The 111,353-nt window shown below is 69.4% G+C and carries 99 protein-coding genes, 1 tRNA gene and 2 rRNA genes (1 of these 102 cut by a window edge); 40 read left to right on the forward strand and 62 right to left on the reverse strand.

All coding sequences use genetic code 11. The features are described from left to right. From BLQ43_RS06210 to BLQ43_RS06220, 3 genes are all read left to right on the forward strand, one after another. Positions 1-1,605: ribosomal RNA gene (locus BLQ43_RS06210) — 23S ribosomal RNA — on the forward strand; it begins 1,143 nt to the left of the window's first position. Between the two features lie 127 nt (positions 1,606-1,732). Next, a 5S ribosomal RNA gene (gene rrf / locus BLQ43_RS06215) occupies positions 1,733-1,848 on the forward strand. Between the two features lie 63 nt (positions 1,849-1,911). After that, positions 1,912-1,988 (forward strand) — tRNA-Met (locus tag BLQ43_RS06220). An 81-nt stretch (positions 1,989-2,069) separates the two neighbouring features. On the opposite strand, the gene BLQ43_RS06225 is transcribed toward BLQ43_RS06220, so the two are convergent. Beyond that, complete coding sequence (locus BLQ43_RS06225; RefSeq protein WP_176758548.1) at positions 2,070-2,912, reverse strand: alpha/beta fold hydrolase; 843 nt, start codon at positions 2,910-2,912, stop codon at positions 2,070-2,072. A gap of 327 nt (positions 2,913-3,239) precedes the next feature. Then, on the reverse strand, positions 3,240-4,001 hold the full coding sequence (locus BLQ43_RS06230) for an IclR family transcriptional regulator (protein ID WP_090019273.1): 762 nt from the start codon (positions 3,999-4,001) through the stop codon (positions 3,240-3,242). Between the two features lie 112 nt (positions 4,002-4,113). On the opposite strand from BLQ43_RS06230, the gene BLQ43_RS06235 reads away from it, so the two are divergent. The 4 genes from BLQ43_RS06235 (at position 4,114) to BLQ43_RS06250 (ending at position 7,440) form a co-directional block, all read left to right on the forward strand. Next, positions 4,114-4,419, forward strand: coding sequence for a hypothetical protein (locus BLQ43_RS06235; RefSeq protein WP_090019274.1), 306 nt, complete (start codon positions 4,114-4,116; stop codon positions 4,417-4,419). A 12-nt stretch (positions 4,420-4,431) separates the two neighbouring features. Then, positions 4,432-4,869, forward strand: coding sequence for a CoA-binding protein (locus BLQ43_RS06240; protein ID WP_090019275.1), 438 nt, complete (start codon positions 4,432-4,434; stop codon positions 4,867-4,869). A 127-nt stretch (positions 4,870-4,996) separates the two neighbouring features. Further along, the gene (locus BLQ43_RS06245) at positions 4,997-5,812 is read left to right on the forward strand and encodes an enoyl-CoA hydratase (RefSeq protein WP_090019276.1); all 816 of its coding nucleotides are present in this window, start codon (positions 4,997-4,999) and stop codon (positions 5,810-5,812) included. Then, entirely contained in the window at positions 5,809-7,440 is a 1,632-nt protein-coding gene (locus BLQ43_RS06250; RefSeq protein WP_090019277.1) for an acyl-CoA synthetase, read from the forward strand. The genes BLQ43_RS06245 and BLQ43_RS06250 overlap by 4 nt, the downstream gene beginning before the upstream one ends. On the opposite strand, the gene BLQ43_RS06255 is transcribed toward BLQ43_RS06250, so the two are convergent. Genes BLQ43_RS06255 through BLQ43_RS06270 form a run of 4 tightly spaced genes read right to left on the reverse strand, consistent with a single transcriptional unit; the run spans position 7,422 to position 9,981 of the window. Further along, positions 7,422-7,898: a hypothetical protein gene (locus tag BLQ43_RS06255; protein ID WP_090019278.1), complete on the reverse strand. Its 477-nt coding sequence runs from the start codon at positions 7,896-7,898 to the stop codon at positions 7,422-7,424. The two genes, BLQ43_RS06250 and BLQ43_RS06255, sit on opposite strands and share 19 nt — an antisense overlap. Before the next feature lie 30 nt (positions 7,899-7,928). Next, positions 7,929-8,684, reverse strand: coding sequence for an aldolase (locus BLQ43_RS06260; protein ID WP_090019279.1), 756 nt, complete (start codon positions 8,682-8,684; stop codon positions 7,929-7,931). Further along, positions 8,681-9,355 (reverse strand): GntR family transcriptional regulator, encoded by a 675-nt coding sequence (locus BLQ43_RS06265; protein ID WP_090019280.1) that lies wholly within the window; start codon positions 9,353-9,355, stop codon positions 8,681-8,683. Before BLQ43_RS06265 ends, BLQ43_RS06260 begins: the two co-directional genes overlap by 4 nt. 23 nt (positions 9,356-9,378) lie before the next feature. Beyond that, positions 9,379-9,981 carry an HD domain-containing protein gene (locus BLQ43_RS06270; RefSeq protein WP_090019281.1) on the reverse strand — a complete coding sequence of 201 codons (603 nt, stop codon included), beginning with the start codon at positions 9,979-9,981 and terminating at the stop codon, positions 9,379-9,381. 270 nt (positions 9,982-10,251) lie between these two features. Between BLQ43_RS06270 and BLQ43_RS06275 the strand changes: the two genes are divergently transcribed. After that, positions 10,252-11,244: an ABC transporter substrate-binding protein gene (locus BLQ43_RS06275; RefSeq protein WP_176758549.1), complete on the forward strand. Its 993-nt coding sequence runs from the start codon at positions 10,252-10,254 to the stop codon at positions 11,242-11,244. A gap of 81 nt (positions 11,245-11,325) precedes the next feature. Here the strand turns inward: BLQ43_RS06275 and BLQ43_RS06280 are convergent, their stop codons facing one another. Together BLQ43_RS06280 and BLQ43_RS06285 are read right to left on the reverse strand one after the other, a co-directional pair. Then, complete coding sequence (locus BLQ43_RS06280; RefSeq protein ID WP_090019283.1) at positions 11,326-12,594, reverse strand: Coenzyme F420 hydrogenase/dehydrogenase, beta subunit C-terminal domain; 1,269 nt, start codon at positions 12,592-12,594, stop codon at positions 11,326-11,328. 23 nt (positions 12,595-12,617) lie between these two features. Continuing rightward, positions 12,618-13,739 carry a TauD/TfdA family dioxygenase gene (locus tag BLQ43_RS06285; RefSeq protein ID WP_090019284.1) on the reverse strand — a complete coding sequence of 374 codons (1,122 nt, stop codon included), beginning with the start codon at positions 13,737-13,739 and terminating at the stop codon, positions 12,618-12,620. Between the two features lie 96 nt (positions 13,740-13,835). Between BLQ43_RS06285 and BLQ43_RS06290 the strand changes: the two genes are divergently transcribed. Then, complete coding sequence (locus BLQ43_RS06290) at positions 13,836-14,753, forward strand: LysR family transcriptional regulator (RefSeq protein WP_090019285.1); 918 nt, start codon at positions 13,836-13,838, stop codon at positions 14,751-14,753. A gap of 12 nt (positions 14,754-14,765) precedes the next feature. On the opposite strand, the gene BLQ43_RS14735 is transcribed toward BLQ43_RS06290, so the two are convergent. The 11 genes from BLQ43_RS14735 to phbB form a co-directional block, all read right to left on the reverse strand. Beyond that, positions 14,766-14,966 (reverse strand): DUF1289 domain-containing protein, encoded by a 201-nt coding sequence (locus BLQ43_RS14735; RefSeq protein WP_245659484.1) that lies wholly within the window; start codon positions 14,964-14,966, stop codon positions 14,766-14,768. 102 nt (positions 14,967-15,068) lie between these two features. Continuing rightward, positions 15,069-15,977: a carbamate kinase gene (gene arcC / locus BLQ43_RS06300; protein WP_090019397.1), complete on the reverse strand. Its 909-nt coding sequence runs from the start codon at positions 15,975-15,977 to the stop codon at positions 15,069-15,071. A gap of 20 nt (positions 15,978-15,997) precedes the next feature. Continuing rightward, positions 15,998-16,999, reverse strand: a complete 1,002-nt coding sequence (argF, locus tag BLQ43_RS06305; protein WP_090019287.1) for an ornithine carbamoyltransferase — start codon at positions 16,997-16,999, stop codon at positions 15,998-16,000. Between the two features lie 185 nt (positions 17,000-17,184). Next, the gene (gene arcA / locus BLQ43_RS06310) at positions 17,185-18,408 is read right to left on the reverse strand and encodes an arginine deiminase (RefSeq protein WP_090019288.1); all 1,224 of its coding nucleotides are present in this window, start codon (positions 18,406-18,408) and stop codon (positions 17,185-17,187) included. Between the two features lie 108 nt (positions 18,409-18,516). Continuing rightward, the gene (locus BLQ43_RS06315) at positions 18,517-20,526 is read right to left on the reverse strand and encodes a Na+/H+ antiporter NhaC family protein (RefSeq protein ID WP_143006176.1); all 2,010 of its coding nucleotides are present in this window, start codon (positions 20,524-20,526) and stop codon (positions 18,517-18,519) included. 115 nt (positions 20,527-20,641) lie between these two features. Then, on the reverse strand, positions 20,642-21,775 hold the full coding sequence (locus BLQ43_RS06320; protein ID WP_245659486.1) for an ABC transporter permease: 1,134 nt from the start codon (positions 21,773-21,775) through the stop codon (positions 20,642-20,644). 7 nt (positions 21,776-21,782) lie between these two features. Further along, positions 21,783-22,898, reverse strand: a complete 1,116-nt coding sequence (locus BLQ43_RS06325; protein ID WP_090019290.1) for an ABC transporter permease — start codon at positions 22,896-22,898, stop codon at positions 21,783-21,785. Further along, the gene (locus BLQ43_RS06330) at positions 22,895-24,613 is read right to left on the reverse strand and encodes an ATP-binding cassette domain-containing protein (RefSeq protein WP_090019291.1); all 1,719 of its coding nucleotides are present in this window, start codon (positions 24,611-24,613) and stop codon (positions 22,895-22,897) included. Before BLQ43_RS06330 ends, BLQ43_RS06325 begins: the two co-directional genes overlap by 4 nt. Further along, on the reverse strand, positions 24,610-25,617 hold the full coding sequence (locus BLQ43_RS06335; RefSeq protein WP_090019292.1) for an HlyD family secretion protein: 1,008 nt from the start codon (positions 25,615-25,617) through the stop codon (positions 24,610-24,612). Before BLQ43_RS06335 ends, BLQ43_RS06330 begins: the two co-directional genes overlap by 4 nt. 110 nt (positions 25,618-25,727) lie before the next feature. After that, a complete protein-coding gene (locus BLQ43_RS06340; RefSeq protein WP_090019293.1) occupies positions 25,728-26,753 on the reverse strand; it encodes a sodium:calcium antiporter in 1,026 nt (341 codons plus the stop codon). A 73-nt stretch (positions 26,754-26,826) separates the two neighbouring features. Continuing rightward, entirely contained in the window at positions 26,827-27,558 is a 732-nt protein-coding gene (gene phbB / locus BLQ43_RS06345; protein ID WP_090019294.1) for an acetoacetyl-CoA reductase, read from the reverse strand. 191 nt (positions 27,559-27,749) lie between these two features. Here phbB and BLQ43_RS06350 point away from each other — a divergent pair, with 191 nt between their 5' ends. Then, complete coding sequence (locus tag BLQ43_RS06350) at positions 27,750-28,856, forward strand: mandelate racemase/muconate lactonizing enzyme family protein (protein ID WP_090019295.1); 1,107 nt, start codon at positions 27,750-27,752, stop codon at positions 28,854-28,856. A 6-nt stretch (positions 28,857-28,862) separates the two neighbouring features. Here the strand turns inward: BLQ43_RS06350 and BLQ43_RS06355 are convergent, their stop codons facing one another. From BLQ43_RS06355 to BLQ43_RS06370, 4 genes are all read right to left on the reverse strand, one after another. Next, positions 28,863-30,497 carry an AMP-binding protein gene (locus BLQ43_RS06355; protein ID WP_090019296.1) on the reverse strand — a complete coding sequence of 545 codons (1,635 nt, stop codon included), beginning with the start codon at positions 30,495-30,497 and terminating at the stop codon, positions 28,863-28,865. A gap of 83 nt (positions 30,498-30,580) precedes the next feature. After that, positions 30,581-30,970, reverse strand: a complete 390-nt coding sequence (locus BLQ43_RS06360) for a thiol-disulfide oxidoreductase DCC family protein (RefSeq protein ID WP_090019297.1) — start codon at positions 30,968-30,970, stop codon at positions 30,581-30,583. Positions 30,971-31,071: 101 nt separating this feature from the next. Further along, complete coding sequence (locus tag BLQ43_RS06365) at positions 31,072-32,640, reverse strand: BCCT family transporter (protein ID WP_245659488.1); 1,569 nt, start codon at positions 32,638-32,640, stop codon at positions 31,072-31,074. Between the two features lie 233 nt (positions 32,641-32,873). Then, a complete protein-coding gene (locus tag BLQ43_RS06370; protein WP_090019298.1) occupies positions 32,874-33,800 on the reverse strand; it encodes a LysR family transcriptional regulator in 927 nt (308 codons plus the stop codon). Positions 33,801-34,019: 219 nt separating this feature from the next. On the opposite strand from BLQ43_RS06370, the gene BLQ43_RS06375 reads away from it, so the two are divergent. The 4 genes from BLQ43_RS06375 (at position 34,020) to BLQ43_RS06390 (ending at position 39,096) form a co-directional block, all read left to right on the forward strand. After that, entirely contained in the window at positions 34,020-35,462 is a 1,443-nt protein-coding gene (locus tag BLQ43_RS06375) for an aldehyde dehydrogenase family protein (RefSeq protein ID WP_090019299.1), read from the forward strand. Between the two features lie 9 nt (positions 35,463-35,471). Next, positions 35,472-36,500 (forward strand): membrane dipeptidase, encoded by a 1,029-nt coding sequence (locus BLQ43_RS06380; RefSeq protein WP_090019300.1) that lies wholly within the window; start codon positions 35,472-35,474, stop codon positions 36,498-36,500. Between the two features lie 95 nt (positions 36,501-36,595). Beyond that, positions 36,596-38,374, forward strand: a complete 1,779-nt coding sequence (locus BLQ43_RS06385; RefSeq protein ID WP_176758550.1) for a hypothetical protein — start codon at positions 36,596-36,598, stop codon at positions 38,372-38,374. Further along, on the forward strand, positions 38,374-39,096 hold the full coding sequence (locus tag BLQ43_RS06390) for a DUF3726 domain-containing protein (protein WP_090019301.1): 723 nt from the start codon (positions 38,374-38,376) through the stop codon (positions 39,094-39,096). The genes BLQ43_RS06385 and BLQ43_RS06390 overlap by 1 nt, the downstream gene beginning before the upstream one ends. 3 nt (positions 39,097-39,099) lie before the next feature. Here the strand turns inward: BLQ43_RS06390 and BLQ43_RS06395 are convergent, their stop codons facing one another. The 3 genes from BLQ43_RS06395 to BLQ43_RS06400 form a co-directional block, all read right to left on the reverse strand. After that, entirely contained in the window at positions 39,100-41,520 is a 2,421-nt protein-coding gene (locus tag BLQ43_RS06395) for an FAD-dependent oxidoreductase (protein ID WP_176758551.1), read from the reverse strand. Further along, positions 41,513-41,719, reverse strand: coding sequence for a hypothetical protein (locus tag BLQ43_RS14570; protein ID WP_176758552.1), 207 nt, complete (start codon positions 41,717-41,719; stop codon positions 41,513-41,515). Before BLQ43_RS14570 ends, BLQ43_RS06395 begins: the two co-directional genes overlap by 8 nt. A gap of 226 nt (positions 41,720-41,945) precedes the next feature. Continuing rightward, on the reverse strand, positions 41,946-43,067 hold the full coding sequence (locus tag BLQ43_RS06400; protein ID WP_090019303.1) for a CapA family protein: 1,122 nt from the start codon (positions 43,065-43,067) through the stop codon (positions 41,946-41,948). A 148-nt stretch (positions 43,068-43,215) separates the two neighbouring features. On the opposite strand from BLQ43_RS06400, the gene BLQ43_RS06405 reads away from it, so the two are divergent. Further along, positions 43,216-44,232 carry an alpha/beta fold hydrolase gene (locus BLQ43_RS06405; RefSeq protein ID WP_176758553.1) on the forward strand — a complete coding sequence of 339 codons (1,017 nt, stop codon included), beginning with the start codon at positions 43,216-43,218 and terminating at the stop codon, positions 44,230-44,232. 3 nt (positions 44,233-44,235) lie between these two features. Here BLQ43_RS06405 and BLQ43_RS06410 read toward each other — a convergent pair whose 3' ends face one another. The 8 genes from BLQ43_RS06410 to BLQ43_RS06445 form a co-directional block, all read right to left on the reverse strand. Then, complete coding sequence (locus tag BLQ43_RS06410) at positions 44,236-46,650, reverse strand: thiamine pyrophosphate-binding protein (protein ID WP_090019304.1); 2,415 nt, start codon at positions 46,648-46,650, stop codon at positions 44,236-44,238. Between the two features lie 74 nt (positions 46,651-46,724). Further along, positions 46,725-47,903, reverse strand: coding sequence for an MFS transporter (locus BLQ43_RS06415; protein WP_143006177.1), 1,179 nt, complete (start codon positions 47,901-47,903; stop codon positions 46,725-46,727). 46 nt (positions 47,904-47,949) lie between these two features. Further along, on the reverse strand, positions 47,950-48,651 hold the full coding sequence (locus BLQ43_RS06420) for an ABC transporter ATP-binding protein (protein ID WP_090019306.1): 702 nt from the start codon (positions 48,649-48,651) through the stop codon (positions 47,950-47,952). After that, the gene (locus BLQ43_RS06425; RefSeq protein WP_090019401.1) at positions 48,651-49,421 is read right to left on the reverse strand and encodes an ABC transporter ATP-binding protein; all 771 of its coding nucleotides are present in this window, start codon (positions 49,419-49,421) and stop codon (positions 48,651-48,653) included. Before BLQ43_RS06425 ends, BLQ43_RS06420 begins: the two co-directional genes overlap by 1 nt. 5 nt (positions 49,422-49,426) lie before the next feature. Further along, positions 49,427-50,371 (reverse strand): branched-chain amino acid ABC transporter permease, encoded by a 945-nt coding sequence (locus tag BLQ43_RS06430; RefSeq protein ID WP_090019307.1) that lies wholly within the window; start codon positions 50,369-50,371, stop codon positions 49,427-49,429. Positions 50,372-50,373: 2 nt separating this feature from the next. Continuing rightward, positions 50,374-51,240 carry a branched-chain amino acid ABC transporter permease gene (locus BLQ43_RS06435; protein ID WP_090019308.1) on the reverse strand — a complete coding sequence of 289 codons (867 nt, stop codon included), beginning with the start codon at positions 51,238-51,240 and terminating at the stop codon, positions 50,374-50,376. 90 nt (positions 51,241-51,330) lie between these two features. Next, on the reverse strand, positions 51,331-52,548 hold the full coding sequence (locus tag BLQ43_RS06440) for an ABC transporter substrate-binding protein (RefSeq protein ID WP_090019309.1): 1,218 nt from the start codon (positions 52,546-52,548) through the stop codon (positions 51,331-51,333). A gap of 103 nt (positions 52,549-52,651) precedes the next feature. Then, the gene (locus BLQ43_RS06445; protein ID WP_090019310.1) at positions 52,652-53,995 is read right to left on the reverse strand and encodes an ATP-grasp domain-containing protein; all 1,344 of its coding nucleotides are present in this window, start codon (positions 53,993-53,995) and stop codon (positions 52,652-52,654) included. A gap of 105 nt (positions 53,996-54,100) precedes the next feature. Here BLQ43_RS06445 and BLQ43_RS06450 point away from each other — a divergent pair, with 105 nt between their 5' ends. Beyond that, positions 54,101-55,543 carry an MATE family efflux transporter gene (locus BLQ43_RS06450; RefSeq protein WP_090019311.1) on the forward strand — a complete coding sequence of 481 codons (1,443 nt, stop codon included), beginning with the start codon at positions 54,101-54,103 and terminating at the stop codon, positions 55,541-55,543. A gap of 79 nt (positions 55,544-55,622) precedes the next feature. Here the strand turns inward: BLQ43_RS06450 and BLQ43_RS06455 are convergent, their stop codons facing one another. Together BLQ43_RS06455 and BLQ43_RS06460 are read right to left on the reverse strand one after the other, a co-directional pair. Next, positions 55,623-56,198: an HPF/RaiA family ribosome-associated protein gene (locus BLQ43_RS06455; RefSeq protein ID WP_090019312.1), complete on the reverse strand. Its 576-nt coding sequence runs from the start codon at positions 56,196-56,198 to the stop codon at positions 55,623-55,625. A 37-nt stretch (positions 56,199-56,235) separates the two neighbouring features. Next, positions 56,236-56,679, reverse strand: a complete 444-nt coding sequence (locus tag BLQ43_RS06460) for a DUF2267 domain-containing protein (protein ID WP_090019313.1) — start codon at positions 56,677-56,679, stop codon at positions 56,236-56,238. A gap of 270 nt (positions 56,680-56,949) precedes the next feature. Here BLQ43_RS06460 and gmd point away from each other — a divergent pair, with 270 nt between their 5' ends. The 3 genes from gmd (at position 56,950) to BLQ43_RS06475 (ending at position 61,185) form a co-directional block, all read left to right on the forward strand. Next, a complete protein-coding gene (gene gmd, locus BLQ43_RS06465) occupies positions 56,950-58,038 on the forward strand; it encodes a GDP-mannose 4,6-dehydratase (protein ID WP_090019314.1) in 1,089 nt (362 codons plus the stop codon). Beyond that, the gene (locus BLQ43_RS06470; RefSeq protein WP_090019315.1) at positions 58,035-58,982 is read left to right on the forward strand and encodes a GDP-L-fucose synthase family protein; all 948 of its coding nucleotides are present in this window, start codon (positions 58,035-58,037) and stop codon (positions 58,980-58,982) included. Before gmd ends, BLQ43_RS06470 begins: the two co-directional genes overlap by 4 nt. Positions 58,983-59,052: 70 nt before the next feature. Continuing rightward, positions 59,053-61,185, forward strand: coding sequence for a tetratricopeptide repeat-containing sulfotransferase family protein (locus tag BLQ43_RS06475; RefSeq protein ID WP_090019316.1), 2,133 nt, complete (start codon positions 59,053-59,055; stop codon positions 61,183-61,185). Between the two features lie 56 nt (positions 61,186-61,241). Here the strand turns inward: BLQ43_RS06475 and fliS are convergent, their stop codons facing one another. The 6 genes from fliS to BLQ43_RS06510 form a co-directional block, all read right to left on the reverse strand. Then, complete coding sequence (gene fliS / locus BLQ43_RS06480) at positions 61,242-61,703, reverse strand: flagellar export chaperone FliS (protein ID WP_090019317.1); 462 nt, start codon at positions 61,701-61,703, stop codon at positions 61,242-61,244. Positions 61,704-61,744: 41 nt separating this feature from the next. Continuing rightward, complete coding sequence (fliD, locus tag BLQ43_RS06485) at positions 61,745-64,177, reverse strand: flagellar filament capping protein FliD (protein ID WP_090019318.1); 2,433 nt, start codon at positions 64,175-64,177, stop codon at positions 61,745-61,747. Between the two features lie 65 nt (positions 64,178-64,242). Next, positions 64,243-64,620 (reverse strand): flagellar protein FlaG, encoded by a 378-nt coding sequence (locus BLQ43_RS06490; RefSeq protein WP_090019319.1) that lies wholly within the window; start codon positions 64,618-64,620, stop codon positions 64,243-64,245. Positions 64,621-65,032: 412 nt separating this feature from the next. Next, positions 65,033-65,617, reverse strand: a complete 585-nt coding sequence (locus BLQ43_RS06500; RefSeq protein WP_090019321.1) for a 2OG-Fe(II) oxygenase — start codon at positions 65,615-65,617, stop codon at positions 65,033-65,035. A gap of 82 nt (positions 65,618-65,699) precedes the next feature. Further along, positions 65,700-66,989 (reverse strand): flagellin N-terminal helical domain-containing protein, encoded by a 1,290-nt coding sequence (locus tag BLQ43_RS06505; RefSeq protein ID WP_090019322.1) that lies wholly within the window; start codon positions 66,987-66,989, stop codon positions 65,700-65,702. Positions 66,990-67,333: 344 nt separating this feature from the next. Continuing rightward, the gene (locus BLQ43_RS06510; RefSeq protein ID WP_090019323.1) at positions 67,334-68,128 is read right to left on the reverse strand and encodes a Stf0 family sulfotransferase; all 795 of its coding nucleotides are present in this window, start codon (positions 68,126-68,128) and stop codon (positions 67,334-67,336) included. A gap of 228 nt (positions 68,129-68,356) precedes the next feature. On the opposite strand from BLQ43_RS06510, the gene BLQ43_RS06515 reads away from it, so the two are divergent. Genes BLQ43_RS06515 through BLQ43_RS06525 form a run of 3 tightly spaced genes read left to right on the forward strand, consistent with a single transcriptional unit; the run spans position 68,357 to position 72,670 of the window. Then, entirely contained in the window at positions 68,357-70,675 is a 2,319-nt protein-coding gene (locus BLQ43_RS06515) for a tetratricopeptide repeat-containing sulfotransferase family protein (RefSeq protein WP_090019324.1), read from the forward strand. Between the two features lie 19 nt (positions 70,676-70,694). Then, positions 70,695-72,338, forward strand: coding sequence for a methyltransferase domain-containing protein (locus BLQ43_RS06520; protein WP_176758554.1), 1,644 nt, complete (start codon positions 70,695-70,697; stop codon positions 72,336-72,338). Beyond that, on the forward strand, positions 72,335-72,670 hold the full coding sequence (locus BLQ43_RS06525; RefSeq protein WP_090019326.1) for a hypothetical protein: 336 nt from the start codon (positions 72,335-72,337) through the stop codon (positions 72,668-72,670). The genes BLQ43_RS06520 and BLQ43_RS06525 overlap by 4 nt, the downstream gene beginning before the upstream one ends. Positions 72,671-72,688: 18 nt before the next feature. On the opposite strand, the gene BLQ43_RS06530 is transcribed toward BLQ43_RS06525, so the two are convergent. After that, positions 72,689-73,657: a GlxA family transcriptional regulator gene (locus BLQ43_RS06530; protein ID WP_218119145.1), complete on the reverse strand. Its 969-nt coding sequence runs from the start codon at positions 73,655-73,657 to the stop codon at positions 72,689-72,691. A 300-nt stretch (positions 73,658-73,957) separates the two neighbouring features. On the opposite strand from BLQ43_RS06530, the gene BLQ43_RS06535 reads away from it, so the two are divergent. From BLQ43_RS06535 to BLQ43_RS06570, 8 genes are all read left to right on the forward strand, one after another. Next, positions 73,958-74,842, forward strand: coding sequence for a beta-keto acid cleavage family enzyme (locus tag BLQ43_RS06535; protein ID WP_090019403.1), 885 nt, complete (start codon positions 73,958-73,960; stop codon positions 74,840-74,842). A gap of 39 nt (positions 74,843-74,881) precedes the next feature. After that, positions 74,882-75,823, forward strand: coding sequence for a 3-hydroxyacyl-CoA dehydrogenase NAD-binding domain-containing protein (locus BLQ43_RS06540; protein ID WP_090019327.1), 942 nt, complete (start codon positions 74,882-74,884; stop codon positions 75,821-75,823). Between the two features lie 5 nt (positions 75,824-75,828). Further along, positions 75,829-76,296: a thioesterase family protein gene (locus tag BLQ43_RS06545; protein WP_090019404.1), complete on the forward strand. Its 468-nt coding sequence runs from the start codon at positions 75,829-75,831 to the stop codon at positions 76,294-76,296. Positions 76,297-76,299: 3 nt separating this feature from the next. Then, on the forward strand, positions 76,300-77,103 hold the full coding sequence (locus BLQ43_RS06550; protein ID WP_090019328.1) for an enoyl-CoA hydratase-related protein: 804 nt from the start codon (positions 76,300-76,302) through the stop codon (positions 77,101-77,103). A 22-nt stretch (positions 77,104-77,125) separates the two neighbouring features. Continuing rightward, positions 77,126-78,286 carry an acyl-CoA dehydrogenase family protein gene (locus tag BLQ43_RS06555; RefSeq protein WP_090019329.1) on the forward strand — a complete coding sequence of 387 codons (1,161 nt, stop codon included), beginning with the start codon at positions 77,126-77,128 and terminating at the stop codon, positions 78,284-78,286. Positions 78,287-78,467: 181 nt separating this feature from the next. Next, on the forward strand, positions 78,468-80,573 hold the full coding sequence (locus BLQ43_RS06560; protein ID WP_176758555.1) for an acetate--CoA ligase family protein: 2,106 nt from the start codon (positions 78,468-78,470) through the stop codon (positions 80,571-80,573). Positions 80,574-80,758: 185 nt separating this feature from the next. Next, the gene (locus BLQ43_RS06565; protein ID WP_218119146.1) at positions 80,759-81,718 is read left to right on the forward strand and encodes an ABC transporter substrate-binding protein; all 960 of its coding nucleotides are present in this window, start codon (positions 80,759-80,761) and stop codon (positions 81,716-81,718) included. A 128-nt stretch (positions 81,719-81,846) separates the two neighbouring features. Next, complete coding sequence (locus BLQ43_RS06570; RefSeq protein WP_176758556.1) at positions 81,847-82,782, forward strand: DMT family transporter; 936 nt, start codon at positions 81,847-81,849, stop codon at positions 82,780-82,782. Here BLQ43_RS06570 and BLQ43_RS06575 read toward each other — a convergent pair. Then, a complete protein-coding gene (locus BLQ43_RS06575; protein ID WP_090019333.1) occupies positions 82,754-83,143 on the reverse strand; it encodes a DUF2237 family protein in 390 nt (129 codons plus the stop codon). The genes BLQ43_RS06570 and BLQ43_RS06575 overlap by 29 nt on opposite strands. Positions 83,144-83,358: 215 nt before the next feature. Here BLQ43_RS06575 and BLQ43_RS06580 point away from each other — a divergent pair, with 215 nt between their 5' ends. Further along, positions 83,359-83,739, forward strand: a complete 381-nt coding sequence (locus BLQ43_RS06580; protein ID WP_090019334.1) for a hypothetical protein — start codon at positions 83,359-83,361, stop codon at positions 83,737-83,739. Between the two features lie 30 nt (positions 83,740-83,769). Further along, complete coding sequence (locus BLQ43_RS06585) at positions 83,770-86,829, forward strand: cation-translocating P-type ATPase (protein WP_090019335.1); 3,060 nt, start codon at positions 83,770-83,772, stop codon at positions 86,827-86,829. Positions 86,830-86,833: 4 nt separating this feature from the next. Here BLQ43_RS06585 and BLQ43_RS06590 read toward each other — a convergent pair whose 3' ends face one another. From BLQ43_RS06590 to BLQ43_RS06600, 3 genes are all read right to left on the reverse strand, one after another. Next, positions 86,834-87,205 carry a heavy-metal-associated domain-containing protein gene (locus BLQ43_RS06590; protein ID WP_090019336.1) on the reverse strand — a complete coding sequence of 124 codons (372 nt, stop codon included), beginning with the start codon at positions 87,203-87,205 and terminating at the stop codon, positions 86,834-86,836. Positions 87,206-87,297: 92 nt separating this feature from the next. Then, a complete protein-coding gene (locus BLQ43_RS06595) occupies positions 87,298-87,765 on the reverse strand; it encodes a hypothetical protein (RefSeq protein WP_143006178.1) in 468 nt (155 codons plus the stop codon). A 28-nt stretch (positions 87,766-87,793) separates the two neighbouring features. Continuing rightward, positions 87,794-88,144 carry a DUF5132 domain-containing protein gene (locus BLQ43_RS06600; RefSeq protein WP_090019405.1) on the reverse strand — a complete coding sequence of 117 codons (351 nt, stop codon included), beginning with the start codon at positions 88,142-88,144 and terminating at the stop codon, positions 87,794-87,796. A gap of 147 nt (positions 88,145-88,291) precedes the next feature. On the opposite strand from BLQ43_RS06600, the gene BLQ43_RS06605 reads away from it, so the two are divergent. The 4 genes from BLQ43_RS06605 (at position 88,292) to BLQ43_RS06620 (ending at position 93,575) form a co-directional block, all read left to right on the forward strand. Then, positions 88,292-88,480, forward strand: a complete 189-nt coding sequence (locus BLQ43_RS06605) for a hypothetical protein (RefSeq protein WP_090019338.1) — start codon at positions 88,292-88,294, stop codon at positions 88,478-88,480. 37 nt (positions 88,481-88,517) lie between these two features. Continuing rightward, entirely contained in the window at positions 88,518-89,783 is a 1,266-nt protein-coding gene (locus tag BLQ43_RS06610; protein ID WP_176758557.1) for a flavin monoamine oxidase family protein, read from the forward strand. 124 nt (positions 89,784-89,907) lie between these two features. Next, entirely contained in the window at positions 89,908-91,764 is a 1,857-nt protein-coding gene (locus BLQ43_RS06615; protein ID WP_090019406.1) for an assimilatory sulfite reductase (NADPH) flavoprotein subunit, read from the forward strand. A gap of 56 nt (positions 91,765-91,820) precedes the next feature. Then, positions 91,821-93,575 carry an NADPH-dependent assimilatory sulfite reductase hemoprotein subunit gene (locus BLQ43_RS06620; RefSeq protein WP_090019340.1) on the forward strand — a complete coding sequence of 585 codons (1,755 nt, stop codon included), beginning with the start codon at positions 91,821-91,823 and terminating at the stop codon, positions 93,573-93,575. Positions 93,576-93,605: 30 nt separating this feature from the next. Here the strand turns inward: BLQ43_RS06620 and trhA are convergent, their stop codons facing one another. The 3 genes from trhA to BLQ43_RS06635 all read right to left on the reverse strand — a co-directional run bounded on the left by trhA (position 93,606) and on the right by BLQ43_RS06635 (position 96,607). Continuing rightward, positions 93,606-94,250, reverse strand: a complete 645-nt coding sequence (gene trhA / locus BLQ43_RS06625) for a PAQR family membrane homeostasis protein TrhA (protein ID WP_176758558.1) — start codon at positions 94,248-94,250, stop codon at positions 93,606-93,608. A 13-nt stretch (positions 94,251-94,263) separates the two neighbouring features. After that, on the reverse strand, positions 94,264-95,268 hold the full coding sequence (locus tag BLQ43_RS06630) for a cold shock domain-containing protein (RefSeq protein ID WP_090019342.1): 1,005 nt from the start codon (positions 95,266-95,268) through the stop codon (positions 94,264-94,266). A 499-nt stretch (positions 95,269-95,767) separates the two neighbouring features. Beyond that, complete coding sequence (locus tag BLQ43_RS06635; protein WP_342670365.1) at positions 95,768-96,607, reverse strand: transglutaminase-like domain-containing protein; 840 nt, start codon at positions 96,605-96,607, stop codon at positions 95,768-95,770. A gap of 257 nt (positions 96,608-96,864) precedes the next feature. Between BLQ43_RS06635 and BLQ43_RS06640 the strand changes: the two genes are divergently transcribed. Further along, entirely contained in the window at positions 96,865-98,061 is a 1,197-nt protein-coding gene (locus tag BLQ43_RS06640; protein WP_176758559.1) for an EAL domain-containing protein, read from the forward strand. 117 nt (positions 98,062-98,178) lie between these two features. Here the strand turns inward: BLQ43_RS06640 and BLQ43_RS14575 are convergent, their stop codons facing one another. Beyond that, a complete protein-coding gene (locus BLQ43_RS14575) occupies positions 98,179-98,316 on the reverse strand; it encodes a hypothetical protein (protein WP_176758560.1) in 138 nt (45 codons plus the stop codon). A gap of 401 nt (positions 98,317-98,717) precedes the next feature. Here BLQ43_RS14575 and BLQ43_RS06645 point away from each other — a divergent pair, with 401 nt between their 5' ends. Further along, positions 98,718-99,566, forward strand: a complete 849-nt coding sequence (locus tag BLQ43_RS06645) for a metalloprotease (protein ID WP_090019345.1) — start codon at positions 98,718-98,720, stop codon at positions 99,564-99,566. Between the two features lie 4 nt (positions 99,567-99,570). Here the strand turns inward: BLQ43_RS06645 and BLQ43_RS06650 are convergent, their stop codons facing one another. The 7 genes from BLQ43_RS06650 to BLQ43_RS06680 all read right to left on the reverse strand — a co-directional run bounded on the left by BLQ43_RS06650 (position 99,571) and on the right by BLQ43_RS06680 (position 106,364). Beyond that, the gene (locus BLQ43_RS06650; RefSeq protein ID WP_090019346.1) at positions 99,571-100,467 is read right to left on the reverse strand and encodes a rhomboid family intramembrane serine protease; all 897 of its coding nucleotides are present in this window, start codon (positions 100,465-100,467) and stop codon (positions 99,571-99,573) included. An 83-nt stretch (positions 100,468-100,550) separates the two neighbouring features. After that, positions 100,551-101,045, reverse strand: a complete 495-nt coding sequence (gene fliW, locus BLQ43_RS06655) for a flagellar assembly protein FliW (protein WP_090019347.1) — start codon at positions 101,043-101,045, stop codon at positions 100,551-100,553. 30 nt (positions 101,046-101,075) lie between these two features. Further along, positions 101,076-102,335: a flagellin gene (locus BLQ43_RS06660; RefSeq protein ID WP_090019348.1), complete on the reverse strand. Its 1,260-nt coding sequence runs from the start codon at positions 102,333-102,335 to the stop codon at positions 101,076-101,078. Between the two features lie 128 nt (positions 102,336-102,463). Further along, positions 102,464-104,410, reverse strand: a complete 1,947-nt coding sequence (gene flgK / locus BLQ43_RS06665) for a flagellar hook-associated protein FlgK (RefSeq protein WP_090019349.1) — start codon at positions 104,408-104,410, stop codon at positions 102,464-102,466. 18 nt (positions 104,411-104,428) lie between these two features. Next, entirely contained in the window at positions 104,429-104,887 is a 459-nt protein-coding gene (locus BLQ43_RS06670) for a hypothetical protein (RefSeq protein ID WP_090019350.1), read from the reverse strand. After that, on the reverse strand, positions 104,887-105,222 hold the full coding sequence (locus BLQ43_RS06675) for a rod-binding protein (RefSeq protein ID WP_218119147.1): 336 nt from the start codon (positions 105,220-105,222) through the stop codon (positions 104,887-104,889). Before BLQ43_RS06675 ends, BLQ43_RS06670 begins: the two co-directional genes overlap by 1 nt. 5 nt (positions 105,223-105,227) lie before the next feature. Next, positions 105,228-106,364 carry a flagellar basal body P-ring protein FlgI gene (locus BLQ43_RS06680; protein ID WP_090019352.1) on the reverse strand — a complete coding sequence of 379 codons (1,137 nt, stop codon included), beginning with the start codon at positions 106,362-106,364 and terminating at the stop codon, positions 105,228-105,230. A 313-nt stretch (positions 106,365-106,677) separates the two neighbouring features. On the opposite strand from BLQ43_RS06680, the gene BLQ43_RS06685 reads away from it, so the two are divergent. Both BLQ43_RS06685 and dksA read left to right on the forward strand, forming a co-directional pair. After that, positions 106,678-107,088, forward strand: a complete 411-nt coding sequence (locus tag BLQ43_RS06685) for a flagellar assembly protein FliX (RefSeq protein WP_090019353.1) — start codon at positions 106,678-106,680, stop codon at positions 107,086-107,088. A 179-nt stretch (positions 107,089-107,267) separates the two neighbouring features. After that, positions 107,268-107,687, forward strand: a complete 420-nt coding sequence (dksA, locus tag BLQ43_RS06690) for an RNA polymerase-binding protein DksA (protein ID WP_090019354.1) — start codon at positions 107,268-107,270, stop codon at positions 107,685-107,687. An 84-nt stretch (positions 107,688-107,771) separates the two neighbouring features. Here dksA and flgH read toward each other — a convergent pair whose 3' ends face one another. From flgH to flgF, 4 genes are read right to left on the reverse strand one after another with little or no spacing between them, the layout of a single operon-like run. Beyond that, positions 107,772-108,542 carry a flagellar basal body L-ring protein FlgH gene (gene flgH / locus BLQ43_RS06695; protein WP_090019355.1) on the reverse strand — a complete coding sequence of 257 codons (771 nt, stop codon included), beginning with the start codon at positions 108,540-108,542 and terminating at the stop codon, positions 107,772-107,774. 29 nt (positions 108,543-108,571) lie between these two features. Further along, positions 108,572-109,504 carry a flagellar basal body P-ring formation chaperone FlgA gene (gene flgA, locus BLQ43_RS06700; RefSeq protein ID WP_090019356.1) on the reverse strand — a complete coding sequence of 311 codons (933 nt, stop codon included), beginning with the start codon at positions 109,502-109,504 and terminating at the stop codon, positions 108,572-108,574. Positions 109,505-109,529: 25 nt separating this feature from the next. Next, entirely contained in the window at positions 109,530-110,315 is a 786-nt protein-coding gene (gene flgG / locus BLQ43_RS06705; RefSeq protein ID WP_090019357.1) for a flagellar basal-body rod protein FlgG, read from the reverse strand. Between the two features lie 60 nt (positions 110,316-110,375). Next, the gene (flgF, locus tag BLQ43_RS06710) at positions 110,376-111,113 is read right to left on the reverse strand and encodes a flagellar basal-body rod protein FlgF (protein ID WP_090019358.1); all 738 of its coding nucleotides are present in this window, start codon (positions 111,111-111,113) and stop codon (positions 110,376-110,378) included. Between the last annotated feature and the right edge of the window lie 240 nt (positions 111,114-111,353).

A 111,353-nucleotide genomic window follows, 5' to 3' on the forward strand; every position in this document is an offset into this window, starting at 1 on the left:
CCACCGAAGCCACGGACGCACAATGTGCGTGGTAGCGGAGCGTTCCGTAGGCCTGCGAAGGGGCACCCGTGAGGGGCCCTGGAGGTATCGGAAGTGCGAATGCTGACATGAGTAGCGTTAAAAGGTGTGAGAAACACCTTCGCCGAAAGCCCAAGGGTTCCTGCGCAAGGCTAATCCGCGCAGGGTGAGCCGGCCCCTAAGGCGAGGGCGAAAGCCGTAGCCGATGGGAACCAGGTTAATAGTCCTGGGCCTGTGGGTGGTGACGAATCCGAAGTGTCGTCGGGGCTTACCGGATTGTCCCGGCGGCTGGAGGGTTCCTGGAAATAGCCCCCACACACAGACCGTACCCGAAACCGACACTGGTGGGCTGGTTGAGTATACCGAGGCGCTTGAGAGAACGGCGCTGAAGGAATTCGGCAAATTGCTCCCGTAAGTTCGCGAGAAGGGAGCCCGGCTGTCGGGCAACCGGCGGTCGGGGGCACAGACCAGGGGGCGGCGACTGTTTACTAAAAACACAGGACTCTGCGAAGCCGCAAGGCGACGTATAGGGTCTGACGCCTGCCCGGTGCCGGAAGGTTAAGGGGAGGGGTGCAAGCCCCGAACCGAAGCCCCGGTAAACGGCGGCCGTAACTATAACGGTCCTAAGGTAGCGAAATTCCTTGTCGGGTAAGTTCCGACCTGCACGAATGGCGTAACGACTGCCCCACTGTCTCCAGCGCCGACTCAGCGAAATTGAATTCTCCGTGAAGATGCGGAGTACCCGCGGTCAGACGGAAAGACCCCGTGGACCTTTACTACAGCTTTGCAGTGGCACTAGAGCCGGCATGTGTAGGATAGGTGGGAGGCTTGGAAACGGACGCGCCAGCGTTCGTGGAGCCGACCTTGAAATACCACCCTTGTCGGTTCTAGTGCCTAACCGAGGCCCGTGAGCCGGGTCCGGGACACTGCATGGCGGGTAGTTTGACTGGGGCGGTCGCCTCCCAAACGGTAACGGAGGCGCGCGAAGGTGGGCTCAGGCTGGTCGGAAATCAGCTGGTGCGTGCAATGGCATAAGCCCGCCTGACTGCGAGGCCGACGGGCCGAGCAGAGACGAAAGTCGGTCATAGTGATCCGGTGGTCCCGCGTGGAAGGGCCATCGCTCAACGGATAAAAGGTACCCCGGGGATAACAGGCTTATCTCCCCCAAGAGTCCACATCGACGGGGAGGTTTGGCACCTCGATGTCGGCTCATCGCATCCTGGGGCTGAAGCGGGTCCCAAGGGTTCGGCTGTTCGCCGATTAAAGCGGTACGTGAGCTGGGTTTAGAACGTCGTGAGACAGTTCGGTCCCTATCTGCCGCGGGTGTTCGAGACTTGAGAGGACCTGTCCCTAGTACGAGAGGACCGGGATGGACGCAGCTCTGGTGGACCGGTTGTCGCGCCAGCGGCATAGCCGGGTAGCTACCTGCGGACGAGATAACCGCTGAATGCATCTAAGCGGGAAACTCTCCTCAAAACCAGGTCTCGCCAGAAGAGCCGTGGTAGACCACCACGTCGATAGGCCGGAGGTGGAAGCGCAGCAATGTGTGAAGCCAACCGGTCCTAATCGCTCGATCGGCTTGATCCGCCTATCGCCTCAGGCTACCTGCCTGAGACACGCCGCGCACAGCGGCAAACCCCACCCCTCGACACATCGCCTCACACCCTCATCACCACACCGCGCGCCCCAACGGGCGGCGCGTGCGCTTGCACGACCTGGCGGCCATAGCGGCGGTGAACCACCCGACACCATCCCGAACTCGGCCGTGAAACCCGCCTGCGCCAATGGTACTGCGTTGCAAGGACGTGGGAGAGTAGGTCGCCGCCAGGTCTTGTAAGCGCACGCCACGCCCGCCATATCCACCTCCGTCCCGATCCACCCCACCATCCCTGCCGCGGGGTGGAGCAGCCAGGTAGCTCGTCAGGCTCATAACCTGAAGGTCGTGGGTTCAAATCCCACCCCCGCAACCATCGCCACCAAGCCCTTAGCCCCCTGGCTAAGGGCTTGGTGCGTTTGTAATTGGTGCCACACAATGCCGCTGTCGTTGGTCGTCAACGGGAATCGGCAGGTCGGCGTCGGGTGAAGTGCGACGCCCGCGGCGCCGCTAGGAAGTCGGATAGGGCGGCGGCGACGAGGTGGGGCGCCTCGCGGTGGGGCCAGTGCCCCAGGTCGCCAAAGTGCTGCACCGCTGCGGCGCCAAAACGGACGCTGAACGTGACCGGCAGGTAGGGGTCTCGGTCGCCCCATAACACGAGCGCCGGAATCCTTGCGGTCAGGTCTTGCAGCGCCGTCTCCCAGCCACGAAAGCTCGCGGGATCGAGCGCCCGGTACAGCCGAAGCGCCGTTTGCCGCGCCGTCGGTCCGAAGGCGTCAAAGACCGCCCCGCAAGTCTCTTTGGAGAGATTGTTGTTGGAAGCTCGGCGCATCGCTGCGATGAACGGGCGGCGCGGCAGGGCGAACACGACGATCTCGCCGAGGACGGGCATGCGCAGGAGCCGGGCGCCCGCATGCCAGCGCCGGTCGGGGGAGAAGCTGGTGTTCAGGATCACCAGCCGTCGAACGGCGTCCGGATAGCGGACCGCCCACGCCAGCCCGTACGCCCCACCGACGTCGTGCACGACGAGGTCGAAGGGGCGCGGCGTGCCCATGCGCTGAAGCATACCCTCGGTGATCGCCGCGAAGCCGTCGAGCGGGTCGAGCCGTGTTGGTGGCGCGCTTTGGCCGAAGCCCGGAAGGTCCGGGGCAACGCATCGAAAATGCGGCGCCAGGGCCTCCGCCACCGGGCGCCAGGCCTCGCCGGTGTCGGGAATGCCGTGCAGCAAGACGACCGCCGGCCCGTTCCCGCTTTCCAGCCAGCTCGCGCCGTCGGCCTGGTGCCGCACTGCTCTTGCCATGGGGGCTGCCCCACTTCTGACTGTCCGGGTGAACCGCATCACGCGCCGTGCGAGGCGGCAAGGACGGCACGCTCCCGACGCTGTCAGGTGAGCGGCAGTGTCGCGCCGATCGCGAAGGCTGGTCGACCGCCCGGGCCCTCGCTGTGCTCGAAGCGTATGAACTCGCCGAGCGCGTTACCGGCGGATTGACGACAACCTCAAGGCCTCGCGGCTCCCGCTCGGCGCGATCGTTTCCACCTGGTCATCCTCTACGAAAAGCTCGCTCGCGACGGCCACGACGAACGAGGCGTTCCGGGTGGCTGTCGGTCCGTGCGAAGAACCGGGAATCTAAGCTGACCCGGAGACACGCGGCCGCTCGCCCCGGGTCAGCTCGGCCGAAAGGTCACGGGCCATCCGGGCGATTTCCGGCCCGATCTTCGCGCGAAATGCGGGCGTGAACACGCGCATTGAGCCCGTCGCGCCGATCGACATCGTGGCACCGGGACCGGTCTCGCCCAGCGGCGCCGCGACGGAAGCCATGCCGCGCTCGATCTCTTCGACGCACTCGGCGTAGCCGCGCTGCCGGACGAGGTCGAGTTCCGCCTCCAGCTCCTCGATCCGGGTGAGCGTGAATTCGGTATAGGCTTTCAGCCGGCCCTCTTGGCGTTGCGACAGCACGAGGTCGGGCGAGAAGGCTGCCACGGCCTTGGAGCATGAACAGGCGTGAAGCGGGCGCTTGCCGAGGCCGGGATGCAGGAAGGACACGCCCGTTGCCGGCGTCTCCACGTGAATGATCTCGACCGCTCGTCCGCGGAGCCGGGAAAAAAAGAAGGCCGCGCCGTGTTCGCTCGCCGCGTGTTTGAGGGCGGGCGCCACGACCTCGATCAGGGCGTGATCCGTTTGCTCGCCATGCGTGATCCGCTTGAGGCGGCTGCCGATCGCGAACCGGCCCTTCGCCACGGGCTCGAGAAGGCCGGCGCCGACCAGGTCCTGAACCAGCCGATAGGCCGACGGCTTCGGGAGGTCGGAACGGTCGCAGATGTCGGCAACCGTGGCCTCGCCTTTCTGGCCGACGATCTCGAGGATCAGCGTCAAACGTTCGAGCTGCATGATTTTCTCATATCGTGAGACATGTTTTTTCGATATACGGGAATTGTGGCGGGATCAAGGGAAGGCGCTGGGCCATGGACGAACCGGGGTGCGGGGCGGACGATGCAGCCCCATGGAGGCGATCGCGGCGCCTCGGTGGAAGCTGCTGCCCACGATCGCGATCTCGACAGGCTCGCGAATCCGGAAGCCGGGCAGTTTGTACCAAATGGGCAGGAACGCCTGTCCGTACTGCCATGGCGGCGGCTCGGTTTCGTGCACGTATCCGGCGGTGCCGGAGGGGGCGGTCGAACACCGGCCATCTGATCGCCAACAGCAGCGGCGCGACCTGCCCGCAATACCGGCGCGAACTGTCACGGCGAGTGCGATCGCAGCCTATTTTCTCGAGCCGTACGAGCTGAAAGCGGACATCGCCACGTGAAAGGAGCCCTCGATGCCCGAGGCAGATACCCATCAACGCCCCCATCATTCACAGGCGTATCTTTCCGACATCCTGCGTTCGGTCAAAACGATCGCGATCGTCGGCGCCAGCGCGAACACGACAAAGCCCAGCTATGACGTGCTGTGTGTGCTGCAGGACGCGGGATACGACATCATCCCGGTTAACCCCAATCCGTCGTTGACCGAAATCCGCGGCATCCCGGTCGTTGATTCCCTGCAGGAAATCGACCGTCCCGTCGATATGGTCGACGTATTCCGGCCCAAGTCGGAACTCTACGGTGTTGCCGAGCAGGCCATTGCCAACGGGGCCAAGGTTCTCTGGGGGCAGATCGGCGTCTACGACGATGCTGCGGCAAGGCTGGCCGAGGATGCGGGGCTCAAAGTGGTGATGGATCGCTGCCCGAAGATTGAGCTGTTCCGCCCGTCGTGAAAACCGCGTCTGGAGTTGGCGAGATGAGCGAGCCCGACGGCGATCTGCACGTCCCTCCAGGTCAACGTGCGTGCAGGCGATACGCCGCTTGACAAAATGAGCGTCCCCACGGGCAAGGATCAAGTCGATGGCTTATCAAGACGACCAAACCAACGACCTCGTTCGGCGCACCGATGACAATGGCGTCGCCGTTCTCACGCTGAACCAGCCGAAGTCGATCAATGCCCTCTCCGAGGCCATGTTGGCGGCGTTGTCGGAGACATTCGACGAGATCGCGCAGGATTCCTCGGTCAAGGCGGTGATCCTGCGCAGCGCCGGCGATCACTTCTGCGCCGGCCACGACCTCAAGGAAATGACCGCGCGGCGCGCGGACTCGGACGGCGGCTTCCAGTATTTCCAGGACCTTTTCGCCACCTGTTCCGCCATGATGCTGCGCGTGGTGCGGCTTCCCCAGCCGGTGATCGGGGAGGTCAAAGGGATCGCGACCGCCGCCGGATGCCAGCTCGTCGCCTCCTGCGATCTGGCGGTGGCGGCCGACGATGCGCGTCTGGCCACCTCGGGCGTGAACATCGGCCTCTTCTGCTCCACCCCGATGGTCGCGCTCAGCCGCAACGTCGCGCGCAAGGCGGCGATGGAGATGCTCCTTCTGGGCGAGTTCGTGGAGGCCGAGCGGGCGCGCGAGCTGGGCCTGGTGAACCGCGTGGTTCCCCGGGCGGACCTGGAGGGCGCGTCGATGGAGATGGCCCGAACCATCGCAGACAAATCGCCCGTTGCGATCAAGATCGGCAAGCGCGCCTTCTACGAGCAGGCGGAGATGACGCTGGAAGAGGCGTACGCCTATGCCGGCCGCGTGATGGCCGAGAACATGATGGCGCGCGACACCGAGGCCGGAATCGGCGCCTTTACCCGCAAGGAACCCATGCCCGAGTGGACTGGTGAATGATGTACGACGGACCGGAACTTGACCGCTGTGCCGCCAATCACACGGCGCTGTCACCCGTCTCGATCCTGAAGCGGGTGGAGCGCGTGCATCCCGAGATGCCCGCGCAGATCCACGGCTCCATCCGGCGCAATTGGGGCGAGGTTGCCGAGCGGTGCAAGCGCTTGGCCTCGGGCCTGAGCAAGCGCGGGGTCGGCAAGGGCGATACGGTTGCCCTGATCGCACCCAATATTCCGGAGGCGCTGGAATGCGCGCTGGCCGTGCCGATGCTGGGCGCGGTGCTGAACGCCAACAATGTGCGGCTGGACGCCGACACCATCGCCTACATCCTCGACCACGGCGAGTCGCGGGTGCTGCTGGTCGATACCGAATATGCCGGCCTGGCCACGGAGGCGGTGCGGCAGTTGGGCCGCGACCTCTTGGTCGTCGACATCGAGGATCCCGAAGGGCCCGGCGGCGAGCGGATCGGCGCGCTGACGTATGACGATTTGCTGGGCGAGGGCGATCCCGATTTCCCCTACACCCTGCCGGATGACGAATGGGATGCCCTGGCGCTGAACTACACCTCCGGGACGACGGGGCGGCCCAAGGGCGTGGTCTATTCCCATCGCGGCGCCTGGACCAACGCGGTCAACAACGTCGTGACGTGGGAGATGCCGCATCACCCCGTCTATCTCTGGACGCTGCCGCTGTTTCACTGCAACGGATGGTGTTTTCCCTGGACCATCACCCTCTTGGCCGGGTGTCATGTCTTCCTGCGGGCGCCGCGGGCCGACGCGATTTTCGAGGCCTTCGCCGAACACGGTGTGACGCATCTCTGCGGCGCCCCGATCATCATGTCGATGATCGCCGAGGCTGCGCCCGAGGAGCGTCGCGATTTCCCGCAGCAGGTCCAGATGATGACGGCCGCGGCCCCGCCGCCGCCCACGGTGATGGCCCGCATGGAAGAGATGGGCATCTCGATCACGCACGTTTACGGATTGACCGAGGTCTACGGCCCCGCCGTGGTCTGTGCCGAAAAGCCGGCCTGGCGCGACCTGCCGCTGGAAGAGCGGGCACGCCTGAAGTCCCGTCAGGGCGTCGCCTACGAATTGCAGGAGGACGTGCTGGTCCTGGACCCCGAAACCGGGCGGCCGGTTCCCTGGGACGGCAAAACAATGGGCGAGATCGCCTTTCGCGGGAACATCGTGATGAAGGGCTACCTGAAACAGCCCGAAGAAACCGCGAAATCGTTCAAGGACGGCTGGTTCTGGTCCGGCGATCTGGCCGTGCAACACCCGGACGGGTATCTCGAGATCCGCGACCGCACCAAGGATGTCATTATCTCGGGCGGCGAGAACATCTCGTCCATCGAGGTGGAAAGGGCGGTCCATTCGCACCCGGCGGTCAGCATGGCCGCGGTGGTCGCCATGCCCGACGAGAAGTGGGGCGAAGTGCCCTGTGCCTTTGTCGAACTCGCGGACGGCGCGACAGCGACCGAAGCGGAGCTTTTGGAGCATGCCCGGAGCCGGCTTGCCGGTTTCCAACGGCCCAAGAAGGTCGTCTTTTGCGAATTGCCCAAAACCTCAACCGGCAAGCTCAGGAAAAACGAGCTGCGCGATCGCGCGAAAGCCTATGTCCGAAGCGGCTGAGCCGGCCGTCGAAAGACGGAAAAATGGCCCGACGCAAGGAGCGTTCCCGGCGCGCGGTATCCGCGCGCCGGAATGAACCCGCGATGGTTGTCGCTTGTTGATCCTTCCGGCGGCGTTTCTCGTTGGCGGATCATCGCGCTGATTCGGCCGGGGGATTCCTGCCGTTCGGCGGGACGGTGGCGGTTTCTCCCCGTCACGTGAGCAGCAGCGTCGCGCCGATCGCGACAGCCCTCGCGAACGACCAGGATCGCCAGCAGCATCCCCGCCGCGATCACGGTCCGGGCGGCGGAAAGCGTCACCGGGTCCGAGCCCGCGAGAAGATGCTCGATCAGGGGATAGTGGGACGCCCACATCAGCACGGTGATTCCCAGGCTGGCGTTGGCGAGCGTGCCCTCGGGCAGCCGGGCGGCGCTGTCGAACGCCCGCAGCCAGGTGAAGCGGGGCAGGTGGCTGCTCACGGCGCGCCCCCTCGGCACAGGGATGGCCGGTCAGTCGCGGTAGCCGGGGCTCTCGGCGTCCAGGATCGCGCGGATCTCGGCCCAGTGATTGTGCTTCAGGCCGGGGTAGCTTTCCCACTGATCGCGCGTGGCCCGCGCGGTGGCGTCGTCGACGCGCTTCAGCGGCATGCCGGTGGACATTGCGAGCACCTGCGTCTCGCACGCCTTTTCCAGAAAGTAGAGGCGGTCGAAGGCGTCGGCGACGCTTTCGCCGACCACGGTGACGCCGTGGTTGCCCATGAAGAGCACCGGCTTTTCGCGCAGCATGCTCGCCAGGCGTTCGCCCTCGTCGTCGTCGAGCGCCATGCCGGCGAAGTCGGTGTCGTAGGCGACGCGCTCGTAGAACTTCAGCGCGTTCTGGCTGATCGGCTCCAGCCGGCCGCCCTCCAGGCAGGTGAGGGCGGTGGCGTAGGGCATGTGGGTGTGGAGCACGCACCGCGCGCCCGGCACGGTGCGGTGGATGCCGGCGTGGATGTGCATCGCCGTGGCGTCGAGCTGACCGCCGCCGTCGAGCACGGTGCCGTCGGCGTCGACCTTCAGCAGCTCGCTCGCCCGCACGCGCGAGAAGTGGCGCCCGGCCGGCTGGATCAGGAAGGGCGCGCCCGAGGCATCGAGCGCCAGCGAGAAGTGGTTGGACACCGCCTCGTGAAAGCCCAGCCGCGCGGTCCAGCGGAAGGCCGCGGCCAGGTCGGCGCGCGCCGTCGCCTCGTGGCTGATCGCGGTGTCCGCCGTTCCAGTCGCGCTCATGACGCGTCTCCGCTGGTCTCGCCGCCATCCGGGCCGCTCATCACCGCGGTGGGCGGCGTGATGTTCGCCCGCGCCAGCGCCTCGGCGCGCTCGGCGTCGCCGGCGCAGATGCTCTCCACCATCCCGCGGTGGGATTCGCCGACCTCGGTGGGCCGCACCGCCATGTTGGACAGGGCGATGTAGGCGCGCACCTGGTTCTCCACGCGCGCGTAGTGCCAGGCGAGGCGCTTGTTGCCGGATACTTCGATGATGATGGTGTGCAGCTCGTGGTCGCAGCGGTTGGCCTCGGCGTGATCGTCCTTGGCCGCCGCGTCCATCAGCGCCTGGAAGGCCGTGCGGATACGCGCCGCCCCGTCCGGCGTGATCTGCGTCGCCGCCAGCCGCGCGCCCAGGCCCTCCAGCGCCTCGCGCAGCGTGAACAGCTCCCACAGGTCGTGGTCGCTGAAATCCACCACGCGGTAGCCCGCATAGGGCACCTGGTGCACCAGCGCCTCGTCGACCAGCCGGCGCAGCGCCGCCCGGATGGTGCCGCGCGACAGCCCGTAGCGCCGGGCCAGCGTCGTCTCCACCAAGCGCTCGCCGAGCGGGATGGCGCCCGACACGATGCGGCTGCGCAAGATGTCGGTGGCCTGGTCCTCCAGGCTGCGCTTTTCGATCGTGTCCGCGCACATCGGGCCGCTCCGCTTTTGCCGGTTCAGGTTTGTACGGCCCTGGGTAGCACCACGTCGGTGCGGTTCACCACCGCCGGGTCGAAGGGCTCGCGCGAGAAGATTCGGCGGACCAGCGGCTCGAAGTGCTCCAGCGGCTGGGTGGGGTAGTCCGGATCGAAGGATGCCTGGTCCCAGCGCTCGCAAAAGCGGATGCAGGACTCGTAGTAGGGGTGATCCTTGTAGATGTCGCGGGCGTAGGGGTCCTCGCCGAAGTGGTGGGCGTAGTAGACCTTCTGAAAGAGCCCGTGGTGCTCCACAACCCAGGTGACTTCCGGGCGGACGTAGGGGCGGATGATCGTGGCCGCGTACTGCGAGTGGTTCTCCGGCGCCAGGTCGTCGCCCAGGTCGTGGAGCAGCGCGCCCAGCACCATCTCCTCGTCCGCGCCGTCGGCCTCGGCGCGCGTGGCGCTTTGCAGCGAGTGCTCCAGGCGCGTGACCTGATAGCCGGACAGCGTGTCGTCGAGCGCGCGCAGCGCGTCGAGGATGCGGTCCGGCAGCTTGTCGATGAAGTCCTGCTCCAGGCGGCCGAGGAACTCGTAGTCTTCCTTCGTGCCGTCCTTCATCTGGCGGAAGCTGACCGTCTGCATCGTGCCCCCTTCATGGCTGGCAGCGGCTCGGGATGCCGCACCCCGGGCCACGCGTATTTGCTGGTTTCGAGGCTAGGGCGGGGGCATGATAGCGTCAATCGTTAAGGGTCAATTGTTGACAATATACTTGGGTTACATACGCTGTCCCGCATCGGCCTCCATGGCCGGCCCGATCGCATGCAGCCAACAACACAATCCGAGCGGGAGGGCCGCGACGTCCATGCCCACCTCACGGACGCCGCGCATCATTGCAAATTGGGAGATCGCTCGATGAAACACCGGATCGTGTCAGCCGTCGCCGCGGCTGCGATGCTGTCCGTCAGCGCCGCGCCGGCGGCGGCCCAGGATGCCAAGGAACTGGCCAGCAAGTTCGACTGCTCGACCGTCAACTTCGGTCTGCCGAACTGGACCGGCGTGCGCGTGAAGACCGCGACCGCCACCTGGATGCTCGATCAGCTCGGCTACAAGACCGACAGCAAGACCGGCTCGCTGCCCATGGTCTACCAGGCCATGAAGGGCGGTGACATCGACGCGCTGCTGGCGCAGTGGATGCCGTCCCAGCGCTCCATCTTCCGCAAGTACGGCATCGAGGGCTCCCTCGACGTCGTCTCGCCGAACCTGCTGGGCGGCCACTACACGCTCGCCGTGCCGACCTACGTCTACGAGGCCGGCGTGAAGAGCATCGCTGACCTCGACGAGCACAAGGAAAAGTTCGGCGGGCAGATCTTCGGCATCGAGGCCGGCAGCGGCGGCAACGACACCATCAAGAGCATGCTCGAGGACGACTACGCGGGCCTCGGCGACTGGGACCTCGTCGCCTCCAGCGAGCCCGGCATGCTGGCCGAGGTCGAGAAGCGCGTCGAAGACGAGGAGTGGATCACCTTCCTCGCCTGGGCGCCGCACCCGATGAACATCAACCACGACTTCAAGTATCTCGCCGGCGGCGAGGACTACTGGGGCCCGAACAAGGGCGAGGTCATCGTCAACACCGTCACGCCCGAGGGCTACGCCTGGGCCTGCCCGAACATCGGTCAGTTCCTCGACAACTACGACTGGACGGTCGAGGAGCAGAGCCTCGCCATGGGCCTCGTGAACAACGACGGCATGGAGCCGCTGGCCGCGGGCAAGCGCGTGCTCGCCAAGCACCCCGAGATGCTGGAGCGCTGGTTCGGCCGCAGCGGCATCTACCAGACCGGCGGCATCAAGGACGTCGGCGGCGAGAAGGACGCCCTGCCGATCGTGCGGAAGGCGCTGAAGCAGTAAGCGGGTCGCTCCGCGACTGCTCCCCTGAGAGCCCCGGCCGGCCCCTGGCCGGGGCTCTTATCGTGTGCGGGGAGGGGCCGGTCAGGTGCTTTGCCAGACCCGGTCCAGCCGTGCCGGCGGCTCGCCCAGCCGGCCGGTCTTCGCCCGGCGGCGTGCCGCGCGGGCTTCGGTCAATAGGAAGGACAGCGGCTGCTGTTTCGCCAGCTTGACGGTGCGCAGCCCCGGCGTTGCCGGCACCGGCAGGCCCGCGGCGGCCATGCCGATGTAACGCGCCCGCACGGCGTTCTTCTTGCGCACCTGGTGGGGCTGGAAGTCGTCCATCTCACGGACGGAACTGGCGCGGTCGATCGTGACGGCGTCGGCCCGCAGCGCGGCGTCGAACAGCTCGCGCCCGCGTGCCGTGCGCACGAGCACGGCGTTGAAGCCAGCGTCCTCACCGCTCGGCCCGCCGCCCGGCCAGCAGTCGGCGGCGGCGATGTCGGCGACCTCGCCGATGGCGTCGGGGCAGATCTTGCAGCGCGGCTGCAGCGCCCAGCCGACCTCGTCGCCCCACATGGCGTTGTAGCCGATCTCGACGGCGCGGCCGTCCTCGGTTTCCGCGCGCAGCGGGCCGGGGTTGCCGTGGCCGCGGTAGCGGAACAGCGACAGTTCGGACTCGCGCATGCCGTGGTCGTCGAGCACGCCCTGGCTCTTCGTCAGGTCGGACATGCCGCCGCACACCAGCGCCAGCGCGTAGCGGATCAGCTCGCGGGCGCGCGGATCCTGGCGCTGCAGGTTGCGCACACCCGTGATGTCGCACGGCTTGCCGATCACGGCGAACGGCCGGCCGCGGTCGAGAAGCTGGGTGATGTCGTGCAGCGGCGTGGACGGGCCGTAGCGTGAACTCGCGCCCGCCAGCACCCCGTCGGGGTCGGCGTCGACGCGGGCTTCGCTGCGCATGGGAGCGCCCTGCGCCGCGCCCACGTGCAGCACGAAATCCACCGCGCCGGTGGCGACGAGGTGCTGGCCCAGCGCCGTCAGGATGCCGCCGGAGGCCGCGCGGTAGCGGACGTCCGGATCGCTGGCGTGGGCGATCACGACCTCGTCGGCCGGCCCCCAGATGTCGTCGGTTTCAGCTTCGAGCGCGGCGTCCGCGGGGTCAGGTCCCTGGACGGTGACACCGGGACAGACCGCGTTGATGCGCGCGTCCGTCGCCGCGTCCAGCGGCTCGCGCGGCACCGGCCGCAGCCGGCCCTCCGGCGTCATCACCATGGCGACGCGCTCGGGCGCGGCGACGGCGGCGCACAGGCCGCAGCCCATGCACAGGCCGCCCTGGACGATCTCGTCGAGTGTGAGCGGGCGGCCCGGCATGGCGGCTCCTGTCGATCGTGGCGTCAGGCGGCCGCGGCCCGCAAGCTCCGGCCGAGCGAGCGGTACAGGCTGCGCGGCCCGTCCAGGTCGATGTAGCAGCCCTGGAGGTGGCGGAAACCCTCGCGCGGATCGTACGCCGTTCGGCCGTGCAGCACGCGGCTGTTGTCGAACATCATGAGTTCGCCGGCGCCCAGCGGGAAGCGGATTTCGAACGCCGGGTCGGCGAACAGCTCACCCAGCCGCCGGCGCGCGCGCTGGAAGCGGCGGGTGGACTCGGGGTCCATCACCGGCAGGTAGTCCAGGCGCGGGCTGTAGTGCACGCCCGTCATGCGGCCCGTGGCGTCGCGGTTCACGATCGTCCGGCGCTCGATCAGCTCCTCGTTCTCGTCCGTGAAGCGGAAGCGCACCGGCGTCGTCGCCAGCAGCTCCAGCCCCTCGGGGTCTTCCGTGCGCAGCTGCTCGGCCACCGCGAGGCTGTCCACGAGCGTGGAGAGGCCGCCGGAGGTCTCGTTCACCAGGCAGTGCAGCAGCTGGATGCCCGGCACCGGCTCGCGGTAGGGGTTGTCGGTGTGCGCGCCCAGGCCGACCGGACGGTAGGCCAGATCGTTGGAATGCGGGCGCGAATAGACCTCGAAGTAGGTGCCGAAGTTGGTCTCGCGCGGATGGCCGAAGGTGCGCGCCACCTCAAGGATGCGCTCGGAATCCGTGGGCACGTTGTAGAGCACCACGAAGCCGTAGGCGAGGAAGGTGCCCACCGCCTGGCGCATGGCCTCGCGGTCGCCCAGGCGGGACCAGTCGACGCGCACGGTGTCCATGTCCAGCGAGCCATCCCACGGCTGCGCCGCCGGCAGGCCGTCCTGGGCGTCGAACTCCGGCGTCAGCGCCGCGAGGCGGTAGCGCCCGGCGTAGCCGTCGCTGAACGCCAGCCACGCCATGCCCTGACCCTCGTCGCGCGCCTCGGTGAGCGTCAGGTCGTCGGGAAGCTGGTGCGGGTCGAAGAGGCGTTGCTCGGTGTCGGGGTCGAGATGCTGCGCGTCCTGGCAGCGCTCGCGCAGCCAAAGCGCGGGCAGCTCCATCTCGCCCTGGGCGGTGCGCGCCACCACGCGCGGCGGCTGCGATTCCACCCGGAAATCCACGTCGATCATGGCAAGGCCCTCCTGTATCTCTCGCACACGATTATGGGTGCGCCGCAAAATGGCTGTAAATTGACCGAACTCTAATGCGACGTATAAGGTTTGGTTATGGATGAAGCGCACCCGCCCCTGAAGGCGCTGACGGCGTTCGAGGCCACCGTCCGGCTCGGCTCGATGACCGCGGCGGCGCGCGAGCTGGGCACGACCCAGCCCGCCGTGTCCCAGCGCATCCGCCAGCTGGAGGAAACCGTCGGTCTGCCGCTCTTCGAGCGTGCGCGCGGCCGGCTCCAGCCGACGGCGGACGGCCGCGCTTATCACGACGACGTGGCGGGCGCCCTGCGGCGCATCCACGGCGCGACGCAGCGCCTGCGGGCCCGGGCGCGGGCGCAGACGCGCGAGCTGACCATCGCCGTTCACTTCGGCTTCGCGCACTTGTGGCTGCTGCCGCGCCTGCCGCGGCTGGAGGCGGCCTTCCCCGGCACGGCCTTCGAGGTCATCCCCGTCGACACCGAGCGCGGCGCGGAGATGGCGGACGCGGACCTGACCATCCGTTTCGGCGTGTTCGCGGAGGGCACGGATCGCGAGCGCCCGCTGATGCCGGAAACGGTCTTTCCGGTGGCGAGCCCGGCGCTGGTGCGGCGGCACGGCCTGGACGGCGAGGTGTCCGCGGACGCGCTCGGGGAGGTGCCGCTGCTGCACATGGACAGCGGCGACCCCCGCTGGCTGGACTGGTCCCGCTGGTGCGAACTGGCGGGGCTGGCGCCGCCGGCCGGGGCGGCGCGCTTCCACCACAAGAACTACCCGCTGCTGCTCAACGCGGCCGTCGAGGGCAACGGCCTGGCGCTCGGCTGGCAGGGGCTGGTGGACGCGCTGACCGATGAGGGGACATTGGTGCGTCTTGGACCCGAGGTCGCGCGCCCGGAGCGCGGCTACCTCCTGGGCGCGCGGCAGCCGGATGCCGCCGTGATTGCCCCGATCGTGGACTGGTTCGTGCGCGAATGCGGTGGCGGCGATGCTCAGGGGTAGTCGGAAGCGAGGTTAAGCGCCGTTCTCTTCAACACGGGCGGCGGCGCGCTCCTTGACGCGGCGGCGCTCGTCGTCGGGCAGAGTGCGCCAGGCCACGATCTCGTCCCGCGTGCGCCCGCAGCCCTGGCACACGTCGTCCGCGCCCAGCGTGCAGGCGTAGGGGTGCCCTGTGCCGCCCCTGCAGGGCGAGGTGACCTGGCTTTCGTCGGGCACGCTGACGTCTCCGGTGGTCGTGGGGAGGCTGCGCCGGATGCGATCCGGTGAACGGCCGCCCCTGTACCGGCTCGCGGCGTGCGCGGCAAGCGCCGTGAAGGCTCAGTGCGCGTGGCCCACGATCGTGCCCGCGCGCCCGGCCAGGATCTCGCCGGCGTCCTGAAGGCGCCCGATGGCGGCGAAGGTGCCGCCGCCTTCCACCACGCGGCAGGCGGCCTCGACCTTGGGGCCCATGGAACCGCTGGCGAAGCGGTGCTGGCGCAGCTTGGCGGGGGAGATGTGGCGGATGGGCGCCTGCTTGTCCGTGCCCCAGTCCGTGTAGACCGCGTCCACGTCGGTGAGCATGATCAGCCCGTCGGCGCCGAGCTGCTGGGCCAGAAGCGCCGCCGCCTTGTCCTTGTCGATCACGCCCTCGATGCCGTGGAAGCCGCCGCCCTCGCGCAGCACCACCGGGATGCCGCCGCCGCCCGAGCAGATCACCATGACGTGGTGATCCATGAGCAGGCGGATGGTCTTCAGCTCCAGAATGCGGCGCGGCTCGGGCGAGGGGACGACGCGCCGCCATTTGTCCCCGTCGGGCGCGACGGTCCAGCCGCGTTCGCGGGCGAGGCGGTCGGCCTCCTCCTTTTCGTAGACGGGGCCGATGAACTTCTCCGGGTGCTGGAAGGCCGGATCGTCGGGGTAGACCTCGACCTGGGTGAGCAGCGTGGCGACCTCGCGCCCGGGCAGGCGGTTCTGGAACTCCTGCTCCATGATGTAGCCGATCATGCCTTCGCTCTCGGCGCCCAGGACGTCCAGCGGGTAGGGGCTGACGTCTTTGTAGGCGTCGGCCTGGAGCGCCAGCAGCCCGATCTGCGGCCCGTTGCCGTGGGTGACGACCAGCTCGTGGTGACGGGCGATGGGCTCGATGGCGTCCACCGCGGCGGCGACGTTCTTTTGCTGCTGCGCGGCTTCCAGCGGCTCCCCGCGGCGCAGGAGGGCGTTCCCGCCCAGGGCGACGACGATGCGCATGATCGCCTCCTCGTGGTGGCTCAATCGCCGATCGTGGCGACGAGCACGGCCTTGATGGTGTGCATGCGGTTTTCCGCCTGGTCGAAGACGACCGAGGCGCCGGACTCGAACACCGCGTCGCTGACCTCCATCTCGTTCACGCCGTACTTCTCGCGGACCTGCCCGGCGACCTCGGTGTCCGGCGAATGGAAGGCGGGGAGGCAGTGCATGAAGACCGTGCGGTCGTTGCCGGTCTTGCGCATGACCTCCGGCGTCACGCGGTAGGGCGCCAGCTTTTCGATCCGCGTCTTCCAGACGGACTCCGCCTCGCCCATGGACACCCAGACGTCGGTGTAGACGGCGTCGACGCCCTTTACGCCTTCACCGATGTCGGCCGTCAGCGTGATGCGCGCGCCGGTTTCCGCCGCGATCCCGCGCGCGTATCGCACCACCTCGTCGGCCGGGTGCAGTTCCGTGGGCGAGCACAGTCGCACGTCCATGCCCATCTTGGCCGCGCCGATGAGCAGAGAGTCCGCCATGTTGCTCGAGGTGTCGCCCAGGAAGCAGAAGCTGGTGTCGCGCAGCGGCTTGCCGGTCGCTTCCCGCAGCGTCAGGAAGTCGGCGAGGATCTGCGTGGGGTGAAACTCGTCGGTCAGGCCGTTGAAGACGGGCACGCCCGCGTGCTCGGCCAGGGTTTCCACGGTGTGCTGGCTGAAGCCGCGGTACTCGACGGCGTCGTAAACGCGGCCAAGCACGCGGGCGGTGTCCTTCACCGTCTCCTTGTGGCCCATGTGGGTGCCGGAGGGGCCCAGATAGGTGGCGTGCATCCCCTGGTCGGCGGCGGCGACCTCGAAGCCGATGCGGGTGCGCGTGGAGTCCTTCTCGAAGATCAGGGCGATGTGCTTGCCCTTGAGGCGCGGCTGCTCCGTGCCCGCGTAGTTGGCCGCCTTCAGCTCCGCCGCCAGCGTGAGCAGGAAGTCGATCTCCTTGGGCGTGAAGTCCTTCAGCGTCAGAAAGCTGCGGTTGCGCAGGTTGTAGGCCATCGTGGTGCGGCTCCTGTGCACGAACTTATGCCGTGGCCTCGGCAAACACTGTGGCCCCAACCCCCTCTGTCGTCTCCCCCTTCCCCTTGAAGGGGAAGGGGGAGACAGGATCGGGCGGGCAGCCCGATCCGAGAGGGGGATGGGGTCGGTCGACGACGTTAGCGCGATAGCTGCTTGGCATCGCTTCAAATCCCGTCGCGCAACACGGGGCAGCTCATGCAGTGCGCGCCGCCGCGCCCGCGCGACAGCTCGAAGCCCGGGATGGTGATGACCTCGACCCCGGCCTTGCGGAGCTTGGTGTTGGTGTCGGTGTTGCGGTCGTAGGCGATGACCACGCCGGGCTCGACGGCGAGGACGTTGTTGCCGTCGTCCCACTGTTCGCGCTCGGACTCGTAGCTGTCGCCGCCCGTGGTGATCAGCCGCAGCGTCTCGACGCCCAGCGCCCCGGCGACGGCGTCGAGGAAATCGGGCGTTTCGCGGATCTCCACGTCGTCGCCGCCCCAGGTGATGCGCCAGCCACGGATGCGGTTCACGACCTCGGGGAAGATGACGAAGGCATCGCGGTCCACCATCGTCATCACGGTGTCCAGGTGCATGTAGGAGCGCTCGCGCGGCAGCTCGGCGGCGATCACCTGCTCCACCGCGCCGGCCGACAGCAGCGAGGCGGCGAGGGCTTCCACGGCGTGCGGCGTCGTGCGCTCGCCCATGCCGATGAGCACCGTGCCGCGGCCGATGGGCATGACGTCGCCGCCCTCGACTGTGGCCGCCCCGTAGTCCGCGTCGCCGCCGCCGAACCAGGTGGCAAAGGCCTCATCCGCGAATTTGGGGTGGAAGCGGTAGATCGCCTCCAGATGCAGCGTCTCGTGCTGGCGCGCCGGTTTCGCCATGGGGTTCAGCGACACGCCGTCGCCCACCCAGCAGGAGGTGTCGCGGGTAAAGAGGTGGTTGGGCAGCGGCGGCAGCACGAACTCGTTCGAGCCCAGGCGGTTGAAGTGCAGGCTCTCCGCCTGGAAGGGCACCTCCGCCCGCGCGATGCCGCCGATCAGGAAGCGCGCCAGCTCCCCACTGTCCATGTCCGCCAGCCAGTCGCCCAGCGGGCGGGTCAGCATCGGCCCCACCGTGCCCGGTGTGACCTTGCGCGCCAGCAGCCAGGCGCGGGCTTCCGGGATCTCCATCGTTTCCGCCAGGAGATCGCGCAGCAGCAGCACCTCCACCCCGCGGTCGCGCAGGGTGTCGACGAAGACGTCGTGCTCCTCGCGGGCGCGCTTCACCCAGAGCACGTCGTCGAACAGCAGCTCCGCGCTGTTGCGGGGCGTCAGGCGCCGCAGGCTGAGGTCCGGGCGGTGGACGAGGACGCGCCGCAGGCGGCCGACCTCCGAGTGAACGCCCAGGGCGGTGCTTGCGGCCATGGTTGGCTCTCCCTGCTGTTGGCGCCGGTTCAGGCTTCGTGCTCGAATTCGTTTTCACCCACGAGCAAACGGAATCGCGAACGCGATTCCGTTTTACCGCGATCTGTTCTATTGCGCGGGCGACCCGCCGCCGGCGGGCTCGCCGTGCCGGGGCGTGGCGCCCGTGCCCGGTGTTTCCGCGACGGGCTTGGCGACGAAAATCACGACGGCGACGAGTGCGGCCAGGCACACCAGCATCCCGATCCACCACGGGATGCCGTAGCCCGCCGGCAGCAGCCCCAGGACGAGCGTGATCCCACCGACCACCAGGGCGTAGGGAAGCTGGGTGTTGGTGTGGTCGACCACGTCGCAGTGGGAAGTCGCCGAGGACAGCACCGTGGTGTCCGAGATGGGGGAGGTATGGTCGCCCCACACCGCGCCGCCGAGCACCGCCGCCGTGCTGGCGTAGAGGATGTAGAGGCCCTCCGGCCCGGCCATGCCTTGCTGGCTGAGGATCGCCCACACCAGCGGGATCGCGAGCGGCACCAGGATGCCCATGGTCCCCCAGCTGGTGCCGATGGCAAAGGCGATGGCGGCGGAAAGCACGAACAGGATCGCCGGCATCAGCCCGGCGGGCAGTGCCTCGCCCAGCAGCGAGGCGAGGAAGCCCGCAGTGTGCAGCGTCTGCGTCAGGTCGGACATCGCCCAGGCCAGCGTGAGGATGACCAGCACCTCCAACACCGCCTTCACGCCGATCAGCCAGGCTTCGACCGTCTCGCCGAGCGAGAGCAGGCCCTGAGCCACCGACATCGCCCCGGCCACGATCACCGCCAGCAGCGAGCCCCAGAGCAGCGCGGAGAAGGAGTCCGCGCTGCCGATGATGTCCGTGATGCTCTCCCCGGAGCCGGTGGCGAACAGTCCGGCGATCGTGGCGCCCAGCAGCACGAGGATGGGCACGATGGCGTTGACCGCCCGGTGCGGCACGCCCTCGCGCGGCTGGAATTCGTCGCCGCCGCCTTTTTCCTCGCCGCGCGGCTCGGCGGTCAGGCGTCCTTCGACGGCGGCGCGGCGCTCGGCCTTCGCCATGGGCCCGAAATCGCGGCCCGTCGCCGTGATCAGCCACATGAAGATCACGGTGAGGACGGGATAGAACATGTACGGCAATGCGTTCAGGAAGGTACCGTAGGGGCTCTGCTCGAAGCCGCTCAGGCCGGCGGTGGCGTCGCCGATCAGGCCCACCTGGAAGCCGATCCAGGTGGTCACCAGCAACAGCGTCGCCATGGGCGCGGCCGTGGTGTCGACGATGTAGGCCAGCTTTTCGCGCGAGACCTTTACGGTGTCGGTGAGCGGGCGGACGGCGTTGCCGGTGACCAGCATGCTGGCGTAGTCGTCGAAGAAGACGACCGTTCCCACGGCAGAGCCGACGATCTCGCCGCGCCGGCGCGTCTTCGCCCAGCCGGAGAGGCGGTCGACGATCCCGGGCGTGCCGCCGTTCTTGTAGATGATCCCCACCATGCCGCCGATGAGCATCGTGAACAGCATGATGGACATGTGCCCCGTGCCGCCGTCGGGCGGGACGAGCGCGTGCAGCACCCAGGTGTCGATCACCGACAGCAGCCCGGCCCACAGGCCGTAGAGCGACAGCTCCGCCGCGAACCAGCCGCCGATCCACACGCCCGCCAGCAACGCGGGGATGACCCGGCGCGTCGCCAGCGCCAGCCCGATGGCGACGATGGGCGGCAGGATGGACAGCCAGGCCGGAATGACCTCGCCCGTGGCGCCGGTCGTCGTCTCCGCGCCGTCTCCCAGCGTGAAGGCCGCCGGCTCGCCGTTCACCAGAACGCGAAGCTCGGCGTCGCCGCTCGCGAAGGCGGCATTGGCCGTGGCCGCGCCCGTTCCCTCGATGGGAAGGGGATAGCGGTTCTCCCCCACCGCCAGCTCAACCGTGGCGTCCGCCGGCACGGGCTCGACCGCCGTGACGGTCACCTCCGCCTCCACCCCGGCCAGGATCGGGTCCGGCATCTCCACGCGGAACGCCGGGCCGTCGCCCGTGTCCTGCGCCAGCACACCGGCCGCCGGCACGGCAATGGCGGCCAGCACCGCCAGCACGGCCGCCAGGCCAAAGCCCCTGCGTCGCATCGCGGCTCCCCCCGTTCGTGTTTGGCGGGCACTGTTTGCCCAGGGAAGGGGAACCACGATTTGATCGGGATCAAAAGTTACCCTTTGGTAACGAAGGAGCGACGCGCCCCGGCGTTCACTGCAGCCGCTTGCGGAAGAGGTAGGTGGCCACGCTCGCGGTGACGGCGCCGATCAGCGCCATGGGCCAGAGCTGCTGGAGCACGAGGTCGGGGGGCAGGTCGCGCAGGAACAGCCCGCGCAGGATCACCAGCGCGTAGCGCAGCGGGTCGGCGTAGGTCAGCACCTGCACGAACCCGGGCATGTTCTCGATGGGCGTGGCGAAGCCGGACAGGATCACGGCCGGCATCAGGAAGAGGAAGGAGCCCACGATGGCCTGCTGCTGCGTGCGCGCGTAGGCGGAAATCATCAGCCCCACGCCGATCGAGGACAGCAGGAACACCAAGAGGCTCAGCACCAGCAGCACGACGGAGCCGCGCAGCGGCACCTGGAACCACACCACCGCCACGGCGGCGATGAAGGCCCCCTCGGCCAGCCCGATCAGCAGCGCGGGCACCGTTTTGCCGATCAGGATTTCGTGCGGGCGCAGGGGCGTGACCATGAGCTGCTCGAAGGTGCCCAGCTCGCGCTCCCGTGCCACCGAGAGGCTGGCCACCACGGTCACGACCACGAGCGTCAACGTGCCCACCAAGCCCGGCACGATGAACCACTGGCTGTCCAGGTTGGGGTTGAACCACGCCCGGCTCACCAGGGTCGCGGGCGGTCCCGGCGCGCCGCGTTCGGCCGCCACCTCCCCGGCGTAGTCGGCCACGATCGTCTGCGCATAGTTGAGCAGCACCAGCGCGGTGTTGGAGCGGCGCCCGTCGACGATGAGCTGAACGTCGGCGCCGTCGCGGCCGGTGGCGGCGGCGCGTTTCAGCTCCCCGGCGAAGTCGGGCGGGATGTGCAGCACCGCCACCGCGTCCTTGCGGTCGATCGTGGGCCGGATCTGGCGCACGTGGGTGAGCGTTTCGACCGCCCGGAAGCCGTCGGACGCCGTGAAGCGCGCCGCCAGCTCGCGTGATTCCGCGCTGCGGTCTTCGTTGAGGATCGCCAGCGCCGCGTTCTCCACCTCGAAGGTGGCGGCGTGGGCGAAGAGCGCGAGCTGGATCAGCGGCGGCGCCACCAGCACGAAGCGGCTCTTGGGATCGCGCCAGACCGCCAGGAACTCCTTGACGATCAGGGCCCAGACGCGCGCCGGCAGCACCCGCATCGCCGCCTCACGCCAGCCGTTTGCGCGTGCGCCGCGCCGCCACGGCCAGCAACACCGTGGCGAAGGCCGCCAGCGCCAGGAGGTTGGGCCAGATCACGGGCCACACGTCCCCGACCAGGAAGACGGTCTGCAGGATGGAGACGAAGTAGCGCGCCGGCACGAGGTAGGTCACCGCCTGCACCCACTGCGGCATGGCGGCGATGTCGAAGATGAAGCCGGAGAGCATGATCGCCGGCAGCATCGTCGCCATGATCGCCGCCTGCGCCGCGACGAACTGGTTGCGCGCCAGGGAGGAGATGAAGATCCCCATGCCCAGCGCCGTCACCATGAAGATGGCCGAGGCGAGCGCGAGCAGCGCCAGCGAGCCGCGCAGCGGCACGTCGAAGAGCGTCACCGCCATCGTCACCGACAGCGCCATGCCGCCCATGCCCAGGATGAAGTAGGGCACCAGCTTGCCCAGCAGGATCTCGGCGGGGCGAACGGGCGTGGCGAAGAGCGCCTCCATCGTGCCGCGCTCCCATTCGCGCGCCACCACCAGCGCCGTCAGCAGCGCCCCGATCAGCGTCATGATGATGGCGACCAGGCCGGGGACGATGAAGTTGCCGCTGTCCACGCTGGGGTTGTACCAGACGCGCTGCTGCACCGAGATCAGCTCGGGCCGCGTCAGGGCGTCGGCGGCCTCGCGGTGGGCCAGCCAGCGTTCCCACGCGCCCTGGATGTAGCCCTGGAGCACGCGCCCCCGGTTGGCGTTGGTGCCGTCCACGATGGCCTGGATGGGGGCCGGGCCGTCGCCGTACAGGCGCTCGTCGAAGGCCGCGCGCAGGACCACGATGGCGTCCACGCGCCCGGCCATGAGCGCGCGCTCGGCGGCCGGCCGGGCGCGGTAGACGGAGGGCACGAAGTAGGCGGAGGCGTCGAGCGCGGTGAGGAAGTCGTTGGCGGCGGGGCTGGTTTCCTCCAGCACCACGGCCACGGGCACGTCCTCCGCGTCGAGCGAAACGCCGTAGCCGAAGAGGAAGAGCAGCACCACGGGCACGACGAAGGCGATGGCGACCGAGGAGGGGTCGCGCAGGATCTGCAGCCACTCCTTGCGCATCAGCCCGCGCAGCCGCCGCGCGCTCATGCCGCCGCCTCCGTGCCCTGCTTTTCGATGAGCGCGGCGAAGGCGTCGTCCAGGCTCGCCTCGCCGTCGCCCGCGTGCTCGCGCTTGAGGCCGTCGGGCGTGCCCAGCGCGACGACGCGGCTGCGGTGCATGATCGCCAGGCGGTCGCAGTATTCGGCCTCGTTCAGAAAGTGCGAGGTGACGAGCACCGTCACCCCCGCCTCCGCCATGGCGGTGATGCGCGTCCAGAACTCGCGCCGGGTGAGCGGATCGACGCCGGAGGTTGGCTCGTCCAGGAAGAGGATCGCGGGCCGGTGCATCACCGCGCAGGCCAGCGCCAGCCGCTGCTTGAAGCCGAGCGGCAGCCGCCCGGCGTTGGTGCGCGCGTGCGGCCCCAGGCCGAAGCTTTCGACCGCCCGCGCGATGGCGCGGCGCGCGGGGGCGCCCGCCAGCCCGTAGACCCCGGCGAAGAAGCGCAGGTTCTGGCGCACCGAGAGGTCGCCGTAGAGCGAGAAGGCTTGGCTCATGTAGCCGATGCGCCCGCGCGCTTCCGCCCGCGCGTGGGCCAGGTCCAGCCCCGCTACCTGGGCGCGCCCGCCGCTCGCCGGCAGCAGGCCGCAGAGCATGCGGAAGGTGGTGGACTTGCCCGCGCCGTTGGGGCCGAGCAGGCCGAAGATCTCGCCCGGCGCCACGCGGAAGCTGACGCGGTCGACGGCCGTGAAATCGCCGAAGCGCTTGGTGAGGTCGGCGGCCTCGATGGCGGGGCCGTCGCGCGCGCCGCCGTGGGTCGGGGTGCGGTCGTCGTCGGCGGCCGCGGACGGGCCGGTGTCCGCCTGGTCCCGCAGCCGCGCCACGAAGGCGTCCTCGAAGCCGGGTTCGGTCGGGGCCGCCGGCCCGGCCGCGCCGATGGCATCCGCATCGGGCAGGTTTGCACCGTCCGCCAGCAGCAGGCGCAGGCTGCGGCCCTGAACCTGCGCGTCCAGCACGCCGGGCCGGGCGAGCGCGGCGGCGTGGACGGCGCGGCGGCCCGTTTCGGGCAGGGGCATGCGGTGCGTTCGCCCGCGCACCTCGGCCAGGAAGCTGTCGGGCGGGCCGCTGGCGATCAGCTTGCCGCGGTCGAGCATCCACACCGCGTCGCACTGTCCGGCTTCGTCCAGGTAGGCGGTGGACCAGAGCACCGCGATGCCCGCGTCGGCGAGCTCGCGCACCATGCCCCACAGTTCGCGGCGGGAGAGGGGATCGACGCCGACGCTGGGCTCGTCCAGCAGCAGCACGCGCGGCGGGCGCACGAGCACGCAGGCCAGCCCCAGCTTCTGCTTCATGCCGCCGGAGAGCTTGCCCGCGAGCCGGTCGGAAAAGGGGCCGAGCCCGGTGAAGCGGTAGAGGCGGTCCAGACGCTCGCCGCGCTGGTCCGGGGGGAGCCCCTGGAGGTCGGCGTAGAGCGCCAGGTTCTCCGCGACCGTCAGATCCTCGTAGAGGCCGAAGGCCTGGGGCATGTAGCCGAGCGTGCCCGGCTCGCCGCGATCCGCGCCGCCCGCCACCGCCACGCTGCCCGCGTCGGGAACCAGCAGCCCCGCGATCAGGCGCAGCAGCGTGGTCTTGCCCGCGCCGTCCGGCCCCACCAGCCCGGTGATGCGCCCGGCTTCGGCGCTGGCGGTCAGGCCGTCGAGCGCCGGACGCTCGGCGCCGGCGAAGCGCTTCGTCACCCCCTCCAGCGCGACGGGTGCCGCGGTCATGACCCGGTTTCGCCCTCGGCGCGCAGCTCGATCGTCACCGGCATGCCCTGGCGCAGCCCGGCATCCGGGTTGTCCACGATCACGCGCACCCGGTAGACGAGCGAGGTGCGCAGCTCGGGCGTCTGCACCGTCTTGGGCGTGAACTCGGCGGTCGGCGAGATAAAGCCGACGTGGCCCTCGTAGACCTTGTCCGGAAAGCTGTCGGTGGTGATGGCGACCGGCATCCCCGGCTCGACCTGGCCGAGGTTGGTTTCCGAGACGTAGGTGCGCACGCGCATCGGCTCGCGGAGGGCCAGCGTCATCACCGTGGCCGTGGGACCGACCGTGGCGCCGGGCTCGCGCACGCGGGTAAGCACCGTGCCGGCTTCCGGCGCGGTGAGCGTGGTGTTGTCCAGCCGCTCGCGGGCGAGGCGCAGCGTCGCCTCGTTGAAGGCCACCTGGGCGCGCGCGGCGGCGATCTTCTCCGTGCGTGGACCCTCCACGGCGAGGTCCAGTTCCGCCCTGCGCTGGCGCAGTTCGGCCTTGGCCTCTTCGTGGGCGCGCACGGCTTCGTCGTAGGCGGACTCCGAGACGTAGCTGGGCCCGCGCAGGCGCTCGCGCCGCTCGCGCGTGATACGGGTCATGCGCACGCGGGCCTCGGCCTGCTCCACGGCGGCGCGGGCGCGCTCGATCTCCTGCGGCCGGGTGCCGTTTTCCAGCTCGGTCAGGCGGGCGCGGCTTTCTTCCAGGCGCGCTTCGGCCGCGGCGACCATGTTTTCGTAGGTGTCGCTGTCCAGGCGCGCGAGCACCTGGCCCTTTTCCACGCGGTCGCCTTCCTCGACGGGAATTTCGGCGATCTTGCCCTCGGCGTTGAAGGCGAGATCGACCTGGCGGACGTCGACGTTGCCGTAGAGCGTCAGCGGGCCGTCGTCCTGGGCGCGGACATAGGTGCGCCAGGTCCAGTAGCCGCCGCCGGCGAGCGCGGCGAGCACGACGAGGATCATGGCGGAGCGGAGGATGCGCATGGGGAACGCGCTGCCTGCGAAGCCTTCGGGCGGTCAACGGTCGAGGTTTGGCGGCGTGTCCGCAAGCGCTGATCGCGCGCCGCGATGCCGCACACCCCGCCGCGTGGCGGTCAGATCGCCCACACCTGCACCAGCAGCCCCAGCAGATAGACCGCGATCAGGGTCACGCTTTCCCAGCCGATCGCCGCCCAGCCGCGTTTTTCGCGGTGGAGCAGGCCGAGCATGAGCACGGCGCTCATCACGATGGCCCAGGCGATGAGGAAGAGTTCGGGCATGCCGACGGCGTGATAGATTGAGCCCGGGCGGTAGCCCGCGTCCGAGAGCACGAGGAAGAGCACGTCGAAGGTGTTGCCGCCCACGATCCCGCTCACCGCGAGCTGGAGCGCGCCCCGGCGCACCGCCGCCAGGGTGATGACCAGCTCGGGCAGGGACGTTGACGTGGCCGTGAAGGCCGCGCCCACGAAGCTCTGCGACAGGCCGGTGGCGCGCACGATGTCCATGCCCGTCTGCGCGATGCCCCAGCCGGCGAGGCCCAGGATCGCCGCCAGGCCGGCGTAGCGCAGCGCCAGCGCGGCCGTGGAGAGGCTGGGGAAGGGGTCGGCTTCCGGCTGGTCGACGCGCAGCTCCGCCGTGCGCTGCGGGAACCACATGGGCTGCTGCTGCACGCTGCGGGTCAGGCGCACGCCCGCCAGATAGACCGCGAGCAGCACCGGGCTCACGGGATGCAGCCCGGCCACCGCGACCGCCGGCATCGTCGCCGCCATGAGCGGCAGCCCCAGCAGAAGCAGCAGCAGCCCGAGTTGCACGAGGGCCGTGGCCGAGGCGGCGGCGTGCTCCAGGTTGGCGCGGCGGTAAAGGATGTCGCCCACGGCCAGGAAGACGGTCTGCACCGCGATCCCGCCGATGCCGTTGGACACCGCCAGGGACGCATGCCCCTCCACGGCCGCGGTGATCGAGGTCACCGTGCCGGAAAACGAGGTGCTGATGCCCAGCAGAATGCCGCCGACCAGCGCTTCGCCGAAGCCCGTGCGGTCGGCCAGGCAGTCGGCCACGGCGGTCATGGCGACGCCGCCGACGGCGATGACGGCGGCGCACACCAGGAAAAGCGGAACGGCGAGCGTTAGATCGAGCGCCATCGGCGATCCCCCGGCGGGCGGTCACGCCCACCGGGATAGCCTGTCGCGGCGACGGGTTAAACGCCGGGCGCGGTCAGATCATGTACAGCCCACCGTTGGCGGAGAGGGTGGCGCCGGTGATGAAGCCGGCGTCCTCGCCGGCCAGGAAGGTGACGCAGCGCGCGATCTCCTCGGGCGCGGCGAGGCGGCCGACGGGCACCTGCCCCAGGATCTGCTTCATCACCTTTTCGGGCACGGCTTCCACCATGCGGGTGTCCGCGTAGCCCGGCGCGACGGCGTTGACCGTGATCCCCTTGGCCGCGGATTCCAGCGCCAATGCGCGCGTAAAGCCCAGCACGCCCGCCTTGGCGGCGCAGTAGTTCGTCTGCCCCATCTGCCCCTTCTGGGCGTTCACCGAGGACACGTTGACGATGCGGCCGTAGCCGCGCTCGCGCATCCCGGCGATCACGGGGTGGGTCATGTTGAACATCGAGCCCAGGTCGACGCGGATCACCTTGTCCCACTCGGCGTGGGTCATCTTGTGAAACATGCGGTCGGCGTTGGTGCCGGCGTTGTTCACCAGCACGTCGACGGGGCCGAGATCGTTTTCGACATTGCGGATCCCCTGCGCGCACGCGTCGGGGTCGGAAACGTCCCATTCGTAGACGGGCAGATCCGTTTCGCGCGCGAAGGCCGCCGCGGCCTCGTCGGCGTGCAGGTGCGTGGCCGCCACGCGGAAGCCGCGCGCGTGAAGCTGCCGGCACATGGCCGCGCCCAGGCCGCGGACGCCGCCGCTTACCAGGGCCACCCGTCCCGCGTCGCTCATGCAAACCTCCGCCGTGCTGCGGTGCGATCAAGTATTTCGCATCGCAATATAGCACGGCGGCCGCCCGCGGCCTTTAACCACGGTCAAGCGGCATGGCGGCCCGCCGGGAGGCGGACAGCCCCGCGGCCCCGTGGCGTCCCATCGACGCGCTCCCGGTCGCGGTGTAGGACGCGGCGGGGAGGTAACCTGTGATGCGCATCCGGGAGATCCACGTCCACCAGCACGACCTGCCCGTCGCGGGCGGGCCGTTCCGCATGGCGCGCACCACGGTCGACGCCCTGGACACCACGGTCGTGCGCGTGGTCACGGACAGCGGCCATGTCGGCTGGGGCGAAACCTGTCCCGTGGGGCCCGTCTATCAGGCCCACCACGCGCTGGGCGCCCGCGCGGCGCTGGCGGAGGTGGCGCCGGGCCTGATCGGCCAGGACGCGCGCGCCATCGAGGTCGTGCGCAGCGAGATGGACGCGCGCCTGGACGGCCACGGCTACGCCAAGGCGGCCATCGACATCGCGCTCTGGGATCTGGCGGGCAAGCTCTACGGCCGGCGCATCTGCGACCTGCTCGGCGGCGGCCGGCGCGAGCGGGTGCCCGCCTACCATGCCACCAGCGTCGGCGAGCCGGAGCAGGTGGCGCGCGAGGCGCGCGAGAAGGTGGTCGCCGGCTTCCGGCGCCTGCAGATCAAGGTCGGCGGGCGCGCGGTGGAGCAGGACATCGCCACGCTGCGCGCGGTCTGGGCGGCCGTGGGCACCGACGCCCGCCTCGTCGCCGACGCCAATCGCGGCTGGACCGGGCGCGACGCCATGCTGCTGTCGAACGCCTGCGCCGACATCCCGCTGTCGCTGGAACAGCCCTGCAACAGCATGGACGAGATCGCCGCCGTGCGGCAGCACTTGCGCCACCCGGTCTACCTGGACGAAAGCGCGGAGGATCTGGCGACCATCCTGCGCGCGCTGAGCTGGAACGTCTGCGACGGGCTGGCGCTGAAGCTCACGCGCTCGGGCGGGCTGAGCGCCATGCGCGCCATCCGCGACGTCTGCGCCGCGCGCGGCATCCCGCAGACCAGCGACGATTCCTGGGGCGGGGACATCGTGGCCGCCGCGTGCGTCCACCTCGCCGCGACCGTGCCCGACGGCCTGCTGGACGGCGTCTGGCTCGCCGCGCCCTACATCCGCGAGTCCTACGATCCGGCCGCGCCCATGACGATCCGCGACGGCCACGTGGCCGTGCCGGACGGGCCGGGCCTCGGCCTCACCCTCGACCCGGCGACGTTCGGCGAGCCCGTGGCGTCCTACGGGTGAGGCGGGTCACCCCGATGGACACGCGCCCGAGCCCTGCTCGCGCAGATCCTTGCGCTTGATCTTGCCCGTCGCGGTGAGCGGCAATCCCGGCACATACTCGATCTCGCGCGGGTATTCGTGCGCGGCGAGGTTGGTCTTCACGTGCCGCTGCAGCTCGCGCGTCAGCTCCTCGGACGGGGCGTGCCCGCCCTGGAGCACGACGAAGGCCTTCACGCGCTGGCCGCGCAGCTCGTCGGGCACGCCCACCACGGCGGCCATCGCCACCGCCGGATGCCTGCCCAGGCTGTCCTCGACCTCGCCGGGGCCGATGCGGTAGCCGCCGCTGGAAATCACGTCGTCGTCGCGGCCGACGAACCAGAGGTAGCCGTCCGCGTCCGTCGTCGCGGTGTCCCCGGTGAGCATCCAGTCCCCGGCGAATTTTTCGGCCGTGGCCTCGGGCCGGTTGAGGTATTCCAGGAACATCGCCGGGTCGGGCCGCTTGACCGCCACGGTGCCCTCGGCGCCCGGCGGCAGCGGGGTGCCGTCACCGTCCACAACGGCGACGGTGTGGCCCGGGATGGGCTTGCCCATCGAGCCGGGGCGCGAGTCGAGCTGGCCGGCGCAGTTGCCGACGATCAGGTTGCACTCGGTCTGGCCGTAGAATTCGTTGATGGTCAGGCCGAAGGTCGCGCGGCCCCAGTCCAGCAACCCGGAGCCGAGCGTTTCCCCGCCGCTTGCCAGCGTGCGCGGGCGCACGCCGAAGCGTTCCACCGGCCGCTCGACCTGGCGCAGCATCTTCAGCGCCGTGGGCGGCATGAAGCTGTTGCGCACGCCGGTTTCCGCCATCAGCCGGAAGGCCTGCTCGGGGTCGAACTTGGCGAAGCGGTGCGCGACCACCGGCACGGCGTGCGCCAGACTGGGCAGCAGCACGTCCAGCAGGCCGCCGATCCACGCCCAGTCGGCCGGGGTCCAGAAGCGGTCGCCGGGCTGCGGGAACATCTCGTGCGGGAACTCGACGCCCGGCAGGTGCCCGGCGAGCACGCGGTGGGCGTGCAGCGCCCCCTTGGGCTGCCCCGTGGTGCCGCTGGTGTAGATGACGAGCGCCGGATCGTCGGCGGCCGTGTCGGCGGCGGTGAAGCGGTCGCGGCTTTGCGCCAGCAGGTCCTCGAAGGCGTGCGCCCCCGGCGCCGGGCCGCCGACGGCGATGTGGTGGGTGAGTGCCGGCACGCGGTCGGCCACGGCGTCCACGGTCGCGAGTCCGTCGGGCGTGCCGATCAGCGCCACCGCCTCGCTGTCGCCAAGACGAAAAGCCAGGGCGTCCGCGCCGAAGAGGGTGAACAGCGGCACCGCGACCGCGCCCAGCTTGTAGACGGCGATGTGGGCGATCGCGGCTTCCGGGCACTGGGGCAGCAGGATGCCCACGCGCTGCCCGCGCCGTACGCCCAAGCCCGCGAGCGCGTTGGCGAGCGCATCGGCGCGGCGGCGCAACTCGCGAAAGGGCATCTCCTGAACGCCGCCATCCGTCCACTGCACCAGCGCGGGCGCGTCCGGCGTGCGCTCGGCCCAGCGGTCGCAGACTTCGACGCCGATGTTGAAGCGTTCGGGAATCTCCCAGCGGAACTGGCGGACCAGGGCATCGTAGCCCCGCGCGGCGGGCAGCATGGCGCGACCTCCCCAAGCGTTCTTGCTTGAGGACATGGTCGCGACCGCGGCGGGGGGCCTGCAAGCGTCGTGGGGGCGCGATTTTACCGCACCGCGCAGCCGTCCGCGTCGCAGCCCTTACCGGTCAGGCGGTTCCGGCGTTCGGCGAACCACACGTAGGCGCGCTCCAGCAGCGCCAGCACAGGCTTCCACCCGGCCACGGGCGCGATCAGCTTGAAACCCGGAAGATGGCGCCAGATCGCGACGAACACGGCCGCGCCCGAGATCATGCGCCCGTCGGGCCGCCGGGCGTGGATGCGCGCCATCGCGTCGGCCTGGCTGATCCCCTGGGCCGCGAGGGTGTCCGCGCTGGCACCCACGTCCGCCCAGGCGATGCGGCCCGCGCGGTCCAGGCGCCGGTACCAGGCGACCTCGCGTCGGCACAGCGGGCAGGCGGCATCGTAGTAGACGGTGACGGCGGGCGTGTCGGACATGCTTTCGAAATGGCGCGCAGAGGCGTGGCGTCAAAGGCACAAAAATGGGGGCGTGCCGGAGCACGCCCCCAATCGCCGCGGGGAGGATGCAAGCGGGCGATTCAGCTCACGATCCGCTGCTCCCGGGCCATGTCGTAGGCCGCCTTGGGCCCGAGATAGAGCGATGGCAAGAGGACCAGTGAAACCGGGATCGCGGTGATCACGATGAACTGCTGCAGCGCGCTGACCTGGCCGGCGCCCATGTAGAGCAGGATCGCCGCCATCACGGCCATGGTGATGCCCCAGAACGCGCGCACCGACCGGGCGGGCTGGTCGTGGCCGGAGGCCACCATGGAGATGGTGTAGCTCATGGAGTCGCCCGTCGTGGCGACGAAGATGGTGGTGAGGATCAGGATCAGCACCGCCATCACGAGGCCCAACGGCAGCGCCTGCGCCACGGTCAGCGTCGCCACGTCGAACTGGAAGTTGGTCAGCGCTTCCTTGAGGTCGATGACGCCCTGCATCTGGTAGTAGATGCCCGAGCCGCCGAGCAGCGTGAACCAGACCGTGGTGGCGACGGGCGCGGCGATGGCCACGGCCACGATCATCTCGCGGATCGTGCGCCCGCGCGAGATGCGCGCCACGAACAGCGCCATGAGCGGCCCGTAGCCCAGGAACCAGGCGAAGAAGAAGACCGTCCACCACTTCATCCACCAGTCGGGCGCGGTCTGCGCCGTCATCGTGGACGTCTCGAGGAAGCTGCTGACGTAGGTGCCGAAGCCCTGGAGGTAGCTGTTCAGGAGGAACAGCGTGGGGCCGAAAACGAAGATCACGGCGGCAATGAAAAGCGCCAGGAAGACGTTCATGCGCGAGAGGAACTGGATGCCGCGGTGGATGCCCGTCAGCGCCGAGGTCACGTAGATGCCGCCCAGCACGACCAGCACCGCGAGCTGCGAGCCGTAGCTGTCCTCGATGCCGAACAGCACCTCCATGCCGTAGGCCACCTGGGTCGCCAGAAAGCCGATGGGCCCGACCGTCCCGGCGACGACCGCGATCACGCAGACCGCGTCCACGATGCCGCCGAAGGCGCCGCGCATCACGCGCTCGCCGAACACGGGGAAGAGCAGCGTGCGCGGCTGCAGCGGCTTGCCGTGGGTGTAGTGCGCGTGCACGAGGACCAGCGAGGTCAGCGAGCCCAGGATCGCCCACGCCAGGAAGCCCCAGTGCGTGAAGGACTGCGCCAGGGCGGCCTGCACCGCCGCCGCCGTTCCCGTCTCGGCGCCGAAGGCCGGGGGCGATTGTGCGACAAAGTGGTACACCGGCTCGCCCGCGGCGAAGAAGACGCCGCCGCCCGCCAGCAGCGTGCACAGGATGATGGACACCCACTTGAAGGTGCTCATCTCCGGCTGGTCGAGGTTGCCCATCTTGGCGCTCGCCGCCGGGGAGATCGCCACCCCGATGGCGATGAAGAAGGTGAGCAGCAGGATCGCCTGGAAGAAGGAGCCGAGATACTTCGCCGTCCAGGTGAAGCCCCCGCTGACCAGCTCGGAGAGCAGGTTCACGTCGTAGGCCGACAAGGCGAGGAAGGCGATCACAAAGCCGCCACTGATGCCCAGCACCCAAGGGTCGCCAAGACCGGCGTTCATGCCGATCCGCTCCTCCGACCCGCGTTCAGCCACATTCTCCGCCATGATGCCGTCCCTGTTCCGTCCGATGTGGTGTGGAGCCGCGCGGCCGGCTGCTGTTCGCCGGCAGGGCCAATGCGCATGACATCCGCGTGGGGACACCATGTCGCATTATTGTCACGATTAAAAGAAGAGGCGATCTTATAAACAAATCAAAAAAATTAAAGAAACGCTTAGTTCAGCTTATAAATTGGAAAGCAAAAATGGGCGGATCGACAAGGTCTCCGGGCGGATGCGTCTCAGGGGGCTCCGGACCCGCCCAACCGTGCGATCACCATGTCGCGCATGCTTTCCGCAGCTGGCGACAGCGAGCGCCCCTGGCGCGTGATCAGGCATATGTCGCGTGCCAATTCAGGTTCGACCAAGGGCCGGAAGATCAGGTCGTTTGGGTGATGGTCCGGCATGGCCAGGCGCGGCAACACGCTGATGCCCAGGCCGGCGACCAGCATGCCCTCCAGCGTGGCGATGTTGGACACCTCCACCTCCGGCTGGCGCAGGTTGTCGGGCAGGCCGTCCACGGACTGGACCAGCGGCCGGATGCCGGTGTCGTGGCCCAGGCCGAGGAAGGTGTGGCCGGCCAGCTCGCGCCAGCGCACCGGCCCGGTGGCTTCGGCCAGGGGATGATCGGCGCGGCAGACGAGCCCGAAGGGATCGCGCATGACGGCCTCGAAGGCGAGGTCGGCGTCCGGCTCCCACATCGACGCCAGGCCGAAGTCGACCTCCTTGCGCGACACGCGGCGTTGCACGCCGCTGGCGTTGGCGTCGTGCAGGTGCACCGAGATGCCGGGGTAGGTGTCGCGGAACGCCGCCAGGATGTCCGGCATGGCCTTGAGCGCGATCGAGGGCAGCGTGGCGACGCTCACCCGCCCGCGCCGGCGCTGGGCGACCTCGCGCACATCGGCGATGGCGGATTCGAAATCGTCCAGCAGGCGTTCGGCCGTGGGCAGGAACTCGGTGCCGTTGTCGGTGAGCATCACGCGCCGGGTAGTGCGGTCGAACAGCCGCACCCCCAGCTCCTCCTCGAACTGATTGATCTGGATGGTCAGCGCCGGCTGCGACAGCGCCAGCCGCCGCGCCGCGCGCGTGAAGCTGCCCTCGCGCGCGACGGCGACGAAGGCCTGGAGGTGCTTGAGCGTGACATTCATTGCCGGACCGGCACCCTTCATAAGCCACCCCTATCAAACCATGAGACATTTTTAATTAAATGGCCGGACCATTTTCTCTAGCTTATAGGCAGATCGCCGCGGACGCGACCCCGATGTGCCGCGCGCGAGCCTGCCCATACGGCCCCCGTCCGGATCGTGGACACGTCGATCGGGACCGCACACGCTCGCGCTGCCGCGCACACAGGGGCGCGCTCACAACCAGCTTCGGGAGGAGCCGCTTTGACGACCGACGCCCACCCCAACTACATCGCCGGCCGCTGGGCGCCCGCGGGTGATGCGGTGACGGAGAACCACAACCCGTCCGACCTGGACGACCTCGTGGGCACCTACGCCCAGGCCAGCACGGCCCAGGTCGAGGAAGCCATTGCCGCCGCGAAGCAGGCGTTCCCGACCTGGACCTCCCTGCTGCCCGAGCAGCGCCAGGCGCCGCTGGAGCGCATCGGCGACGAGCTGATCGCCCGCAAGGACGAGCTCGGCCGCCTGCTCTCCCGCGAGGAGGGCAAGCCGCTCGCCGAGGGTGTGGGCGAGATCGCGCGCGCCGGGCAGTTCTTCAAGTTCTACGCCGGGGAGACGCTGCGCCTGCACGGCGACTTCACGCAGTCCGTTCGCCCCGGCGTCGAGGTCGAGGTGCGGCGTGAGTCCCTCGGCGTCGTCGGCATCATCACGCCCTGGAACTTCCCGGCCGCCATCCCGGCGTGGAAGATCGCCCCCGCGCTGGCCTACGGGAACACCGTGGTGTTCAAGCCGGCCGACCTCGTGCCCGGCACGGCGTGGGCGCTGGCCGAGATCATCTCGCGCGCGGGCCTGCCGGACGGCGCCTTCAACCTCGTCATGGGCCGGGGCAGCGTGGTCGGCGAGACCATCCTGACCTCGCGCGACGTCGCCGCCGTCACCTTCACCGGCTCGGCCCAGACGGGCGCGCACGTTGCCCGCCGCTGCGCCGAGACGATGAAGAAGGTGCAGCTGGAGATGGGCGGCAAGAACCCGCTCGTGGTGCTGGACGACGCCGACGTAGAGGTCGCCGCCTCGGCCGCGCTCAACGGCTACTCGGGCACGGGGCAGAAGTGCACGGCGTCCTCGCGCCTCGTCGTCACCGAGGGCATCCACGACCGCTTCGTCGAGGCGCTGACGGAGAAGCTGAACGGCTACACCGTCGGCCACGCGCTCGACGAGAACACCAAGATGGGTCCGGTCGTGGACGAGAGCCAGCTGCAGACGGACCTGGACTACATCGAGCTGGGCAAGCAGGAGGGCGCCGAGCTGCACACCGGCGGCCAGCTGCTCAACCGCGAGACGCGCGGCCACTACCTCTCGCCGGCGCTCTTCACGGGCACGCGCAACGACATGCGCATCAACCGCGAGGAGATCTTCGGCCCGGTCTGCGCCGTCATCAAGGTGAAGGACTACGAGGAGGCGCTGGCGACGGCCAACGACACCGACTACGGCCTCACCAGCTCCATCTGCACGACCTCGCTGAAGCACGCCAGCCACTTCAAGGCGAACAGCAAGTCTGGGATCGTGACGGTGAACCTGCCCACGGGCGGCATGGACTACCACGTGCCCTTCGGCGGCATGAAGGCGTCCAGCTACGGCCCGCGCGAGCAGGGGCAGTACGCCCGCGAGTTCTACACCGTCACCAAGACCACCTACACCAAGCCCTGAGGCAGCGGCATGGCAGCCACGCAGGCGAGCGGCTCCCAGACGACCGGGCACCAGCTCAGCGGCCACGTCATCGACGCGCTCCAGTACTCGAACTGGACCCGCCGCCACTTTGAGGACTGGCGGGCCGGCGGCATGACGGCCGTGGGCGTGACGATCGCGTACCACGAACGCGCGCGCGACACGCTCACCCGGCTGGGCGAATGGAACTGGCGCCTGCGTGAGAACGCGGACCTGATCCGCCCCATCCGGCGCGGCGGCGACCTGGACGCCGCGCGGGACGAGGGGCGGATCGGCGTCCTGCTGGGCGCGCAGAACTGCTCGCCCATCGACGACGACGTCGGCCTCGTTCAGGTGATGAACGACGCCGGCCTCAAGGTGATGCAGCTCACCTACAACAACCTCAGCCTCATCGGCGCCGGCTGCGCCGAGCTGGACGATCCGGGCATCTCGCGCTTCGGCCGCGAAGTCATCTCGGAGATGAACCGCGTGGGCATGGTCATCGACATGTCCCACTCGGCCGAGCGCACCACCCTGGAAGCCATCGAGCTGTCCAGCCGCCCCGTGGCGGTGACACACGCCAACCCGCGCTTTTTCCACGACACCCCGCGCAACAAGAGCACCGACGTCCTGCGCGCGCTGGGCGAAAGCGGCGGGATGTTCGGCTTTTCGCTGTATCCGCCGCACCTCGCGGACGGCGCGCAGACGACGCTGGACACCTTCACCGCGATGGTCGCGCGCACTGCCGAGATCGCCGGGACCGGCAACATCGGCATCGGCTCCGACCTGTGCCAGGGCTGGGACGGGCGCACGATCGACTACATGCGCAACGGCCGCTGGCGCCTGGTGCCCCAGGCCGAGCGCGAGCGCTTCGCCGCCACGCCGTGGCCCGATCAGCCGGCGTGGTTCCAGCGCTCGGCGGACATGCCGAAGCTCGCGGACGCGCTGCGCGAGCGCGGCTTCTCCGCGGCCGACGTGGATGGGATCATGGGCGGCAACTGGGCGCGCTACCTGCGCGACGCGCTGGAGCCCACGGGGTAAAAACGACCGGCGGCGGCCCTGGCCGCGCCGACGCCACGCCCGATGTCGAAAGACGACGGAGGCGGTTCACGAAACCAGCGACGGGGAGGTCCGCGATGCCCACACATGCGCCGGTCCGCGGTTACGAGCAGCGCGTTCGCGACGTGCCGCGCGATCCCCTGCGGCCGCCCGCCGAAGTCATGCGCCTGTCGCGCATGGGCGCGATGCACGGCACCCGCATCAGCTTCATGCGCACGCTCACCCGCCGCATGGCGCGCGAGGGCTGGCGCATCCAGTGCCAGCGCTTCGACATCGGGGCCGACCAGACGGGCGAGGCCGTCTACACCGTCGACACGCCGGACGGCCGCTACAGCTTCGTCGTCTTCGCCCACGACATCCCCGAGGAAGACCGCACCGACCGTGTGATCGCCGAGCGCTGGGACTACACCTTCGCGCTCACCGACGGCGAACCGGACGAAGACCATCTGGACGACCTGCGCGCCAACGTGCCGCTTCAGGAAGCTGGGCGCATGCGCCCCGAGGACATCGTCCTCTCGCGCGGCAACAAGAGCACGCGCCTGTTCGCCCACGTCGTGGACGCCCTGGCCGCCGGGCAGCAGCCGGACCCGGGGAAGGTGGACGAGGTCGGCTACCTCATGCGCACCACGGCCGTCTACGGCAACGGCAAGTTCGGCCTCGCCGACTATGAGCAGGTGCGCCGGCACACGGCCTTCCGCCAGCCCTTCAGCGCGCAGATGTTCACCGTCTATCTGGCGCGGCTGTTCTCGCTGGATCTGGTCGAGCACGTCGCCCGGCTGCGCGACCCGGACAACGCGGTCGGGCTGGACCCGCGCCTGCGCCGCGCCTTCGGCGTGGGCAACGCCACGGGCCTGGGCATGGCGCCCTTCCTGGTGAACCACCCCAAGATCATCCACGGCTGGGCCTGGGCGCGCGAGACCGCGCTGGCGCGCGTCAAGGCCGTGCCCTCTGCGGAGGCGTGGCGGCTGGACCGCTTCCAGCAACTCTTCGAGCGCGCGATCACGCATGCCGATCAGTGGCAGACCGCCGACGAACGCCAGATGGCGGACATCCACACGCTGCGCGCCGAGCTGCGCACGCTGCACGCCGAGCTGTTCCCGGCCGAGGGCGAGAGCATCCTGGCCGCCGACCATCCCTGGCGGCGGCTGGCGCGGACGCTGGCGCAGCGCTTCTCCCTGGAAACCCAGGAGATGGTGCACAGCCTGATGATCGAGCCCTACGGCGACCTCGTCGACGAGCTGGAGGACCGGCTCACCTGCGACGACGAGCTGTGGCTCGAACCGGCGATGCGGCTGTTCACGCTCAAGGATCTGCTGGAGCGGCACTACCGCTGGGCCATCGAGACCGACTACACGGCGGAGGAAAACCAGCACTACTTCTGGTACCGCGCCGAGGCGAAGGAGGAGCCGCGCATCGGCGAGCGCTGCTGCGAGTCCGGCGCCGAGCGCGAGATGATGATCGGCGTTGGGCGCGAGGCGGCGCGCCTCCACGCGGCGCTGGCAAAGCTGGACAACGAGTCGCTGCACGAGGCGGTGGCGGCCTTCCTGATGCGGCGGCCGGACCTGCGCGCGATCACCCGCCGGGTACAAACGATGGCGCACGCGCCCTACGGCGAGATCCGCGACAACCTGCTGGGCGCCGACATCCGCCCCATCGACCTGCTGCGCTTCAAGCTGTCGGTGTTCGGCGCGGTGCGCTTCGACCCCAAGTCGGATCGCTGGATCCGCATCACGATGTTCAAGGGCGCGCCCCTGCCGGAGGAGCTGACGGGCTGCGACGCCTGCGGGGCGCCGCCGCACTGCCTGACCTGTCCACCGGATGACTGGGCCTTCCCGGTCGTGCCGGAGGCGCTGTGATGCTGCTGTCGATCAACGAACTGCGCGGCCGCTACGCGCGCGCCTTCGAGGGCATGGGCTTTCCCGCTGGGCTGGCGCCGGACGCGGCCCGCATCGCCGCCACGCTGGACATCCTGGGCGACGACGGCCTGAGCCGCGTGCTCGACCGGCTGGACCGCCTGGACGGCGTCAAGCTGCCCGTGCCGGATCTTGCCGTGGACGGCAGCTCGGCGCGCCTGGACGGCCACGGCGGCTCGCTGCTTGCGGTCGGCGCGGACGTGCTGGATGTGCTGGACGTTCTCACCCAGCAGCACGGCGAGGCGCGCATCGAGGTGCACGGCTGCCGCGACGTGGACTTCGTCACCGGGCTCGGCGGGCTGGCCGCCGCGCGCGGGATCGAGGGGGCGCTGCTCGCCAGCCTGGAAGACCGCGAGCGCCTGGTGCGCGTGGCCCAGCGCCGCGCCGAGGTGCAGGAGGGGCCGCCGGGCACCTTCGCGGGCGTGCCGGCGGACGGGCTGCTGGTGCTGGGCGGGCAGTTCGTGGACACGCTCGACGCCAGCGCCTGCACGACCACGCTCGGCTTTGGAGCTTTCGACGAACGCCACGACGACGCCCTGGAAAACGGCGTTCGCGTCGACGACGCGGATTGGAAGCGGATCTACGCCCTCGGCGGCCGGCTGCTCGTGCCCGAGATGGGCGACGCCGCCGCCAACGCGGGCGTCGGCGGTGGCACGCCGTTTTAAATCCTATTCGATCGGTTCCGTCGCGGCGACGGTGCGGGGTGCTCCGCGCGCCGCGATGTCGGGCTCGCTGGCAAAGACGCGCCCGGCCATCGCCATGCCGGAGAGCAGGGCGTCGTCGATGCCGCCGCCCAGGCACCATTCCCCGCACGCGCCCACGCCGGCGTCGCCGTCGAAGAGGCACCCCGCGTCCAGCGGCGTTTCCGCGCGGGCGTAGCGCCAGCGGTGGCCCGTGACCGCGACCGGCTCGGGTGCCTCGACGCGCTGGCGAAAGGCTGCGACCAGCTCGCCTGCCGCCGCGTCCGCATCGTCGTCGAGGTGCTCGGCGGACCAGGCCGGATCGCCGTGCAGCACCCAGACCTCTTCGTTCATCTCCCGGCCCGGCTTGGCGCTGTTGCGGATCGCCATGCGGGCCGGCCCATTCCCACGCACGACGTCGGGCACCCCGGAAACGGGTGCGGCGAAGCGCGCCATCGCGGTAATGCAGGGCGCGTAGCGCACGCCCCGCGCGGCCTCGGCCAGCGCCGGACAGGGCGCCAGCAGCTCGGCCGCCTGCGGCGCGGGCACCGCGACGACCACGCGGTCGAACGGGCCGAATACGCCCGCATCGGTCGTGAGCGACCAGGCGCCGGCGTCGCGGGTCAAGCGGTCGACGCGCACGCCGCTGCGCACGTCGAGGTCGGCGGCCAGATGCTCGGCCAGGGCGCGGCTGTGCGGCACCGGGACGTAGCGCCCGTCGTCGCCGGTCAATTCCGGGTCCCAGGGCAGGATGACGCCCTGGTCCAGCCAGCTTTCCACAAAGGGCGCCAGCCGGGGATCGTCCGCGCGGAACCAGGGAGCGCCGTGGTCGGCGTGAACGTCCGCCCACAGGCGCTTGGCCGCCGTGCGCCCGCCCACGCGCCGGCCCTTGTCGAGCACCGTGACCGCAACACCCTGGTCGGCCAGCGTGCGCGCGCACATCAAGCCGGCGGGCCCGGCGCCGATGACGGCCACGCGCGGCATCTCGCCCGCGGGGCGTCGGGTTTGAAGCGCGGCGAACCGTGCGGTGTCCAGGCGCTCGGCGTGGACCTCGGTGCTGCGCGGGCGCACGCGGCCGAAGATGGGCTTTTCCGGGTCGAAGGGGCGGTCGAAGGCGCCCAGGCACCAGAACAGCCCCGCGTAGGAATTCGGGTCGCCGCCGTCGAGGGCGTAGCGGTTGTTCAGGTCCACCAGCATCCGCGCGGCTACGTCCGGCCCTTCCGTCCAGGGCAGCAGGGCCTTGCCCCAGGTCATGCGCACGTTGTTGTGCAGGTAGCCGCGCCGCAGATACCCGGCTTGCGCCGCGTTCCAGAAGGCGTCGTCGGTGCGTCCGCGCGCCAGGGTTTCCCAGACGTAGAGCGCCGGACGCGGGTCCAGGGCGCAGCGGTCGAGGCTCTCGCGCGCCCAGTCGGGAAGCACGTCGACGGTGTCGTGGTCCGGCGCAAAGTGGGCGAAGCTCCACGCCATCTCCCGCCAGATCAGCAGCTCCTCCAGGAACTTCTCCGGGCCCTTGCCGCCCTGCGCCGCCGCCTCGCGCGCGAGTTGGGTGGCCGCGATCATGCCGTGGCGCAGATAGGGCGAGAGGTGGCTGACCGCGCCGTCCTGCAGCGCGTCGTTGCGGCGCGCGGCGTAGCCCGCCAGGCGGTGGTCGCGGAAGGCGGCCCAGCGCGTCTGCGCCGCCGCTTCGCCGCCGGGGTCGTCGGGCACGGGCGGTACGCTGTGGTCGATCTCGCAGGCCGCCGTCAGCTCGCCCAGATCCCAGGCGTCCAGATCGGTGGGCGTGCGGGGCAGCGTGCCGGCGTCGGGCGCGACGCGTGGCGCCACCGGCGGGAACTCCGCGTGCAGGCGGTCCGCCCGCTGATCCTTGGTCGCCGACCGGAATTTGTACGCCCGGTCGAAGGCGCGGCCGACCTGGATCATGGGCACGACGCAACTCGCGTCCACGGCCAGAACTGGCGTCTCCCGCTCCGCTGTCGCCGCCAGGAGCGCCGAGCGGTCTTCGCGGTAGGACCTTGTCGGCTGGTCGTCGCAGACCACGGCCGCGGCATCGCGGGCGAGGCGGGGCGTGGCCTCCTCGCGCGCGCCCGGCCGGTGGACGTAGGCTGCCGTGGCGATGCCGCGTTCGCGGATCGTCGCCAGGGCCTCGCGCGCCCCCTCCAGCACGAAGCGGTGGTGGCGGTCGCTGGCGAAGGGGTAGCGCTCGCTCAGTTCGAACACCGCCAGCACCGGCAGGCCCAGCGCGTTGCCCAGCGCCACTGCCGCGTCGAGCGCCTGGTTTTCGTGGCCGCGCAGGTTGCCGCTCAGGCTGTACAGGACGTAGGCGCCCCGCGGACCGGGCTCGCCGGCCCGCAGAGCCCGCGTGCGCGAAGCCAGGCGCGGGGGCAGGCGGTCGATCGGCGCGTCAGGCATCCGACTCGCCCGCGCTGCCGTCCCCGGCGGCACTCGGCGGTGTGGGGGCCGGCGGTGGCACGTCGAGGGGATCGGCGCGGCCATCGCGGTCCGTGGCGTAGGCGCGGCGCCAGCCCTCAACGGCCACGGCGGCGAGTCCAGCGACCGCCACCCCGGCCGCGGCGTGGACGGCGGCGTTCGCGGCGAGCCGGATCAACATCAAATTTCCCCCGTGCGCTGCGCCTGTTGGCGGGACCGCTGCGCACAGACATACGCGGCGCCGGCGAGCCCGCCGGCGGTCAGGCCGGCGGCGAACCCGGCGGACGCGGCCAGATACGAGAGTGCACAAACCATCGCGTTCGCTCCCAGAAAGATGGTGCTATCTGGTACGCACGCGGCCGCTGTTCGGATCGTCGTGCTGCACGGATTTGTCCGTTCGCGGCGAGTCAGCAGGCCGTCACGGTCATACTGCCCGTGGCCGTCAGCGTGACGGCGGTGTCGAAGGGTGTGCTCTCGCGGGCGAGCGTGTCGGCCAGCCAGCGCCGGTCCGCCGCACTCGGGCGGGCCAGCTGCATGCGGCGAAGCTGAAAGGGGACGAGCGTGCACGCGCGCACGCTGCCGTCGGCCACGGCGATCTCGGGCAGCACCAGCAGCACGAGGTCGTCGCGGTAGCTGCCGGGCGTGGCGATGCCCTCGTAGTCGGTGAGGAAGTCGCCGGACCCGTAGAGGATCAGGCCGTCACGGTGGCGCTCCACCGCCTTGGCGTGGTGGGATGAATGGCCGTGGACGACCGAGACGCCGCCCCGCGCGATCAGCGCGCGGGCAAAGGTCCGCTGATCGGCCGGCACGTCGAAACCCCAGTTGCCGCCCCAGTGGACCGTCACCACGACGACGTCGCCCGGCCGCCGCCACGCGGCGATGTGCCGGCAGAGCGCATCCGCGCTTGTGTCCGAGAGGTCGGGCAGGCGGTTCACGCCGGGCCGGTCGGGGCGCGCGGCCCAATGCGCCGGCACACCGCTGGAGCCGTGGGCGCAGGCGAAGACGAGCACCCGCCCGCCGTCCGCGCGCGGCACCACGGCGGGCACGGCCGCTGCGGCGCTGTCCCGGCCCGAGCCGCAGCGCGCGATGCCGGCGGCGTCGAGCGTGTCCAGGGTGTCCGTGAGGCCGCGCTCGCCCCAGTCAAGGACGTGGTTGTTGGCAAGCGTCGCCACGTCCAGCCCGAAAGCGGTCAGCACCGGCGCGTTGGCCGGGTTCATGCGGTAGGTGATGCCCTTGGGCGCCGCGTCCTCGCTGCGTGTTACGGCCGTTTCCAGGTTGGCGATGCGCACGGCCGGCTGCACGCGCTCCAGATCCGCAAGCGCCTCGCCCCAGACGTAGCGCCAGTCCACCGGCTTGGGGACCGGTCCGTTGGCGGCTTCCGCCAGGTCCACGTACGCCCGCGCGTCGGTTACGACCGGCTCGTGGCGGTGCGGCGGCGCCGGGTACGGCAGGATCTGATCGATGCCGCGGCCGGTCATGACGTCGCCGCACAGGGCGAGGGTGATGGTCGCCGGGGCTGTTTCGGGCATTCCGGCGCCTCCGCGGGATAGGGGAAGCATCTTGCCCATCGCGGGCGCGGGGCACATTCACCCGCCGCAAAGGACGACCTTCAAGAGGGGAAGCGTGCCCGCTCGGGATGTGCGCTACGCTGGCCCGGACCGGGCGCCGGGGTCAGCCATGTACGAGCTTGCGGATGCCATGCGCCGCGCGCAGGCGGCCATGCTGGATGCGGCCGGCGACCGCCCGGCGGGACACCCCTATCGCGTCGCGGCCTCGGGCGAGCGCTGGCGCTTGCGCGCGTACGGTCAAGGGGCCGGGCCGCCGGTGCTGATCGTCGCCGCGCCCATCAAGCGGCCCGACATCTGGGACCTGACGCCCACCCGCAGCGTGGTTGGCGCGTGCCTGCGCGGGGGCCTGGACGTGCATCTGCTGGCATGGGCCGCCCCGGCGCCGCGCGATTCCGGCGCGACGCTGGCGGCCTATGCGGATGCGGGCATCGGCGAGGCGGTGGCGGCTGTGCGGCGGGCGACGGGCGGGCGTGCGCCGGTGCTGATGGGGCATTCCCTGGGCGGCACGCTGGCGGCGATCTTCGCGGCGGCCCACGCTGACCGCCTGGCCGGGCTGGTGCTGCTGGATGCGCCGCTGTGCTTCGCGCCCGGCAGCAGCCGCTTCCGCGACGCCCTGGTGGCGATGGCGCCCCGCCACCCCGACAGCGACGGCATCGTGCCGGGGTCGCTGCTGTCGCACCTGAGCGCGCTCGCCGCGCCGGAAACCTTCGTCTGGGCGCGCGCGTTGGACGGCCTGCTGCACCCGGAAGCGCACGATCTTCACACCCGCATCGAGCGCTGGGCCCTGGCCGAGGTGGCGCTGCCCGCACCGTTGCTGGGCGAGATGCTGACGGCCCTCTACCGCGAGGATCGGTTCTGTCGGGGCACGCTCGACCTCGGCGGACCCACCGTCGGGCCGGCCGCGCTGCGCTGTCCCGCCTTCGTCGTCGGCAACGCGGCGGATGCCGTGGCGCCGCCCCAAGCGATCGACCCCTTCGTCGCGCGCATGCCCGGCGCCCAGGTGCGCCGCATCGAGATCCCCGGCGAACCCGGCGTCAGCCTCCAGCACCTCGTCCCGCTCCTGGGCGAACGCGCCCATGCCGAGTTATGGCCCGAGATCACGGCCTGGATCGCGGCGCGTGGGTAAGCGTCATCGATGCCGCCGCCGCTCCAGGAGCGCGGCGGCGCAGGCGTCGAGGATGGCCTCGGTGTCGATGCGGTAGGCGCTGTGTAGGTCGGACACCGTACCCGATTGGCCGAAGTGCTCCACGCCCAGCGCGTGCACACGGTGACCGCGCACCGAGCCCAGCCACGCCAGCGCCGCTGGGTGGCCGTCCAGCACGGTGACGAGGCCCGCGTCCGGGGCCAGCGGCGCCAGCAGATCCTCGACGGGGGCCGTGGCGCCGTCGCCCTGCGTCTGCCGCGCCTTGGTGGCGGCGGTCCAGCCGGCGTTGAGGCGGTCGGCGGAGGTGACGGCGAGCAGCCCGGCGCCCGGCACCTCTTCGGCGATGGTCTCAAACGCTTCCAGCGCCTGCGGCGCCACCGCGCCCGTGTAGACGATCGCCAACTCCGCTCCCGGCGCCGGTTCGCGCAGCCAGTAGCCGCCCGCGACGATGCGGCGCTCCGTGGCCGCGTCGAGCGTGCGATCGGGTTGCTCGACCGGGCGCGTGGACAGGCGCAGGTAGACCGAGCCGCCCTCGACGTCGCGCAGCCAGTCGGTCGCGGGGGCCGCCGACGCATCGCGCTGGAGGTATTCGAAGCCCCAGCGCAGGATCACCTCCAGCTCGTCCACGAACGCCGGCTCGAAGGCCGCGAGCCCGTCCTGCGCCATGCCGATCAGCGGCGTGGCGATGGACTGGTGCGCGCCGCCCTCCGGCGCCAGCGTGATGCCCGAGGGCGTCCCCGCCACGATGAAGCGCGCGTCCTGGTAGCAGGCGTAGTTCAGGGCATCGAGCCCGCGCTTGATGAAGGGGTCGTAGAGCGTCGCCACCGGCAGCAGGCGCGTGCCGAACAGCCGGTGCGACAGCCCCGCCGCCGCCAGCAGGATGAAGAGGTTGTTCTCCGCGATGCCGAGTTCGAGGTGCTGGCCTTCGGGCGCCATCGCCCACTGGTGCGCCGAGGCCAGCTTCTGGTCGCGGAAGACGTCGGACCGGCGCTGGCGATCCCAGATGCCGCGCCGGTTCACCCAGCCGCCCAGGTTCGTGGACACCGTGACGTCGGGCGAGCACGTCAGGATGCGGTTGGCCAGCTCGCCATCCTCGCGCGCCAGGCCGTCCAGGATCTTGCCGAAGCCTTCCTGGGTGCTCAGGCGCGCGCCGCTCGGCGCGGGCAGGCGCTCCGGCACCGCCACGGGCGGAGCCGAGCGGTCGCGGCGGCCGTCGCGCGCGAAGGGCACGGCGTCGAGGAAGGCACGAAGCTCGTCGGCCGGCGTCTCCAAGCCGGCGAAGCGGTCCCATTCGCGCCCGTCGGGCACGCCGTGGCGCTGTTTGAACGCGTCCATCTGCTCCGCGTTCATGATGCCGGCGTGGTTGTCCTTGTGCCCGGCGAAGGGGAGGCCGTGGCCCTTGATGGTGTAGGCGATGATGCACTTGGGCCGGTCGTCGTCGATGCCGTGCAGCGCTTCCAGCACGGTTTCCATGTCGTGCCCGCCCAGGTTGGTCATCAGGGCGTGGAGCTGCTCGTCGTCGTACTGCGCCAGCAGCTCGGCCACGCCCGGCCGGTCGCCGATGTCGGCGGTGAGCTGCGCCCGCCACGCCGCGCCGCCCTGGAAGACGAGCGCGCTGTAGAGGGCGTTGGAGGCCCGGTCGATCCAGTCCTTCAGCGCCTCGCCGCCCGGCTGCCGGAAGGCCGCCTCCTGCTGCTTGCCGTACTTGAGCGTGATGACGTCCCAGCCCATGGCCTCGAAGAGGCGGTCGATCTGGCCGAACAGCCGGTCGGACACCACGGCGTCCAGGCTCTGGCGGTTGTAGTCGATGATCCACCAGACGTTGCGGACGTCGTGCTTCCAGCCCTCCAAGAGGGCTTCGGAGACGTTGCCCTCGTCCAGCTCGGCGTCGCCCACCAGCGCAACCATGCGCCCGGGCGGCTCACCATCCGTCAGCCCGCGCAGGCGCACGTGGTCCTGGATGAGGCTGGCGAAGGCCGTCATCGCCACGCCCAGCCCGACGGAGCCGGTGGAGATATCGACGTCGTCCGTATCCTTGGTGCGCGAGGGATAGGCCTGCGCGCCGCCATAGCCGCGGAAGCGGCGGAGCTGGTCCACGTCCTGCTGGCCGAGCAGGTACTGGATGGCGTGAAAGACGGGGCTGGCGTGCGGCTTGACGGCAACGCGGTCCTCGGGCCGCAGCACGTCGAAGTAAAGCGCCGTCATCAGCGTCGTCAGCGAGGCGCAGGAGGCCTGGTGCCCGCCGACCTTCACGCCGTCCGGGTTGTCGCGCAGGTGGTTGGCGTTGTGGATCGTCCACGCCGACAGCCACAGCACCTTGCGCGCCAGCGCGCGCAGGATGGCGAGGTGTTTTTCGTCAGGCCGGTCGGTGGTGGCCGGCGCCCCGGCTGGCTGGGTCATGGCGGCGTCGCTCGCCCGAACGGTGAAACATTCGGGCCGAAGGGTAGCGCGCGGCCGGCGCGCGGACCAGCCGGTCAGGTCTCGGCGTGGGGCGGGGTGTCGACGGCGCGGTCCGCCCGCACCGCCGAAGCCGCGAGCACGAGGCCGATCGCGGCGATCCCCAGCAGCCCGGCCAGCATGGGCGCCCAGCCGAAGCGTTCGAACACCAGCCCCGGCAGGTAGGAGCCGAGCACCCCGCCGCTGTAATACGAGGCGACGTAGAGCCCGTTCACCAGCCCGCGCGCCTCGCCCGCGCGTTCGTTGACCCAGGACGAGGCGATGGCGTGAACCAGGAACATCCCGAAGCAGAAGACGAAGATGGCGGCGAAGACGGCGGGCAGCACCCCCACCAGCAGCAGCGGCACCGAGAGCGCATAGATCGCGTAGCCCGCCAGCAGCGTGCGCCCCGGCGTGCCCACGCGCGCGATCAGGCGCGGCGCGGCCAGGGAGGCGACGATGCCCATGAGGTAGCCGCAGTAGAGCAGCGCGATCCCCTGGTCCGTGGTCGCGGGGGCCAGCGCTTTCACACGGAACGGCAGGAAGGTCAGCACGCCGACGAAGACGAAGAAGAGGCAGGCGATCGCCAGATAGATGCGCCAGGTGCTCCGCCGGCGCAGCACGGCGCGCAGGTGCCAGCCGCCGGTGGGCCGCGTCGCGGCGGCGCTGCCCGCGGGGATGCGCCATATGACGGGCAGGCTCGCCAGCAGCGCCGCACCCACCAGGACGAAGAAGTGCGTCCAGCTCGCGTTCGTCGCCAGCACGCCCGCGAGCAGCCGCCCGCCCAGGCCGCCCGCGACGGTCGTGGCGATGTAGGCGGACATCACGGCCTGCATGCGCGCGGTGGCCGTGGTTTCCGACAGCGCCGTCATCGTCGCCGTCAGGATCGCCGGCAGCAGCAGCCCCTGGCCCAGGCGCAGCGTCACGGCGGCGGGGAAGCTGGACGTGGGGAAGCTCTCCACCAGCCCGAAGCCGATGGTGAAGATCCCGAGCCCGGCGACGCTCACCAGCAGCACGGTGCGTGCGCTCACCCGCGCCAGGACGGCGCCGTAGGCGACGGGCGCCACCGCCAGCGGCACCAGCGTCGCCGTCATGATCAGCGCCGCGCGCGAATGCGTGACGGCGAACACCTCCGCCAGGCGCGGCAGCAGCGGTTGCGGCCCGTAGAGGACGAAGAAGGCGAACAGCGGGACGAGGAGCTTGGACGAATAGGCCACGGGCCGATCCCGTCGCGGACGGCGCGCGGCGTCAATCCCGGGCGCGTCAGGCCACCGAGAGGTAGCGGTCCTGAAGCTCGGGGTTGGCCTGCAGCTCCGCCGTGGTGCCGGCGTAGACCACGTGGCCCTTTTCCAGGATGTAGCAGCGGCTGGCGTGCTGAAAGGCGAAGGGCAGGTTCTGGTCGGTGAAGAGAACCGTGGTGTGGCCCGCCAGCTCGTCGATCAGGGCGCCGATCTGGTGGACGATCACGGGCGCCAGCCCCTCGCTGGGCTCGTCCAGCAGAAGCAGCACGGGCTGGCCCACGAGCGCGCGGGCGATCGCCAGGATCTGCTGCTGCCCGCCGGAGAGCGTCTTGCCGGGCTGGTCGCGGATTTCCGCCAGCATGGAGAAGCTGTCGAAGATGCCCTCGACGGTCCAGCTTTCGGCGCGCTCGCGGCCCCGGTAGCGCGACACCTCCAGGTTCTCCGCCACGGTGAGGTCGGGGAAGATGCGCCGGTCCTCGGGCACGAGGCAGAGGCCGCGCCGCGTGATCTCGTGCGCGGGCAGCCCCGTGATGTCGTGGCCCCGGAAGTGCACCGAGCCGCGGCGCGGCGGCACGATGCCGACCAGCGAGGACAGCGTCGTCGTCTTGCCCGCGCCGTTGCGGCCGAGCAGGCACACGGTTTCGCCTTCCCGGACGGACAGGCTGACGCCGTGAAGGGCGTGGCTCTCGCCGTAGAAGGTGTGAAGCTCGCTCGCGTCCAGCATCACTTGGTTTCCGCGTCGCCGAGGTAGGCCGCGCGCACGTTCGGGTCTGCGCTGACCTGGTCGGGCGTTCCCTGGGACAGCAGGCGGCCCCGGTGCATGACCAGCACGCGGTCCGCCAGCCCGAAGACGACCGACATGTCGTGTTCCGTGATGAAGAAGGTGTAGGGCCGGTCGCGGCGCAGCTCGTTGAGCAGCGCCACCACCTTGCGCGTTTCCTCCGGCGTCATGCCGGCGGTGGGTTCGTCCAGCAGCACCAATTCCGGCTCGATCGCCAGCACGATGGCGAGTTCCAGCAGCCGCTTGTCGCCGTAGGACAGCGTCTCCGCCCGCGCCTCCGCCATCTCCGCGAGACCGAGCCGGCCCAGGATGGTGTCCGCCTCCTCGCGCAGCATCCGGTCCCAGCCGAGCACGCGGAAGAGGTGCAGGCTCTTGCGGCGGTGGCTCACCAGCGCGACCTGGACGTTCTCGCGCACCGACATCTCGCCGAAGACGTTGGTGATCTGGAAGGAGCGCGAGATGCCCAGCCGCGCGATGCGGTGGGGCGGCATGCCAGCGATGTCGCGGCCCTTGAACAGAATTCGCCCCGCGCTCGGCGTCATGCGCCCGGAGACCATGTTGTAGAAGGTGGTCTTGCCGGCGCCGTTGGGGCCGATGAGCGCCACGGTCTCGCCCGGCCACAACTCGGCCGACACCTCGTCCACGGCCGCGACGCCGCCGAAGTGCTTGGCGAGCGCTTCCACGCGCAGGATGGGATCGTCCGCGTGCGCCATGACCGTCACCGCCGCCTTGCCAGCCGGTCCACCGCGGTTCCGAACAGGCCGCGGCGCAGGTAGATCACCATCGCCGCCAGCACGACGCCCAGGAAGAACATCCAGCGGTCGGTGTAGCTGGTCAGCCAGGTTTCCAGCAGGATGAAGATGCCCGAGCCGACGAAGGGGCCCAGGAAGGTGCTGGAGCCGCCCAGGATGCTCATCAGCACCGGCTCGGCGGACTGCGACCAGTGCACCATGTCCGGCGAGGCCACGCGTGTGAAGGGCGCGAACAGCCCGCCCGCGAGGCCGGAGAAGGCGCCCGAGATGCCGAAGCTGTACAGCCGGTAGCGCCGCACCGGGATGCCCGTGAAGGCGACGCGCTCCAGGTTTTCCGCCATGGCGCGCAGGATCAGCCCGAACGGCGACACCGTGATGAGGTAGAGCAGGGCGGCGGCCAGCACCACGACGACGAGCGTGACGTGGTAGTACACCGCCGGGTCGGCGAGCGTCAGGTCGAGGCCGACCCCGAATTCGCCCAGGCGGAAGCCCGTGATGCCGTCGGAGCCGTTCGTCACCGAGCGCCATTGCTGGGCGATCGAGAACACCATCATCCCGAACGCCAGCGTCAGCATGGTGAAGTACACCTCGGTCAGGCGCACGCAGAACACCCCGATCGCCAGCGCCAGCACGCCGCCCGCCGCCGTGGCCGCCAGCAGCGCCAGGATCAGCGGCGTCTGCAGATGCAGCAACAGCATCGCCGAAGCGTAGCAGCCGATGCCGAAGAAGGCCGCGTGGCCCAGGCTGAGCATGCCGGTGTAGCCGAAGACGAGGTTGAACCCGGCCGCGAACAGCCCGAGCACCAGCACCTCGGTCGCGACGAAGACGTAGAAGTAGGGGGCCCACGCCGGCAGGAACCACAGGCCGACCAGCAGCCCCGCCAGCAGTCCCGGCGCGATCAGCGTTCGCATGCTCACGCCGCCGCCCTCCGCATCAGGCCCTGCGGTTTGACGAGCAGCACCAGCGCCATGCCGATGTAGGGAAGCACCATGTTCAGCTCGGGCAGGAAGCGCGAGCCGAAGCCGTGGATCAGCCCCAGGATCAGCGCGCCCAGGAAGGCGCCGGGAAAGCTGCCCAGGCCGCCGATCACGACGACGATGAAGGATTCCACGATGATGTTGGCCCCGATGGACGGGCCGATGGCGCGCAGGGGCGCGGCCACCACGCCGCCGAGCGCCGCGATCCCCGCGCCCAGCGCGAACACGGCCGTGAAGACGCGCGGCACGTCGATGCCCACCAGCCGTGCCATCTTGCGGTCGCTGGCCGCCGCGCGCATCACCCAGCCGGCCCGGGTCCGCGCGAAGAAGAGCCACAGCCCCGTGCCCACGAGCGCGCCCACGAGCAGCACGAAGAGGCTGTAGCTCGGGTGCTGTGCCCCCAGCACCGTGAAGGTGCCGTTGAGGCCGGCGGGCGGCTCGACGACGTGGATGCTCGTGCCCCAGATCCAGCGCACTGCCTCGTCGATGATCAGCAGCAGCGCGAAGGTCAGCAGCAGGCTGTCGGTGATGGGGCGGTCGTAGATGTGGCGCAGCATGACGCGCTCCACGCCGACCGCCAGCGCCGCGACCACCAGCGGCACCACCGGCAGCGCCAACCAGAACGGCAGGTCCAGCAGGCCCACGACCGTATAGGCCCCGTAGGCGCCCAGCATGTAGAGCGCCCCGTGGGCGAAGTTGATGACGTTGAGGACGCCGAAGATGATGTTCAGCCCGACCGCGATGACGAAGAGCAGGATGCCCAGGTCGAGACTGTTCAACAGGGCGGCGACGATCGTGTCCACGGTTGGCTCGATCCGTCCGGATGGTCGTGGGAAGAGCGCCGCCGGGCGGGGTTTACGGCCCGCCGCCCGGCGGCGCGACGTCGATGGTGTTTAACCGTCGAGCTTGCAGCCCGTCTCGGCGACCGGCGGCGTCACCGTCTTGCCGTCGAACTCCCGCACGTTCTCCAGCGTGCGGATGCCCTCGGCCATCTCCTCGGCCGTCGTGCCGTAGACCGGCCCGACGACGCCCTGGTGGTCACCCTTCCGCAGGTGGATCTTGCCGATGGGTGCGTCGAAGGTCAGGCCGGAGAGCGCGTCGCGCACGGCGGCCTTGTCCACCGAGCCGGCCTTCTCGATCGCCGCCTTGTAGGCGTGCACGGCGGCGTAGGCGTTCTGGGCGTTGTAGCTCGGCATCTTGCCGTAGCGCTCCTTGAACGCCTTCACGAAGGTGTCGTTGGCCGCGTTGTCCGGGGCGGCGAACCAGTAGCGCGTGCCCACGTGGACGCCCGGCGGCATCTGCTCACCCAGCGCGTCCAGCACCTCGGTGGCCGCGCCCAGCGACATCACGACCTCGAAGTCCTGCTCGAAGAAGCCGAGGTCCTGCGCCTGGCGCACGAAGTTGACCAGATCGCCGCCCCACAGCGAGATGAAGACGCCGTCGGGGTTCTGGTCCATGACGGTGTTGATGAAGGGCGTGAAGTCCTCCGTGCCGAAGGCGGGGAAGGACGGGGAATCCGAGAATTCGGCGTCCGGGTTCTCCGCGCTCAGGTACTGCTGGAAGAACTCCCAGCTCTGGTGGCCAAAGGCGTAGTCCGGGCCCACGGTCGTCCAGGTCTCCGCGCCCGTCTCGGCGGCCGTGATGGCCGCGCCCTTGACGTTCTGGTTGATGTTCACGCTGACGCGGTAGGTCCACTCGTTGCAGAGCTTGCCCGTGACGTCGGGCGTGGCCGCGTGCGTGATGACGAAGGGCGTCTGCACCTCGGGAACCACCGGCACCACGCCCGTGGCGACGCCGCTGGAGTCCAGGCCCATCAGCAGGTCCACGCCGTCCTGGTAGACCAGCTTGCGCATGGCCTGGATGGCGGTTTTCGCCTCGATCTGGCTGTCCTCGTAGGTGATTTCCAGCTCGCGGCCGAGCACGCCGCCGTTTTCGTTGATGCGGTCGATGGCGAGGTCGGCGCCGTCTTGCGCGAACTCCCCGTAGGTCGAGGCGGCGCCGGACAGGATGTAGATGGCGCCCAACTCGATGGGATCGTCCTGCGCCTGCGCCGCGTGCGCCACGCCGGCCGCGAGCGCGGCAACCCCGAGCGTTTTGAGATGGCGATGCATGGGTCCTGACCCTCCCAGCGGTCGGTTATCTTTGTCCGTAGCCTGCCGCCAAGGGCGTCGGCGTGCAAACCTCGAACGCAAATAACCCCAATGGATAATCGCCTCACGCGTGGGGCGGGTCGCCTCCCCCGGGGTGAGCCGGCGCGTTGGATGCGATTTCGTCGAACGCGAAGGGCAGGCCGTCCAGCACGGCGCGGTATTTGGCGAGCAGCTCGGCGCGCGAGTGCGCGCCCAGCCAGATCCAGGCGACGGCGTAGCTGTAGCTGTCCTGCTCGGGCAGCTCGGACAGGCGCATGCGCTCGCGCACCTGCACCGCCACGAGGGTGCCGGGCACCCGCGCGCGCACCGCGTCGATCTCCGCCTGCGTGGGCACGCGCGTGACCGTGGCGTCGGCGACGAAGACGCGGTGGAAGACCTTGGCGGCGAGCGTGTAGGCGCCCTCGCGCCACGGCATGCGCGGCTTCATGCCGAGCGCCAGGTCGATCGCGACCTGCTGGTTGCTGACGCCGTCCACCTTCTCGAAGAGGTCGCAGTGGGATTCCGAGATGCGCGGGTTGATTTCCAGCAGCCAGATGCGGTCCAGCGCCTCGTCCCAGAAGAACTCGATGTTGAAGGGGGCGTTGTCGACGTCCGTGCGGCGCATGACCGTCGCCGCAAGCTCGCGCATGCGTTGCTGCACGCGCTCGGGCAGCGTGGAGGGGTAGTCGTAGCGGAAGAAGCTGATGACGTGGGGATAGCGCACGGAATCCACGATGCCGTAGACCGTCACCTCGCCGTCGTGGACGTAGCCCTCCACCGTGCATTGGTGGCCGCCGATGATGGATTCCGCCAGGCAGTGATGGCCGTTCACGCGTCGCACCGCGTCCGGCAGCTCGGCGTGATCGAGGATGCGGTTGAAGGGCGCCGAGACCACTTCGTTTTCGGCGCGCAGCCGCTCCGCGGCGGCGGCAAAATCCTCGGGCGTGTCGATGCGGAAGCCCAGCCGTGCGCCCGAGGACTTGATCGGCTTGACGAAGAAGGGAAAGCCGATGCCGGCGGCGCCGATGCGGCCCAGCGCCTCCGGGTCGAAGGGATCGAAGGCCGTGAAGGCCGGGACGTTGTCGGGGATGACCTCGCGCTGAACGAGCCGGCTCCAGTACTTGTGCTCGCACATCAGCAGGCTTTCCAGGGTCGGCGTGCGCGTGCCGAAGCGTGCGCACAGAAGCGGCAGCATCGTCGACACCGGGAAGTCCATGTAGCCGACGATGGCGTCCACCCCGCCGTCGATGGCCCGGATCTCGGTCTCCGCCTTCGCGAGCGCGGCCGCCAGGTCGAACCCCGCCACGTCGTAGACCAGCTCGTCCGGGTCGAGAATGCCGTGGAAGGTGATTGCCTCGGCGCCGCGCAGCGCCTCCAGCTTGGCGCGGTTGAAGGCGTTGAGGCCGATCACGGCCACGGTGCGTGTCATGGCGTTCTCCGGGGGTGCGGGGATCGCGCGGGCGTGACGGGCGACCGCGCGACTGACCTGTGATATGGGCGCCGCCGTCGAAGCCGTGTCCACGCCGCAGGTGCCATGCCGCCACGCGACTCCCTGGTGCCCGTGCCGACAACCGGCCCGCTCGTGCCCTGGCTGCGCGAACTGCGCGCGACAGCCGCGCTGGCCGGGCCCATCGTGGCGACGCAACTGGGCGAGATCGCGATCCACGTCACCGACGTGCTGATGCTCGCCCGCGTGGACACGGCCGCGCTCGCGGCGGGCACGCTGGGGGCGGACGTCTTCATCTTCTTCCTGCTGTTCGCGATCGGCGTGGTGCAGGCGGTGCAGCCGCTCACCGCTCAGGCGGAAGGCGCCGGCGATCTTGAGGGCGTGCGGCGCACCGTGCGCCAGGGCCTGTGGATGGCGTTTGCCGTGGCGCTGCCGCTGATCGCGCTGTTGTCGCTGACGCCCTGGATGCTCGCCCTGCTCGGCCAGAACCCGGCGACGGCGGAGGCCGCGAGCGGCTATATGGGGGCCGCCCGCTGGGGCCTGCCCGGCGCGGCCGTGTTCATGGTGCTGCGCTCGCTGGTGTCGGCGCTTTCGCGGCCCGGCCTGGCGCTGCTGGTGATGTGGGGCGGGGTGGGCGTCAACGTGCTGCTCAACCGCGTCTTCATCTTCGGCGCGCTGGGCGTGCCGGCCTACGGCGTGACGGGGGCGGGCATCGCGTCCGCCCTGGTGAACACCGCGATGGCGCTGGCGCTGCTGGCCGTGGTGCTGCGGGTGCCGCGGCTGCGCGCCTACCGCATCCTCGACCGCCTGTTGGCACCGGACTGGGCGCGTTTCGCCGCCATCGCCCGCATGGGCTTTCCCATCGCCGCCACGCTGCTGTGCGAGGTGGGGATCTTCACCGCCGCGACGCTGATGATGGGGACGATGGGCGAGGTGCCGCTCGCCGCCCACGGCATCGCCATCCAGGTGGCGGCGACGACCTTCATGGTGCCGCTGGGGATCGGCCTCGCGGCCACCGTGCGCGTGGGCCTCGCCCAGGGCGCCCGCGACCCGCAGGGCGTGCGCCGCGCGGGCTGGACGGCCTTCGCCCTCGCGGGGATCGTGATGGCGGCGGCGTCGGTGGTGTTGCTGAGCGCGCCCGACGCACTCATCGGGCTGTTCCGCGATCCGGCGGACCCGGCCAACGCGGCCGTGGTCGAGGTCGCGCGCATGCTGCTGCTGGTCGCCGCCGGCTTCCAGCTCGTCGACGGCGCGCAGGTGGTGGGCCAGAACGTGCTGCGCGGGCTGTCGGACGTGCGCGTGCCGTTTGCGATCGCACTGACGGGCTACTGGGGCGTCGGCATCCTGGCGGCCTGGGCGCTGGCGTTTCCGCTCGCCCTGGGGCCGGTGGGGGTCTGGCTCGGCCTCGCGGCCGGGCTGGCGGCGGTGGCGGGGTTGTTGCTCGCGCGCTTCCACCGCCGCGAGCGCCTGGGGCTGGTGCGGCATCCGTCAGAGCACGATGAGGCCGGATCGCAACGATGCGGGCGCTGAGTCATGCCCGCAAACGAAAGAGATCGAGCGCGATGCGGTTCGCGAGATGGTCCTGCGTGTTCTCATCGCGCTCTCGCCGTTACGCGCGACCGTGCGGGCTGAGCGGCACGACCGTACTGGCCTGCGGCCCGTGCGGGCTCTCGTCGTAGGCCACCACGAGGCGCACGCGGTCGCCGCTGCTCAGCTCGTCGAAATCGCCTTCCGCAACGCTGTTGCGGTGGAAGTAGATCTCGCGCCCGTCGCTGGTGTCGATGAAGCCGTAGTGGTCGAACAGGCTGCGGATCGTGCCGGTGAGCGGTTCGTCGTGCGTCTTGACCCGGTGGGGGTCCGCCTTGCGCACCGCGTCCTCCAGCCGCCGCACGGCGGCGTCGAAGGCGTCGCGGATGGCGACGTAGACGTCCTCGTGCGCCTGGTCCTTCGGGCCCTGGTGCGTGACCCGCACGTCCTCGCCAGGGATCGAGATGTCGATGCGGACGTCGTAGGTCTTGCCTTTGTGGTGGTGGCGGTGCGGCGCGTCGATCACCACGCGCACGCCCACGATGCGGTCGGCGAAGCGCTGCAGCTTGTTCGCCTTCTCCATCACATTGCGCCGGATAAAGTCCGACGGTTCCATGTTCTGGAAGCTGATCTCGATGGGCAGGTCGTCGTCGGCCATTGCCGGTTCCCGGGAACAGTGAAACGGACGGAGTGAATCAGTCCTCGCGCGCGTCGCGGGGCCAGAGATCGCGCAGCCCAGCGGGCAGGGTTCGGATCGTCTTGTGGATCTCGCCTTCGTCCATGCGGTCCCACATCACCGCGAAGCTGGCGCGCAGGGCCGCCTCCGGTTCCAGGCCCGAGGTGCGCGGCAGTTCCTCGCCCGTGCGGTTCACGAACTCGGCGATGTGGCGCTCCGTGGTCGGCGTGCCGGCGATGTGCCAGTTCTCGTAGAACAGCCCGCGCAGCAGCATCGGCAACTGCTGGCCGAAGTGGACGGCGTTCTCGGGCGGCAGACGGTCGCGGAGCACGTGAAAGCTCGCGCGCAGCGAATGGTAGGCCTCGCGCCGGTCGTCGCTTTCCAGCTCCGTCATCAGCTGTTTCAGCCAAATGTTGGTTTCCTGGATTGTCGTGTCGAAGGTGTCGAGGCCTGTGGTTGTCATCGCGGCACTCCCTGGCGCAGCGGGTTCGTCGCCGACTCTAGAAGCGGCTCATGCCGGATGCAGCAGCAAAACCGGCGGATACTCCCGAAGACGAGGAAGCGGTACCCGAACGCGACTTATCCGGACGAACGAAGACCCCTTCGATCCCTTTGCCCGATTTGCCAAAGCCGCGCCGGCGGTGCGCCCGCCGCCGACGCGTGCAGCCGCCTTGGCGCACGCATACGATGGCGTGTATGCTCTTTCTGGGTGTAGAGACACAACCGGAGCGGCATGATCCACCGACCGCGACGCAAACGCGCGCTGATCACGGGCGCGACGGGGCAGGACGGCGCGTTCCTGGCCGAGCTGTTGCTGGCCCAGGGCTATGCCGTGCACGCCTTCGTGCGCCGCACGTCGGGCTCCAACCTGGGCCGGGTGGCTCACCTGGTGGACGGCTCGCCGGGGCGCGAGCGGCGCTACGTCCTGCACCACGGCGACATGACGGACACCGCCTCGCTGATGCGCGTGCTCGCCGAGGTGCAGCCGGACGAGATCTACAACCTCGCCGCCCAGAGCCACGTCGCCGTCAGCTTCGACGCGCCGGAGGACACGGCGAACACCGACGCGCTCGGCGTGGTGCGCCTGCTGGAGGCGGTGCGCACCATCGGGCTGACGGATCGCTGCCGCATCTACCAGGCCTCGACCAGCGAGCTGTTCGGCGCCTCGCCGCCGCCGCAGGACGAGGCCACGCGCTTCCGTCCGTGCAGCCCCTACGGTGCGGCCAAGGTCTGCGCCTACTGGATGGGCGTGACCTACCGCGAGGCCTACGGTCTCCATCTCAGCAACGGCATCGCGTTCAACCACGAAAGTCCCTTGCGCGGCGACAGCTTCGTCACGCGCAAGATCACGCGCGCCGTCGCCCGCATCGCCGACGGTGAGCGCGAGGTGCTGCGGCTGGGCAACCTGGATGCCGGCCGCGACTGGGCGCACGCCCGCGACGTTGTGGCGGGCATGTGGTCCATGCTCCAGCAGGCGGTGCCGGACGACTACGTGCTCGCAACCGGCGAAAGCCATTCGGTTCGCAGCTTCGTCGCGCACGCGTTCGACGTGGCGGGGCTGACGGTACGCTGGGAAGGCGAGGGCGTCGAGGAGGTCGGCGTGGAGCCGCGCAGCGGGCGGGTGCTGGTGGCGGTCGATCCGGCGCTCTTCCGGCCGCGCGAAACCCAGGGCATGCGCGGCGACGCCGGCAAGGCGCGGCGCGTGCTGGGCTGGGCGCCGCGAACGTCCTTCGCCGAGCTGGTCGCGGAGATGGTGCGCGCCGATCTCGCTGCCGTGCGGCCCCCGGTCGAAACCGTCGTCTCGCCCGGCATCCCGGCATGACCGATCCGCGCTACCCGCTGGAGGGCAAGCGGGTCTTCGTCGCCGGGCACCGCGGCATGGTCGGCCGCGCCCTGGTCCGCCGGCTGGCGCATGAGCCGTGCGAGGTGGTGACGGCGCCCCGCGAAAGCGTGGACCTGCGCCGGCCCGAGGCGGTCGAGCGCTGGTTCGTCCGCGCGCGGCCCGACGCCGTGGTGCTGGCCGCCGCCAGGGTCGGTGGGATCGCCGCCAACCAGCGCCGGCCCGCCACCTTCCTGCACGACAACCTCGCGATCGCCACGAGCGTGATCGACGCGGCGCGCGTCTACGGCGTCGAGCGCCTGCTGTTCCTGGGCTCGTCGTGCATGTACCCGCGCGAGGCGGCGCAGCCGCTCAGCGAGGCCGCGCTCATGACCGGCGCGCCGGAGCCGACGAACGACGGCTACGCCACGGCGAAGCTCGCGGGCTGGAAGCTGGCGGAAACCTGCCGCCGCGAGCACGGCTGCGACTTCCTCACCGCGATTCCGACGAACCTCTACGGCCCCGGCGACACCTTCGACGAGACGGACAGCCACGTGGTCCCGGCGCTGCTCCAGCGCTTTCACCGCGCCAAGCAGGCAGGCGCGCGGGCCGTGACCGTCTGGGGCTCGGGCACGCCGCGCCGCGAGTTCCTGCACGTGGACGACTGTGCCGACGCGCTCGTGACCGTCCTCACGCACGCCGACGGCGCGCGGCCCGTCAACGTCGGCACGGGCGCCGACCTGCCGATCGCCGAGCTGGCGCGGGCGATCGCGCGGGTGACGGGCTTCGAAGGCGAGCTGTGCTTCGATACGAGCAAGCCGGACGGGATGCCGCGCAAGCGCCTGGATGTCTCGCGGCTCCAGGCGCTCGGCTGGGCGCCGGGGATCGAGCTGGAGGCGGGCCTGGCGGACACCTACCGCGCCTTTCTGGCGGGAGATACCCGCTGAGCGCAGGCTTGGTTGGCGCGTCGCTGACTCTTTTTGATAGGTTCCGCGCTCAGTGGTTTGCGAGGGCACGATGAGCGACGAGGCGCAGGCAGGCGGGGCCGAGACGTGGCAGGCGGCGGTCGCGGCGCACGGCGACGGGCGGCTGGACGAGGCGGCGGAGCTGTACCGGGCCGTGCTGGACGCGCAGCCCGAAAACGGCGAGGCGCACTACAACTACGGCATCCTGCTGTTCCAGCAGGGCGATCAGGACGGCGCCGTGAACCATCTGTCCAGCGCCGTGGAGCACAAGCCGGAGGCCAAGCCGTGCTGGCTCGCCTACGGCGAGGTGCTGCTGGCCGCCGGCCGGGCGCGCGCGGCGGAAACGGCGATGGAAGATGCGCTGGAGCGCTTCAGCCCGGACGACGAGCGGCTGAACGAACTCCTGCGGCGGGCGAGTGGGCTCGCCACCCGCGCGGGCGACGACCTTCAGGCGGAACTCGACACCGCGATCGACGCCTACCGCGCCGGCGACCTGGGCGCGGCGGAAGCCAAGGCGCGCGAGATCGCGGACCGCTGGCCCGCGGAGGCCGGCGGCTGGGCCGTGCTGGGCGCCGTGCGCGCGGCGAGCGGGCAGACCGAGGCCGCCGTCGAGGCCTACAACGCCGCCCTGTCGCGCGAGCCCAACGACCTGGAAACGCTCAACAACCTCGGCAACGCGCTGCACGCCCTGGGCCGCAGCGAGGACGCGGTCGCGACCTTCCGGCGCGCGTTGAACATCCAGCCTGAATCGGCGTTGCTGCACTACAACCTCGGCCGCGCGCTGCACGGCGACGGCCAGTTGGCCGACGCCCAGGCGGCCTATCGCACCGCCGTCGCGCAGCGGCCCGGCTTCGTCGCCGCGCTGGCGAACCTGGGCTCCGTGCTCAACGAGCGCGGCTTTCCCGGCGAGGCCGAGGCCGCCCATCGGGCGGCGCTGCGCCACGACGCCAGCTCGGTCGCCGCCAACAGTGGGCTGCTGGAGGTGCTGGAGAAGGGCAACCGGCTGGACGAGCTGCGCGAGGCGCTGGCGTCCGCGCGCGAGCATCTGGGCGAGGGCGATCCCTGGGTCGCGCTGGGGGATGCGCGCCTGGCCCGCCGCGACGGCCGCGACGCCGAGGCGCGTGAACGGCTGGAAGGCATCGAGAGCGACAACCCGCGCTTTATGGAGGCGCGGGCCTTCGCGCTGGCCGGCATTTGCGACCGGCTGCACGACGCGGATGCGGCCATGGCCCACGCGGACGCCGGGAACCGGCTCGCCGCCGGGCGCTATCAGGCGCGCGGGGTGTCGGAGAAGCCGTTCCTGGCGCGGATGGACGCCTGCGCCGCGCGCTTCACGCGCGACTGGGTGGCAAGCTGGAGCGAGGCCACCGCGGACGACGGTCGCGCCGATCCGGTGTTCCTCGTGGGCTTTCCGCGCTCCGGCACGACGCTGCTGGACACCGTGCTCGACGCGCATCCCGACATTTACGCGGCGGACGAAACCCAGGCGCTGAACGCGGCGGCGCTCGCCGTCGACGAGCTGGACGGCGGCTATCCCGACGCGCTGGCGGAGCTGGACGACGAGACGGTCGCCTATCTGCGCGAGGTCTACTTCGCCGAGCTGGACGCGCACTTCGTCGAGCAGCGCGGCGAGGCGCCGCCCAGCAGCGACGGCGCGCTGGTCGTGGACAAGCTGCCGCTCAACATGGCGGACGCGGGGCTGATCCAGCGGCTTTTCCCCACCGCGCGCGTCGTTTTCATGCTGCGCCATCCCTTCGACTGCGTGCTGAGCGCCTACATGAACGACTTCGCGCCCAACGGCGCGATGGCGAACTTCCTGGATCTGCGCACCTCGGCCGCCTTTTACGACCGCGTCATGCGGCTGTGGGAGCAGTACCGCGAGGTGCTTGACCTGCCGGTGACGACCGTGCGCTACGAGGACCTTGTGGAGTCCTTCGAGGATACCGTTGCCGCGCTGCTGGATTTCCTCGGCGTGGGCTGGGATGAGCGCCTGCGCGAGCACGCGAGCGCGGCCGGGGAGCGCGGCCGCATTTCAACGCCGAGCTACCTGGAGGTGACGCAGCCGGTCCACACCCGCGCGAGCGGCCGGTGGGCGCGGTACGCCGACCACCTCGCCCCCGTGCATGAGCAGCTGGCGCCGTGGGCGCGGTTTTATGGGTACGGGGCCGAGCCGGCCCAGGGCTAAACCGGTCGGCCGGCACGGGGCGGCCGGTGTGACACGGACACCGGCCGCGGCGCCCTTTACGTCGCCAGGTTCAGCCCGCCGGCCGGCGGCTGCTCGCCCTGCGGGGCGGAGGTCGCGGCCGGCTGGGAGGCGCCGTTCTCCTCGCTTTGCAGCTGGTCGGCAGCCTCGTGCCACGCGTCCCGCAACGGCTTGAGGAGGTCGATGACCTCGTGCGCATACTGCGGGTCGTTCTTCGTGTTGATCGACGTCATGCGATCCAGGCACGTCATGTAGACGGTGTTCAGGTTGCGGGCCAACTCGGCATCCTGGTTGAAGTCGAGCCCGCCCTTGAGCGTGAGCACGATGTTCCGGGCCAAGCGCACGCTGTTCAGTCGGCGTTCGATTTCGTTCGCCTCGATCGCATCCACGGCGTCGCGCAGGGAAGCGATCGCCCGGTCGAGGACCAGCGCGACCTGCTTGGCCTTCGACATGCCCTGTGCCTGATTGGCGGCGTAGGTCTGGGCGACGTTGGTGTACATCGCACGTGCTCCCGTTGACGTGGTTCAGCGTGCCGTCCCGATCAGTTGCCACCGCCGAGGCGGGCCTGCAGGATCTGCTGCTGCTGGCCGAGCTGGGCGATGTTGCCTTCCAGCTCGCTGAAGCGCTGGATCAGCGTTTCTCGCCGATCATCAAGCTGCCGCTCGAGCCGGTCGAGACGCTCGTTCCGGTTTTCGTTCTGGCTTTCCAGGCTGTCGATCGTGCTCTGGATCAGCCCGCTGTCGCGCTCACTCGCCGCGTTTTGGGCGGTGAAGAAGGTCTGGGCGCCGATGCCGACGCCGGTGTCGAAATTGATGGTTTCGTTCGTGACGTTCGGCTCGTTGAAGAAGACCGACAGGCCCTGTGCTTCGCCGTCCGTGACCCGAACCGAGTTGTCCGAGGCGATCTCCACCAAGCTGGCGTCGCCGTTCAGATCGGCGTCCGTGATGGTGCCGTTCCCGTCGGTGCTCACATTCAGATCGAAATTTTCGACCGCGCCCGTGTTGCCGGTGAAGTTCAGGAGCTGAGCGGACGGGTTGCTCGTCCGGAAATCGAACTGGAAGAGGTTGCGCACGTCCTCAAAGTTCTGGCTCAGCGCCGTGTCAAGCAGCACGGCCGGGTCGTTCTCGTCCAGGCTGTCGCGAACAGTCAGCGTGCCCCGGTTGAGCGGGTCGGCAATTTCGTCGTCCTGAAGCTCCTGAATGCCAATCGAGCGCAGGGTGCTGAATTCGCCGTCCACGTTGCGGCCAACCCCGGAGCTGATCTGGTTGAGGCGTTGCTGGATGCTGTCCAACACCCGTTCGTCGGCCAGAGCGCCGACGGTGTCCTCGGATTGCCCTTCGAGCTGCACCTCCTGGCGCTGTGCGTTGACGAAACGCTGGACGGAGTTGAAGGCGTCCACGAAGCTCTGGATGTCTTCCCGCGCGGCAGCGAGATCGCGCTCGACGGGCAGGTTGACCGTGGTGCCGTCTTCCGCCTGGCGGATGTTGAGCGTCACACCTTGGAAGACGTCGTCCACGGTGTTGCTTTGACGCTCGAAGATTTCGTCGTCGAGATTCGTGTTCTCCAGAAAGGTGCTTCCACCATCGCTGAAGGAAAGGCTGCCGTTGGAGGAATTGACCTCCAGCGAGTCGTTCTGACCGTCGCCGTTGGTGTCTACGGTTCCGGCCGTGATCGAAGCCGGCGTCTGATCGTTGATCGCTGTTGCGAGGTCTTCAAGACTGGTCGCATCGACATCGATGCTGCCGCTTCCATCAGGCACCTCGATGTCGGTGGTTCCGTCGTTGTTGGTCACCGACAAGGTGAAGTTCGAGTTCTCCTCGACGAGGCCGAGGTTCAGGAGCGACTGCGAGGTATCGTTGACCCGTTCCGACTGCGCGGTGGTCTGCTCTTTCACGTTGTCGGCGGTGAAGCGGGCGTTCTGGGCGTCCTGAATGACGCTTTGTTTGTTGCCGCTCCCGTCGAGGACACCGAGATCTTCGAGCGGGTTGTTGGTCGTGTCCGCCAGCGCGATCCGGTTGTCCGTGCCCGTGTCCTCGGCGGCCAGGACGAGCTGCTTTTCCGTGTCGGAGATGTTGACGACGCTGGCCGTAACACCGGCATCGGCGCTGTTGATCTTGTCGCGGACGTCGTTGAGCGAGTCGCTGTCGGCCGTCGAAATCGTGCTGGCGCCCTGGAGGTCCGTGTTTTCCAGGAACTCGCTGCCGCCGTCCGAGAGCGTGATCGGATCGCCGTTGTCCGATGACAGCTCCAACTGGTTGTCCCCGTTCACCTGTGCCGAGACATTGGCAACGTTGCCGTCGATGTCTGCGGCCACGTCGTTGAGGGACGCGGTAGAGGTATCGAAACTGCGGGTGGTGCCGTTGACCGTCAGATCGAGCGTGCCGCTCGCGAGGTTCTGATTGGCCAGCGTGTCGGTCGGGTCGCCGACCGACGTGGAGGTCAGCGTCTGCGTGCCGATCGTGAAGGCGCCGTTGAAGCTGCCGTCGCTGACCTCGGCGTCATCGCCGTCCGCGAGCGCTTCGTCGGCGCGGGAGAAGATGCTGCTGCCGAGCTGTTCCGCCTCGGCGCGCTGAAGCACCTCGATCTGGTGGTCGCGCACCTGGGCTTGATTGGTCAGCTGCGCACCGATGATGTCCGCGGCTTCGGACGGCTGCTGGTTGTCGAAGCGGCTGGTGGTGGCGTTGCCCAGCGCCTTTTCGGCGAACGCGCTGTTGGAGCCCGCGATCGTGCGCCTGCCGTTCAAACGGCCCGCCGCCGAACGCAGCTCCTCGAACCGGCTGCGCAGGTTTTCCAGCGCATCGATTTTGAAATTGTTGTCCTCGACCTGTGTTTCGATGCGGTCGATGCGCTGCTGCTGCGGCTCGACGAGGGAGTCGACGAGATCCTGTGTGGGGATGCCGGTCGACGGTCCGGAAAACCGCGCGCGGCCGCTGTCGGTGATGAGATTGCCGAGGCCGAAGAGACTGTCGCTCATCGTGCCACCTCCGTCCTACCTAGACGTGGGCGGCCGGCGCTCCCGGTCGGACGACCGGGGTGCGCTCAGACGCGTTGATTGACGACGATCCCGAGAACCCGGTTGACGCGCGCGGCCTCAACCATCTCCTCCGGGGGAACCTGGCGAAGCAGTTCGTCCGTGTCCGCATCGCGCAGCTCGAAAGTCAGGGTGTTCAGCAGGTCGTCGTGCCTCGTCGTGACCGACGTCTGCCGGGGGCCGTCGTCCCCGACTTGCTCCCGGTCTGCAAGCAATTCACGTGCCAAGCGGTCGCGGTCACCGCGGCTGGACCGCTCGGCAAAATCGGCCCGGAGCCGTTCGCCCGAGACGGTTGAATTTGCCGCGCGGTTGTCGTTGATGGCCGCGCCGGCCTGTTGACTGTCGGCGCGCGGGGCCTGGGAAAGCACGTCTGTCAAGGGTGTCATGGCTGCCACTCCACCGCTGCGCCAGATGAGCCGGGAATCGTTCAGGGGCAGGGTGCGCTGGCGCGGACGCACGCTGCAAGGTTAAGACATCGTAACTTTCTCTCAGGTTGATTTGCAAGCCGCGTGCCGGTCTGGTTTCGAACCGGTGCGGGTTTCCCGGTGACATCGGGGGTGACCGACCACCGGATCGGTGTCCGGTGGCATGGGTGGGCGAGATTGCCCGGTCGGGGGAGGCAATGACGGGTGGGGGCGCTTTGGCTATCGCGTTCTCCCCCATGGTCATCACCGCGCTGGACGCGGTGATCTCGCCCGGTTCGGGTTTCCCGGCGACATCGGGGGTGACCTTGATGGGTCAGATTGCCCGCTTTCGCGGGCAATGACGGCTTGGGGGACAATGACGAAAAGGGGGCGCCTACCGCCACGGAGGCCCGAGAACCCACGTAACGAGACTTCGACGGATACCGCGATCAACCGGCGTAACGCGATGAAGAACGAAGGACGGAAATATGATCGCGGACCCACGCTTGCGGGTCGCGGATTTCGGTTGTGGGCCGTACCAAACTTCCAGATCCCCACCCTGATAGTCGTCGGGCTCCGAGAGTTGAATGACGATGCTCAGCTTGCGTAGACTGTTTTGACCCGGTCCATGGTCCGTGTGCCAGTCATATTTCGCGCCTTCGTGGCTATATTCGATATATTGGGCATTGTATATGCCACGAATGTCAAATCCCAAAAAGCGATTGTTGACATTTTTCGCAACTTTTAGAATTCGATTGTAAATATACTTCGTTTCGGCGTCGAATGGAAATGCGCCAACAAAACAGTCCCGTATACCTGACTTTCCACCTCTGGTTTCGCCGGAAGACGAAATATTTTCGTAGCCGAGTGAAATAATATGGTCGCACTCGTTGGGCGTGAAGACATCATCGATGGTCATCAAGTCATTGTAGTTTTTGTTTGGCGTATTGAATGCCTCTTGGCCCGAGTTTGCGTTCATATCCTGCTCCCTTCTTCAGGCGAAAAAAGGGGCGGATGGCCACGCCATCCGCCCCCAAAGGCCATCTGTCTTTAGGCGAGGCTTACTGGAAGAGACCCAGCAGGTTCTGCGGCAGCTGCTGCGCCTGGGTAAGCGTCGAGGACGCCGCCTGGAAGCGCACCTGGGTCTGGGAGAACTCGGTGCTGGCCTGGGCGACGTTGGCCTCGATCAGCGAGGAGTTCGCCGCGCTCTGGTTGTTGATGGCGGAGGAGATGTTGTCCTGCGCCGCGTCCAGGCGGTTCTGGCTGGCCGCCACCTCGGAGCGCCGCTGGTTGAGCGTTTGCAGCGCGTTGTCGATGGCCTGGTTGGCCTGCTCGGCGTTCGTCCGGGTGTCGAGGCTCGTCCCGTCGATGCCGAGCGACCGCGTGTCGATCGAGCCGATCGTGACCTCGATCTGGTCGGCGTTGGCATCCGTCCCCGTGCCGACCGCGAAGTTGAGCATCGTGGTGTCCGACCCCGTGAAGGTCGCACCCGTCAAGGTGTCGACACCGGTCGTAGCGCTTGACAGGTCGGTCATGGCGATGGTCGTGCCCGTGCCGAGCATCACGGAGAACGATCCCATGCCATCCTGGCCGGTGGGCCCGGCGATGATGGTTTGGGCCATCGTCAGCTGCACGTTGGCCGGTGTGGCCGTGTCCGCCTGGACCATCACGTTGGTCAGCATGCCGGAGAAGTTGGTCGTGTTGCCGTCGGCCGTGGTGACGCCAGTCACCATGAAACTCAGCATGGCCAGCGTGCCGGTGCCGCCGCTGATGCCGGTGAGCGACGTCCCGGTCGCGTTGGCGGTGATCATTGCGGAGCTGATCATGAACGTCGGATTGGCCTGATCGGAGCCGGAGAAGGTGACGCCCATGGCACCGAAGGCACCGGTGCCGACCACAGTGCCACCGCTCGTGTTGGTGGCATTAATGTTGCCGCTCACCAGCTGGCTGCCGGAGAAGGTGGTGTCCTCGGCCAGGCGGTTGATTTCGTCCTGAATCGCCTGGAACTCGGAATCCAGGAACTCCCGCTGGGGATCGGAGATGTTGTCCGAGCCGGCCTGGACGGCGAGCTGCTGGCCGCGCTGCAGCAGGCTTTCCGTGTTGGAGAAGGCGCCGTCCGCGATCTGCAGCAGGGAACCCGCCTGCTCGGCGTTGCGGTTGGCCTGCTCCAGGCCCGAGACCTCGGCCTCCAGGCGCGAGGAAATGGCGGAGGAGGCGACGTCGTCCTGCGCCTCGTTGACGCGCAGGCCGGAGGACAGCACCTCCGACTGGTTCTGCAGGCTGTCGCTCAGGCGGTTGAGCTGCTGGTTCGCCTGGGCCGCCGGGGCGTTGGAGACGATGCTGAGGGACATGGTTTCCTCCTACTTGGATGTCCGTGGGTGCATCTTGCCTCGCGGGGCCGTCCTGTCCCCGCGTTCCGGCCGCCGTTCTTGCAGCCGGCGAGGCACGCACTGGGATAGCAACACCCGTGCCAGGGGTGACGCAAGAGGGGGCTGCGCGCAGCGTTTCGGCTTTTCCCCTATGGTCATCACCGCGCTGGACGCGGTGATCCCGCCCGGTGCGGGTTTCCCGGTGATCTCGGGGGTAACGCGATGGGTCAGATTGCCCGGTTGGACACGCAGTCGCTGGCCGGAGGCCAGCTAGCGGGCAATGACGAAAAGGGCCGGCAATGACGGGGTGGGGCGTGTCGGCCGGTTCAGCCGGCGCCGATGTGGGCGAGGAATTGCTCGCGCAGGCGCGCGTCCGTCTCGCTGCGCATCTTCACGGTTGGCGGGTCCGGAACCGCGGCCGCGCCCGCATCCACGCCGAGCTGCGAAAGCATGTGGCGCACCGTGGCGTCATAGTCGGCGGTGAGCGTTTCGTAGGTCAGCGGTTGAACCGCGATGCCGAGGCTGTCGAACAGCGCCCGCCATTGCTGTTCCATGGCCAGAACCCGGTGCAGGCGCTGGGCGATGGCGGGGCCGTCGAACGTTAGATCGTCGTCGGCCGTGGGGGCTGTTTCGGCTTCGTCCGCGTAGACGTTGAAGGTGTCGCGCTGCTGCCCCTTCCAGGTCGAGATCGCCTGCTGCAGCCGGTCCTGGCGGTACAGAAACACGACGTGATCGGCCTGCTTCAGGAATTGCGTGAACGGGTTGGGCACGCGGCGGAACATGGTCTGCATCTGATCGTATTTCACGTTCAGCCCGAACACGCCGTTGGGTGAGGTGCGCCGCGCCTGCATGTCGCTCATCAGGTCGGCGAAGGTGAAGTTCCACGAGCCGCGATCCTTGGCGTATTCCTGCAGGAAGCCGCGGTTCAGGTACTCCATGGGGTCGCCCGCGACGCTGGTGCGGTAGAGCGCCTCGCTCAAGAGGTTGCTGCCGGAGCGGTGCGTGCAGCAGATCACGTAGCGTTTCACGGGTGTGCCCGGTTCGGCGAAATCCCGGCTGGGGTCGAGTTGCTGTTGGATGTTGCGCTGCTTGACCGACGCCGCTGCTTGCTGATCCGCCATGTGTGGTTTCACCCCGCGTTCGTGTTGGCCGCGCTACGTCGAGACCAATGTCGGCGAGTGTGCATGCAAGCGCAATGCGAAGCGTGCGCGGATGGGCGGCGGGCGCAGTGTCGGGCGGGGTGGGCAAAAATGGCCGCCCGTGCGGCAAGGTCTTCCGGGTAAGCTTTTGGCAAGCTTTTTGCGTGAGACTGCGGTCAGCAGTTCGGGCTGAAAGAAGGATCGTGCGCCATGGCCGAGCAGACCAGCCCTGTGTTCCGGCAGGACTCGCGGCCGCCGCAACAAGGCGCCGCGTCTGCGGATTCCCCGGTGTTTCGCGCCAATCAGCAGGACGCGGAAACGCAGCACCAGCGGCTGCTGGGGGCGGCGTTGCGCGCCTACAACGCCGGTCAATTGGACCGAGCGGATCAGCTGCTCGCCTCGGCCAGGAAGCGCTGGCCGCGCGACGGCGACACGATGCACCTTCTGGGGCTGGTCGCGTGGCAGCGCAAGCAATATGACAGCGCCGTCGCCAAGATCCGCAGCGCGATCCGGGCCAATCCGGCGAAGCTGGAATATCGCACGAACCTCGCGGCCGTGTACCGGTCAGCGGGCAAGCCCGACAAGGCGGGTCGCGAGTTGAAGCGGGCGCTGGAGCTCGACCCCGAAAACGCCGCGGCCCACGTCAACATGGCCAACCTGCTGCGGGAGAACGGGGACGTCGTCAACGCGGCCTCGCACTATACCAAGGCGATCTGGATCAAGCCGGACAACCTGCGGGTTTGGGCCGACTTCGCCTCGATGCTGATCGAGGACGACCGCTGGCAGGACGGGCTGGAGGTGCTGCACCAGGCCGACGCCTGGGAGAAGGACGGGTTGACCGTTGCGCGCACGACCGCCGCGTTCCTGTTTCAGCGCAAGCGTCCCCACGCCTCCGTCGCCGTGCTCGAGGACGCAGCCGAGCGGCACGGCGACGAGGTGCAGTGCCTGACGAACATGGTTCAGGCGCTGTTCGCGACGGAGCGCTACGCCGAAGCCTTTCACGCGGCACGGCGGGCGCTGCGTGCGGATCGCGAGTCCGTGCTGGCCAACAGCGCGATGGCGCATGCGTTGTCCGCCCTGCGCCGCTACCGCTGGGCGGTGCGGTTTATGGAATACTGCGTGGAGCAGGCGCCGCAGGCTCCCCAGTATCGCGTTCAGCTCGCCAACCTCGTCGGCTGGGTGGACAGCGACACCGAGCGTCAGAAGGCGTTGTGCCGCGAAGCGCTGGAGATCAATCCGAACTTCGGCCCTGCCTACGGCCAGCTCAGTTCCATCGCCCAGATCGAGGGCGACTTCGAGGCGGCGCGCGACTACATTCAAAAGGCCATGGCCTGCATGCCCAAGGCGCCCGGTCCGGTGATGCAGTTCTACAACATGCAGAAAGACATCACCGAAGAGGATGACATCGCCACGGTGCTCGCGCGCCTGGAAAGCCACGAGAACATCACGATTGGCGAGCTGGCGATTTACAACTACACACTCGGCAACCTCTTCGACAAGGTGAAGGCGCCCGAGCGCGCCATCTTCTATTACAAGGCGGCGAACGGCCTCAACCAGATCCAGTGGAAGAAGAAAGGCGCCGTCTACAGCCGCGAGCAGACGGAGCGCGTGGTCGCCGAGAACCGGGAGATCTTCACGGCCGACTATATCCGCGAGATGCAGGCGGCGTACGGCAATCCGTCCGAGCGGCCCGTGTTCATCCTCGGGATGCCGCGTTCCGGCACCACGCTCGTGGAGCAGATCCTCTCCAGCCACCCGGACGTGTGCGGGGCGGGCGAGCTGGCCAAGATGACGCAGCTCGTGAGTGCTGCCACGCAACGCCACACGCCGCGTGGGGCCCAGGAGCAGCGCAACTACCCGCTGTGGGTGCCGGAGGCGAAGGCTGACGAATTCGCGGCGATGGCGCGCCAGTACCTTGAATACCTGGACGAGTTCGACGCCGAGAAGCCGCGCGTGACCGACAAGATGCCCCACAACTTCACGCTCGTGGGGCTGATCGCGATCCTCTTCCCGAACGCGCGCATCATCCACTGCATGCGCGATCCGGTGGACGTGTGCCTGTCCTGCTTCCGGCAGAACTTCGCGGCGCCGCACCCCTACAGCCTGGAGCTGTCGGATCTGGGCCATCATTACCGCCAATACCGCGCCTACATGGCGCACTGGCGGCAGGTCGTGCCCAGCGAGCAGCTCTACGAGGTGCAGTACGAGGAGCTGGTTCAGGACCAGGAGCGTGTCAGCCGCGAGCTGGTGGACCACATCGGCCTGGACTGGGACGACAACTGCCTGCAGTTCCACCAGAAGGAGCGCGCGGTGAAGACCGCCTCGCTCGCGCAGGTGCGCCAGCCCATCTACACCAAGTCGATGAAGAAGTGGAAGCCGTACGCGCCGTACCTGGGCGAGCTGTTCCGGGCGCTCGGTGATTGCGCGCCCGACGACCCCGAGGTCGCGGATGCGATCGCCAAGCTGGAAGCCAGGGAAGCCGAGCAGGCCGCGCAGCCGCAACCCGAAGACGCCGTCGCCGAACAATAAGAGCCGGGACCGAAGCCTCATGGAACAGCAGGCCGCCGCCAGCGCACCGACGACAAGCGGTTATTACGCCCGCGACGTCGCCTTCCGCTCCGGCGTTATCCATCTGCAAAGCCCCGTGAACATTGCCTACACCGCGGCCAGCCAGGGCTTCGTGCCGCCGGACCCGTGCCAGCCCTTCACCTACATGGATCTGGGCTGCGGCGACGGCACGACGCTGAACGCCTGGGCGTCGATCTATCCGGATTCCGAGTTCGTCGGCATCGACTTCAATCCCGGCCACATCGAGCGCGCGCGGCGCGTGGCGCGCGAGGCCGGGCTGGAGAACGTGCGCTTTCTGGAAGCCTCGTTCGCCGACGTCGATCCGGCCGAGCTGCCGGCCTTCGACTTCATCGGCATGAACGGCATCTACTCCTGGCTCGAGGAGGATCTGCTTGCGGCCGCGCGGAGTCTGGTCGGGGCGACGCTCAAGCCCGGCGGTTTGTTCTACGTCGAGTTCACGCTGCTGCCGGGGACGATCTCGCAGTGGCCGCTGTGGCACCTGATCCAGGGGCTGGTGCCGCCGGAGGTGGGCGCGGACAGCCGCGAGCGCGCGAACACCGCGCTCAACCTCCTGGAAAAGCTGGTCCAGGGCGGCATGGGCTACCTGCGCAACCATCCCCAGGCGCGGCAGGCGGCGCTCAACTACATCCAGAACCGCAAGACGTCCACGAACACTGTGGATCACTTCGCCCACAACGCGCTCGCCAGCGGCTTTCGCCCGCGCTTCTTCACCGAAATGGCGAACGAGATGGCGGGCATCGGGTTGAGCTACGTGGGGCGCGCGGCCACGCGGCTGAATGAGCTGGAGGTTTCGGTTCCGGTCCAGCAAGCCAACCTGCTGCGTGAAGTCGAGGATCCGGATCTGCGCGAACTGCTCATCGACTACATCCGCAACGACGGCAACCGCCGCGCCGTGTGGGTGAAGGACGGGCAGCGCGACGAGGCCGGTGCCAGCGATTTCCTGTTCAAGGTGTTTCATGTCACGGCGAACCGGCCGACGGAGCGCATGCCGCGGTATCTGACGCGGGTGGACAACACGCGCTTCGAGCTGAGCGGCGGCGGCTACGACAAGCTCTTCGCCGCCCTGGGGGTCAGCTCGCGCCGGATCGGCGACCTGGACGTGGCGGCCCAGGTTACGCCCGACCTGCTGGTGCCGGCGGTCCGCCGGGTGTTGGCCACCGGGGAGTTCACGCTTTCGCTGCAGCCCACACACCTGGATCCCGAGGCCGAGGCGCCGCACGCGATTGCCATGCCCAACCCCGTCAATCGCCGCCTGCTTGGCGAAGCAGCCGAGGAGCACCGCGCGTGCGGTCTGGTGAGCCCGGTGAGCGGTGGCCGGGTTACCGGGCTTGGCGCGTTCCAGGTGCTGTTCCTGGATGCGTGGCTCCGGCACGGGCGCGACGCCAGGCTGGACACCGTGGCGGCGGTCGCGCCGCAAATGTCGGGCACGGCCCGCATCAACGGCGAGGATATCCAGGCCTGCGACTTGACGCACGAACACCTGACCGTGCTGTTGGAGCGCTTCGACCGAGCGCAGGTTCCCACGCTGCTCGCCTACGGGGTCATCGAGCCGGCACACGCCACCGACCACGAGAACACGGCGGACGCGGACGGCGCGCAATGACGGCGGATCTGGAACACGAGCTGGACCAACTCGCCTCGGCGCTCGCGGAGGTGCAGCGCCGGGCGCGCGAGGGCGAAGCCGTCGACATGAGCCTGCTGGACGCGCAGGTCCAGGCGGTCGCCGATGCGGCCGAGGGCCTCGATGCCGCGCGCATGGCGGAGCTCCGGCCGCGCATCGCGCGGGTGCTCACGGCCTACGAGCAGCTCGATCAGACGCTGCGTGCCGAGCTGGAAAGCGTGAAGGAAGAGCTCTCCAATCACGGCCAGCGGGCCCACGCCATGCGGACCTACGGTCAACTCCAAGTGGCCGCGGAAACCGCGCCGCGCCGGTAATGCCGGCGTTGTGAGGGCTCACGCGGCCTGCGACCGCTCGGCCCGCGGCGGGCGGCCGTAGCGCCGGCGGTAGGCTCGGGAAAAATATGCCGAGGAGCCGAAGCCGCAGGCGAAGCCGATCTCGGAGACCGGCATGTCCGTCTGGCTGAGCAGATGGCGCGCCCGCTCCAGCCGGATGTCCAGATAGTGGCGCAGGGGCGGCTTGCCCATGTGCGTGGCGAACAGCCGGTCCAGCTGACGCTTGGTTAGCTCGCAGGCCGCCGCCACCTCCGCCAGGCTCACGGGCGCTTCGATGTTCTGCTCCATCACTGCAACCGCGCGCACCAGCGTGCGATTGTGCGTCCCCGCGCGGCGGTCGGCGGGCATGCGCTGGGTGACGTCCGCCTGCCGGACCTCGTGGTGCATGAACTGCTCCGACACGCTCACCGCCAACTCGTGGGAGTGGTGCTGGCTGATCAGGTCCAGCATCAGGTCCAGCGCGGCCGTGCCGCCCGAGCAGGTGAAGATGGAGCCGTCGACGTCGAACAGCGCGTCGCGGGCGTCCACGTCGGGGTAGGCCTCGCGGAAGGCGTCCAGCACCTCCCAGTGCAGCGTCACGTGGCGACCCGACAGCAGCCCCGCCTCCGCCAGCAGGTAGGGGGCGGTGTCGAAGGCGCCCAGGTCGCGGCCCTGGCGGTGCAGCTTGCGCAGCCAGGGATAGATGCGCGGATCGGCGTTACGCAGCGGATCCTCGCTGGCGACCACGGCGACGACGGGCACGTCCGCCACGTCGTCGATGCCGGCCTCCGTCATGATCGCCATGCCGTTGCTGGCCTGAATCGGTCCGCCGGTGGCGGAGATGAACTGCCAGCGGTACGCATCCCCGCCGGCGAAGCGGTTGGCCACGCGCAAGGGCTCCACGGCCGAGAGCAGGCACATCATCGAAAAGTTCGGCACCAACAGGAAGCCGATGCGTTGGGGCTGTTCCAGGTTGCGTTCGTGCAGCACGGGCACCCCCGCTTTCGCGTCCGATCTCCTGCCGTGTTTATCCGCTTTTTCCTTTCTTGGCAAAATAGAGCAAGCTGATGCCCGTGGGTCCACCGGGCGGCTCAACGGCTTGGCGTGCTGTCGCAGTCGCCGCCGAGGTGCTTGAACGATTTTTCCGCGGCTTGCCGCGGTGACGCGTTCGCCAGAGAGATCGGACAAGACAGGGGTGGCACCCATGCGGCCTGCTGGCGGTGGCGCGCACGATCCCCGGCAAGCGGGACGGCGCACGACACCAGCATGGTCGAGCGGGAGGGTCATCCCATGCGCAAGGACGTCATCCTCACCTGCGCCGTCACGGGCGCGGGTGCCACCACCGGCCGCAGCGACAAGGTTCCGGTCTCGCCGGCCGCCATCGCCGACGCCTGCATCGAGGCCGCCCGCGCCGGCGCCTCGGTCGTCCACGCCCACGTCCGCGATCAGGAGACGCACGAGCAGAGCCGCGACCCGCAGATGTTCCATGAGGTCGTGGACCGCGTGCGCAGCGCCGACGTCGACGCGGTCATCAACCTCAGCTCCGGCATGGGCAGCGACCTCGTCGTCGACGACGCCAACCCGGCCACGCCGGGCGAGGGCAGCGATCTGGTCGACGCGCACACGCGGCTGGCGCACGTCGAGCGCTGCCTGCCCGAGCTGTGCACGCTCGACTGCGGCACGATGAACTTCGGCGACGGCCGCGACGTCGTGGTGCAGACGCCCAACATTCTGCGCGCCATGGCGAAGCGCGTGCGCGAGCTGGGCGTCAAGCCGGAGATGGAGTGCTTCGACACCGGCCACGTCTGGTTCGCCAACCAGCTCGTGAACGAGGGCCTGATCGCCGACCCGCCGCTCTACCAGCTCTGCATGGGCATTCCGTGGGGCGCGCCCGGCGATCCGCAGAGCATGATGAACATGGCGCGCCTGGTTCCCGAGGGGGCGCACTGGGCCGGCTTCGGCATCGGCCGCAACGAAATGCCCATGGTGGCGCAGGCCGCGCTGCTGGGCGGCCACGTCCGCGTGGGGCTGGAGGACAACATCTTCCTGTCCAAGGGCGTGCTCGCCACCAACGGCCAGCTCGTCGAGAAGGCGCGCACCATCGTCGAGAACATGGGCGCCAACATCGCCTCGCCGCAGCAGACGCGCGAGATGCTCAACCTGCGCCAGCCGTAACCGTCGCGGCGCTGATGTGATTTTCCGGAGATACACCGCATGACACGTCCCGATCCCAACCAGGTGACGCGCGTCGGCGTCGTCGGCGCCGGCGTCATCGGCGGCGGCTGGGCCGCGCACTTCCTGGGCCGCGGCTACGACGTCGTGGCCTATGACCCCGCGCCGGACGCCGGCGACCGCCTGCGCCGCATCGTCGACGGCGCGTGGCCGGCGCTGGAGGACCTCGGCCTCGCCGAGGGCGCCTCGCCGGACCGCCTCCGGATCGCCGACAGCATGGCGGAGGCCTGCGCGGACGTTCCCTTCGTGCAGGAGAGCGGCCCCGAGCGCCTGGACCTGAAGCAGCGCCTGCTCGCCGACCTGGACTCGGTCGCACCGGCGGACACCATCATCGGGTCCTCGACCTCCGGCTACGGCATGAGCGAGATGCAGCGCGCGTGCGCGCGGCCCGAGCGCACCGTGGTCGGCCATCCCTTCAATCCGCCGTACCTCGTGCCCCTGGTCGAGGTCGTGGGCGGCCAAAAGACCGATCCCGAGGCGGTGACGTGGGCGAGCGCATTCTATACGGCCGCCGGCAAGTCCGTGATCGAGATGGACGTCGAGCTGTCCGGCTTCCTGGCCAACCGCCTGCAGGAAGCCGTCTGGCGCGAGGCGTTGCACATGGTCGCCAACAACGAGGCGACCGTGGAGCAGATCGACCAAGCCATGACCGAGGGGCCGGGGCCGCGCTGGGCCTTCATGGGGCCGTGCCTGACCTTCCACCTCGCCGGCGGCGAGGGCGGCATGGCGCACATGCTGGACCACTTCGGCCCGTCGCTGGAGTCCCCCTGGACGCGCCTGCTGGCGCCCGAGCTCACGACCGAGCTGCGCGACCGCATGGTCGAGGGCTGCGAGCGCGAGGCGGACGGGCGCTCCACCGCCGAGCTGATCGCCGAGCGCGACCGCAAGCTCATCGCCGTGCTGCGGGCCCGTGAGGCCGTGTGAGCACCATGAGCACGGCCATCACGCACACCGACACCGTCCGCCCCGAGTGGGTCGATTATAACGGCCACATGAACGAGGCGTTCTACGTCGTCGTCTTCAGCCACGCCACGGACGCGCTCCTGGCGGCGCTGGACCTGGGACCGGCCTACCGCGAGCGGACGGGGTGCAGCATCTACACCGTCGAGGCGCACGTCCGCTACCTGCGCGAGGTCACCGAGGGCACCGAGCTGACCGTGACCAGCCACGTCACGGGCGTGGACCGCAAGCGCCTGCACATCTGCCACAGCATGCACGCCGGGGGCGAGGAGATCGCCACCGAGGAGGTCATGACGCTGCACGTCGACCAGAACGCGGGGCGCACCGCCCCCTTCCCCGAGGACGTCGCCGCCCGCGCCCGTGACCGCGCGACCGCGCCGCCCGAGTGGGCGGGCCGCGCCATCGCCCCCGTCGCACCCGGCACCAAGGGAGCCTGATCCATGAGCGAGGCCGTCAAGACGACCCGCGACAACGGGGTGCTGGAAATCACCCTCGACCGCCCGAAGGTCAACGCCATCGACCGCGCGACTTCGATCGCGCTGGGCGAGGCCTTCGCCACGCTGCGCGACGATCCCGAGCTGCGCTGCGCCGTCATTACGGCCGCCGGTGACAAGATGTTCTCCGCCGGCTGGGACCTGAAGGCGGCCGCCGCCGGCGACGAGGAGGAAGTCGGGCTGTGGTGGCACACCGACTACGGCCAGGGCTCCTTCGCCGGGATTACGGAGCTGTGGGACCTCGACAAGCCCGTCATCGCGGCCCTCAACGGCCTGACGCTCGGCGGCGGCTTCGAGCTGGCGATCGCCTGCGACCTGATCGTCTGTGCCGAGCACGTGGAGTTCGGGCTCCCCGAGGTGCCGCTCGGCATCGTGCCGGATTCCGGCGGCCTTCAGCGCGTGCCCAAGTACCTGCCGCACCGCATCGCCGCCGAGCTGCTGCTGCTGGGCCGCCGCATGCCGGCGCAGGAGGCCATGCACTACGGCATGGTCAACGCCGTCGTGCCGCAGGATGAGCTGATGGCCACGGCCCGCGGCTGGGCCCGCACGATTGCCCAGGGCGCGCCGCTGGCGGTGCAGGCGATCAAGGAAATCCTGCGCGAGACCGACGGCATGTCCGTGCACGAGAGCTTCGACAAGCTGCGCAGCGGCGATCTCAAGAACTTCCCCAAGGTGCTGCTCAGCGAGGATGCCAAGGAAGGTGTCGCCGCCTTCGCCGAGAAGCGCACGGCCAACTTCCGCGGCGTTTAACCCGGACAAGGAGGGCCACGCGATGGATTTCGCCCTCACGACCGAGCAGGAGCTGATCGTCGAGAGCACGCGGCGCTTCGTCGAGGACGAATGCATGCCGCACGAGCCCGAGGTCGAGCGCCAGGACGCCGTGCCGGCCGAGCTGCAGCGCCAGATCCGCGCCAAGGCGATCGAGAACGGCTTCTACGCCGCCAACATGCCCGAAGCGTTGGGTGGCGGCGGCCTGGACACCCTGACGCTCACCCTCATGGAGCGCGAGCTGGGCAAGACCAACTTCGCCCTCCAGGCGCTCGTGCACCGGCCCAGCAACATCCTGCGCGCCTGCACCGACGCGCAGGCGGAACACTACCTGTATCCCGTCATCCGCGGCGAGCGCATGGAATGCGTCGCCATGACGGAACCCAACGCCGGCTCCGATCTGCGCGGGATGGAGACCACGGCCGTCCGCGACGGCGACGACTGGGTCATCAACGGCACGAAGCACTTCATCTCGCACGCCGATCTGGCGGACTTCACCGTGCTCTTCGCCGCCACGGGCGCCGAGGAAACCCCGCGCGGCAAGCGCAAGAAGATCACCACCTTCCTGGTGGACCACGACACGCCGGGGATGGAAGTGCGGCCCGGCTACAACAGTCCATGCCATCGCGGCTACCACAACAGCATCCTCAATTTCGACGATTGCCGCGTGCCGAACAGCCGCGTGCTGGGCGAGATCGACCAGGGCTTCGAGGTGGCGAACACCTGGCTGGCCCCGGCGCGGCTGACCGTCGCCATCCAGAGCGTCGGCCGGGCGCAGCGCGCGCTGGCGCTGGCCGCGGACTGGGCGGCCAACCGCAAGCAGTTCGGCCAGCCCGTCGGCCGCTTCCAGGGCACGAGCTTCAAGATCGCCGACATGGCGACCGAGATCGAGGCGGCGGAGATGCTGTGCCTGCGCGCGGCCTGGCGCCACGACCAGGGCACGATGACCGACACCGACGCCGCCATGGCCAAGCTCTACGCCACCGAGGCGCTGGGCCGCGTCGCGGACCACGCGGTGCAGATCTTCGGCGGCATGGGCCTGGTGGACGAAACGCCGGTGGAGCGCCTCTGGCGCGACGCCCGCCTGGAGCGGATCTGGGACGGCACCAGCGAGATCCAGCGCCACGTCATCTCGCGCGCGATCCTGCGCGATTACGAGCAGTAAGATGCGGTTCCGTTGAGCGAAAGCCATCGCTGAACGGGCAAAACGCCGACGGCCCAACCCCCTCTCAATCTCCCCCTCCCCATGCATGGGGAGGGGGAGACGCCGGCGCGGGGCATGGCCCCGCGTCGCAGAGGGGGAGGGGAAATCGGCCCCAATCCTTGAGACAACGTATGAGGTCGCCGTGTCGGACAGCAGCCTGACGGCGGCGCGCCGCCGCAACCTCCAGCGTGTGCTCACCCCGCGCCACGTCGCGGTCATCGGGGGCGGGGCCGCCGCCGAGGCCGCGCGCCAACTCGACGCTCTCGGCTTCCAGGGGCAGGTGTGGCCGGTCAACCCGCGCCGGACCGAGATCGCCGGCCGGGCCTGCCACGGCTCGGTCGCGGAGTTGCCCGAGGCCCCGGACGCCGCGGTGGTCGCCGCCCCGGCGGCCCAGTGCCCCTGCATCTTCGCGGAGCTGAACCGCATCGGCGCCGGTGGCGGGGTGTGCTTCGCCGCCCACTTCCGCGAGGACGGCGCGGCCGACCTGGAAGCCGAGCTCGTCGAGGCGGCCGGCGATTGCGTGCTCGTCGGCCCCAACAGCCACGGCATCCTCAACCTGCTGGACCGCGTGGCGCTGTGGCCGGACGACCACTGCGCCGAGCCGGTCGAGGCGGGCGCCGCGCTCATCAGCCAGAGCGGCAACGTGGCGCTCAATTCCACCTTCCACCGCCGCTCGGTGCCCCTCAGCCACGTCGTCAGCGCGGGCAACCAGGCCCAGCTCGACATCGGCGACTTTATGGACGCCCTGCTGGACGACGCGCGCGTTCACGCCATCGGGCTCTTCATCGAGGGGCTGCGCGACGTGCGCGGGTTCGCGCGGGCCGCCCGGCGGGCGCTCGAACGGGATGTGCCCGTGGTGGCGCTCAAGGTCGGGGCGTCCGACCACGGGGCGCGCGCCACGCTGGGTCACACGGGCTCGCTTTCGGGCGCGGACGCGGCCTACGACGCGCTTTTCGACCGCCTGGGCGTGATGCGCGTCCGCACCCCGGAAGCGTTGCTGGAAACGCTCAAGCTCTTCACCACGGCCGAGCGGCCGGCGGGCCGGCGGCTGGTGTCGCTCTCCTGCTCGGGCGGAGAAGCGGCCCTGGCCGGCGACCTGATGAGCGGCGCGGGGCTGGTGCTGCCGGCGCCGTCCGAGGCGGCGGCCGGCGAACTGGCGAAGACCTTCCGCATCCCGCGCGGCTCGGTGGGCAACCCGCTGGACTACAACACGGCCATCTGGGGCGACGCCGACGCCTGCGCGGACGGCTTCGCCGCCGCGATGGGCGAGGGCACCGACATCGGCGTCCACTTCCTCGACTTCCCGCGCGACGAGGCGTGCGACGCCGCGAACTGGCGGGCCGCGCGCGACGGCTTCCTGCGGGCGCATCGGCGCGTCGGCGGCACGGCGGCCATGATCGCCACCTACGCCGAGTGCTTTCCCGAAGCCGACCGCCGGGCTTGCGTCGCCGCCGGGGTCGCGCCCTTGCAGGGCCTCCAGCCCGCGGTGACGGCCCTGGGCCACGCGGCCGCGCACGCCGAGTGGCGCCGACGGCTTCTCGACGAGGCGGCGTGGACGGGGCCGCTCGCGGGGGCCGGGCCGCGGACGCCGCCGCGCCTGGTGGATGAGGGCGAGAGCAAGCGGCGGCTGGCGGCGCACGGCCTCAGCGTGCCGGACGGGCGCTGCGTCGGCCTGGGCGACGTGGGGCAAGCCGCCGAAGCGGTGGGCTTCCCGGTCGTGCTCAAGGCCGTCGGGCTCGCCCACAAGACGGACGCGGGGGCGGTGGCGCTGAACCTGCAAAGCGCGGAGGCCGTGCGCGCGGCCGCCGACGCCATTGCCGACCGGCTGGCGGCCGGGGACGCGGCCCCGGATCGCTGGCTGGTGGAGACGATGGTGCCGGACGCCGTGGCCGAGCTGATCGTCGGCGTGACGCGGGACGACACCGTGGGCCCCGTGCTCGTCGTGGGCGACGGCGGCGTGTTCGCCGAGCTGATCGGGCGGACGCGCACGCTTCTGCTGCCCACCACGGAAGCCCGCGTGCGCGAGGCCATCACCGGCCTGACCACGGGCCGGCGCCTGCTCGGCCAGCGGGGCGACGCGGGCGGCGACCTGGACGCGGCCGTGGCCGCGTGCATGGCCGTGGCCCGCTACGTCGAGGCGAACGCCGACAGCTTGGCCGAGATCGACGTGAATCCGCTGCTGGTGCGCCCGCCCGGACGGGGCGCCGTGGCAGCCGACGCGCTCATCGCCGAGGCGGTACACGCGTGAAGTGTGGAAAGCGGCAAATCGGCCGGAAATTTCGGTCAAAAATCCCGAAGATGGGATAAGCAGCCGGGCCTTTGCGGCGGATATCGTTTGCGGCGATGGGCCGCACCGCCGTGCTGTAGCCGGTGCGGCGCCCGGACAACAAGCGACACAAAATGTCGGGAGGCATTCAAATGCTTGGAGGTTCCATGAAATCGACGATGAGCCAGATCACGCGTCGGGCCGGCGCGGCGCTGGCGGGTGTGGCGCTGGCGGCCAGTGTTGCCGGCGGTTCCGCCGCCGCGGCCGACAAGCCGACGATCCGCTTCGGCGTGCCCACCTGGACGGGCGTGACCGTGAAGAGCGAGGTCGCCGCCCAAATCCTGGAGCACATGGGCTTCGCCACGAAGCAGACGACGGCCAGCCCCGCCGTTGCGCTCAACACCATCAAGTCGGATGAGCTGGACATCTATCTCGGCGGCTGGATGCCCACCGAGAAGGACATGATCGATCCGCTGGTGGAGAAGAACCAGGCCAAGGTCCTGACCACGAACATCTCCAACGCGATCATGGGCATCGCCGTTCCGGAGTACGTCTGGGAAGCCGGTGTCAAGACCGAGGCCGACCTCGACAAGTTCGCGGACAAGTTCAACAACAAGATCTACGGGATCGAGGCCGGCAGCGGCTTCAACCAGTCCATCAAGAGCGCCATCGAGAACGACCGCCACGGCCTCGGCGACTGGCAGCTGATCCCATCCAGCACGTCCGGCATGCTCGCGCAGGTGGACCGCAAGATCCGCAAAAATGAGTGGATCGTCTTCCTGGGCTGGGAGCCGCACTGGATGAACATCCGCTTCGACATCAAGTACCTGAAGGCCGTGGGTGAGCCCAAGATCGCCGAGACCACGAGCGACGTGCTGACCGTCGCCAACGTCAAGCTCGGCGAGCGTCACCCCAACGTTGAGAAATTCTTCTCGCAGTATGTCGTGCGGAAAGACGAGCAGTCGAAGTGGGTTCTCGACCACGGTCAGAAGGACATTGAGGCCGAAAAGGTCGCGGCCGACTGGATCGCGAACAACCTGGACCGTGTGGCCGAGTTCCTCGACGGCGTGAAGGCGCGCGACGGCCGCCCCGCCATCGAGGCCGTGAAGGCGGCGGTCGGTTCCTGATCGCCCGCCCGTGACGGCGCGTCCGTCTCTTGACGGACCGCCGCCCATGACCGAATGGACGACCGTGGATGGCCGGGTGCTCCGTTTGGGGCGCCCGGCCATCTGCGTGTGGCGAACGGAGATGCGGCATGGCGAGCCCGGCGGCGGAGCGCCATCACGATCCGCTGAACGGCGCGCTGGCGATGCAGGGCGCCGTCATCGCGTTCACGCTGCAGGACGCGGGCATCAAGTGGCTGCTGGAAACCTACGCGGTCGCGGAGGTGCTCGCCCTGCGTTCGGCGATCGTCATCGCCTGCATGGGCCTCGTGCTGGGGCTGCGCGGCAAGCTGCTGCGTGCGGTCCGACCCGACCGGATGGTTCAGGTGTACGGCCGCGGGGCGCTGATCGTTTGCGCCTTTTTTGCCTATTTCACCGCGCTCATCTACATGCCGCTGCCGGACGTGGTGGCGATCTTCTTCGCCGCGCCGCTGATCCAGAGCCTGCTGTCGTGGCCCGTGCTCGGGGAGGCGGTCGGCTGGCGTCGGCTGTCCGCCATCTTCGCCGGCTTCGTCGGCGTGCTCATCATGGTCGGGCCGGCCGGCGCAATCTACGGTTGGCCCGCGCTGGCGGCCGTCGCCTCGGCCGTGTTCTACGCCGGGGCGATGGTGTGGAGCCGCGCGCTCGGCCCGCGCGCGACGCCCGTGCAGCTCACCTTCGCCACCAACGTGGCGTTCCTCGTGGCGGGTGGGGTGGCGTTGCCCGTCGTCTGGACGACGCCGGCGCCCGTCGACGCCGGCTTTCTGGCCCTCATGGCGGGGTTGAATTTCCTCGGCCACATCGGGCTGGCGGCCGCGTACCGGCTTGCACCCGTCGCCGTCGTGTCGCCGCTGGATTACACCGCGATGCCGCTGGCCGTGCTCCTGGGCGTGGCGGTTTGGGGCGACTGGCCCACCTGGGGCACCGTCGCGGGCGTGCCGCTGGTGATCGCCAGCGGCGCCTTCATCCTCTGGCGCGAGCAGCGCCTCAAACGGCTCGGGCCGGACGCCTCACCGCGCGTCACGTGGGGTCGAGCGCGTAGCGGCTGAGCACGTCGAAGGTCACCACCGCCAGGGCTTCCTCGTGCGTGGCGCGCAGGATCACCGGCGGCGCGACGCCGGCGTCGAAGGCTTCCTTCCAGCGGCCCACGCACAGGCACCAGCGGTCGCCGGGCCGGAGCCCCGGAAAGCCGAACTGCGGGCGCGGCGTGGAGAGGTCGTTGCCCTGATCGCGCGTGAACGCCAGGAAGTCGCGCGTCATCTCCGCGCAGACCACGTGCAGGCCCAGGTCGTCCGGCCCCGTGGCGCAGCAGCCGGTGCGGAAGAAACCCGTGACCGGATTGGAACAGCATTCGGCCAAGGGTTCGCCGAACACGTTCAGCGCATCGGCGTACGGATCGTGATCGCTCATGGATGATCCCCCTGCATGGACCTTTCGAGGTAGCGCACAGGCGGAGCCCATGCAAAGGCAAAGCCGCAGTTAACCGCCGTTCGGGGCAGGTTGGCGACCCCGGAACGGGCGATCCGGTTGCCGGCCCGCGTTGCGGTGCATGTCCGCCGGGGTTTAGTGTCAAAAATATCGCAATGCGGACTCGGCCTCCGCCGAGGCAGCGGGAGGAGGACACGATGGCGGACCAGCAGGACAGGCGGCGGCGGCACGAGTTCCGGCGCTTCCGGCGCCAGCTCGAAGCGCTGAGCAGCGCGGACATCCGGCAACGGCTCGACAGCAACCGCATCCGCAGCCCCGAGCGCCGCGCCCTCGCCGAGGAGGTGCTGGCGGCGCGCGCGGCGGAACCGGGAGCCGAGGCGGCGGCAGACGAGTCCGCCCGGCCCGCGCCCACAGACGGACGCGCGATCGCGGTGAGCGCGCTGCGGCCCATTGTCCGACCGACGGTGCGCGGCTGGCGCTGGGTGCACCGGCGGGACGGACACCTGGCCCGCACGCTCGGCGGCGCCGCGCTGGCCGCCGGTGCGCTCGTGGCCGTCATCGGCCTGCTGCGCCGTTAAAACACCCACCCGGTTCCGGGAGTCGCCGCCATGCGGGCTGCCACGGTCGAGGAGGAGGCCGCGCGCCACGGCTTCACCATCGCCGACGACCGCACGGCCGGCCGGTTGCGCGTGCGTGTACCCGATCTGCGCGCCGCGCCGGAGTTGGCGGCGGCGGTGGAGCGCGGGCTCGCGCGGGTGCCGGGCGTCCGGACCGCGCGTGCCAGCGCCTGGAGCCGCAGCGTCGTCATCGGCTTCGACGCCGAAACCGCCAAGGACGAGGTTCTGGCGGCGCTGCGCGGCGTCCTCGACGCCCCGCCGGAAACGGGCGGGACAGCGACGGGCGAGGCGGCGGAAGCGGAGTCCGCCCACCCCGCACCCGACGGCGTGGCCTGGCACACCATGCCGGTGGCGGCCTGTGCCGAGCGCCTGGAAAGCGATGCGCACGACGGCTTGCCGGTGGACGTGGCCGAGGCGCGGCGTGCGCGCTACGGCGCCAACCGCCTGCGCGAGATGCGCGCCAAGAGCCGCTGGGAAACCGTCCGCGAGCAGGTGGTGAGCCTGCCGGTGATGCTGCTCATGGGCTCGGCCGCCGTCTCGGTCGCGACGGGCGGCATCGCCGACGCCGCGGCGATCGTCGGCATCGTCGCCGTCAACACCGTCATCGGCTACATCACCGAGCGCCGCGCCGACGCCACGATCGCCAGCATGGCCGAAACCGGGGAGGGCATCGTCCGCGTTAGGCGGGGCGGCAAGAAGTGGAATTGCGCCGAAACCGAACTGGTGCCCGGCGATCTGGTCCAGATCACCGCAGGAAGCCCCGTCCCGGTGGATGCGCGCGTTGTCGAGTCGCGTGGGCTGATGGTGGACGAGTCCCCACTCACCGGGGAGAGCGTCGGCGTCCGCAAGCAGGCCGGCGCCCTCGGCGAGGAGGCCGCGCCCATCGCCGACCGCGTGAACATGGTCTACCAGGGCACGGCCGTCACGGCCGGCCGCGCCACGGTGCTCGTCACGGCCACGGGCGGCGCCACCGAGATGGGCCGCATCCAGGCCCTGGCCGACGCCGCCGAAGCGCCGCAGACCCCCTCGCAGCGGCAGCTCAACCAGCTCGGCACTTGGCTGGCGCTCGCCAGCGGCGGGGTGTGCGTCGCCGTCTTCGGCGTCGGGCTGGTGCGCGGCTTCGCCCTCGTCCAGATGGTGAAGAACGCCATGGCGCTCGCGGTCGCGGCCGTGCCCGAGGGCCTGCCGGCCATGGCGGTGACGACGCTGGCGCTCGGGGTGCGCGACATGCGCCGGCAAGGCGTGCTGATCCGCCGGCTGCCCGCCGTGGAGACGCTCGGCTCGGTGCAGACGGTCTGCTTCGACAAGACGGGCACGCTCACGGAAAACCGCATGGCCGTGCGGGAGGTGCGCACGGCCGCCGACACCCTGGACCTGCGCCCCGGCACCGCCATCGGGCAGCCAGCGCTCGGCGACGGGTCGGCGCTGGGCGACCTGCTGCGTGTGTCCGTGCTGTGCAGCGAAACCCGCATCCGCAAGCGCAACGGCGAGCGCGTGTTCGACGGCTCGGCCACGGAAGCCGCGCTCATCGCCGCCGCCGACCGCGCGGGCTTCAAGGCCAAGAAGCTGCGCAAGGCGCATCCCATGCTGGACATCCGCGAGCGTGGCAACGGCCGCAACCACATGGCCAGCCGCCACACCACCCCGGACGGCGGCACCTTCCTGGCCGTGAAGGGCAGCCCCGACGAGGTGCTGGAGATGTGCGCGCACGTGCGCACGCCCGACGGCGACCGCCCGCTGGACGAGGGCGAGCGCGACCGGCTGATCCGGTTGAACGCGGCGATGGCCGACGAGGGGCTGCGCGTGCTCGCCGCCGCGTGTGCCGGGACGGACGCGCCGCCGGACGCGGCGGGCGAGCTGGACGGCGAGTTGGTGTGGCTCGGGCTCGTCGGGCTTGCCGACCCGGTGCGGCCGGGGGTTCGCGAGGCGGTGCAGGAATTCCACCGGGCCGGCGTGGCCACGGTGATGATCACGGGCGATCAGCGCGACACCGCCCGCGCCATCGCGCGCGATCTGGGCCTGGCGCGCGAGGGCGAGGTGCACGTCGTCGACGCGCGCGAGCTGCACGAGCTGGACATGCACCGCCTGGGCGAGCTGGCGGAGGAAGCCCACGCTTTCTCGCGCGTGACGCCCGCCGACAAGCTGCGCATCGTCCAGGCGCTGCAGGCGCGGCGGCGCGTGGTCGCCATGACGGGCGACGGCGTGAACGACGGGCCGGCGCTCAAGGCCGCCGACATCGGCGTGGCCATGGGGCATGGCGGCACGCGCGTCGCGCGCGAGATGGCGGACGTGGTGCTGCAGCGCGACGACGTGGGCGACATGGCCGTGGCGGTGGCGCGCGGGCGCGCGATCTATCTGAACGTGCGCCGCGCCATCCAGTTCCTGTTGTCGACCAACTTCAGCGAGATCCTGGTGATGTTCGCCGCCATCGCGGCCGGGGCCGGGCAGCCGCTGACGGCGATGCAACTGCTGTGGATCAACCTGGCCACCGATGTCTTCCCGGCCATCGGCCTGGCGCTGGAGCCGGCGCACGAGGACGTCATGCGCACCCCGCCGCGCGACCCGCGCGAGCCCATCATGCGGCGCACGGACCTGTGGCGGATTGGGCGCGAGTCGGCCGTTCTCGCCGCCGGCTCCCTGGGTGGCTACGCCGCGGCCCTGGCGCTCTACGGGCCGGGGCCGCAGGCGCAGACCGTGGCCTGCCTCGGCCTCATCGTGGGGCAGTTGAGCCACGCGCTGACGTGCCGCTCGCACCAGCCCGTCCTGAGCGGCGCGCACCGGCGGCGGCGCAATCGCATCCTGGATGGGGCGCTGATCGGGACGGTCGGGCTGCAGGCGCTGGTGCTGGGCGTGCCGGCGCTGCGGCAGTTCTTCGGCTTCGCCGGGCTGGACCTCACGGGCTACGCGCTTGTGATCGTCGCCGGGCTCATCCCCTTCGTCGTCAACAACGTCCTGAAGGGCGGCGTGGGCCGCCCGCGCGTCCCGGCGGCGGTCAAGCGGCTCTCACAGCTCCCAGTGCCGGCCGCCGGCCGGGCGTTGGTGCCGGCGTGAGCGATCAGACCAGCGCGGCTATCATCGCGGTGGCCGAGCGCTCCAGCACCTTTTCCAGCGCGATGTTGAGCACCGTTTCCGTCACCCGCGTGGTGCCGGGGCCGACGGCGCCCGTGCTGGGCGAGGCCTTCGCGGGATCGGCGTCGGTGGACACGTAGCCCGCGCCGCGCAACGCGCCGACAATCGCGTCCGGGGTGGTGAGATCGGGGTCGTAAAAGACGGTGACGCTGCCCGTGACCGTGCGCACGTCCACCTCGCGGACGCCGTGCAGGCCGGTCACGAATTGCTCGACCGTGCGCGCCCGGCCGGCGTTCCGCTTCACCGCGGCGGAGCGCACGCGCAGGCGGCCGGGGACGTGGTGAAGATAGTCCGCCATCGCCGGACCTCATCCCTGATTGCCAGCAGATGAGGGGTGTATAGCCGACGGATGTTGCAGGGACGTGACAGGCCGATGGCGGAGGGATTGCTTTATGCGGTTTCCGCTGCCGGCTGCGCCCGGTTGGCGGTGCGCCAGCGGTCGTAGATGAGCATGCCGCCGTACCAGGCGAGCGTGATGGCCGGCGCCATGATCTGCCCGCGCAGAACCTGGACGACCGCGAGCCCGAGCAGGGACACCGAGATCACCGTGGCAAGGTCGAAGTCGCCGTCGCTGGTATCCTTGAACCAGGAATCGATGCGCCGCGCATCGGCGACGAGGCGGTTGGTCGCGCCGCCGGCCGCCTCGCCGGCGCCTTCGCGCACGAACAGGCCCTGTTTTGCGGCGAAGTGCCACACCGTGTCGGCGTCGGCGGTGTGGTGGATGAGCACGCTGCCGGTGCGCGCGTTGGCTTCGGCGACCTCGACATCCGGGCACAGGTCGAAGGTGTCCTCGACCGTGCGGAAGAAGGCCGCATCGCCCCGCCGCGCCGGGACGCGCACGCGAAGGCGCCACGGCACGTCGTGGACGGGTCGGGCGGCGGGGGCGTCAGCTGCTGGTGCTGCTGCTTGTGCCACTGCTGCCGCCCTTGCTGCTGCCCGTGGAGCTGGACTCGCCGGATGTCGCGGCGGCCGTGGCCGCGCCGCCCGCAGCCTGCTCCGCGGCCGGGTGCATCTCGGCGTAGGCCTCGTGGTAGGTGTCCTCGGCCATCTCGCCGAGTTCCGCGATGCTCTCGCGCGTGCGCTCGTAGACGAGCAGGCCGGTCTTGATCGTGGTCTTGGCTGCCGGCCGCAGCACGCGGCCCACGACCGGCATCACCGTCGGCGCCAGCAGGGCCGCGCCCACACCGATCGCTACGCCGGTCGTGACGTTGTTCTTGAAGATGTCTTCGATCGCCATGTCCACTGCCTCCTGAGCAGGCGGTTGCCTATCATGGAAGCGTAATATGGCGCCATCAGAGTTCAAAGTAAAAAGGGTGGCCGCCGCGGCGCAGCGTCCGGATAATCCCGGCCGTGCTTCCCGTCCACCGAGCAGGATGCGACCACCGTGCGAACCCGCTTCATCCTCCACGACCCCCTCGACGCCGGCGAAGTGCAGTTCCAGGACGTGCGCGTCCTCAGCTCGCGCGGCGACCGCGTGAAGGTCCGCTTCACCACCACCAACGGCGAAACGCTGGACGCCGTCTTCGACAAGGAGGAGGTGCGCGGCCTGTTCAACTGGTCCCGCTTCGTCTAGCGGTGCCGTGATCGCGGATGGCGAGGAGGGATGTATCGTGGACGCCGCAAGCGGCGCGAAGCGCGCGGACGTCGATCTGGCGGTCGTCGGGGCGGGGGTCGCCGGGCTGGCCGCCGCGAAGACCGCGCGCGAGCACGGGCTCAGCGTGCGCGTGCTGGAAGCCAAGGACCGCATCGGCGGGCGCGCGCACACCGTGTGCGACGCGCTCGGCCGGCCCTGGGACCGCGGCGCCCACTGGCTGCATTCCGCCGAGACCAATCCCTTCCGGGTGTACGCCGACCGCGTGGGCGAACCCTACCGGCCCGGCGTTTCGCCGCAGCACCTCTGGCTGGGCCGGCGCTGGGCCGGCGAAGACGAGCGCGCGGGCTTCTCCGCCTTCGCGCGGCGGGCGGGCGCGGCCATCGACGCCGCGGGCGAGGCCGGGCGCGACCTGCCCGCGAGCTGGGTGCTGCCCGAGGGCGGGGCGTGGCTGCCGCTCTACCGCCAGCTGCTGGGGGCGCTGGCGGGCGCGGAACCGGAAGCCTGCTCCACGCTGGACAGCGCCCGCTACCTGGACGGCGAGGCGAACTGGCCGCTGGAAAACGGCTTCGGCGCCCTGATCGCGCGCTGGGGCGCGGACGTGCCGGTGCACCTGAACACGCCGGTTCATACGCTGGATCGCACGGGGCCGGCGGTGCGGCTGGAAACCCGCGACGGCACGCTGACCGCGCGCCGCGCCGTCGTCACGGTGTCGACCAGCGCGCTCGCGGGCGACGCGATCCGTTTCCGGCCGGAGATGCCGGCGTGGCTGGCGGAGGCCCTGGCGGCGACGCCCCTGGGCGGGGCGAACAAGGTCATGCTCAGCTTCGACCGCGACATCTTCGGCCTGGGCCACAGCTTCGCCGCCTCGCTCGCGGACGCGCCGTGGGGCTTTCACATGCAGATCACCCCCTTCGAGCGCCCCGTGGTCATTGCGCACACCGGCGGCAGCTTCGCCACCGCGATGGAGCGCGAGGGACCGGCCGCCATGCGCGAGCGCGCGCTGACGAGCCTGCGTTCGATGTTCGGCCCCAGGGTGGACCGGCACCTCGTGGACTGGGACACGACCGCCTGGGGCGAAGATCCACACATCCGCGGTGGATATTCCATCGCGCTGCCGGGCCAGGCCCACCTGCGCGAGCGCCTGAACCAGCCGCTGGACGAGCGCGTGTGGCTGGCCGGGGAGGCGTGCGCGCTGGACGCCTTCGGCACGGTGCACGGCGCGCATGCCGCCGGACTCCGGGCCGCGCGGGCGGTCGCGGACAGTCTGGGCGCCCCGGTCTGACGGCGCTCGCGCAATAATAACGATAAATATGTGTAGTTTTTCTTAATTTGACACCGCCCACGTCGGGGATTATCTCCGGTTTCACGCATCGAATGTGCTGTTTTTGCATCAGGCGGTGACCGGCATGGGCCACGAAACCAACATCACGCAGGCCGCCCTCGCGGCCGGCCTGTTCGATCAGAGCCAGGCGCAACAGCTGGAAGCGCTGCTTCCCACGCTGCGCCCGGAGCAGGCGCTGTGGCTGAGCGGCTACTTGGCCGGGCTCGGAGCGCAGACCCAGCCGGCGCAGGCGGCCGGGGGCCAGGGTGGCGGCGAGGCGCCGCAGATCACCGTCCTCTACGGCACGGAAACCGGCAACGCCGAGGGCGTGGCCAAGCAGCTCGCCGAGCGCGCCACCCAGAAGGGGCTCAAGGCGCGCGCCGTGGACATGGCCGAGTACAAGACCAAGGATCTCAAGAGCGAAACCCACGTGGTCCTGGTCTCCGCCACGCACGGCGAGGGCGATCCGCCGGACCCCGCCGCGCCCTTCTTCGAGTTCCTGTGGAGCCGCAAGGCACCCAAGCTGAAGGGCACGAAGTTCGCCGTCTTCTCCCTGGGCGACAGCAGCTACGTGAACTTCTGCCAAGCCGGCAAGGACTTGGACGCGCGCTTCGAGGAGCTGGGCGGCGAGCGCCTGGCCGAGCGCGTGGACACCGACGTCGACTACGAGGACGACGCCGAGGCCTGGGTGGAGAAGCTGGTCGGCCTGCTGGAAAGCGAGGCCGCGCCCGCTGGGCAGCCCGCCTCGCCGGGCGCGCCCGCGGCGCTCCAGGGGGTGCTCGGCGGCCTGCCGGGCGCCGCGCCGGCCGCGGACAAGCCGAAGCACTCGCGCAAGAACCCCTATCAGGCCGAGATCCTCGACGCCGTGGTCCTCAACGGCCGCCACTCCACCAAGGAAACGCGCCACATCGAGCTTTCGCTGGAGGACAGCGGCCTCACCTTCGAGCCGGGCGACAGCCTCGGCATCGTGCCCGAGAACGAGGACGCCACGGTCGAGCGCGTGGTGGACAGCCTGGGCCTGACACCCGGCGACACCGTCCACGTCAACGGCGCGGAAAAGTCGCTCGGGGACGCGCTCAAGCGCGACCTGGAGCTGACGATGCTCACGCCCGGCTTCCTCCAGGCCTATGCGGACGCCGCGGAGTCCGAGGAGCTGCGCGCGCTGCTGGCCGAGGACAACCGCGAGGCGCTGCACACCTTCATGGGCGCCAACCAGGTCGCCGACGTGCTGGCCCGGTATCCCGTGAGCGGCCTGGACGCCGCCACCTTCACCGGGATGCTGCGCAAGCTGCAGCCGCGGCTGTACTCCATCGCCTCAAGCCAGGCGGCGCTGCCGGACGAGGTGCACCTGACGGTGGGCGTCACGCGCTACACCAGCGACGGCAAGCCGCGCAACGGCGTCGCCAGCACCTATCTTGCCGAGCGCCGCGAGCCCGGCGAGACGGTTCCCGTCTACGTGGACCACAACAAGGCCTTCAAGCTGCCCAGCGATCCCACGACGCCGCTCATCATGATCGGGCCGGGCACGGGCGTCGCGCCCTTCCGCGCCTTCCTGCAGGAGCGCGAGGAGATGGGGGCGACTGGCAAGAACTGGCTGTTCTTCGGCGAGCGCACCTTCCGCGAGGACTTCCTCTACCAGACCGACTGGCAGCAGTTCCGCAAGGACGGTCTGCTGACGCGCATGGACGTCGCCTTTTCGCGCGACCAGAAAGAGAAGGTCTACGTCCAGGACCGCGTGCGCCAGCGCAGCCGCGACGTCTACGCTTGGCTTCAGGAAGGCGCGAACCTCTACGTCTGCGGCGACGCCGACGCGATGGCGCCCGCCGTCCACGAGGCGCTGACCGACGTGGTGAAGGACGAGGGCGGGCTGTCGCGCGAGGACGCGCAGGCCTACCTCAAGCAGCTCCAGCAGGAGCGGCGCTACCAGCGCGACGTTTACTGATCCCAGCCGGGAATCGGCGCCCGACGCGCACGCACGCGAGAAACGGATCACACGCCATGGCCGCTTCCGACCGCTACAACATCGACCGCAGCCAGGACATCACGCAGCCCGTCGAGGAGCTGCACCCGAACGAGACGATCAAGGCCGAGAGCAACTTCCTGCGCGGCCATATCGAGGACAGCCTGGCCGATCCCATCACCGGCTCGCTGCTGGGAGACGACCACCAGCTGACCAAGTTCCACGGCATCTACCAGCAGGACGACCGCGACCTGCGCGACGAGCGCCGGCGCAAGAAGCTGGAGCCGGCGCATTCTTTCATGATCCGCGTGCGCCTGCCGGGCGGGGTGTGCCAACCCGATCAGTGGCTGAAGCTGGACGAGCTTGCGCGCACCCACGCCAACAACACCCTGCGGCTCACCACGCGCCAGACCTTCCAGTTCCACGGCGTGCTGAAGCGCGACCTCAAGGCCACGATGCAGGGCATCCACGCGGCCCTGCTGGATACGATCGCCGCTTGCGGCGACGACAACCGCGGCGTCATGGCGACCCCGCTGCCGGATTACGACGCCGTCCACCAGCAGGTCTATCCGGTCGCCAAGGCGGTCAGTGACCATCTGCTGCCGCGCTCGCGCGCCTACCACGAGATCTGGCTGGACGAGGAGCCGCTGCACAAGGGCGCCGGGCAGGTGGACGAGAACGAGGAGCCGATCTACGGCAAGACCTACCTGCCGCGGAAGTTCAAGATCGGCTTCGCCGTGCCGCCGGTGAACGACGTCGACATCTACACCCAGGACATCGGCTTTATCGCCATCACGAACGGCGAGACGCTGGAGGGCTTCAACGTCGCCGTCGGCGGCGGCATGGGGCGCACCGACAACGAGCCCAGCACCTATCCCCAGCTCGGCCGCGTGATCGGCTTCTGCCGGCCGGACCAGGCCGTCGATGTGGCGGAGAAGATCGTCACCATCCAGCGCGACCACGGCAACCGCTATGACCGCAAGGTCGCGCGCATGAAGTACACCATCGACCATCACGGCCTCGACTGGTTCGTCGACGAACTGCAGGAGCGCCTGGGCTGGTCTTTGGAAGCCGCGCGCGAGCACCCGGCGTTCGAGACCAGCCAGGACCGCTTCGGCTGGTCGCAGAACCTGGACGGCACCTGGAACTACACGCTGTTCGTGGAAAACGGCCGTGTGCAGGATACCGACAGCCACAGCATGATGACCGGCCTGCGCGAACTGGCCGGGATGCTGCGCGGCGACCTGCGGATCACGGGCAACCAGAATCTGATCGTCGCGAAGATCCCGCAGGATCAGGTGGATGCGGTGTGGGAGATCCTGGAACGCCACGGCATCCTGGCGGTGACCGACCGCAGCCACGTGCGCCGGCATTCCATGGCCTGCGTGGCCTTCCCGACCTGCCCGCTGGCGATGGCGGAGAGCGAGCGCTACTTCCCGCACTTCATGACCAAGGTGGAAAACCTCCTGGCCGAGTGCGGGCTGGGCGACACGCCCATCGTCATGCGCATGACGGGCTGCAACAACGGCTGCGCGCGGCCCTACGTGGCGGAGGTCGGCTTCTCGGGGCGCGCGCCCGGGAAGTACAACTTCTACCTGGGCGGCGGCTTCCACGGTCAGCGGCTGAACAAGCCCTACATGGAGAACGTCGACGAGGACACCATCCTCGGGGAGCTGCGGCCCATGTTCGAGCGCTACGCCGCCGAAGGGGAGGCGGGCGAAGCCTTCGGCGACTTCGTCATCCGCGCCGGATACATTTCCGCCGTCAACGACGGGCGGGAATTCAACGCATAATGACGCCGGGGCGCTTTTTTGCGCCCCGGTTCACGCGAACGCCACCCACATCGCGGCGTAGTGCATGCCCGCGGCCACGAGCACGAGAGCGTGCCAGATCGCGTTGTGGAATTTCAGCCGGTGCGCCGCGTGAAAGCCCACGCCGGCGGTGTAGACCACGCCGCCGCCCAGCAGCAGCGCGACGACGGGCGGGGTGGCCGCCGACAGGAAGGCGTCCAGGGCGACCAGGATGCTCCAGCCCATCAACAGATAAATCACGATCTCGAGGCGCTCGCCGAAGCGCGGCCAGACAACGGCATGGAGCGCGCCCACGACAGCCAGCGCCCAGTTCGCCGCAAACAGCCCCATTCCCAAATCACCGCCGATCTTGGCGAGGGCGAAGGGAGAATAGGTGCCCGCGATCAGCACAAAAATGGCCGCGTGGTCCAGCCGCCGCAGCAGGCCCTTGCGCGGTGACGCGACCGTAAGGTTGTAGGCGGCGGAACTACCCAGCATCGCGAGCAGCGCCGGGGCGTAGAGACTCAACCCCAACGCTGCCCGTGACCCTGTGTGCGGCACCAGCCATCCGATCAGGCCGGCGACGGCGACCAGGCCAACGGTGACGCCCGTGACGTGGACGCCCAGGTCCGCCAGCCATTCGCCACGCGTGTAGACGGGAAAGGCGCGAGCGGCCACGGCCGCCCCGGCCTCAGCTGGCGAGCAGCTGGAGGCTCTTGACCTCCTCGCCCTTGCGGCCGGGCCCGCGCTCGATCGCCACGCGGTCGCCGGTCTGCAGGTCGTCCAGGCCGGCGGCCTCGACGGTCTCGGCGGCCAGATAGATGTCGCCGCCGCCGTCGTCCGGCACCACGAAGCCGAAGCCCTTGGATGGCTTGTAGAACTTCACCGTGCCCAGGCTGCGGCCCTCGGGAATCTGCACCTCGCCGGGCTCGCGGCGGCCGGCCGCGGGTGCGGGCGCCGCGGGCTCGGCCGGCATCGGCGCCGGCTCGCTGGCCTCCGGCGCAGGGGCTTTCGACCGCTTGGGCGAACTGCGCTTGCTGTCCGCGATCTCGATCGCGGCGAGCGCCCGGCGGACCTCGTGCGCGGCCCGCGCAAGCTCGTCGCCGCCGGCACCGCCGTCCCAGGTTTTCGCGCAGGTGCCCGCGGCCTCGATCAGCCGACGCGCCAGATCGGATTGCAGCTCATCGTTCGCGGGCGTGCGCTCGCGGGAACCACTGTCGGCGGCCGGGGCGGTCGGCTGGGCCGGCTCGGCGCCGCGGCTGCGCGCGGGCGCTTCCGGGCGAACCGGCTCATCCGTTCCGGGCGCGTCCGGAGTCGTCGCTGTGCTCGGGGCGCCTTGCCCGCCGTCCGGGCTCGGCCCGTCACCGTCCACGGCCACGGCAACGCCGGCAGCCTGCGGGTCGGTTTCCGCGACCGGCATGGCGTGCCCGTCCGCCTCGGCGGCGACTTCGGCTTCTTCCCCGTCCGCGGGCGGGCCGGCGTAGCCGGCCGGATCGGCCTGCGCCTTTTTGACGATGTAGCTGATCGCCGAGGGCGTTACGTTGTAATCGCGCGCAATGGCGGCGATGGCTTCGCCGGCCTGTCGGCGTTCGATGATCTTCGGCCACTCGCCCCGGTCGATCTTTGAGCGGCCCACACCGCCGGACTCGGTCTGCTCGTGGTTATGGTCTTTGAGGCGCAAAACGGATCGGCTCATGGTTGGCCACACACTGAAATTCAACGTTGCTCGGGCAGCCGCGACCGCTGCCGGCGACACTCGGAAACACACGCTCGCGGCTGGTGGATACGTCGGTACCGTCACCCTGTGGCTATCAAAATATAGCTTCGCGCCCAGCAATCAAGACCATGGCGGCTTTTTTCAATCCCCCGTCCCGTGTAGAACATAGCCCCGACGCCAGCGGTCAGCTGGATTTATTTTTGCACCAATTTGAGCGTCGGCAGATAACGATCAACCCGATGCACGGTATGGGTAAGCGGTGACAACACGCGATGTGGTCGCCGCCGCCGGGTTCGCACCATGCAATGTCTTCCGCCCAACCATGGATCCCGGCGGCGATGCCTGCGCCCGGATCGGCCGCTTGTGGGCTGTGACACGGTGTCGCGGGTCGGCGGCGTTGTGAATTCGTCTTCAAAAGCCCGGCCGTCGAATCAAATGCCTCGCGTGCCTGTGAGCCGCGGCGCTTTTTGATTGACGTTCACGCAATCGTGACAGCTTGGTCCGTCGGCCCCGGTTCCTGGCCGTCGGCCCCTGCGCCGGTGAAGGTGCAGCGCACCGTCATGTCCCGCATGGATGCGGCGCCGATGATGAGCGCGAACGGCACGTCTGCGGCGTCGCGCCCCGTGCCGATGCGCACGAAGCCCGGCCGGGAGATGCGCTTGCTAGGGTCGAAGAGGTGCCACGCCCCGTTCAGCCACGCCTCGAAAAGCGCATGAAAATCCGGTGGGTCCAGGTCGTGGGAGTAGCCGCTGACGAAGCGGGCCGGAACGTTGAGCGCGCGGCAGAAGGCCACGCCCAGGTGGGCGAAATCCCGGCACACACCGGCGCGCTGCGTGGCGGTGTCCAGCGCCGTGGTCAGCGTGCCGGTGGTGCCCGCGATGTAGTCTACGTTGGCGTGGATCCAGTCGCAGATCGCCTGGACCTGGCGGTGCCCCTGCGGCACGCGCCCGAACTCGCGGAACGCCAGGCGCATCAACTGGTCGGACTGGCAGTACCGGCTGGGGACGATGTAGGGCACGCTCCCCAGCGGCAGCCGGTCCGGCGGCGTGCCGCCGATCGTCGCCGGGTCGGCGAGCGTGTAGGACACGGCCGCGCGCGCCTCGTAGCGCACCGTCAGCGCTCCGGGCGGTGCCACGAAGCGGTGGTAGTGGTTACCCAGCTCGGGCGTGACGTGCTCGTCGACCGGCACCGCCGGCTCTACGGTGAAGCTGTCGTCGATCACGCGCTGGTTCGCCGCGTTGGCGGCGGCCACGTTCATGATGAACGTAGATCGCTCGCGGACCTGATAGCGCAGCGTGCATTGGGCGTGGAATTCCAAACGTCACCGTCCGTGGCCATGGGTGAAGGCGATACGCGGCGTATCGGCGATGGATATCCCGCGTCGCCCGGCCGCGGCAAGCGGCGCGGCACCGGCACCGTTGGATCACGGCCCCGCGAGGACACATTGGGTTGTCCGCGCCAATGTGGTACCCGAACCGCGGATTGCTGACCGCGCCGCCCAATCCGGCCGGGCAGGCAGAACAGCCGAATACCGGGGCGGCACGGGGACGATGGCCCGACCAGGGGGAGCGCGACATGCCCAACGGCTCGCCGGTCCGGCGGGAGCAAGTGTCCGCCGGCACGGTGGTCTTTCGCGAAGGCGACTCGGCTGCCCACGCCCGTGCGTATTTCGTCGAGGCCGGCCGGGTCCGGCTGCTCCACGGCGACGAGGCTCACGGAAACGTGCTGGCCCGGGTCGGGCCCGGTGAGGTCTTCGGCGAGATGGCGTTGCTCGACACCAAGCCGCGCTCGGCGACGGCGGTGTGCGAGGAGGACAGCGCGCTGCTCTCGATCGCCCGCGATTACCTGGACGACGTGCTGCGCCGGGCCGATCCGGTCCTGCCGTACATGATGTCCACACTGGCGCGCCGCGTTCGGGCTGCCAGCAGCAGCGCCGAACTTCCGGCGCCGCCGCGCCCGGACGCGCACAGCGACGACGACGGCCGCGCGGCCGCCGAGCAGCGGTTGGCATGGGTCCGGGAGCTGGACGCGGTCCTGGAAGAGGGTCGTGTGGTCCCCGTCTACCAGCCGGTGGTGGACTTGACCTCGGGCCGCACGGCCGGGTTCGAGGCGCTGCTACGCGTGCGCGGCGCGGACGGCGCGCTGCATCCGCCCATGGACTACATTGCGCTCGCCGAGGAGGTCGGAGCGACGGGGGCTTTCGCCCGGCAGATGCTGGACCAAGCCTGCCACGACGCCGCGGCCTGGGGCGAGGGCGGCCCGTTTGTCGCCGTGAACATCTCCCAGCGCGATCTGGAGGGGGAAAGCCTGCTGGAGGACGTGGCCGGGGCGCTGCGGCGCAGCGGGCTCTCGCCCACGCGCCTGGAACTGGAGGTCACGGAGAGCGCGCTGGCTTCCGATTTCGAGGCGGCGCGCGAGTACCTGGAGCGGTTTCGCGACATGGGCGTGGCCGTGACGATCGACGATTTCGGCACCGGCTACGCCTCGCTGTCCGCGCTGGCGGCCCTGCCGGTGTCGAAGCTGAAGGTGGATAAGACCTTCGTCTGGTCGTACGGCGCGGATGCTACGGCCACCGCGATCGTGGACGCCGTGCTCGGGCTCGCGCGCAGCCTCGGCATCCGGACGACGGCCGAAGGGGTCGAAACCAGCGAACAACTGGATGCGCTGCGCCGGCTTGGCTGCAATTCCGCGCAGGGGTTCCTCTTTGCCAAGGGTGGGCTCGCCCACGAGGTCGGGGCCATGGTCCAGCAGGTCTGGTTCCATCGCGACTGACGTGGCAGGCACTCGGACGGCTCGGCTGGCGCCGGCAAAAAAGGAGCCCGGCGGCGCGCGGCCGTCGGGCTCAGGGGGAGGCTCGATCAGGCGCGATCTCGGTTCGTGAGGCCATGCTTACGCCCAGAAGTGACCGGGCATCGAACCGGGGCCGAGGTCGAAAATCGGCTTGGCCGGGTGGGCGCTGCTCTCGCCCTTGGCGGCCTTGAACACGCTGTTGGCGAAACCGGCGAGCTTGTCGGCGATGGTCTTCATGGCGATCCCTCCTCAATGACGACCTGCGTTCAACCCCCAATATGGGGGCGTACGTCCGCGCCGACGCCTTCCGGTTTTGCGATTCCGAAATGCGCGTGAATCATACCGCTGTGGCACACGGTTTGCTCAAGGCGTACGGCGCGTACGGGCGCCGAGACGGGAGGGCCGTTCGCGTCCGGGCGTGGTATATAACGTTTTGATCAAAGGCGATCATCTCGGGCGTTCACGCGACCCTGTCCCGACATGCAGCCGTATGTTTTGGCAGACGTACATCGCCCTGTTCGCCCGGCGCCGGATAACCGTGTGTACGTGTACACAGGTGCGTCTCGCCGGCTCGGTGCGCTGCTTGACCCATACGAGATGTTGGGGCCGTCATTGGAGCGGGCAAAGAGGAGCTGCGGATGACGGACGGCGACGGTGAGGCGGGCAGCCGCACGGCCCGCGCCACGGGGGCGAAGGCCGGCGGCGTCCGCGCGGGTCGTGGCGTCAATTGGGGCGCCGCGATCGCGGGCCTGTTCAAGCTGGCCCCGAAAGCGCTGAAGATCGGCAAGCTGGGCAAGCTCGCGCTGCTGGGCGGCTCGGTGGGAGCCTATTCGCTGCTCTTCACCTGGGAGTTCGCGCTGGTGATCTGCGGCGCCATCCTCTTCCACGAGCTTGGGCACGTGCTGGCGATGCGCTGGTACGGCGTGCCGGTGAAGGGGATCTACCTCATCCCCTTCGTGGGCGGCGTGGCCGTGGGCGATCCGGGGCGCGTGCGCCTGAGCGAATGGCAGCAGTTCGTGATCGCCATCATGGGGCCGGCGATCGGGTTCGTAACGGCGGCCGTGCCCTTGGTGGTGTTCGACGTGACGGGGTACGCATTCGCCGCCGCGGCCGCGAGCTGGATCGCGCTCGTAAACCTCTTCAATCTGCTGCCCATCTATCCTTTGGATGGCGGCCGCATGCTGCGGGCGTTGTTCGCCTCGGCGGGGGCGCGGGCGACGCGGGTCGGGATGGTGCTGTCGCTCGGGCTGGGCGCGGCCCTGTTGTGGCAGCTCCGGATTCCGCTGCTGGCGTTCATCCTCGTCGTCGGTGCGATCGAGTTCTACGTCGAGGTCAAGCGGGGCTCGGCGGCGACGCCCATGCCGGGTAGCGCGGTGCTCGCGGCGCTCGGGCTGTACGTGATGCTGGCCGCCGCCCTGATGACGGTGATGTTCGCCGTGCAGGACAGTCCGTCCGCCGGCCTGGCGTTGGAGCTGCTGAAGGACTGAGCCCTCAGGCCCAGATGGCCAGCGCCCAGCTGCCCGCGAAGATCGCAGCCGCCGTGCTTCCGGCGGCGAGTTGGACCGGCACGCGTGCCAACCGGGCGAGGGGAAGCCGGCCCGCGGCCATTCCCAGACCGCTGCCGACCGCAAAGCCCGCAATGTGAGCCACGATGTCCGTGCGCTCGCCGGTGACGCCCAGCAGCGCCATGAGCATCACGCCCGCGGCCAACGGCGCCCAGCGGCGCACGCGTAGCGGTTCGGCGGCGGCCATCCGGCGTTTGCCCGCCACGGCGGCCAGGAGTCCCAATGCGCCGAACACGGCCGTGGATGCGCCCACCGCGGTGTGCGGCACGCCGTGCACGAGCGCGCTGACACCGTTGCCCAGGAATCCGGCCAGGATGGTTGCGAGCCAGGCAACGCCGGTCCCGAGCGCGCCGCCCGACAGGGTCCAGGCCACTGTCCCGAAGGCCAGATTGCTCAGCAGATGGCCCGCGTCCGCATGCAAGCCGAGCGCTGTCACGAGGCGCCAGACCTCGCCATCCCGGATCTTGGCGGCGTCGGCGGCACCCGCCTCGAACCAGGGAACCGCGAACGCGAATTGATGGTCGGCGGCGAAGAGAAAGGCGAGCAGGGCGCCCACGCCGAGCGCCGCTTCCACCCCGTAGCGGCCGGGCCCCTGCGGGGTCAGCGTCTTGCGGGTCGGCGCGTTTTCTCGGGCGTAGGCATCGAGCTCCGCCCGGGCGCGCTCGGCGTCGGCCAGCGGCACCATGACGGCCACGCCGTCCGCGCGCGGCGCCAGATAGCAGCGGATACCGGCGGCCGCCAGAACGAGCGACCGCTCGGAAGCCGGATCACGCGCCGGCAGGTGGGCGACCTCCACGAAGATGGGCGTGTCGCGGTCGTCCACGGCCGGCGGCTCCCTCGTCCCGCGTCAGCGCACGGCGTGCCGCGAGCATGGCACGGCCGGCCGACACGGGCGAGGGGTTTGCCTTACTGAATCTCGGCGGTAACGCTGTAGGCGTTGTTGGTGAAGACGACCTGATTGGCCCAGAGGTTGTCCACGTCCACCAGCAAGGGGGCCTTCAGGTTCACCGTGGTTCGCGCCTGTCCGTTTTCGTCGCGGCGCATGACGGCGATCAGAATGAAGGCCGCGGATTCCCAGGCGACGTGGTAATAATTGCAGGCGGCCAGCTTGTCGGCGTGCTCGATGGGCGCATCGACGGTCGCCGCCGGGATGACAATGAAGCCAAGGCTGGGGTCGTCGATGGATTGAAAGATCTTGTACGGCCCGTCCTCGGCGCCCGGCACGTTGAGGAAGACGAAGCTGTGCCGGTCCGCGTAGCCGATGGGGCCCTGGGGCATGGCGATGATGCGCGCGGGATCGTAGGTGAAGTCGCCGAAGCGGGTGTTGACGACGGGCCGGTCCGTCGGGGCCGGCTGCTCGGCTTCGGGCCGTTCGGCGATGATGGCGTCCGTGGGCGACATGACGTGTCTCCCGTCTGCTGTGGCCCCGCGTTAGCGCAGGAAGTTCAGGATGGAGAGGTTCTGCAGGCGCGCGGTGGAGGCGAACGAGGCCTGAAGCGTGTTCTGCAGGGCGCTCATCTCCGTCGCGGCTTCGGTGACATCGACGTTCTCGATGTCGCCGATCGCCTGCTCATTCTGGCTGTTGTCGCTTTCCAAACGGTTGAGGGTTTCCGTCAGGGTCTGCCGCCGGCTGCCGATGTCGGCGCTGGTTTCGGCGAGGCGCTCAATGGCGCCTGGCCTCTGTTCATCCTCAGCGAAGTTCAGTTGTGCCGCAAACTCGTTGCCGCCACCGTTGCTCGATATGGAGATGTCATTGCTCGCATTCGACTGAACAACGACTTGTGATTCTCCTGAGTTCTGCTCAATTTTTGCAGTCGCAATCTGGCTAAAATCAGAATCGTTATTGAGTTTTTGGACAACATCTTGAATTGTGTCTTGCGCTGAATTTATTGTAGTTGTTACAGTATTTGTTTGATTTGTTTCGTTGTCGGTTATGTCAAAGTTAATATTTGTGATTGCTGGCGTTGTGCTTCCTACATTCGTCCCAAGGGATATTTGATTTGTGGAAACTTCAGCCTGGCCGCCGTTCAGGTCATCCAGCGCGGCTTCGATGGCGCCGTCCAGGTTGTTTTGATCGGCCTGCGCCACGCGCGTGGCGGCCGTGACCAGTTCCTGGATGCCCGTCCGCTGCAACGGGTCGGCGGTGACGTTGCTTTCGACGTTCAGGTTCTCGGTCGCGCGCGTCTCGATGCTCTCGCCGTTGCCGTTGAAGTGCTCGCCGCTGGCAACCTCGGCGAGGCTCGCGTTGCTCAGGCTTACCGCCTGCTGGTCGACGGCTGTGCCGCTGAAGAGGTGACGGCCGGCTACGTCCGTGTTGAGCAGCCCTTCGATCTCCTCGCGGAAATTCTGCGCGGTGCTCTGGATGGACAGGTTTTCCACGTTCGTGTCCGTGTTGGCGGCGACCAACTGCTGCTGGAAGCGGGAGGCGATGTCCTCCAGGTCGTCGACGACGTTGGCCGTCTCCTCCATGCGCAGGTCCGCCTGTTTCACGTTCTGCTGGAAGGCGTTGTTGGCGACCTGCGACCGCTCCAGGTCGAGGAGGCGCCGGGCGTCCTGCGAGACCCCGTCGAAGCTCTGCGACACCTTGCCGCTGGAAAGCTGGATCTGCGCCTGCTCCATGCGCGACTGCACGTCCAGCGTGTTTTGAAGCTGAAGGCGCTGGGCGGCGAACGTTCCGATGGCCGAGACCATGGCGTCTTTCCTCCTCAGAGCGCGATAAGACGACGCACAATCGCCGTGCGAACCTTATCGAACTCTATTTCTCCCTTCCACGGGCATGATTTAGCGCGCGCACCGTTGCGATCCGACCTCATCATGCCCTAGGCCACCGCGCGGCTGAGCGACTGGAACATCTGCTGAGCGGTGGAAACCAGCCGCGCGTTCGCGTTGAAGGCCTGCTGGAACTGCTGAAGCTGGGCCAGCTCCTCGTCGACGTTCACGCCGGCTTGCGATTCGGCGCGGAACTCCAGGTTCGACACCGTTTCCGATTGGAACTCGGCATCTTCCTTGAGGCGCGAGGCCTCGCTGGACTGGAACTGGATGACATCCGCGGCGAAGCCGCCGAGGGTGGTGGTGCGCGAGCTGAGGTTGCCGCGCTGATCCCCGCCCGGCAGTGCATTGCTGTTCGGCGCCGGGAAGTCGACGTCGGTTTCGAAGGCTTCGGCCAGATCCTTCGCAACCGTGCCATCCCCCTCGGCGATAGCTTGCTGGTCCTCGGTCGTGTTCGCGACACCGCGCGAGATCAGATCCGGGTTCTCCGAGATGTCCTCGCGCACCTGGATGCTGTTCGCGGCGCTCGTGCCGTTGGCCGAGATCAGGTTGGGGTCGTGACCTGTCTGCCCGGGCGGCGGATTGGTCAGCGCGGTGTTCGGCGTCTCGAAGAAGTTGTTCAGGCCGGCGAAATGGGACAACGACCGCTCGCGCGTGCCGTCGCCGTCAGTGTCTGTCTGCGCCGTGTCGGCGATCGAAGCCGACTCGATGTTGGCATTCGAGCTGTCGATCACGAAGTTCGATGAGCCGGTGTCAAAGGCATCGCCGTTCAGGACGAGCTGGTCTTGTCCATTAAGGTCGGCGAAGCGCGTTCCGCCCGTCAGCGTAATGTCTGCGCTGACCTCACTGTTGATGAAATTCGCCAGGTCCTGGGCGTCGCCACCCCCGAAGCTGTTGAGGTTGACCGTGGCACGATTGTCGACGTTGCCGTTGCTATCCACCTGCGCAACTTCGAGGGTTCCGCCTGTACCGTTGCTCGCGCCACCGGCTTCGATATTGAACAGCGTGCCGCTGGAGTCCGCCAGGCGCACGCTGCCCTCGATCCGGCTTTGCGGCCGGTTGCCGGGGGTTCCCTGATTGTGCACGGCGTTCACCTCCTCGCGCACCTGGGCGGCGAGGCGGTCAATATCGCCCTGAAGGTCGGGCAGGGTTTGGTCGCGCACCTCCAGCAACGCACCCAGGCGGCCGCCCGCATCCGGCCCGAGGGTGCTACCAGTCGTGCTGGTCACCGAATTGCCGCCCTGGCCGGGCTGGAAGCTGCCTGATGCATTGAATTCGACCCGCCCCTGCTCAGCGTTCAGCAGCGGGCTGCCTTCGTTGGTGAAGACGCTGACCGCGCCGTTGTCGCGCGTGAAGGTCTGGATGTCGATCAGGCCCGAGATCTCCTGCAGCGCCTGGTCGCGCTGATCCTCCAGGTTCGCGGTCGGATCGCCGGTGCCGGAGGCTTCCGCGATGTCCTGGTTGAGCTGCTGAAGCTGCTGCAGGTTGTCATTGATCGACTGCACGGCCTGATCGATTTGTGTGTCGGCCTGCCGGCGCAGCTCCTGAATGCCGTCCGTCAGGTCGTTGAACTGGTTGGCGACGGTTTCCGCTTGGCGCACCACCTCGGTCCGCGCGGCCGTGTTGCCGGGCTCGACGCCGAGCTGCTCCAGCTTCGACTTTAGGTCGGCGATCTGATTGGGCAGGGCGCTGTCGCTGTCCAGCGTGCCGAAGAGATCCTGGATGCGCTGGGAAAATTCCGACTTCGTCTCGGTGTTGCGCAGCCCCGACTGCTCGCCGCGCAGCTCCGCCTCCAGGAAGGGATTGGCGTCGCGCGTGATCTGGCTGATCTGCACGCCGGAGGCGCGTCCGCCGAGCACGCGCGCGCTGGCCGCGGCGTTCTTTTCCGTGAAGCCTTCGGTCTGGGCGTTGGAAACGTTGCCCGAGATGACTTCGACCTGGCGCTGGCTGGCCAGCATGCCGGAAACGGCGTTGCCGAGCGCTCCGGACAGGGACATGGCTCAATCTCCCGCGCGTTAGAGGCGCTGGTTCAGGGCCAGCGAGGTGGACGCGCCGGCCCGCGGCGGGCGGCGCGTGGTGCCGAGAGCCGAGTAGCCGGCCTGGCTGCGTTCGGCTTCCTTCACGGCCTTCACGCCGGCCTGGAGGATGGTGTCGGCCACCGCCATGCCCGCGCGCAGGGCGCGCTGGTTGGCGGAAAGGGCTTCCTGGAACCGCTGGGCGCCGTCGCTGAGCGCCTGGTGGGTTTCGTTGTCCAGCTCGTCGAGCAGCTCCGGCCGCGCGCTGAGCGCCTCGACGAGTTCCTGGTGCTTGTCGGTCAGGCGCGCTTTCTCCGTGCTGAGCGCCTCGACGCCGTGCCGGTCGCCCGAACGAGCACGGTCGCTTTCCTCGTTCAGCAGCTCGGTCAGCCGCTCCGTGGTCGCCAGGAGATCGGCCACGGTTCCGTCCTGGGTGCCGGCCTCGACTGCCTCGGTCATCACCCGACCTCCTGCGCTTTCATGAGTTCGTTTTTGATCTCGCTGGTCAGGCCGAAGTCCGTCTTCTCGGCCATTTCCTGCGCGTATTCCTCGACGAGCATGCCGCGGAACATCTTTTCGCCGTGGCCGCCGCCGAACATGCCGTCGGTGTTGAGATCCTCGAACATCGGCTTGAGCATCTTGCCCAGGAACACGGCCTCGAATTCTTCCGCCTTCTCGGCGATGACCTGCTCCTGGTTCGGGCCGCTGGCCTGCTGGGCGATGTCGTCGGTCCGGTTCTGCGCGGCGCGCTGTTGCGCCAGCTGCGCTTGCAAGCCGGGGGCGGAGCCGATCATGGACATTACAGCACCTCGATCTTGGCGTGGAGGGCCCCGGAAGCCTTGATCGCGTTCAGGATCGGAATGAGGTCGCGCGGGCCCACGCCCAGGGCGTTCAGCCCGTCGACGAGGTCCTGCAGGCTGACGCCGCGCGGCATCACGGCCATCTTGCGGTTCTCATCCTCATCCACATCGACCTCGGTGCGATCCACCACCTCGGTCTGGCCGGCCTGGGCGAAGGGCGCCGGCTGGCTGACCTGCGGCGTTTCCGTGACGCGGATGGTCAGGTTGCCCTGCGCGATCGCCACGGTGTCGATCCGCACGTCCTCGCCCATGACGATCGTGCCGGACTTCTCGTCGATGACGACCTTGGCCTGATTGTCCGGGTCGACGGGCAGCTGCTCGATCTTGGTGATGAGCTGGGCCGTCTTGCCGTCGAAGCGCTCGGGCACGTCGACGTCCACCGTGCCGGGGTCGAGCTGATCGGCCACGGGCTTGCCGATAAACTTGTTGATGGCGTCGGCGATCCGGCTGGCGGTGGTGAAGTCCGGGTTGCGCAGGGAGAGCTTCACCGAGTCCATCTGGTTGAACTGGAAGTCGATCTCGCGTTCCACCACGGCACCGTTCGGCATGCGGCCCACGGTGGGCACGCCCTTGGTGACTTCCTCGGCCGCGCCGCCGGCGGAAAAGCCGGAGACCGTGAGCGGTCCTTGGGCGACGGCATAAACTTCCCCGTCGGCGCCCATCAGCGGCGTGACCAGCAGTTGGCCGCCCAACAGACTTTCCGCGTTGCCCAGCGCCGACACCGTGACGTCGATGCGCGCGCCCTGGTTCGCGAAGGGTGGCAAGTCGGCCGTGACCATCACGGCGGCGACGTTGTCCGTGTCCAGATCCTCGCCGCGCGCGTTCACGCCCAGGCGCTGCAGCATGCCGATCAGGCTCTCGCGCGTGAACTTGCTGTCGCCCAGGTCGTCGCCCGAACCGTTCAGCCCCGTGACGAGACCGTAGCCGACGAGCATGTTCTCGCGAACGCCCTCGACGTCCACAATGTCCTTGATGCGCGACTGCGCCGCCGCCGGGGCCGGCGCGAACGCCGTTGCGGCAACCGTCGCCGCGGCGGTCAGCGCCCCGAGGATGGCGGATGGCAGGCGGAGCCTCATGGTGGTCGATCCTCGCTCCGTTCCGGCTGCGCGCGTCGTCCGGGCAATCTCCATGCGAAAACTGTGCCAGGTGTTGCGTGCCGCAGATGGCGCCGGAATCCGGCGCTCCCTGGACGACGGCGGAAGCACCCGTTGCGGCGTGACGGCAAGACCTGCTGACCGCCGCCCGGCGCGTGCCGTGTCCGGCCGAACAGGGTTAAGGATCGGCCCCGGCCGGTTTACGCCCCCTTAAACTCCCGTGGCACAACCTCCATCTTGGCGTGACACACAGCGCCCCCGAGGCTCCGCGAGCCCGCGGGACGGGAGTGATCTTATGCGGATCGACCGAAACCAGCCGCACACTCAGCCGACGGCGCCGCGCGGCGGCCAGAAGTCGTCGGGCGGCAACTTCGCCAAGGCGCTCGACAGCGGCGGTGCGTCCGAGGGCGGCGAGGTCAACGGCGGTGCCCCGGTCGCCGGGATGGATGCGCTGTTGGCGCTTCAGGACGTCGGCGAAGAGGACGAACACGAACAGGCCAAGCAGCACGGCGAGCGCCTGTTACAGCGCCTGGAGGAGCTGAAGATGGATCTGCTCGACGGCCGCATGTCGGCGGATACGGTCGAGCAGCTGGCGGGCGAGGTCGATCGGGCGCGCGCCGAGACGGACGACCCGCGCCTGAATGCGATTCTCGACGAGATCGAACTGCGCGCCAGCGTCGAGCTGGCCAAGCTGGGTCGGCTCTGAGTCGGCCGCTGGCACCGTCGGCCGCTCGGATTGCCCGGATTTGCAGCGGCTTGGGTGATCCATACAGCCTGGACGACGGTTAACACTTCTCGATCGCAACTGCGGGCTTGTGGTCTGGCTGCGAGTTCATATACTCCGGCGGGCGCTGAACCGGAACGTGGGTGAGGTGAGGCCCGCCGATGGCTGTGACACTTCCGCCGGATTACCGGCCTTCCGACGACGAGCCCTTCATGAACGAAACCATGCAGGAGTATTTCCGCCAGAAACTCCTGGCGTGGAAAGAGGAACTCCTGCGGGAGTCCGAGGAAACCCTGGAAAATCTTCAGGACGGGGGGCTCGCCGAGCCCGACATCGCCGACCGGGCGACCCTGGAAACCGACCGCGCGCTGGAGCTGCGCACGCGCGACCGCGAGCGCAAGCTGATCTCCAAGATCGACGAGGCGCTCCAGCGCATCGAGGACGGCTCCTACGGTTACTGCGAGGATACCGGCGAGCCCATCAGCGTCCGCCGTCTGGAAGCGCGGCCCATCGCGACGCTGTCGCTGGAAGCGCAGGAGCGCCACGAACGCCTGGAGCGCACGCAGCGCGACGACGACTGATCCGGTTTTCCGGGACCGACACGGGAAAGGGCCGGGCGCCACGCGGCGTCCGGCCCTTCGTGTATGCGGCCTTGTGGCCGCGCGTCAGAACGGCGCGATGGCGTCGTAGAACTGCTGGCCGTAGCGCCGCTCCTGCACGGAGCTGATCTGGCCTTCGCCGCCGTAGATAATGCGCGCCTCGGCGATCTCTTCGTGGGCGATCTCGTTTGTGGAGGAAATGTCCTCCGGCCGCACGACGCCGCGGACCTGCAGGATGCGGTTCTCCGCATTCACCCGCACCTCCTGGCGGCCGGCGATCACCATGTTGCCGTTGGGCATGACGTCGGTGACCGTGGCGGCCACGTTCATCGTGATCTCTTCCTCGCGCTCGATCTCGCCTTCACCCTCGTGGTTCGTTGTGCTCGTGGCGTCGACAAGGCTGCCGGGGTCGGGCGCGCCCGGCAGGAAGTCCACCAACTCGGTCTCCAGGCCGAAGAAGCTGGCCAGCCCGAAGGATTCCGAGTTCTCGCGCTCGCGCGTGGTCTCGTTCTCCATCTCGGCTTCATCCTGAATGTTCACGGTGACCGTCAGGATGTCGCCCACGTCGCTGGCGCGCTGATCCTTGAAGAAGGCACGCGAGCCGGGCGTCCACAACGAGTTCACGTTGCGCTCTTCCTTGCGCTGGCGCGGTGTGGGCTGCGGCATCTCCGGCGTGATGCTGCCGTGCAGCTTGGCGGGGTTGTCGACCGGAGTCTGTTCGGGCTTCTTGCCCACCCGCTTGAGCTTGTCGTCCACACCGCAGCCCGCGGCGACGCCGCCGACGAGCGCCAGCAGGACGGCCTTGGTGCTGAGGGATCGGAGGATGCTGCGGTTCATCGCGCTGCTCCCGGAAGGCTTTGCCGAGATCATGGGCGGACGGCGACGGTTTCGGCGCCGACGACCTGCCCGGACACCGTTTTCTTGGACATCGTGTTGACCACGCGCACCATCTCGCCCCGTGCGCCGTCCTCCAGCGCGCGGCCGGTGGCGGTCAGCCGCATGCTGTCGGTCTTCAACTCGATGGTGACCGCGCTGTTCCTGGTGACCAGCACGGGCTTCTGAACGTCGTTGCGGCGCACCACGCGGTCCTGCGCCAAGCTACGGGAGGCCTCCAGACCGACGAGGTTGTCCTTGGAGACGACCGCGCCACGCGGCAGCCGGTCTTGCCGCCGCTGCACCATGCGCAGGTCGCGCGCGCGAATGCGGTCGCCGCGCGAGATCCGCTGCGTCGGCACGGGAACGGTGCGTTGGCGCACGACGCTGCCGCTGACGGTCGCGCTGGCCTCGGGCTCGCCGCTGGCGGGGGCCTGCACGCTGGCGGTGAAGCGGCCACGCTCGCGGCGGTAGGAAAGTTTTGTCACGGTCACGGTCGCCGGGCTGCTTGCCGCAAGCTCCAGCCCGATCCGGTCGTTGTTGAGGTCCAGATCGTAGGTGCCGCGAACGCCCTGGCGGTCCAGCGCGTCGGCAATGGCGTTGCGGATCACGTCCGCACCCAGCGTCTGTGTCGCCCGCGTCACCTCGACATCCAGGTTGGGGGAGGTGGGGCTCCAGTCGAGGCCGTAGCTGCGCGCCACCTTCTTCAGCCAGTCCGTGTCCAGGCGGACCCGCTGGCCCGGCTCAGGCGCCTGGGTCACCGGGGCGCTTGCCTTGTTGCCCACCCCGGCAAAAATGTCCCCGAGGCGGACCGTTTCGCCCTCGACGGTGACGTCGCGGTTGACCATGACGCGCTCGTCGGCCGTGGCCGAGGCGGCGACAAGTCCGCCGGTGACGGCGGCGAGAATAAGGGTGCGTGCGCGCATGGCTGCCTCCCGGTTGCGCGGGCCGTCAGCGCATCTGGTTGAGCGTCTGCATCATGCGGTCGGACGTCTGGATGACGCGGCTGTTCATCTCGTAGGCGCGCTGCGCCTCGATCATGTTGGTGATCTCGTTGACCACCTCGACGTTGGAATTCTCCAGCGCGCCCTGGCGGATGGCGCCGAAGCCCTCGGTGTTCGGGGCCGCGACGTTCGGCGCGCCGGACGCCTGAGTCTCCAGGAAGAGGTTGTCGCCGACCGCTTCCAGCCCGTTCGGGTTCTGGAAGCGCGCCAGCTCCAGCTGGCCGACTTCCTGGGGCGCCACCTGGCCGTCGAGCTTCACGAACACCTGGCCGTCCTGGTTGATCGTGACGTCGGTCGCGTTCTCCGGGATGACGATGCCGGGCTGGATGGTGAAGCCGTCGGTGGTGACGATCTCGCCGTCCTGGCTCAGCTGGAAGGAGCCGGCGCGGGTGTAGGCGGTTTCGCCGTTGGGCATCTCCACCTGGAAAAAGCCGTCGCCGTTGATGGCGAGATCGAAGGGCGCGTTGGTCACCTCCACGCTGCCCTGTTCCAGAATGCGCGAAACGCCGGCGGTGCGCACGCCGGCGCCGAGCTGCACCCCGGACGGCACCACGTCGCCGTTAACCGAGGACTCCGCGCCGGGACGCCGGATGTCCTGGTAGAGCAGGCTCTCGAACTCGGCGCGCTGGCGCTTGAAGCCGGTCGTGTTCGAGTTCGAGATGTTGTTCGAGATGACCTCGATGTTGCGTTGCTGCGCCAGCATTCCCGTGGCGGCGATGTTGAGCGAACGCATGGTGCTGTCCTTTCTCGTCCTGGACGGGACGTTGTGTCCGTCGGGCCGGCCTTGGCCCCGTTAGCCCTGGCCCTGCACGAGCGTGCGAATGGCCCGGAGCGCCATTTCGTGATCCTGCTGGGCGAGCTGGGCGGCGTTCTGCTGCGATTTCATAATGTCCATCATGTGGGTCATCTCCTTGATGCCCTTCACGTTGGAGCCCTCCAGCACGCCCTGTTCCACGGTCGTGTTCTCGTCGATCGGCTGCGGCTGTTGTTCCTCGCCGGCCTCGTACAGCCCGGCGGCGTGGCGCGTCAGCGCCTCGGGCTCTTCGAAGCTGACGACGTCGAGCTGGGCGAGTTCCTCGCCGTCCGCGCGAACGCTGCCTTCGGCCGTGATGTCGATGGATTCCGCGTCTTCGGGAATCGCGATGGGGTTGCCGTTCGTGTCCAGCACCGGCTGGGCGTTGTTGGTGACGATCTCGCCGTCCGGGTTCAGGTGGAAGTCCCCGGCGCGCGTGTAGCGCGGCCCCTCCTCGGTCTGGACGGTGAAGAAGCCTTCGCCGTTGAGGGCCACATCCAGCGGGTTGCCGGTGTGCTGCATCTCGCCCTGCTGGTCGCGGCGGAAGGTCGTGGTGTCCTGCACGAAGCTCAGGTGGCCCCCCTGGCCGTCCTGGGTCTCCTGCAGGTACTCCTGAAAGATCGTGCGCTCGCCGCGATAGGCGGTCGTGTTCATGTTGGCGAGGTTGTTCGAAACCACGTTCATCTGCCGATTGAGCGCGGATCGATGCGAAACGGCGATGAAGGATGCGGTTTCCATCGTGGCGCTCCCTTAGCGTGGTTCCGGCGCCTTCTCCGACCCGAGGCCGGGCGGCAGCGCGTGTTCCGGTCACTGGGTTATGCAGGACGCGTGCCAAATCGACCGGCGCGCGGCGCGGCGGTGATCGGGGCGTGCGTTCGGATGAAGACGCGCGCGTGGGCGCGGGGCGGGCGTGCGGCGACGCGGCGGAGCGCCGCTGCCCGGCAGGCGCGTGGGAAACCCTTGCCGGGCGAACGTTCG

Source organism: Limimonas halophila (assembly GCF_900100655.1).
In the GTDB taxonomy this organism is placed as follows: Bacteria; Pseudomonadota; Alphaproteobacteria; order Kiloniellales; family Rhodovibrionaceae; genus Limimonas; species Limimonas halophila.

What these genes read in the sequence shown, in the direction of transcription:
- BLQ43_RS06225 (WP_176758548.1), bottom strand. Translation starts at nt 2,912, where the DNA reads ATGGCAAGAGCAGTGCGGCACCAGGCCGACGGCGCGAGCTGGCTGGAA.
- BLQ43_RS06230 (WP_090019273.1), bottom strand. Translation starts at nt 4,001, where the DNA reads ATGCAGCTCGAACGTTTGACGCTGATCCTCGAGATCGTCGGCCAGAAA.
- BLQ43_RS06235 (WP_090019274.1), top strand. Translation starts at nt 4,114, where the DNA reads ATGGAGGCGATCGCGGCGCCTCGGTGGAAGCTGCTGCCCACGATCGCG.
- BLQ43_RS06240 (WP_090019275.1), top strand. Translation starts at nt 4,432, where the DNA reads ATGCCCGAGGCAGATACCCATCAACGCCCCCATCATTCACAGGCGTAT.
- BLQ43_RS06245 (WP_090019276.1), top strand. Translation starts at nt 4,997, where the DNA reads ATGGCTTATCAAGACGACCAAACCAACGACCTCGTTCGGCGCACCGAT.
- BLQ43_RS06250 (WP_090019277.1), top strand. Translation starts at nt 5,809, where the DNA reads ATGATGTACGACGGACCGGAACTTGACCGCTGTGCCGCCAATCACACG.
- BLQ43_RS06260 (WP_090019279.1), bottom strand. Translation starts at nt 8,684, where the DNA reads ATGAGCGCGACTGGAACGGCGGACACCGCGATCAGCCACGAGGCGACG.
- BLQ43_RS06265 (WP_090019280.1), bottom strand. Translation starts at nt 9,355, where the DNA reads ATGTGCGCGGACACGATCGAAAAGCGCAGCCTGGAGGACCAGGCCACC.
- BLQ43_RS06270 (WP_090019281.1), bottom strand. Translation starts at nt 9,981, where the DNA reads ATGCAGACGGTCAGCTTCCGCCAGATGAAGGACGGCACGAAGGAAGAC.
- BLQ43_RS06275 (WP_176758549.1), top strand. Translation starts at nt 10,252, where the DNA reads ATGAAACACCGGATCGTGTCAGCCGTCGCCGCGGCTGCGATGCTGTCC.
- BLQ43_RS06280 (WP_090019283.1), bottom strand. Translation starts at nt 12,594, where the DNA reads ATGCCGGGCCGCCCGCTCACACTCGACGAGATCGTCCAGGGCGGCCTG.
- BLQ43_RS06285 (WP_090019284.1), bottom strand. Translation starts at nt 13,739, where the DNA reads ATGATCGACGTGGATTTCCGGGTGGAATCGCAGCCGCCGCGCGTGGTG.
- BLQ43_RS06290 (WP_090019285.1), top strand. Translation starts at nt 13,836, where the DNA reads ATGGATGAAGCGCACCCGCCCCTGAAGGCGCTGACGGCGTTCGAGGCC.
- arcC (WP_090019397.1), bottom strand. Translation starts at nt 15,977, where the DNA reads ATGCGCATCGTCGTCGCCCTGGGCGGGAACGCCCTCCTGCGCCGCGGG.
- argF (WP_090019287.1), bottom strand. Translation starts at nt 16,999, where the DNA reads ATGGCCTACAACCTGCGCAACCGCAGCTTTCTGACGCTGAAGGACTTC.
- arcA (WP_090019288.1), bottom strand. Translation starts at nt 18,408, where the DNA reads ATGGCCGCAAGCACCGCCCTGGGCGTTCACTCGGAGGTCGGCCGCCTG.
- BLQ43_RS06315 (WP_143006176.1), bottom strand. Translation starts at nt 20,526, where the DNA reads ATGCGACGCAGGGGCTTTGGCCTGGCGGCCGTGCTGGCGGTGCTGGCC.
- BLQ43_RS06320 (WP_245659486.1), bottom strand. Translation starts at nt 21,775, where the DNA reads ATGCGGGTGCTGCCGGCGCGCGTCTGGGCCCTGATCGTCAAGGAGTTC.
- BLQ43_RS06325 (WP_090019290.1), bottom strand. Translation starts at nt 22,898, where the DNA reads ATGAGCGCGCGGCGGCTGCGCGGGCTGATGCGCAAGGAGTGGCTGCAG.
- BLQ43_RS06330 (WP_090019291.1), bottom strand. Translation starts at nt 24,613, where the DNA reads ATGACCGCGGCACCCGTCGCGCTGGAGGGGGTGACGAAGCGCTTCGCC.
- BLQ43_RS06335 (WP_090019292.1), bottom strand. Translation starts at nt 25,617, where the DNA reads ATGCGCATCCTCCGCTCCGCCATGATCCTCGTCGTGCTCGCCGCGCTC.
- BLQ43_RS06340 (WP_090019293.1), bottom strand. Translation starts at nt 26,753, where the DNA reads ATGGCGCTCGATCTAACGCTCGCCGTTCCGCTTTTCCTGGTGTGCGCC.
- phbB (WP_090019294.1), bottom strand. Translation starts at nt 27,558, where the DNA reads ATGAGCGACGCGGGACGGGTGGCCCTGGTAAGCGGCGGCGTCCGCGGC.
- BLQ43_RS06350 (WP_090019295.1), top strand. Translation starts at nt 27,750, where the DNA reads ATGCGCATCCGGGAGATCCACGTCCACCAGCACGACCTGCCCGTCGCG.
- BLQ43_RS06355 (WP_090019296.1), bottom strand. Translation starts at nt 30,497, where the DNA reads ATGCTGCCCGCCGCGCGGGGCTACGATGCCCTGGTCCGCCAGTTCCGC.
- BLQ43_RS06360 (WP_090019297.1), bottom strand. Translation starts at nt 30,970, where the DNA reads ATGTCCGACACGCCCGCCGTCACCGTCTACTACGATGCCGCCTGCCCG.
- BLQ43_RS06365 (WP_245659488.1), bottom strand. Translation starts at nt 32,640, where the DNA reads ATGGCGGAGAATGTGGCTGAACGCGGGTCGGAGGAGCGGATCGGCATG.
- BLQ43_RS06370 (WP_090019298.1), bottom strand. Translation starts at nt 33,800, where the DNA reads ATGAAGGGTGCCGGTCCGGCAATGAATGTCACGCTCAAGCACCTCCAG.
- BLQ43_RS06380 (WP_090019300.1), top strand. Translation starts at nt 35,472, where the DNA reads ATGGCAGCCACGCAGGCGAGCGGCTCCCAGACGACCGGGCACCAGCTC.
- BLQ43_RS06385 (WP_176758550.1), top strand. Translation starts at nt 36,596, where the DNA reads ATGCCCACACATGCGCCGGTCCGCGGTTACGAGCAGCGCGTTCGCGAC.
- BLQ43_RS06390 (WP_090019301.1), top strand. Translation starts at nt 38,374, where the DNA reads ATGCTGCTGTCGATCAACGAACTGCGCGGCCGCTACGCGCGCGCCTTC.
- BLQ43_RS06395 (WP_176758551.1), bottom strand. Translation starts at nt 41,520, where the DNA reads ATGCCTGACGCGCCGATCGACCGCCTGCCCCCGCGCCTGGCTTCGCGC.
- BLQ43_RS14570 (WP_176758552.1), bottom strand. Translation starts at nt 41,719, where the DNA reads ATGTTGATCCGGCTCGCCGCGAACGCCGCCGTCCACGCCGCGGCCGGG.
- BLQ43_RS06400 (WP_090019303.1), bottom strand. Translation starts at nt 43,067, where the DNA reads ATGCCCGAAACAGCCCCGGCGACCATCACCCTCGCCCTGTGCGGCGAC.
- BLQ43_RS06405 (WP_176758553.1), top strand. Translation starts at nt 43,216, where the DNA reads ATGTACGAGCTTGCGGATGCCATGCGCCGCGCGCAGGCGGCCATGCTG.
- BLQ43_RS06410 (WP_090019304.1), bottom strand. Translation starts at nt 46,650, where the DNA reads ATGACCCAGCCAGCCGGGGCGCCGGCCACCACCGACCGGCCTGACGAA.
- BLQ43_RS06420 (WP_090019306.1), bottom strand. Translation starts at nt 48,651, where the DNA reads ATGCTGGACGCGAGCGAGCTTCACACCTTCTACGGCGAGAGCCACGCC.
- BLQ43_RS06425 (WP_090019401.1), bottom strand. Translation starts at nt 49,421, where the DNA reads ATGGCGCACGCGGACGATCCCATCCTGCGCGTGGAAGCGCTCGCCAAG.
- BLQ43_RS06430 (WP_090019307.1), bottom strand. Translation starts at nt 50,371, where the DNA reads ATGCGAACGCTGATCGCGCCGGGACTGCTGGCGGGGCTGCTGGTCGGC.
- BLQ43_RS06440 (WP_090019309.1), bottom strand. Translation starts at nt 52,548, where the DNA reads ATGCATCGCCATCTCAAAACGCTCGGGGTTGCCGCGCTCGCGGCCGGC.
- BLQ43_RS06445 (WP_090019310.1), bottom strand. Translation starts at nt 53,995, where the DNA reads ATGACACGCACCGTGGCCGTGATCGGCCTCAACGCCTTCAACCGCGCC.
- BLQ43_RS06450 (WP_090019311.1), top strand. Translation starts at nt 54,101, where the DNA reads ATGCCGCCACGCGACTCCCTGGTGCCCGTGCCGACAACCGGCCCGCTC.
- BLQ43_RS06455 (WP_090019312.1), bottom strand. Translation starts at nt 56,198, where the DNA reads ATGGCCGACGACGACCTGCCCATCGAGATCAGCTTCCAGAACATGGAA.
- BLQ43_RS06460 (WP_090019313.1), bottom strand. Translation starts at nt 56,679, where the DNA reads ATGACAACCACAGGCCTCGACACCTTCGACACGACAATCCAGGAAACC.
- gmd (WP_090019314.1), top strand. Translation starts at nt 56,950, where the DNA reads ATGATCCACCGACCGCGACGCAAACGCGCGCTGATCACGGGCGCGACG.
- BLQ43_RS06470 (WP_090019315.1), top strand. Translation starts at nt 58,035, where the DNA reads ATGACCGATCCGCGCTACCCGCTGGAGGGCAAGCGGGTCTTCGTCGCC.
- BLQ43_RS06475 (WP_090019316.1), top strand. Translation starts at nt 59,053, where the DNA reads ATGAGCGACGAGGCGCAGGCAGGCGGGGCCGAGACGTGGCAGGCGGCG.
- fliS (WP_090019317.1), bottom strand. Translation starts at nt 61,703, where the DNA reads ATGTACACCAACGTCGCCCAGACCTACGCCGCCAATCAGGCACAGGGC.
- fliD (WP_090019318.1), bottom strand. Translation starts at nt 64,177, where the DNA reads ATGAGCGACAGTCTCTTCGGCCTCGGCAATCTCATCACCGACAGCGGC.
- BLQ43_RS06490 (WP_090019319.1), bottom strand. Translation starts at nt 64,620, where the DNA reads ATGACACCCTTGACAGACGTGCTTTCCCAGGCCCCGCGCGCCGACAGT.
- BLQ43_RS06500 (WP_090019321.1), bottom strand. Translation starts at nt 65,617, where the DNA reads ATGAACGCAAACTCGGGCCAAGAGGCATTCAATACGCCAAACAAAAAC.
- BLQ43_RS06505 (WP_090019322.1), bottom strand. Translation starts at nt 66,989, where the DNA reads ATGTCCCTCAGCATCGTCTCCAACGCCCCGGCGGCCCAGGCGAACCAG.
- BLQ43_RS06510 (WP_090019323.1), bottom strand. Translation starts at nt 68,128, where the DNA reads ATGGCGGATCAGCAAGCAGCGGCGTCGGTCAAGCAGCGCAACATCCAA.
- BLQ43_RS06515 (WP_090019324.1), top strand. Translation starts at nt 68,357, where the DNA reads ATGGCCGAGCAGACCAGCCCTGTGTTCCGGCAGGACTCGCGGCCGCCG.
- BLQ43_RS06520 (WP_176758554.1), top strand. Translation starts at nt 70,695, where the DNA reads ATGGAACAGCAGGCCGCCGCCAGCGCACCGACGACAAGCGGTTATTAC.
- BLQ43_RS06525 (WP_090019326.1), top strand. Translation starts at nt 72,335, where the DNA reads ATGACGGCGGATCTGGAACACGAGCTGGACCAACTCGCCTCGGCGCTC.
- BLQ43_RS06535 (WP_090019403.1), top strand. Translation starts at nt 73,958, where the DNA reads ATGCGCAAGGACGTCATCCTCACCTGCGCCGTCACGGGCGCGGGTGCC.
- BLQ43_RS06540 (WP_090019327.1), top strand. Translation starts at nt 74,882, where the DNA reads ATGACACGTCCCGATCCCAACCAGGTGACGCGCGTCGGCGTCGTCGGC.
- BLQ43_RS06545 (WP_090019404.1), top strand. Translation starts at nt 75,829, where the DNA reads ATGAGCACGGCCATCACGCACACCGACACCGTCCGCCCCGAGTGGGTC.
- BLQ43_RS06550 (WP_090019328.1), top strand. Translation starts at nt 76,300, where the DNA reads ATGAGCGAGGCCGTCAAGACGACCCGCGACAACGGGGTGCTGGAAATC.
- BLQ43_RS06555 (WP_090019329.1), top strand. Translation starts at nt 77,126, where the DNA reads ATGGATTTCGCCCTCACGACCGAGCAGGAGCTGATCGTCGAGAGCACG.
- BLQ43_RS06565 (WP_218119146.1), top strand. Translation starts at nt 80,759, where the DNA reads ATGAAATCGACGATGAGCCAGATCACGCGTCGGGCCGGCGCGGCGCTG.
- BLQ43_RS06570 (WP_176758556.1), top strand. Translation starts at nt 81,847, where the DNA reads ATGGCGAGCCCGGCGGCGGAGCGCCATCACGATCCGCTGAACGGCGCG.
- BLQ43_RS06575 (WP_090019333.1), bottom strand. Translation starts at nt 83,143, where the DNA reads ATGAGCGATCACGATCCGTACGCCGATGCGCTGAACGTGTTCGGCGAA.
- BLQ43_RS06580 (WP_090019334.1), top strand. Translation starts at nt 83,359, where the DNA reads ATGGCGGACCAGCAGGACAGGCGGCGGCGGCACGAGTTCCGGCGCTTC.
- BLQ43_RS06585 (WP_090019335.1), top strand. Translation starts at nt 83,770, where the DNA reads ATGCGGGCTGCCACGGTCGAGGAGGAGGCCGCGCGCCACGGCTTCACC.
- BLQ43_RS06590 (WP_090019336.1), bottom strand. Translation starts at nt 87,205, where the DNA reads ATGGCGGACTATCTTCACCACGTCCCCGGCCGCCTGCGCGTGCGCTCC.
- BLQ43_RS06600 (WP_090019405.1), bottom strand. Translation starts at nt 88,144, where the DNA reads ATGGCGATCGAAGACATCTTCAAGAACAACGTCACGACCGGCGTAGCG.
- BLQ43_RS06615 (WP_090019406.1), top strand. Translation starts at nt 89,908, where the DNA reads ATGGGCCACGAAACCAACATCACGCAGGCCGCCCTCGCGGCCGGCCTG.
- BLQ43_RS06620 (WP_090019340.1), top strand. Translation starts at nt 91,821, where the DNA reads ATGGCCGCTTCCGACCGCTACAACATCGACCGCAGCCAGGACATCACG.
- BLQ43_RS06630 (WP_090019342.1), bottom strand. Translation starts at nt 95,268, where the DNA reads ATGAGCCGATCCGTTTTGCGCCTCAAAGACCATAACCACGAGCAGACC.
- BLQ43_RS06640 (WP_176758559.1), top strand. Translation starts at nt 96,865, where the DNA reads ATGCCCAACGGCTCGCCGGTCCGGCGGGAGCAAGTGTCCGCCGGCACG.
- BLQ43_RS14575 (WP_176758560.1), bottom strand. Translation starts at nt 98,316, where the DNA reads ATGAAGACCATCGCCGACAAGCTCGCCGGTTTCGCCAACAGCGTGTTC.
- BLQ43_RS06645 (WP_090019345.1), top strand. Translation starts at nt 98,718, where the DNA reads ATGACGGACGGCGACGGTGAGGCGGGCAGCCGCACGGCCCGCGCCACG.
- fliW (WP_090019347.1), bottom strand. Translation starts at nt 101,045, where the DNA reads ATGTCGCCCACGGACGCCATCATCGCCGAACGGCCCGAAGCCGAGCAG.
- BLQ43_RS06660 (WP_090019348.1), bottom strand. Translation starts at nt 102,335, where the DNA reads ATGGTCTCGGCCATCGGAACGTTCGCCGCCCAGCGCCTTCAGCTTCAA.
- flgK (WP_090019349.1), bottom strand. Translation starts at nt 104,410, where the DNA reads ATGTCCCTGTCCGGAGCGCTCGGCAACGCCGTTTCCGGCATGCTGGCC.
- BLQ43_RS06670 (WP_090019350.1), bottom strand. Translation starts at nt 104,887, where the DNA reads ATGACCGAGGCAGTCGAGGCCGGCACCCAGGACGGAACCGTGGCCGAT.
- BLQ43_RS06675 (WP_218119147.1), bottom strand. Translation starts at nt 105,222, where the DNA reads ATGATCGGCTCCGCCCCCGGCTTGCAAGCGCAGCTGGCGCAACAGCGC.
- BLQ43_RS06680 (WP_090019352.1), bottom strand. Translation starts at nt 106,364, where the DNA reads ATGAGGCTCCGCCTGCCATCCGCCATCCTCGGGGCGCTGACCGCCGCG.
- BLQ43_RS06685 (WP_090019353.1), top strand. Translation starts at nt 106,678, where the DNA reads ATGCGGATCGACCGAAACCAGCCGCACACTCAGCCGACGGCGCCGCGC.
- dksA (WP_090019354.1), top strand. Translation starts at nt 107,268, where the DNA reads ATGGCTGTGACACTTCCGCCGGATTACCGGCCTTCCGACGACGAGCCC.
- flgH (WP_090019355.1), bottom strand. Translation starts at nt 108,542, where the DNA reads ATGAACCGCAGCATCCTCCGATCCCTCAGCACCAAGGCCGTCCTGCTG.
- flgA (WP_090019356.1), bottom strand. Translation starts at nt 109,504, where the DNA reads ATGCGCGCACGCACCCTTATTCTCGCCGCCGTCACCGGCGGACTTGTC.
- flgG (WP_090019357.1), bottom strand. Translation starts at nt 110,315, where the DNA reads ATGCGTTCGCTCAACATCGCCGCCACGGGAATGCTGGCGCAGCAACGC.
- flgF (WP_090019358.1), bottom strand. Translation starts at nt 111,113, where the DNA reads ATGGAAACCGCATCCTTCATCGCCGTTTCGCATCGATCCGCGCTCAAT.